The 82,729-nt window shown below is 53.2% G+C and carries 68 protein-coding genes; 34 read left to right on the top strand and 34 right to left on the bottom strand.

Annotation, left to right across the window (positions count from 1 at the left end; genetic code table 11):
* The first annotated feature begins 104 nt into the window (after window positions 1-104).
* The 3 genes from KCG43_RS17660 (at window position 105) to KCG43_RS17650 (ending at window position 4,617) form a co-directional block, all read left to right on the top strand.
* On the top strand, window positions 105-1,520 hold the full coding sequence (locus KCG43_RS17660; protein WP_218386568.1) for a DASS family sodium-coupled anion symporter: 1,416 nt from the start codon (window positions 105-107) through the stop codon (window positions 1,518-1,520).
* Window positions 1,521-1,694: 174 nt separating this feature from the next.
* Window positions 1,695-3,578, top strand: coding sequence for a methyl-accepting chemotaxis protein (locus KCG43_RS17655; RefSeq protein ID WP_218386566.1), 1,884 nt, complete (start codon window positions 1,695-1,697; stop codon window positions 3,576-3,578).
* Between the two features lie 151 nt (window positions 3,579-3,729).
* A complete protein-coding gene (locus KCG43_RS17650; protein ID WP_192017338.1) occupies window positions 3,730-4,617 on the top strand; it encodes a DMT family transporter in 888 nt (295 codons plus the stop codon).
* A 23-nt stretch (window positions 4,618-4,640) separates the two neighbouring features.
* Here the strand turns inward: KCG43_RS17650 and epmA are convergent, their stop codons facing one another.
* Both epmA and efp read right to left on the bottom strand, forming a co-directional pair.
* Window positions 4,641-5,612 carry an elongation factor P--(R)-beta-lysine ligase gene (epmA, locus tag KCG43_RS17645; protein WP_218386571.1) on the bottom strand — a complete coding sequence of 324 codons (972 nt, stop codon included), beginning with the start codon at window positions 5,610-5,612 and terminating at the stop codon, window positions 4,641-4,643.
* A gap of 102 nt (window positions 5,613-5,714) precedes the next feature.
* Entirely contained in the window at window positions 5,715-6,281 is a 567-nt protein-coding gene (gene efp, locus KCG43_RS17640; protein ID WP_027254071.1) for an elongation factor P, read from the bottom strand.
* Between the two features lie 33 nt (window positions 6,282-6,314).
* Here efp and epmB point away from each other — a divergent pair, with 33 nt between their 5' ends.
* From epmB to rimK, 4 genes are all read left to right on the top strand, one after another.
* Window positions 6,315-7,337: an EF-P beta-lysylation protein EpmB gene (gene epmB, locus KCG43_RS17635; protein WP_218386564.1), complete on the top strand. Its 1,023-nt coding sequence runs from the start codon at window positions 6,315-6,317 to the stop codon at window positions 7,335-7,337.
* Window positions 7,338-7,637: 300 nt separating this feature from the next.
* The gene (locus KCG43_RS17630; RefSeq protein WP_192017336.1) at window positions 7,638-9,266 is read left to right on the top strand and encodes a methyl-accepting chemotaxis protein; all 1,629 of its coding nucleotides are present in this window, start codon (window positions 7,638-7,640) and stop codon (window positions 9,264-9,266) included.
* Between the two features lie 25 nt (window positions 9,267-9,291).
* Complete coding sequence (gene alr / locus KCG43_RS17625) at window positions 9,292-10,524, top strand: alanine racemase (protein ID WP_218386562.1); 1,233 nt, start codon at window positions 9,292-9,294, stop codon at window positions 10,522-10,524.
* A gap of 238 nt (window positions 10,525-10,762) precedes the next feature.
* Window positions 10,763-11,662: a 30S ribosomal protein S6--L-glutamate ligase gene (gene rimK, locus KCG43_RS17620; RefSeq protein WP_120513562.1), complete on the top strand. Its 900-nt coding sequence runs from the start codon at window positions 10,763-10,765 to the stop codon at window positions 11,660-11,662.
* Between the two features lie 624 nt (window positions 11,663-12,286).
* On the opposite strand, the gene KCG43_RS17615 is transcribed toward rimK, so the two are convergent.
* Together KCG43_RS17615 and KCG43_RS17610 are read right to left on the bottom strand one after the other, a co-directional pair.
* Window positions 12,287-13,735, bottom strand: coding sequence for an ATP-binding cassette domain-containing protein (locus KCG43_RS17615; protein ID WP_218386559.1), 1,449 nt, complete (start codon window positions 13,733-13,735; stop codon window positions 12,287-12,289).
* 132 nt (window positions 13,736-13,867) lie between these two features.
* Complete coding sequence (locus KCG43_RS17610; RefSeq protein WP_255558087.1) at window positions 13,868-14,776, bottom strand: LysR family transcriptional regulator; 909 nt, start codon at window positions 14,774-14,776, stop codon at window positions 13,868-13,870.
* 206 nt (window positions 14,777-14,982) lie between these two features.
* Between KCG43_RS17610 and KCG43_RS17605 the strand changes: the two genes are divergently transcribed.
* Window positions 14,983-15,753 carry an enoyl-CoA hydratase-related protein gene (locus KCG43_RS17605; RefSeq protein WP_192017332.1) on the top strand — a complete coding sequence of 257 codons (771 nt, stop codon included), beginning with the start codon at window positions 14,983-14,985 and terminating at the stop codon, window positions 15,751-15,753.
* Window positions 15,754-15,755: 2 nt separating this feature from the next.
* On the opposite strand, the gene wrbA is transcribed toward KCG43_RS17605, so the two are convergent.
* From wrbA to KCG43_RS17550, 11 genes are all read right to left on the bottom strand, one after another.
* A complete protein-coding gene (gene wrbA / locus KCG43_RS17600; protein WP_192017331.1) occupies window positions 15,756-16,358 on the bottom strand; it encodes an NAD(P)H:quinone oxidoreductase in 603 nt (200 codons plus the stop codon).
* Between the two features lie 68 nt (window positions 16,359-16,426).
* Complete coding sequence (locus KCG43_RS17595; RefSeq protein WP_192017330.1) at window positions 16,427-17,047, bottom strand: DsbA family protein; 621 nt, start codon at window positions 17,045-17,047, stop codon at window positions 16,427-16,429.
* Between the two features lie 562 nt (window positions 17,048-17,609).
* Window positions 17,610-18,191, bottom strand: coding sequence for an RICIN domain-containing protein (locus tag KCG43_RS17590; protein ID WP_192017329.1), 582 nt, complete (start codon window positions 18,189-18,191; stop codon window positions 17,610-17,612).
* Complete coding sequence (locus KCG43_RS17585; RefSeq protein ID WP_192017328.1) at window positions 18,188-18,667, bottom strand: PaaI family thioesterase; 480 nt, start codon at window positions 18,665-18,667, stop codon at window positions 18,188-18,190. Before KCG43_RS17585 ends, KCG43_RS17590 begins: the two co-directional genes overlap by 4 nt.
* A gap of 8 nt (window positions 18,668-18,675) precedes the next feature.
* On the bottom strand, window positions 18,676-19,803 hold the full coding sequence (locus KCG43_RS17580) for an acyl-CoA dehydrogenase family protein (protein WP_218386557.1): 1,128 nt from the start codon (window positions 19,801-19,803) through the stop codon (window positions 18,676-18,678).
* 1 nt (window position 19,804) lies between these two features.
* Complete coding sequence (locus tag KCG43_RS17575) at window positions 19,805-20,929, bottom strand: NAD(P)/FAD-dependent oxidoreductase (protein WP_218386555.1); 1,125 nt, start codon at window positions 20,927-20,929, stop codon at window positions 19,805-19,807.
* Complete coding sequence (gene asnB, locus KCG43_RS17570; RefSeq protein ID WP_218386553.1) at window positions 20,929-22,875, bottom strand: asparagine synthase (glutamine-hydrolyzing); 1,947 nt, start codon at window positions 22,873-22,875, stop codon at window positions 20,929-20,931. The genes KCG43_RS17575 and asnB overlap by 1 nt, the downstream gene beginning before the upstream one ends.
* A 64-nt stretch (window positions 22,876-22,939) precedes the next feature.
* Entirely contained in the window at window positions 22,940-24,148 is a 1,209-nt protein-coding gene (locus KCG43_RS17565; protein WP_218386551.1) for a hydroxymethylglutaryl-CoA synthase, read from the bottom strand.
* Between the two features lie 610 nt (window positions 24,149-24,758).
* On the bottom strand, window positions 24,759-25,349 hold the full coding sequence (locus tag KCG43_RS17560) for a hypothetical protein (RefSeq protein ID WP_218386549.1): 591 nt from the start codon (window positions 25,347-25,349) through the stop codon (window positions 24,759-24,761).
* 291 nt (window positions 25,350-25,640) lie between these two features.
* The gene (gene groL / locus KCG43_RS17555; protein ID WP_192017322.1) at window positions 25,641-27,281 is read right to left on the bottom strand and encodes a chaperonin GroEL; all 1,641 of its coding nucleotides are present in this window, start codon (window positions 27,279-27,281) and stop codon (window positions 25,641-25,643) included.
* A 41-nt stretch (window positions 27,282-27,322) separates the two neighbouring features.
* Window positions 27,323-27,613 carry a co-chaperone GroES gene (locus KCG43_RS17550; RefSeq protein ID WP_027254091.1) on the bottom strand — a complete coding sequence of 97 codons (291 nt, stop codon included), beginning with the start codon at window positions 27,611-27,613 and terminating at the stop codon, window positions 27,323-27,325.
* Between the two features lie 216 nt (window positions 27,614-27,829).
* On the opposite strand from KCG43_RS17550, the gene KCG43_RS17545 reads away from it, so the two are divergent.
* A complete protein-coding gene (locus tag KCG43_RS17545; protein WP_218386546.1) occupies window positions 27,830-29,221 on the top strand; it encodes an MATE family efflux transporter in 1,392 nt (463 codons plus the stop codon).
* A gap of 87 nt (window positions 29,222-29,308) precedes the next feature.
* Here the strand turns inward: KCG43_RS17545 and KCG43_RS17540 are convergent, their stop codons facing one another.
* Window positions 29,309-29,845, bottom strand: a complete 537-nt coding sequence (locus KCG43_RS17540) for an FxsA family protein (protein WP_218386544.1) — start codon at window positions 29,843-29,845, stop codon at window positions 29,309-29,311.
* A 371-nt stretch (window positions 29,846-30,216) separates the two neighbouring features.
* Here KCG43_RS17540 and KCG43_RS17535 point away from each other — a divergent pair, with 371 nt between their 5' ends.
* Together KCG43_RS17535 and KCG43_RS17530 are read left to right on the top strand one after the other, a co-directional pair.
* Window positions 30,217-32,079: a protein-disulfide reductase DsbD gene (locus tag KCG43_RS17535; RefSeq protein ID WP_218386542.1), complete on the top strand. Its 1,863-nt coding sequence runs from the start codon at window positions 30,217-30,219 to the stop codon at window positions 32,077-32,079.
* Between the two features lie 138 nt (window positions 32,080-32,217).
* Window positions 32,218-32,856 carry a response regulator transcription factor gene (locus KCG43_RS17530; protein ID WP_192017318.1) on the top strand — a complete coding sequence of 213 codons (639 nt, stop codon included), beginning with the start codon at window positions 32,218-32,220 and terminating at the stop codon, window positions 32,854-32,856.
* A gap of 4 nt (window positions 32,857-32,860) precedes the next feature.
* On the opposite strand, the gene KCG43_RS17525 is transcribed toward KCG43_RS17530, so the two are convergent.
* Complete coding sequence (locus KCG43_RS17525) at window positions 32,861-34,609, bottom strand: potassium/proton antiporter (RefSeq protein WP_218386540.1); 1,749 nt, start codon at window positions 34,607-34,609, stop codon at window positions 32,861-32,863.
* Window positions 34,610-35,014: 405 nt separating this feature from the next.
* Between KCG43_RS17525 and KCG43_RS17520 the strand changes: the two genes are divergently transcribed.
* Together KCG43_RS17520 and KCG43_RS17515 are read left to right on the top strand one after the other, a co-directional pair.
* A complete protein-coding gene (locus tag KCG43_RS17520) occupies window positions 35,015-35,281 on the top strand; it encodes a DUF4212 domain-containing protein (RefSeq protein ID WP_192017316.1) in 267 nt (88 codons plus the stop codon).
* A gap of 14 nt (window positions 35,282-35,295) precedes the next feature.
* Window positions 35,296-36,999: a sodium:solute symporter family protein gene (locus KCG43_RS17515; protein ID WP_192017315.1), complete on the top strand. Its 1,704-nt coding sequence runs from the start codon at window positions 35,296-35,298 to the stop codon at window positions 36,997-36,999.
* A 185-nt stretch (window positions 37,000-37,184) separates the two neighbouring features.
* On the opposite strand, the gene KCG43_RS17510 is transcribed toward KCG43_RS17515, so the two are convergent.
* Together KCG43_RS17510 and KCG43_RS17505 are read right to left on the bottom strand one after the other, a co-directional pair.
* Window positions 37,185-40,646, bottom strand: a complete 3,462-nt coding sequence (locus KCG43_RS17510) for a PAS domain-containing hybrid sensor histidine kinase/response regulator (protein WP_218386538.1) — start codon at window positions 40,644-40,646, stop codon at window positions 37,185-37,187.
* Between the two features lie 115 nt (window positions 40,647-40,761).
* Window positions 40,762-41,934, bottom strand: coding sequence for a 3-phenylpropionate MFS transporter (locus KCG43_RS17505; protein WP_192017373.1), 1,173 nt, complete (start codon window positions 41,932-41,934; stop codon window positions 40,762-40,764).
* Window positions 41,935-42,189: 255 nt separating this feature from the next.
* Between KCG43_RS17505 and KCG43_RS17500 the strand changes: the two genes are divergently transcribed.
* From KCG43_RS17500 to KCG43_RS17435, 14 genes are all read left to right on the top strand, one after another.
* Window positions 42,190-44,019 (top strand): DUF294 nucleotidyltransferase-like domain-containing protein, encoded by a 1,830-nt coding sequence (locus KCG43_RS17500; protein WP_218386536.1) that lies wholly within the window; start codon window positions 42,190-42,192, stop codon window positions 44,017-44,019.
* A gap of 22 nt (window positions 44,020-44,041) precedes the next feature.
* On the top strand, window positions 44,042-44,668 hold the full coding sequence (locus KCG43_RS17495; protein ID WP_218386534.1) for a 3'-5' exonuclease: 627 nt from the start codon (window positions 44,042-44,044) through the stop codon (window positions 44,666-44,668).
* Window positions 44,669-44,867: 199 nt separating this feature from the next.
* Window positions 44,868-46,817, top strand: coding sequence for an acetate--CoA ligase (gene acs / locus KCG43_RS17490; protein WP_218386532.1), 1,950 nt, complete (start codon window positions 44,868-44,870; stop codon window positions 46,815-46,817).
* Window positions 46,818-47,307: 490 nt separating this feature from the next.
* Window positions 47,308-47,760, top strand: a complete 453-nt coding sequence (aroQ, locus tag KCG43_RS17485; protein ID WP_161446882.1) for a type II 3-dehydroquinate dehydratase — start codon at window positions 47,308-47,310, stop codon at window positions 47,758-47,760.
* 22 nt (window positions 47,761-47,782) lie between these two features.
* Window positions 47,783-48,241, top strand: coding sequence for an acetyl-CoA carboxylase biotin carboxyl carrier protein (gene accB, locus KCG43_RS17480; RefSeq protein WP_192017310.1), 459 nt, complete (start codon window positions 47,783-47,785; stop codon window positions 48,239-48,241).
* Window positions 48,242-48,252: 11 nt separating this feature from the next.
* Window positions 48,253-49,596: an acetyl-CoA carboxylase biotin carboxylase subunit gene (accC, locus tag KCG43_RS17475; protein ID WP_218386531.1), complete on the top strand. Its 1,344-nt coding sequence runs from the start codon at window positions 48,253-48,255 to the stop codon at window positions 49,594-49,596.
* Between the two features lie 192 nt (window positions 49,597-49,788).
* Complete coding sequence (locus KCG43_RS17470) at window positions 49,789-50,070, top strand: YhdT family protein (RefSeq protein ID WP_192017309.1); 282 nt, start codon at window positions 49,789-49,791, stop codon at window positions 50,068-50,070.
* Window positions 50,063-51,538, top strand: a complete 1,476-nt coding sequence (panF, locus tag KCG43_RS17465) for a sodium/pantothenate symporter (RefSeq protein ID WP_218386529.1) — start codon at window positions 50,063-50,065, stop codon at window positions 51,536-51,538. Before KCG43_RS17470 ends, panF begins: the two co-directional genes overlap by 8 nt.
* 143 nt (window positions 51,539-51,681) lie before the next feature.
* Window positions 51,682-52,566, top strand: a complete 885-nt coding sequence (prmA, locus tag KCG43_RS17460) for a 50S ribosomal protein L11 methyltransferase (RefSeq protein WP_218386528.1) — start codon at window positions 51,682-51,684, stop codon at window positions 52,564-52,566.
* A gap of 155 nt (window positions 52,567-52,721) precedes the next feature.
* Complete coding sequence (gene dusB / locus KCG43_RS17455; RefSeq protein ID WP_192017306.1) at window positions 52,722-53,687, top strand: tRNA dihydrouridine synthase DusB; 966 nt, start codon at window positions 52,722-52,724, stop codon at window positions 53,685-53,687.
* A gap of 22 nt (window positions 53,688-53,709) precedes the next feature.
* Window positions 53,710-54,006 carry a DNA-binding transcriptional regulator Fis gene (gene fis / locus KCG43_RS17450; RefSeq protein WP_027254108.1) on the top strand — a complete coding sequence of 99 codons (297 nt, stop codon included), beginning with the start codon at window positions 53,710-53,712 and terminating at the stop codon, window positions 54,004-54,006.
* Window positions 54,007-54,580: 574 nt separating this feature from the next.
* Window positions 54,581-56,557, top strand: coding sequence for a PTS mannitol transporter subunit IICBA (locus KCG43_RS17445; RefSeq protein WP_218386527.1), 1,977 nt, complete (start codon window positions 54,581-54,583; stop codon window positions 56,555-56,557).
* Between the two features lie 63 nt (window positions 56,558-56,620).
* On the top strand, window positions 56,621-57,769 hold the full coding sequence (locus tag KCG43_RS17440; protein WP_218386526.1) for a mannitol-1-phosphate 5-dehydrogenase: 1,149 nt from the start codon (window positions 56,621-56,623) through the stop codon (window positions 57,767-57,769).
* A gap of 55 nt (window positions 57,770-57,824) precedes the next feature.
* The gene (locus KCG43_RS17435) at window positions 57,825-58,355 is read left to right on the top strand and encodes an MltR family transcriptional regulator (protein ID WP_218386524.1); all 531 of its coding nucleotides are present in this window, start codon (window positions 57,825-57,827) and stop codon (window positions 58,353-58,355) included.
* 194 nt (window positions 58,356-58,549) lie between these two features.
* Here the strand turns inward: KCG43_RS17435 and KCG43_RS17430 are convergent, their stop codons facing one another.
* Complete coding sequence (locus KCG43_RS17430; RefSeq protein WP_161446815.1) at window positions 58,550-58,831, bottom strand: pyrimidine/purine nucleoside phosphorylase; 282 nt, start codon at window positions 58,829-58,831, stop codon at window positions 58,550-58,552.
* 107 nt (window positions 58,832-58,938) lie between these two features.
* Window positions 58,939-59,352 carry a Zn(2+)-responsive transcriptional regulator gene (gene zntR, locus KCG43_RS17425; RefSeq protein WP_192017302.1) on the bottom strand — a complete coding sequence of 138 codons (414 nt, stop codon included), beginning with the start codon at window positions 59,350-59,352 and terminating at the stop codon, window positions 58,939-58,941.
* A 219-nt stretch (window positions 59,353-59,571) separates the two neighbouring features.
* Here zntR and purH point away from each other — a divergent pair, with 219 nt between their 5' ends.
* Together purH and purD are read left to right on the top strand one after the other, a co-directional pair.
* Window positions 59,572-61,158 (top strand): bifunctional phosphoribosylaminoimidazolecarboxamide formyltransferase/IMP cyclohydrolase, encoded by a 1,587-nt coding sequence (purH, locus tag KCG43_RS17420; RefSeq protein ID WP_218386522.1) that lies wholly within the window; start codon window positions 59,572-59,574, stop codon window positions 61,156-61,158.
* Between the two features lie 209 nt (window positions 61,159-61,367).
* Window positions 61,368-62,654: a phosphoribosylamine--glycine ligase gene (gene purD / locus KCG43_RS17415; protein ID WP_218386519.1), complete on the top strand. Its 1,287-nt coding sequence runs from the start codon at window positions 61,368-61,370 to the stop codon at window positions 62,652-62,654.
* An 81-nt stretch (window positions 62,655-62,735) separates the two neighbouring features.
* Here purD and KCG43_RS17410 read toward each other — a convergent pair whose 3' ends face one another.
* Entirely contained in the window at window positions 62,736-63,407 is a 672-nt protein-coding gene (locus tag KCG43_RS17410) for a DUF1481 domain-containing protein (protein ID WP_192017299.1), read from the bottom strand.
* 41 nt (window positions 63,408-63,448) lie between these two features.
* Window positions 63,449-63,721 carry a nucleoid-associated protein HU-alpha gene (gene hupA / locus KCG43_RS17405; protein WP_027254117.1) on the bottom strand — a complete coding sequence of 91 codons (273 nt, stop codon included), beginning with the start codon at window positions 63,719-63,721 and terminating at the stop codon, window positions 63,449-63,451.
* 330 nt (window positions 63,722-64,051) lie between these two features.
* On the opposite strand from hupA, the gene KCG43_RS17400 reads away from it, so the two are divergent.
* Window positions 64,052-65,125: a CNNM domain-containing protein gene (locus KCG43_RS17400; RefSeq protein ID WP_192017298.1), complete on the top strand. Its 1,074-nt coding sequence runs from the start codon at window positions 64,052-64,054 to the stop codon at window positions 65,123-65,125.
* Between the two features lie 63 nt (window positions 65,126-65,188).
* Here KCG43_RS17400 and KCG43_RS17395 read toward each other — a convergent pair whose 3' ends face one another.
* A complete protein-coding gene (locus tag KCG43_RS17395; protein WP_192017297.1) occupies window positions 65,189-65,776 on the bottom strand; it encodes a YjaG family protein in 588 nt (195 codons plus the stop codon).
* 69 nt (window positions 65,777-65,845) lie between these two features.
* Here KCG43_RS17395 and KCG43_RS17390 point away from each other — a divergent pair, with 69 nt between their 5' ends.
* On the top strand, window positions 65,846-66,757 hold the full coding sequence (locus KCG43_RS17390; protein WP_218386516.1) for a D-2-hydroxyacid dehydrogenase: 912 nt from the start codon (window positions 65,846-65,848) through the stop codon (window positions 66,755-66,757).
* Window positions 66,758-66,765: 8 nt separating this feature from the next.
* A complete protein-coding gene (locus KCG43_RS17385; protein WP_218386513.1) occupies window positions 66,766-67,365 on the top strand; it encodes a uracil-DNA glycosylase family protein in 600 nt (199 codons plus the stop codon).
* Window positions 67,366-67,427: 62 nt separating this feature from the next.
* Here KCG43_RS17385 and hemE read toward each other — a convergent pair whose 3' ends face one another.
* Window positions 67,428-68,492, bottom strand: a complete 1,065-nt coding sequence (hemE, locus tag KCG43_RS17380) for a uroporphyrinogen decarboxylase (protein ID WP_192017294.1) — start codon at window positions 68,490-68,492, stop codon at window positions 67,428-67,430.
* A gap of 244 nt (window positions 68,493-68,736) precedes the next feature.
* Here hemE and KCG43_RS17375 point away from each other — a divergent pair, with 244 nt between their 5' ends.
* Window positions 68,737-68,916, top strand: coding sequence for a hypothetical protein (locus tag KCG43_RS17375; RefSeq protein ID WP_192017377.1), 180 nt, complete (start codon window positions 68,737-68,739; stop codon window positions 68,914-68,916).
* 41 nt (window positions 68,917-68,957) lie between these two features.
* Here the strand turns inward: KCG43_RS17375 and nudC are convergent, their stop codons facing one another.
* On the bottom strand, window positions 68,958-69,752 hold the full coding sequence (gene nudC / locus KCG43_RS17370; RefSeq protein ID WP_218386510.1) for an NAD(+) diphosphatase: 795 nt from the start codon (window positions 69,750-69,752) through the stop codon (window positions 68,958-68,960).
* 160 nt (window positions 69,753-69,912) lie between these two features.
* Here nudC and rsd point away from each other — a divergent pair, with 160 nt between their 5' ends.
* Window positions 69,913-70,398: a sigma D regulator gene (gene rsd, locus KCG43_RS17365; protein WP_192017292.1), complete on the top strand. Its 486-nt coding sequence runs from the start codon at window positions 69,913-69,915 to the stop codon at window positions 70,396-70,398.
* 206 nt (window positions 70,399-70,604) lie between these two features.
* On the opposite strand, the gene rpoC is transcribed toward rsd, so the two are convergent.
* From rpoC to secE, 8 genes are all read right to left on the bottom strand, one after another.
* Window positions 70,605-74,822, bottom strand: coding sequence for a DNA-directed RNA polymerase subunit beta' (gene rpoC / locus KCG43_RS17360; protein ID WP_192017291.1), 4,218 nt, complete (start codon window positions 74,820-74,822; stop codon window positions 70,605-70,607).
* Window positions 74,823-74,916: 94 nt separating this feature from the next.
* The gene (gene rpoB, locus KCG43_RS17355) at window positions 74,917-78,942 is read right to left on the bottom strand and encodes a DNA-directed RNA polymerase subunit beta (protein WP_192017290.1); all 4,026 of its coding nucleotides are present in this window, start codon (window positions 78,940-78,942) and stop codon (window positions 74,917-74,919) included.
* A 222-nt stretch (window positions 78,943-79,164) separates the two neighbouring features.
* Window positions 79,165-79,530, bottom strand: a complete 366-nt coding sequence (gene rplL / locus KCG43_RS17350) for a 50S ribosomal protein L7/L12 (RefSeq protein WP_027254128.1) — start codon at window positions 79,528-79,530, stop codon at window positions 79,165-79,167.
* Between the two features lie 61 nt (window positions 79,531-79,591).
* Window positions 79,592-80,080, bottom strand: coding sequence for a 50S ribosomal protein L10 (gene rplJ, locus KCG43_RS17345; RefSeq protein WP_192017289.1), 489 nt, complete (start codon window positions 80,078-80,080; stop codon window positions 79,592-79,594).
* Window positions 80,081-80,319: 239 nt separating this feature from the next.
* Window positions 80,320-81,021 (bottom strand): 50S ribosomal protein L1, encoded by a 702-nt coding sequence (rplA, locus tag KCG43_RS17340; protein ID WP_192017288.1) that lies wholly within the window; start codon window positions 81,019-81,021, stop codon window positions 80,320-80,322.
* A 4-nt stretch (window positions 81,022-81,025) separates the two neighbouring features.
* Complete coding sequence (rplK, locus tag KCG43_RS17335; protein WP_027254131.1) at window positions 81,026-81,454, bottom strand: 50S ribosomal protein L11; 429 nt, start codon at window positions 81,452-81,454, stop codon at window positions 81,026-81,028.
* Window positions 81,455-81,579: 125 nt separating this feature from the next.
* Window positions 81,580-82,125 carry a transcription termination/antitermination protein NusG gene (nusG, locus tag KCG43_RS17330; RefSeq protein WP_027254132.1) on the bottom strand — a complete coding sequence of 182 codons (546 nt, stop codon included), beginning with the start codon at window positions 82,123-82,125 and terminating at the stop codon, window positions 81,580-81,582.
* Between the two features lie 12 nt (window positions 82,126-82,137).
* Window positions 82,138-82,515 carry a preprotein translocase subunit SecE gene (secE, locus tag KCG43_RS17325; RefSeq protein WP_161459318.1) on the bottom strand — a complete coding sequence of 126 codons (378 nt, stop codon included), beginning with the start codon at window positions 82,513-82,515 and terminating at the stop codon, window positions 82,138-82,140.
* Between the last annotated feature and the right edge of the window lie 214 nt (window positions 82,516-82,729).

Here is an 82,729-nt window from a genome sequence, read left to right as displayed (position 1 = left end):
ACGAATTCGTCCCTTTTTTGATGCGTATTTTGATCTCACCCGCCATATGCATCTCATTGAGAGTGCTATGCTGTCCGTGCCCTTTTTGATACAGAGCACCGGACATGCGGGAAATATCGCTACTGCTGAAATTACTGATTGCCTTCGGCCTGCCCTTTGCCCTGCTGCAGATCCCGACACCCTCGCTACCGCTGGGTGAGCTGACGCTGGTGCAGCACAGGTTACTGGCCATTTTCGTGATGGCCGCATTGCTCTGGGTATTAGAGCCGGTGCCTGTCTATGCGACGTCTCTGCTGATCATAGTGCTGCAACTTGTCATGCTCTCCGATCAGAGCCTGCTGTTTTTCCGTCAGCCGGCAGACACCACCCCGCTGGGCGCTGTCATTGCCTATACCGATATTTTCCACGCCTTTGCTTCACCGATCATCATGCTGTTTCTCGGTGGCTTTGCCCTGGCGATTGCCGCTGCCAAGTACCGGCTGGACACCAATCTGGCGCGGGTACTGTTAAAGCCCTTTGGCTCACAGCCACGCTATATCATGCTGGGGCTGATGCTGATCACTGCGGTCTTCTCCATGTTTATGTCCAATACTGCTACCACTGTCATGATGCTGGCGCTGCTGGTCCCTATCCTGGCAGCAGTGCCCAAAGAAGACAGCAGTATTAAAGCACTGGTACTAGCGATACCGGTTGCCGCCAACACAGGCGGTATTGCCACCCCAATTGGCACGCCGCCCAATGCCATTGCTTTACAGTACCTGAGCGATGAGCACAGTATCAGTTTTCTCGGCTGGATGGCGTTTGGTCTGCCGTTTGTTTTAGTACAGCTTGCGCTGGCATGGTGGCTGCTGCAGCGGCTTTTTCCTACCCGGCATCACACGCTGGATTTACGGCTTGAAGGGCAGTTTCAGCGCTGCTGGCAGGCCTGGGTGGTCTACCTGACGTTCGGGCTGACCATTGTGCTCTGGCTGACAACGGCCTGGCACGGAATGAATGCCTATGTTGTCGCCCTGCTCCCCCTGACAGTGTTCGCGCTGACAGGCATTATCGGCAAAGAAGAGCTGAAACTCTTTAACTGGGATGTGCTGTGGCTGGTAGCCGGCGGGATAGCCATTGGCATGGCACTCGACCAGACCGGACTGGCCGGACAGCTGGCCCACGCGATTGACTACGCCAGCCTGCCGACCCTGCTGATTCTGATCCTGCTCTCGGTATTGTGCTGGCTGATGGCCAATTTTATGTCCAATACGGCGACTGCCAACCTGCTGATGCCCATCGGGGCCGCGATTGCCACTTCGGTCCCCGCCCTGGCCGGGGCGGGAGGATTGACTGCCATGCTGATCATGCTGGCCTTCTCTGCTTCGTTAGGCATGGTGCTTCCCGTTTCAACCCCGCCCAATTCACTGGCCTACTCCACAGGCCTGATTGATAGTCGCGATATGATGAAAGTGGGGGTACTGGTCGGTCTCAGCGGCCTGTCGGTACTGTATCTGGCAGCATTAATGGCTTTATCAATGTAACTCGATCCGATGGAAGCATAATTTTGGCACCATGATCACATCCTAACAATGGACTGCGCAATTAAGCATTAAGCAAACATAAGATTCGCTGATAATTCCGAGTGACTCACTATTTACTTCTGCCCACGCTTTTAACAGCAAAAGAAAGTCAGGGAACGAACTCGGGATTGCAGTATGAAATTCACGATAAAAATGAAAATCCAGGTGGCCATTGCAGCCATCATAGCCACAGTCAGTGCTATCCAGGCTGGCATTTCAGTCACCCAGCTTCGCACCGAAACCACCAACGAAGTCAATGCCCAGATGCGTGCCGCAGGCGGGGCCACTAGCGATTACATTGCCGACTGGCTGGGTGCCCGCCGCGATATGCTATTAGCCAACCTGCCGCTGATTGCAGCCGATAACAATATCGACAGAGAGCTGCTGCTGACCAAACGCGCCGGGGATTTTTTGTCTGTCTATGCCGGCTTCAGCGACGGCAGCATTGCCTATGGCGATAAAACGGAAGACTGGCCCGCTGACTATGATCCCCGTACCCGCCCCTGGTACCAGGACGCGAGCAAGTCCAGCCAGCTGATTCTGACCGAACCCTATCAGGATTTTGATGGCAGCCTGGTGGTCAGCTTCGCCCGTTCATTCAGCGGCGAACGTCGCGGTGTACTGGCCGCAGATCTCACCGTCACCCACATTGTCGACAAAATCCTCAGCCTGACGCTGGACAACGCAGGCAGCGCTTTTCTGATTGACGGCAACAATACGCTGGTCGCATATCAGGATACTTCGCTGAGTCGTAAGCCATTAACCCAATTAGATAATGATCTCTCCTCTGGCTTTATCCGCAATGTTACCGGCAGCCAGCAGGTCGCAGAGTTTCATTTTGATCAAGAAGGGAAAGACAAACTGATCTTTGTCTCGCCGATTGCCGGTACTGACTGGTCGGTGGGTATCATTGAGGATAAAGATCTGGCGTATGCGGCCATAGGGAAAGCTCTGTCCTTCACCCTGATGGCCTCTGTGCTCTTGTATCTTGTCATTGCACTGCTGGCAGGCTGGATCATTAACAGCCTGCTGCGCCCGCTCAGTGATCTTAATCACTCGGTGCATGCGCTAACCCAAGGCAACGGCGATCTGACCCAGCGCATTGCCATCCAGCGCATGGATGAAGTCGGCGAGCTGGCAGAGAACATGAATCTGTTCCTCAGCCAGCTGCAACAAATGATCAAAGGCATAGTATCCCGCTCACACACCCTGGGCGAACAGGCCGAACAGTCGTTTCACCAGGCTCGTCAGGCCTCGGAACGGGTCAACGGCCAGCAGAATGAGATCAACCAGATCGCCACAGCCATCCATGAAATGTCGGCCACTGCTGCCGAAGTGGCGAGCCATGCCGAGCTGACTGCCTCCGCGGCCCAGTCTTCCACCGGCGCTTGCGCGCAGGGACAAAGTGTCATCAGTCAAAACCGCGAGGCCATTGTTTCGCTGGCCAATCAGGTGCAGGATGCAGCCCGGGTGATTCAGACTCTGGAAGCCAATGCGCAGGACATCAATCATATTCTGGCAACCATTCAGGGCATTGCAGAACAAACCAACCTGCTGGCACTGAATGCCGCGATTGAAGCCGCCCGTGCCGGTGAACAGGGCCGTGGTTTTGCCGTGGTGGCCGACGAAGTGCGCGTGCTGAGTCAGCGCACCCATGACTCGACCGAAGAGATCCGAGCCATGATTGACACGCTGCAAGGTAATACCCGCCAGGCGGTCGACAGCATGGGCGCCAGTACAGAGCTGGCGGGGCAAAGTGTCGATTACGCCCAGGCCGCCAGTGACAGCCTTAGCCAGATCACCCAGTCCATCGCAGAGATTTCTGATATGGCCACCCAAATTGCCAGCGCGGCAGAGGAGCAGCGTGCGGTAAGTGAAGATATCAGCCGCAATACTCAAGCGATTCGCGATGTGTCGGATCACCTGGCTACCCAGACGCAAGACGTCAGCCAAAGCGCTCAGGGTATGAATCAGGCGGCCAAAGCAATGCGCGACGACGTCTCACGCTTTAAGATTTAACCCCGCTCATCCCCGCACGGTCAGCCCGGTCCGGCTGGCCGTGCTCGCCATTGCCATCATCCGCCGATACCATTTTCCGCCGCTTTGCTGCATGATATGCGACCACTCCGCATAACAAACTGCCTTGCAGTGTTTTCGAATAAGGATATCCATGGGTTACGAATGGCTGGCGCTGGCCGCCGCTTTGTTGTGGGCCATCAGCAGTTTAATCTCCGTCACACCTTCTCGCCATCTCGGCGCCTTTGCCTACAGCCGCTGGCGCATGGCTTGCGTTACTGTGATGCTGTCCGCCATGGCGCTCGTTAATGGTGGCTGGGCCAGTATGACTCTGGATCTGGCTTTGGTGATGGCACTGTCAGGGCTGATTGGTATTTTTATCGGTGATACCGCGCTGTTTGCCTGCTTCAACCGGATTGGTCCGCGCCGGGGCGGCCTGTTGTTTTCCTGCCATGCCGTCTTCTCTGCACTGCTCGGCATCTGGCTATTCGATGAGACCCTACTGGGCTGGAAGCTGGTCGGGGCGCTGTTGGTGTTTGCCGGTGTGGTGACGGCAATTCTATTCGGCCAGAAAAGCCAGAAGCATCAGATAGAAGCCATCACCGGCAGTTTAGCTATCGCGGTGGTGCTGGGCTTGACGGCGGCACTGTGTCAGTCGCTGGGCGCGATTATCGCTAAACCCGCAATGCAGACCACGCTGGACCCAGTGGCCGCTTCGGCGATGCGCATGGCAACGGCATTGGCTGCCCACAGTGTGCTGCGCCTCAGTGGCGCCAGCATTGCCAAACCCCTGCAGCCGATCAATCTGCCGATCCTAGGTATGGTTGCCCTCAATGGTTTTCTGGCCATGGCCGTCGGGATGACGCTGATTCTGTTTGCCCTGCAGCACGGTGATGTGGGTATGGTGGCGCTGTTATCTTCCACCACCCCTATCATGATTTTGCCGCTGCTGTGGATCTACACCCGGCACCGACCGCCCGGCGCCGCCTGGCTGGGCGCACTGCTGGCGGTGATCGGCACCGGTTTGATACTCAGTGACTGACGACATGCGCACAGTCCTCTTTCTCAGGCGATAGTGACCGGAAAAGCGGTCACTGCCGCTATGTGCGCCTGCCCCAGTGCCAGCATCACCAGGCGATCAATCCCCAGCGCCACGCCGGCACAATCGGGAAAGCCGGCCTTGAGCGCGGCAACCAGGTGCTGATCGATCGGCTGCGCCGGCAGACCCATTGTCAGCCGCTTGGCGTTATCGGCTTCAAAACGGGATAACTGCTCATCGCCGTCGGACAGCTCGTGAAAGCCGTTGGCCAGCTCAATGCCTTTAAAGTACACCTCAAAACGTTCAGCAACACGGCTATCAGACGGGCTGATCCGCGCCAGTGCTGCTTGCGAGGCTGGAAAATCATACACAAAGGCCGGCACCTGTTGGCCGATCACCGGCTCCACGCCCATGCTGAACATCAGTTGCAACAGGGTGTCTCTGTCGGTTTCATCAGCCGCCACATCACCGAGATTCAGCACCAGAGCCGCACGTTTCAGCTCGTCCATTGAGGCGCTGAGGGGACAGACATTCAACACCTGTAAAAAAGCCTGCTGATAGCTCATGCGCTCGGCAGCAGTACACTGCAGCACAAGTTGCAGCAGGGCATCCATTTCATCCATCAGCACATGGTGGTCAAACCCGGGGCGGTACCACTCCAGCATAGTAAATTCCGGGTTATGGTAACGGCCGGATTCTTCGTTGCGAAAAGCCTTACAGATTTGGTAGATAGGCCCGCTGCCCGCCGATAACAATCGCTTCATGTGAAATTCAGGGCTGGTCATCAGATAGAGCGTCTGGCCGTGGGCAAAACCGGGACCGACAAATTCCGTCTGAAAGGTATGCAGGTGAATGTCGGTGACTGTGGCCTGGCTCATGGCCGGGGTATCCACCTCCATTACACCGCGATGTGCGAAAAATTCACGCACAGACGCCAGAATTGCGGCCCGCTGGCGCAGGTTCGCCAGATCAGCTGTGGGTTGCCATTGCATTGTCATAGGAGAGTCTTTTTCATCTGAGTCGAAAGTGGTGAAGACAAAACGGGGCATGAAAACAACAAAGGCCGCATAATGCGGCCCTTGTCTGCTCACACGAAGAAATTACTTCACGCGGCTGACGTATTCCGCAGAGCGGGTGTCAACTTTGAGCACTTCACCGATCTGAATGAACAGCGGCACGCGAACCACAGCACCGGTAGACAGAGTAGCAGGTTTGCCGCCTGTACCCTGAGTATCGCCTTTCAGGCCCGGATCCGTCTCAACCACTTCCAATTCCACAAAGTTAGGTGGCGTGACGGCAATCGGGTTACCGTTCCACAGTGTCAGCGTACAGGTGTTGTTTTCTACCAGCCATTTCGCATTATCGCCCACAGCCTTCACATCAGCAGCGATTTGCTCAAAGGTTTCATTGTTCATGAAGTGATAGAATTCACCGTCGTTGTACAGGTAATCCAGTTCAATATCGACAACGTCTGCAGCTTCTACAGAATCACCCGATTTGAAGGTTTTTTCCAGTACCTTGCCAGACAGCAGTTTGCGGATTTTAACCCGGTTAAACGCCTGGCCTTTACCAGGCTTCACAAATTCGTTTTCGATAATGACACAGGGTTCATTATCGAGCATAATTTTCATTCCGCCGCGGAATTCATTAGTGCTGAAAGACGCCATTTTTTTCCTCTTAACATCTTCGAGTTATTTTTCATGCCGCACATCATAACCCGAAACGTCGCTACTGTTGAGCAAAACTGGCTCGAACAATTAGCTGATGCGATCTCGGATCCGCTTGAACTGCTTCACCGGCTGGATATCGACCCTGCCCCCTGGCAAAACGGGCTGGCAGCCAGAAAGCTGTTTGCGCAGCGTGTACCAAGAAGCTTTGTTGACAGAATGGAAATAGGCAACCCGCATGATCCCTTATTACGCCAGGTTTTGCCGCTGGCCGAAGAATTTGAGGTACACGAGGGCTTTTCGCACGATCCGCTGGAAGAACAGAATAATACCCTGCCCGGCCTGCTGCACAAATACCGCAACCGGGTACTGCTGATCGTCAAAGGCGGCTGTGCCATTAACTGCCGCTACTGCTTTCGCCGCCATTTCCCCTATCAGGACAATCCGGGCAGCAAACGCCAGTGGCAGCAGGCACTCGATTACATTGCCGCTCACCCTGAGCTGAATGAAGTGATTCTGTCGGGCGGCGATCCGCTGATGGCCAAAGACAGTGAACTACGCTGGTTAGTGGAAGGCATTGCCGCCATCGGGCATATCAAACGGCTGCGGATCCATACCCGCCTGCCTGTGGTGATCCCGGCCCGGATAACACCCGAGTTGCGCCTGTTACTGCAACAAACCCGGCTCCAGGTCGTTCTGGTCACCCATATCAACCACGGCAATGAAATTAACCACGAGCTGAGAGCGGCACTGGCACCGCTGCGCGACGCCGGCGTCACTTTGCTCAATCAGGGCGTGTTATTGCGGGGGGTCAACGACTCGGTTGACGCCCTGGTCAACCTGAGCGAAGCCTTGTTTGATGCCGGGATCCTGCCTTATTACCTGCACGTGCTGGATAAAGTACAGGGCGCTGCTCATTTCATGGTAAGCGATGATGAAGCCCGGGTGTTAATAGCCGGGCTGATAGCAAAGGTGTCCGGTTATTTAGTCCCCAAACTGACCCGAGAGATTGGCGGACGTACCAGCAAAACTCCGCTGGATCTGCATTTGGAATAACGCCCGATACCGGCCTTGTGATGTGGTGCCATCCGGCTCCCCGTTCAGACTTCGCCGATGATGACCCGCGAGTCCCTGCTTAGCCAGGGACGCTCCCGCCGAAAAAGTACAACCTTTCATTCACATCACGATCAATAGCACATACAACTGAAAAATATTAATCATACAAAATAAAAACAAATAAAATTAATCACTTATTAGCGTTTGAAAGTGTTAATAATGTCATTAGACTGGCCGCCGAATACTCTCGTATTGCATATTTTTGTGATTCATATCACTCACTAGCATTCGGAAAAAGTCATGACTGCCAATTGGAATCTTAAAACCAAGCTTTCGATGCTGTTCACAGCCATCGCGCTTATTATCATCGCGGCTCTGTCTGCGATTTCTTATCACACCCTGGTCAATTCAGCGATGAGCAGTATTGATACAGAACTGAACACTGCTGCTCAGGCCGTGGAACAGCTCATCGGCGATCTGCCCAATGAGGAAGCCGGCCGTGATGATGCCCTGTATGACGACATTTCAGCCCATCTGACCCACTTTACCCAAGGCGCTAAGCTGGAATGGGCCTACTCAACCGTGCGTCGCGGCGGCCAGGTGTACTACACCTATATCAACCGGGATGAGAATGAGTGGAAAAGCGGCCGCTATAAGAACTGGTATCTGGAGCAATACCTGAAAGTGCCGGAAATGCTGTACGAAGCCTTCCGTACCGAGCAAACCCAATATCAGAGTTATCAGGGCGAATACGGCATGTACCGCTCTATCTTTGTGCCTTTTCGCGGCGATAAAGGCGATCTCCATGTCATCGGCATAGATGTCAAACTGACAGACATCGAAGAAGTCAAAACCGAAGCGCTGAAGAAAACCTTTATAATAGCGGCCGTGTTCCTGGTACTGACAGTGATAGCGGCACGCATGATTGCCAACTTGATCGTCACCCCGGTCAATGGCCTCAATCAGGTGCTGCGTTCACTGGCAAACGGCAACTGGGATCTGAACCAGCGTGTGACAGTCCGCAGCCAGGATGAAATCGGCGAAATGTCCGATTCCTTCAATATCTTTATGGCCGCCTTGCGCCAGCGGATGCTGGAAGTGCAGCAATCGTCCGACAGTGTGGCAGCCACCAGCGCCCAGCTCGACACCCTGATCCGCGCCGTGACAGATCGCTCAATGACCCAGTCAGAACATGTCGGCAGCAGTGCCACCGCCATTGAAGAGCTGGCGGCCAGCGCACAGAGCATCACTGAGATTGTTGATAATGCTAACCAGCAAATGGGCCAGTTCGAACTGCTGACCCAAAATACCGTTGAAGCCATTGATAACGCAGTACGTGGTATGCAGTCTGTCCAGCTGGAAACCAATACTGTGGCTGACAAACTGCAGCAACTCGACAACCGAGCCAGTGAAATCAACTCCATTGTCGAAGTCATTAAAGATATCGCCGATCAAACCAACCTGCTGGCACTCAATGCGGCCATTGAAGCCGCACGTGCCGGTGCGCAGGGCCGCGGCTTTGCCGTTGTCGCCGATGAAGTCCGTCAGTTGTCAGAGCGTACCGCCAAAGCGACGGTAGAGATCAGTACTATGATCCGCTCGATTCAGACCGACACCAGCGATACCACGCAAACCATGCAGCACGCCGTCGACCGGGTCGACAACAGTGTGCAGCATGCCGATCAAGCCAACGCATCCCTCAGTTCCTTTAACCAGGAAATCTCAGCGGTCAGTTCCGGCATGGAAGAAATCGCCGGTTCGGTCAAGGAGCAGGCTCACGCCTCAGATCATCTGTCTCGCAATGTCGCTTCCCTGAGTGACAGCGCGGAAGAAAACCGCCTGTCCACCCTGGAAGCCCAGCAGGGGGTTGATGAACTGAAACGCCGCGCCAATGCGCTGCATCAGATCGTCAGTCAATTCACCCTGTAACCTGTAATAACAACAGAGACTTATAATGAAAAACTTTAAATTCTCACTGATTGCCCTCGCCATGATGGGGACCACTTCCGCTTCAATGCATGCGACTGCTGCGCCAATGCTGCCAAGCATTGAGCAGGCACACACCATGGAAGACGTTCAGACAGCCAATGCCTGGGTGGAAGTTGACAAGGCGGCGTTTGAGTCAAACATTGCGCATCTGCAAAACCATGTTGGCAGCAACACCGACATCTGTGCCGTCATGAAGGCCGATGCGTACGGGAACGGCATTGCCAATCTGCTGCCTTCTGTGATGCAAAGCGGCATTCCTTGTGTAGGGATCACCAGCAACGCGGAAGCCCGACTGGTCCGTGAGATGGGCTTTAACGGCCGCCTGATGCGCCTGCGTGCGGCGACCCCTTCTGAGATTGAAACCGCTGTTGATCTGGGACTGGAAGAGCTGATCGGCACCAAGCAGCAGGCAAAAATTATTGCCCGCATTGCGCGCCAGCACGGCACTGTGATCCCGGTACATCTGGCACTGAACTCTGCCAGCATGGGCCGTAACGGTCTGGAAATGCGCACCAAACACGGGAAGAAAGAAGCCAGAAAGATTGTCAATACCCGACATCTGCAGATAGTGGGCATCATGACCCACTTCCCGACCGAAGATCTGAATGAAATCCGTGACGGTCTGCACCAGTTCAAGCAAGACAGCCAGTGGATCATCAAGCACACGGATCTGGAACGTGATGATGTCCTGCTGCACGTAGCCAACTCTTTCACCACTCTGATGGTGCCTGAAGCTCAGCTGGACATGGTTCGTACCGGCGGCGCCCTGTACGGTGACACCACACCGGCGTTCCCTGAGTACAAGCGCATTGTGTCGTTCAAGACCCAGGTCGCATCCATCCACCGCCTGCCAAAAGGCTCAACCATAGGTTACAGCAAGACGGAAACGCTGGAACGCAATTCTGTGCTGGCCAACCTGCCGATCGGTTACTCTGATGCCTTCCCGCGCTCAATGAGCCGTGTCGGTGAAGTGCTGATCAACGGTCAGCGTGCCAAAGTGCTGGGTTCAACGTCCATGAACACCACTATGGTCGACATCACAGATATCAAAGGCGTGAAGCCTGGCGATGAAGTGGTGCTGTTCGGCCGTCAGGGCCGCGACGAAATCACCATTGGCGAAACGGAAGACCATTCAGGCCGGATCCTGTCTGAAATCTATACCCTGTGGGGCACGTCCAACCCGAAAGTGCTGAAATAATTAAACTCTCCCCTGAGACCTTTCCCCCTTTGGTCTCAGGGGAGCTTTCCAGCCCGCTTATCTTCTGCCTTCCCTTGTTGAGTAAATTTTCTTCTCGTCACCATTAAAAGAGATCATGGTCCAACCTCTCGATTCTTGGTCACTTTCAGGGCATATTCTGCGTCCGTTTTACCGAGCAGAAATTCTAAGGTTGCCAGCCCCTTTGCTCGGATTCCTCCAGCTTTTTGACGAGAACACGATGAAAATTGGCATTTTGTCCCAGAACGCAAACCTGTATTCCACCCGACGCCTGCGCGAAGCCTGCGAACAACGGGGCCATGAAGCCGTGGTCATTAACGCCCTGCGCTGCTACATGAATATCAATTCTGTGCAACCTTCTATTCATTTTGAAGGTCATGATGTGGTCGGCATTGATGCCATCATTCCGCGCATCGGGGCCGATATTACTTTTTACGGCTGTTCTGTTCTGCGTCAGTTTGAAATGATGAATGTCTTTTCCATCAATCAGTCGATTGCGATTTCACGCTCCAGAGACAAACTGCGCTCCCTGCAGTTGCTGAGCCGCAAAGGCGTCGGCATGCCGATCACCGGTTTTGCCAGCAAACCTGACGATGTCAAAGATCTGATCAAAATGGTCGGCGGTACACCTGTGGTGATCAAACTGCTGGAAGGCACACAAGGTATAGGTGTGGTGCTGGCAGAAACCCAGAAAGCCGCGGAAAGTGTGATTGAAGCTTTCATGGGCCTGAAAGCCAACATCATGATTCAGGAATACATTGCAGAAGCCGGCGGTGCCGATATCCGCTGCTTCGTACTGGGTGACAAAGTGATCGCGTCAATGAAGCGCCAGGCCGCCGAGGGAGAATTCCGCTCCAACCTGCATCGCGGCGGCAGTGCTTCCTTAGTGCGTATTACTCCGGAAGAGCGCCGCACCGCGGTGGCGGCGGCAAAAGCCATGGGACTGAATGTGGCGGGTGTTGACTTGCTGCGCTCCAACCGCGGGCCGCTGATCATGGAAGTGAACTCTTCCCCGGGCCTGGAAGGTATCGAGCATGCCACCGGCAAAGACATTGCCGGCATGATCATTGAGTACATAGAAAAACACGCGGGTAAAAAGCGCCGTCACCAGCAGCAATAAGCCTACGTATCGCGATTAGCTGCCTCTGGCACCCAGGGGCAGCCAGTACAGACTTTTTCGACAAAAACACCAATAAGCTGACCGCTGTTAGCCCTCTCTGCAATGCCCGCCTGAAAATACAGATAAGATGCTGATAATAAACAATTTTAAATTTCGTACAGCTTTTTCAGTTATTTTCCAGATGACGCTGATGCTGTCTTTTTCAGTGGCGGACAGAGTTTAGCAAAGCCATTAAGACAAGACCGTTATGATGAAACAGCTTTTACCTTTTAGAACAGCTTTTTTATGCACTTAATCAGAACTTACTAATTAAGACAACATTAAATAAACTTAACTAATTGATTTTAAATGATATCGTTAAGCGTACAGCTTTTCCGGCTTTTTTCCCGGTGAACCCAGTCACGGTTAACGACGGCCCATGGCTAACAAAAATCACACAACAACCCTCTGGTACGGCTTTTTACCTCACAGTCAGCATTTTGCTGCTCAAAATCACATCCTAAATGGAAAAGTTAAAAAATCATTTTAAAGTAATGATTTTAAACGATAAAAAACACGTACAGCTTTTCAGGCAATTTTTCAGCTGAACCTTGTACCGGCATGTCAGGGTTCAGCATTTCACTTTTATGCAGAGGAATAAATGTTCACCCGGTAGCCCCCCTCAGGATCGTCGATAAAATCAACAAAATGCTTAATCGCCTCTAACGCGTCTTCTTCATGATGCGTCACGTAGAGCAACTGGCTGATCTTCGCTGAGGCTATACGATTTAAGGCCTGATACACCAGCTTGCGATTGAGATAATCCAGCCCCTGATACGGCTCATCCAATATCAGCAAAGCAGGTTGTTTGATCAGGGCACGACCAATCAGCAGCAATCTTTGCTGACCATAGTCGAGTTCCCGGAAACTGACTTTTTCACACTCCGCCATTTCAAGCAGCCCCAGCCATTCACGGGCCAGCAGCACTTCGCGCTTGCTCGGCTGCTGGTATAAACCAATAGAGTCGTAAAATCCTGACAGCAGCACATCCAGCGCCGGGCAGCCGACGCGGTATTGCAGGTGCAAGGCCGAAGAGACCACACCGATATGTTTTTTCACGTCCCAGATAGTCTCGCCACTGCCGCGCTTCATGCCCAGCACGGTCACATCGTTGCTGTAGCACTGCGGATGATCCCCCAGCACCAGTCCCAGTAACGTACTTTTCCCGCACCCGTTCGGGCCACGAACCTGCCAGTGCTGGCCTTGCTCTATCTGCCAGTTTACGCCGGAAAAAATCCTGCTCCCCACGTATTCCACTTTGGCATCCCGCATTGAAACCAAGGGGTTGGGGTAATCATGCTCCGCCTGATGGGCCTGTAGCAAGGCCAGCATGGCGTCACTTTTTTGCGCGGACAAGGCTTTCATCTGCGCCATCACAGGGTGCGACAACCAGGCATCACGGCTGAGCACCTGCGACAGCTGCTTCTCGTCAAACAGCGCAACATGACTGATAAACGGCGGCAACTCATCTTCCCGCGAAGTCACTATCAGTAGTTGCATCTGTTGCGACAGCTCATCGAGCAACTGCGACAAAGCCTGACGGTGCTGCACATCCAGACCGGCATAGGGCTCATCTAAAATCAGCAATGCTGGCTTGGTTGCCAGCGCGCGTGCCAGCATCACCCTGCGGGTCTCACCGGTAGATAGCTGACGAAATCCCCGTAGCCTGAGCCGAAGGAGATCCGTCTTTGCCAGCAGTGCTTCCAGCTCCGCTGCGCTGCACCCGGCTTCCAGCACCAGAGCTTCGACCGTGGTGCCGTAATCAATGCTGTCGGAAAAATCGGTCTCGTCTTTGTCCAGTTCCAGATCAAGCAGTCTTTGCTGTTCATGCAATGAAATACAGGCAACAGATTGCGGCAGACCATGGATCTGGCCTTGTTGCGGCGTCAGTTCGCCACTGAACATTCTGACCAGCAGCGAAGCGGCATGACTGTGGGTGGAAAATATCCCCCAGTGCTGGTCCGGTTCAATGTGCCAGTTTGCGATATACAGTGATGCCGACTCGGTGTGATGTTTTAAATCCTGAATATACATAACGACTTCCCTTTGTCACTCATCCCCCCATAGTGCATAACTTGCTGGCTGATTTCTATGCGTTCCTGACTGTTAAGACAATAAAAAGGCCGACGTTGACACGTCAGCCTGACATACTCACATTCTGATTTCTCACACCAAGGCGGGACTCGGAGAGGATACCATCATAGTTTTCAGGTTGCTGAACAACTCGAACAGGGTATTCACTTCCCCCACATGCGCCTGATCCGGGCTCATCCCCAGTTGCAACCTGACAACCCGGCTTTTCCCCTTGGTCAGATCAACCGGTACCAAATCACCGTCCTCCAGCTTATCGGCAATACTGTGCGCGGGTAACCAGCCGAACCCCAGCCCCTGCTCGACCGACGCCATCGCTGCCGTCAGGCTGCTGACCGTCAGTCGCTGGTGGGATCCCAGCCAGCCACTGTCCACATTCTGATTGCCTGAATCACGGATCACCACCTGGCGATAACGTTTGAGCTCCGGCTGAAATACCTGAGTTTCTGTTGCCAGCGGAAAAGAAGGGGCGCAGACACAAAGCAGTTCGATCTCAGCCAGGGGTTCCAGCACGGTTTCTTTGGGAAGACGGCCGGCAATTGCCAGCGACACGCTGCCCGACTCCATCAACTGCCCGGCACCGGATAACGAGGTTTCAAATACCCGTATCGAAACCATTGGATAGGCCTGATAAAAGCGCTCAAACACGCTCTGAATAAAATCGAACGGCAGCAAAACATCCACAGCCACATTGATTTCTGTCATCAGCTGCCCCTGGTATTTCGAGGCCAGCGCTTCAATCTGGGTTGCATTGTTATGTAAACTTTGTGCCCGCGGTAACAGACTGTGTCCCAGATCCGTTAAGGTAGATTTTCTGCCTTCGACGATAAACAGTGAATGCCCCAGTAAGGACTCCATTTTCTTGATGCTGTGACACACAGCCGACTGGCTTTTATTCAATTTCTGGGCCGCCTTCATTGCGCTGCCCTGCTCGGCAATCGCAATAAAAGCCCGCCACATTTCTAAGGTTACGCGCGCTGACATGATTGATATCCCTCTAACCCACTCACTCTCGTTATGTTTTTTTATTTGCTGAACATTTGCTGAACATTGACTGAAAACCAAGTTATAGTGCAACTTAACGATTAGCAACACAATGAATAAAAATGAAATTGTGAACTCGATCTATGCAGCTACGGCATCTGCTGTCGGCCTGCCATAGAAAAACAACATCACGGAAGGGAGAAAACATGACTATTGAGTATCAGCTTGACCAACGTGGCTGTGCCCACATCCAGCTTAGCCGCGAGCAGGTGCATAATGCGCTGAACGAACAAGTGATCGCCGGCCTGATCGCCATGATCGACCGGGCCCATCAGGAACAGGCGAAAGCTATTTTGTTATCCGGCCGCGGCAAACATTTTTCAGCCGGTGCCGATCTCGCCTGGATGAAATCGATGGCCAATAACTCACGGGAAGCCAATCTGGCGGACTCCGCGCAGCTCGCGGCCCTGATGAGCACACTCAATAGCGCCCGAATGCCGGTGATCACTGTGGTTCAGGGGGCAGCCTACGGCGGCGCACTGGGACTGATCGCCTGCAGCGACATTGTGATAGCAGCCCGTAATGCCGCTTTCTGCCTCAGCGAAGTGAAGCTGGGCCTTATTCCGGCGGTGATCAGCCCCTATGTGATCAGGGCGATGGGGGAATCTCAGGCCCGTCGCTATTTTCTGACCGCTGAAGTGTTTGATGCTGAAGATGCCCTGCGTCTGGGGCTGGTTCACCAAATCAGCGATGAACCGGAACAGGTGGCTGAGCAGTTGCTGACGCAGATCCTGAAGAATTCACCTCAGGCATTGATAGCGGCCAAACAGTTGATTTCCGATGTTTCCGGCCGACCGATTGATGCAGAACTGATTGCTGAGACTGCGCAGCGCATTGCCGATATCCGCGTCTCTGAGGAAGGGCAGGAGGGGCTGGCCGCCTTTTTTGACAAGCGGCCGCCATCCTGGGTCAGTTAAGATTACTGGCTGAGTTTCTTGGCCAGCTTAGCCACATGCTGGCCTTGGAATTGGGCCATCGACAGTTCCTTGGACGAAGGCTGACGCGAGCCGTCACCGCCTGCGATACAGGCCGCGCCCAGCGGAGAACCGCCTTTGACTTCCGACAGATCAGTCAGCTCAGAGGCCGTGTAAGGCAGACCCACCACTACCATGCCATGGTGAAACAAAGTGGTATGGAATGACTGCAAGGTGGTTTCATTGCCGCCGCCGGTACCGGTTGAGGTAAACACGCTGCCGACTTTGCCAACCAGTTTCTTCTCAAACCATAACCCACCGGTCTGGTCGAGGAAGTTACGCATCTGAGCCGCCATGTTACCGAAGCGGGTCGGCGTACCAAAGATAATGGCATCGTAATTCGCCAGCTCGCCAGGCTCGGCAATCGGGGCCAGCTGATCCAGCTGAATACCGGATTGACGGGCAATCTCTTCCGGCACCAGTTCAGGCACGCGCTTAACATCGACCTGTACATCACTGACACTCTTGGCCCCTTCTGCCACTGCGTGCGCCATTGTTTCAACATGCCCATAGCTTGAATAATATAGAACCAGTACTTTTGTCGTCATTGTGCTATCTCACTTAAATGTAATTAGAAATCTGTCAGGTTTTCCGGTTATCCGGACTATCTCTGGTGTTATTGCAAAAACAGCTGATCGATTTGTTCGTTGGTCAGGGTGTCAGTCACCACATGCTCGCCGTTGACAATTAGGCTTGGAATACTGCGCAGGTTAAACTCTCTGGCACGATTGAGATCGGCTTCTACCGCCTGGCGAACTTCATCGCTGTCCAGCGCTTTGGTAAAGGCCGCCGTATCCAGGCCAATGTTGCTCGCCGCGGCGATAATGACTTCACGGTCGCCAATGTTATCGTTCACTTTCAGGTGCAGGCGCTGGATTTCATCGAAGTAATCCCAGTGGGTGTCAGAATTGCCAAGCAACTCAGCCGCTTTGGCGCCCAGTGCCGCCAGATAACCGCTCGGGTACGAAAATGGCTGAGCACGCATGCCTTCAATATTAAAGCGGGTCGGATCATCCGCTCTTTGCTGGCAGGCAACCCAGTGGTTGAGGATTTCAGATTTGGCCGCCGCCAGAGAGCCAAAGCGCTGCACCATTTCCTCATCATTACGTTGCAGGACAAAGCAGCGTTGTTTGACTTCGACATCGGCACGTTCAACCAGCTTGCGCAGCCGTGGGCTCAGGACATAACACCAGCCACAGACTGCATCGTGAAAAAATTCAATCGTTACTTTAGACATAGCTTCGTTTCCTTTGGGTTATCTTGCTAACTGTTCTCTAAAGCCTGGCCAGGCATTGCTTGCTGTTCGTTAAGCTCGAAACTGATATTAGGAGCCCCCGCCTGATAAAAAAATTGAAAAGAGTGGCGCATTGATATCGAATTATTTCAAACAACCAAATAAGTAACTGATTTTTAATAATTTAAAAGCAAACCACTGACAGCAATGAAAGCAAAAAGGAATGCAAAAAAAGCGCTAACCTTGCTTGCGGGCTGAAAAAAAGCAGTGCTCAGTAGCCAGATAACTATACCGATTCAGCTCCGTTGCCTGCGCTTCACGGCAGACAGCGAAAAGGGAAATGGAGAGTACAGACAACCCAAGTGAACAAACGCACAGGGGGAACAAGCAGGCAGACAGCCAAAGCGGATAATCGAACAGACGGACAGCTGTTCAGAACGGAAAAGGGGCGGCAGGATATATCGGACAAAAAAGCTTTCGGGCTGGCGCTGCTACTGACTGCGGCCCAGCCCGGAGGGATAGTAAAAAACGGTACACCAGACAAGCCACCACAACGGAACCCGCATCATGACTTGTCAATAAACTGCCAGCGGGCCAGCCGGGTGTCTTTGATCTGACAGGACTGCAGCGACAGGGGCCGCCAGCGATGCAGCGGGGATGAGGTCTGATCGGATTGCTCTCCCACCGCAAGGCACAACTCAGAGCCTGTCAGCCGGACTTCCCCGTCGTCGCTCCACTGAAATTTCTGCAGCGGCTGCGCCTGTAGAAAGTCGGAATGTTCACCGCAATCTCGCGCCATCAGTGCGGTACCCGGCAGGGCCTGAGTATGCGGCGCAATGGCGGTGAGGCACTTTTTATAGGCCGGCAGATAAATTTCCCCGCTTTTCAGCAACGACATGGCCTGATCCCGGAATAACCCGTTTTTGCAGTTATGGGCGATTAAAGGCAGATCCAACCGCTCATAAGGGCTGTAGCCAATCACATCCAGGCAAAAGCCGTCTTTTGGTCTGTCCAGCGGGTCGACAAGCTGAATCACGCCAATGGAGGGCGATTTCAGCGGTGCTGCCTGGGCTGTGGCGACGCTGGCGCTGAGAGTAGCCGCCAGAGCGCCGGCCAGTGTGCCCAAAGAGAGCATCTTTTGCTTCATGCCGCCACCTCTGCTGTTGTGGTCAAAGCCTGACGGCGCTTGAACTTGCTGAGCTGAGCCGTCGCTATCAGGCTGCGCGCGCCGGATGCATTAATTTTGTAAGCCTCACAATGGCTGAACAGCAGGTTGCGGCCATTGCGGGTAATGCGGGCTTCAAATTCTACCGTCTCGCCGCGCTTGGTCGCTGACATGATATTGGCGGAAAAATTATTGGTGATGGCGTACTCCCCGTCATCCAGGGTAGCGATGGTCGCCAGCATGCTGGTGACATCCATCATGGAGTAGATCACCCCGCCGTGCAGGGTTTGGCTCAGGTTATCAATCTGCTCAGTGACCGTCAGCCGCGTTTTGCAGTACTCAGGGGTCTGTGTTACCACCTCAATGCCGCAAAACTGCTGGTAGTTGTGGTTAATTAATGCCTCAGACAACAGCTGAGAATAGGCACTTAATGGCGCCGATTGTGCAGAATAAGTCATGGTTCTTCCTATTTGGTCAGAGAATGGATCAGTGATTTACCTATGATGTTCTGTAACACTTCCGTGGTGCCGCCGCCTAATGAGAGGATTTTGGCGTCGCGAAAGACCCGTTCCGGCAAATACCCCCTTTCACAGCCCCGGGCGCCGAAAATCTGTACCCCAAGGCTGGATACCAGATCCAGGGCACGGGTGGCATTGACCTTAGTGACACAAGCGGCCTCATCCGTCAGGCGCTCTTCTCTCAGCGCGGCCACACTTTGTGCGACCAGGGCGCTGGTGGCTGAAATCTGCAATTGCATCTCAGCCAGATGGTGCAATATGGCCTGTTTATTGTGCAGCGGCGCACCGTGAACCTGGCGCTTGTGGGCAAAAATCAGGCTGTCGTCCAGCAGGCTTCTGGCGTCGCTGTTTGCCATAACGGCCAGATTGATCCTCTCCTTTTTCAGCATCATCTTCAGTGTGCCGAAGCAGGCCTGACTGCCGGCAATCAGACGGCCTCTGGCCATCTCCAGCCTGACGCTCGACACGTCCAGACATTGCCAGCCCAGGGTGGGAATTCGCTCTCCGGACACAGTACCTGGCTCCCGCTCGACCAGAAACAGCCCCATCTCTTGCTGGCCTGTTGCCCGATCGCCGTACTTCGCCAGCACCACAAAATAGTTCGCATGCAAACCGCCACAGATATAGCTTTTCTCTCCCGTAATCAGGAACTCATCCTGTTGCGCCGACGGCACCGCCTGAGTAGTGATCGCAGCAATATCCGACCCGGCCTGAGGTTCAGTGATCGCCAGCGAAATGGTGGCGTCGCCATCGAGTACCTGTTCAATCACGGCATCAAACCGGCCATCGTTATGCTGGTGCAGCGCACTTAAGCTGACCAGGTAAGACGCCAGCCCCATGGCCAGACCCTGGCTGCCGCCGGCGGTCAGGGTTTCCACCAGCGCCACGGCACTGTCGGTATCGCGAAAGAGGCTGTCTTTGTCGCTATGGCCTAACCGCAATATCCCTTCGCTGCCCGCCATACTGTGCAGATCCTGCGGGTACTCGCCCGCCGCTTCCCATTGCACGATATACGGCTTGATGTAGTGGTCCGCAAAGCGGTTGAGTTCTGTTACAAAAGATTGGTTCATCATCATGTTAAAATGCCGTTGTTCGGGCCAGTTCGTGAAAGCGTCCCATCACCTCGCCGAGACGCTGTTGTTTTTGCACGGTTTCTTTCTGGAAATAAAACAAGTCTGTCAGTTGCTCCATCACCTCGATTAACTGGCAGGAACGCTGTGCCACTCGGGTCTGGTAGCGCTTGAGTGCCGGTTGAATGTCATCAAAACAGCTGCCGTTCAGTGCCTGAGCCAGCATGAAGCAGTTTTCCAGTCCCAGGGTCAGCCCGTAACCCAGCGTCGGTAACATGCCGTGAATACTGTCACCCAGCAGCACACAACGGCCGTTGTACCATTGATGACCCGGGGTGATGGCGTTGAGCGGCAGGGTCAGTATGTTGTCTTCCCGCGTATTTTCGATCATCTCCAGCAGCGGTGCCGGCAGCCCTTCCAGGCGCTGCGCCATCTCGTTTCTGTTCAGGGTGGGCTGGTCCAGGTCATGCTGGTACGCCACGAACCAGTAACGGAAACGGGTGCTGTTATCGAGCGGATAAGTCACCAGCCGGGCCTGATCATGGGCGAAAATCTGGCACGCATTCTCTTCCAGAATGTCGCAGTCAAAGCAGGTCACGCCCCGGGAAGCGATCACCCCGGTGTAGTGCGGCTGACTGTCGCAGACATATTCCCTGACCTTGGATGAGATACCGTCGGTGCCGACAACCAGATCAAAAGATTCATAGTCACTGTGGTTGATTTCAATTTTTGCCTCTTCGCGGGTATTGATCACCTTGGTACAGGCTGCGCCGTAGCGGATGTCATCCGGGCCCAGATCCTGTTTGAGCAGATTGAACAAACGCTGACGCTCAAACATCACAGCCGGTGCCGGAAAATCATGCCCCGGCATTTGAACCAGCTGGCGGTGCACTTCTTTACCGTGGCGATCCAACGTCACCAGCGAATCTATCGGCTGCCCTTCGTTAAGGAAGCTGTTGTCATTGAGAATGAAGCGCAGGATCTGTACTCCTTGCGGCCAGACGTAGATCCCTGTGCCTGAATCCCGCGGTTGCTCGCTGCGCTCGAACACAGTGACCTCATGCCCGAACTTTTTCAGCAGCAGTGCGCAGGCCAGTCCGTTTAATCCCGCGCCAACAATACCGATTTTCATTATGCCGCTTCCTTATACACAGACGGTGTCGATGCCAGGTTGAACTTACGCTGCAAGATGCACAGGCTGGTCAGCTCCATCAGCATAGGGTCGAGCAGTGCCAGACGCTGCGGTGACATTTTCGGCATCTCTGCCAGCAGGCGGCGTACTTTCTTGCTGTCGAAGAAAGGCAGTGCATCCAGGCTGGACGAGTTCAGGGTGTCGTTAACCAGTTCAAACAGCGGGCCCTGCTGCATCAGCGTGGAAGGCGGGGCGCGGAAGTAATATTTTTTACGCTTATACAGCTCTTCAGGCAGGTAAGGCTTCATGGCTTCACGGAACACAAATTTTTCAGTATTACCGCGCACTTTCAGGTGCACAGGCAATGTCGCCGCCAGCTCCATCACGCGGTGGTCCAGCAGAGGCACGCGACCTTCTACGCTGTGGGCCATTTCCATGCGATCACCCAAAGTGGTCAGCACAAAGTTCGGCAGAAAAGACTTGGCCCACAGATACATAGAGCGGTGTACCGGGTCGATCCCTGCCAGCTTGCGGTGATCGAGCTGATTGAAGAAGATACGGTAGGGTTCGACATCACCAAATCTGTCGATCTGGCTGTCGGCATAGACGTTTTGCAGCTCTTTGAACCAGCCCGCCTGATTGTCGAGCCAGGATACCCCGTGCCCCAGCTGCTGCGTCAGCCACTCAACGTCCGCCGGCATACCTTGCTGGGTATAACCCGCCTGATTAGCCTTCATTTTCTGTAAGATGGCCTGAACATCGTCCGGGTTCTGGCCCTGGGTATTAAACAGCGCCATGTCGCGCTTAAAGTGCGGGTAGCCGCCAAAAACTTCGTCCGCCCCTTCCCCGGTCAGCACCACTTTGTTACCGGCATCCTGTACTATGCCGCTGAGAATATATTTCGCCACGCCGTGAGCATTAAAAAACGGGGTCTCGTTATGCCAGACGGCTTTTTCAAAATTATCGGCCAGATCTTTTTGCGTCACAGGCACAGTATGGAAACGGGCACCGTTCTTCTCCGCCGCCAGACGGGCAAAACGGTTTTCGTCGTAATCTTCCATTTCACCAAAGGACAGGTTATAGGCATCAAACGGCTTGCCCGCCAGCTGAGTGGCCATCCCCAGAATAGCTGAGGAATCCACGCCCCCGCTCAGGTATACCCCAATCGGTACGTCCGCTCTCAGGCGCAGCTTCACTGACTCTTCAATGGCATCGTGCACCTGCTGAATGGCATCAGCATCAGACAGGGTACTGGCATTGAGCGTTTCCGCATCCGGGTAGTCGATATCCCAGTAACACTGCTGGGTCACACCGGAAGGCGTCAGGGTCATCATGTGACCCGCCGGTACGGACTGTACATTTTGGAACAGGGTATTATTCTTGAGGTAAAACGCGCGGGTGTTGTAGGACGCCTCATCCCAGACAGCGCGAACGCCAGAATCAATAATGGCTTTGATTTCAGAAGCAAAGTAATAGCGGCCCTGATCTTCGGCCACGAATAAGGGCTTCACCCCGGCCCTGTCACGCATTGCAATCACCAGGTTTTGACGCTGGTCAAACAGCACCAGAGAGAATTCGCCCCGCAGTTTTTCCAGCCCTTTGGTGCCGTACAGCTGATAAAGGTGCAGCGCGATCTCGCTGTCCGACTGAGTCACGAACTTGCAGCCCTGACGGGTCAGCTCATAGCGGATTTTCTCAAAGTCATAAAATTCGCCATTCACCACAATATGCAACGCATCATCCGTGCTGTGGATCGGTTGAATACCGTTATCCAGGCCGATAATACTCAGCCGGGTATGGCCCATTATCATGCGCTGGTCATTAGACTGCCAGACCCGTCCTTCATCGGGGCCGCGGTGAATGATGGATTTAAGACCCTGCTCAATCTGAGCAGGTTTGATCTGATTAAGAGGATTCGCACTATAAACCGTTACAAAGCCGCACATGTTACTCTTCCTTATTAAACAAATAGTGGTATTGATTGGATGTTAAAAGTGGCGATGTCTGGCTTTAAGCCGCTTTGCTCATTGGCTCGAGCACACGTTCATAGACACGCTTGTTGTCGTGAATCGCGGCCAGCCTGAAGTTCGAGCCGGAAGTCGGGTTATAGCGAATGTTGGCCTGATCGTAGTCGCGCAGCTGGTACATATACTGACAATAGGTGTCGTAGCTGAGCGCGGTTCGTGCAGTCAGCTTTTGCTGATTCGCCAGGGTATTAATGGCCTGGCGGTAATTCTTATTCACAGTGCCCGAGAAGAATTCACCCACCGCCCCTGAGCCATAGCTGAAGAAGCCGATTGTCTGTCCTGTCAAATCCTGCTCAGCGTTATCAAGCAGAGACAGCAGGCCAATGTAGAGGCTGGCGGTATAGGTATTGCCAATTTCACGTCCGTATTGCTGGCTGATGCTGTAAGCGGCATCGGTTTTATCCGCCATCTGCTCAGGATACTGGGCGCTGAGGTGCTCAAAGGCTTTTTTGGCCATCTTAGTGAAAGGCTGGTGGAAGCAGAGCCATTCGAGCTGATCCAGCGGCTTACCGCCGTTGACCAGATAGCCTTGATAGCTGCTTGTCATCACATTGAGGTAGGCATCTTTCGACAACTCGCCGTCCACCAGGGCATGTTTGAACTGGTTCGGGCGCCAGAAATCCATGATGTCGGCACTGTAGCAGCCGCGTTCAGCATCAATCTCAATGATGTCCGGGTCAGCGGTAATCAGCATGGCTACCGCACCGGCACCTTGTGTGCATTCACCCGGGGTGTTTTGCTGATAACGGGCAATGTCGCAGGCCACAACCAGCACTGACTCATCCGGACGGGCACGCACCATATCGCAAGCCATCTGTAATCCGGCCGTACCGCCGTAGCAGGCCTGCTTCACTTCAAAAGCCCGGCAGTTGGGGTGAATGTCAATCAGTCCCATCAGATAAGCCGCACCCGACTTGGACTGGTCAACACCCGTTTCAGTGGCAAAAATGAGTGTCGAAATGGTTTTCACTTCTTCCGGTGTCATAGTATTCAGCACATCCTGCGCCGCATTGGCCGCAATCGAGATGGTATCTTCATCCGGCGTCGGTACAGCCATTTTTGACTGACCTATACCATAAAGGTATTTGGCAGGATCAATCTGATGGGCCTCAGCCAGTTTTTCCAGCGTGAGATAATTCTCTGTGGTGCTGAATTCAATGCGATTAATACCGACTTTGATTGCCTTGTTCATTTTTTCATTCCTTAATTTAAGTAAATTGATTGATTAATAAATGTCTCATTGCTTGTTGGAATTCATAATAGACAAGGCAGGTAAAAATAAAATTGAAAAAAATATAAAGCTATTAACCAAAAAATTAAAAGATAAACAAATCAGGAAATAAAAAACAATAAAATCAACATATTAAACACAAAACTACGTCATAAAAAGAACGAAACAAAAGTAGAAAAACCAAGAAAAAGATTAAAAACACCCAATAACAACTATATTTAAAGGTAATACAAATGACGAAGATAAATAAATTAACAAACCACTCATCAAAAATGTACTAGCAATAAACCAAAAAATTAAATCATTAACAATTAAGATAATTCCTGCTTATTGATGAACCGCATAAAAACTATACCTCAAAGAGATAGAGCAACGATGACAGCAATGTGCAAGGCAGTAAACTGCAAGCGATGACGTGCAGCTAAAAAGAGATGAGCAAGATAAGAGAAATAAAAAACGCAGAGCAGAAACCTGACTCGTGGCGCACCCATAACGATGTAGCACCCTGACACAGCATCAAAAAAGCCCGAGCCAGAAGGCCGGGCCTGAAAAACCGAATAAGCCGTAACCGCTACTGGCGGGTGATTACATAGGCATTATTCCCCATGCCAATGCCGACCCGGCAACTTGTAGAAAAATGGTGTCTGCTGCGGGTGTAGTTGGCAGGAATCGGCGAGTTGGCACACACAGTGAAACTGGATCTGTACTTATCGGCATACACCTGCGTGCTGCCGTTGACTGAGTTACCAGATCCAAAATTACAGGCCGGATTGTAGATGTTGGCGATAATCACAAAGCCATCGTACACCCGGCTGTGATATCCGGCGCAAGTGTTAAACCGTGAACCGTCCTTCGGCGCTACAGTCAGAATGTAGGCATTGTCGCTGTGCTGCCAGCTGCCGCAATCGAAATTAACTGTAGTACTGGTGATGACATAGCCGTCAGGAATGAAGTCGCCCCGGCAAATGGTCATTCTTCTCGACTGCGCCCGGAACATGTCACTGAGACGCTCGTCAGACAACATCTGATCGCCCGGGATCTGATGGATCTGAGCATCCATATGATATTGGTCAATAAAGCTTTGCTCTGCATCACCGGCATGACTACTCGTGGTGCCAAGAACGCAGCCGGCCATTAACAACGCCAAAGTGTGTTTCAACATAGTGCTCTCTCTGAAATACCGTTGAAAACACAGAGTCTTAAAGCAAGCTCAAGCACAAAGATATGGCTGAGTAGTAAATATGCAATAAAGCTAATAACAAAACTGTACTGATAGTCAGCATGGTTACAGACTGGCGCCCTAGCTGTCACTGATGGCCTAGCCAGCCACTCATCGGTCACCGTGACAAAGAACGCATGTGCTGTAATAGATAGAGGAAACCTCGCCTGCCAGAAACAAAGAACCCGCCATACGGCGGGTTCTTTTATCTTTTTCAGCAGGTGACAGGGCTGATTACATCATGCCGCCCATACCACCCATGCCGCCCATGGCCGCGCTCATGTCCGGCGCGTCAGCTTTAGGCAGCTCAGTGACCATGGCTTCGGTGGTGATCATCAGACCCGCTACAGAAGCGGCGAACTGCAGTGCAGAACGGGTCACTTTAGTTGGATCCAGGATACCCATTTCCAGCATGTCGCCGTACTCGCCAGTGGCCGCGTTATAACCGTAGTTACCTTCGCCACGCTTCACTTCGTTCGCCACGACAGACTCTTCATCGCCCGCGTTACGCACAATTTGACGCAGTGGTGCTTCCATGGCGCGCAGCGCTACACGGATACCGACAGTTTGCTCTTCATTGTCGCCAGTCAGATTAGTCACTTTAGAGGCTGCACGAACCAGAGCAACACCACCACCGGCAACCACGCCTTCTTCAACCGCAGCACGGGTTGCGTGCAGGGCATCTTCGACGCGGTCTTTTTTCTCTTTCATTTCAACTTCAGTCGCCGCACCGACTTTGATCACAGCAACACCGCCAGCCAGTTTGGCTACGCGCTCTTGCAGTTTCTCTTTGTCGTAGTCAGAGGTAGCGTCTTCGATTTGCTGACGGATCTGAGTCACACGGCCCTGAATCGCCACTTCTTCACCATGACCATCAATGATGGTGGTGTTTTCTTTAGTGATAGAGATACGCTTGGCCTGACCCAGATCTTCCAGCGTCACTTTATCCAGTTCCATGCCGATTTCTTCAGAAATCACAGTACCGGCAGTCAGCACCGCGATGTCCTGCAACATAGCTTTACGGCGATCGCCAAAGCCTGGTGCTTTCACCGCCGCCACTTTCACAATGCCGCGCATGTTGTTCACCACCAGGGTAGCCAGTGCTTCGCCTTCAACATCTTCTGCGATAATCAGCAGAGGACGAGAGGCTTTCGCCACCGCTTCCAGAGTTGGCAGCAGCTCACGGATGTTAGAGATTTTCTTATCTACCAGCAGGATGAACGGGCTTTCCAGCTCGACACTGCCTGCTTCCTGGTTGTTGATGAAGTAAGGAGACAGGTAGCCACGATCGAACTGCATACCTTCAACCACGTCCAGCTCGTCATGCAGAGCCTGACCTTCTTCAACAGTGATAACGCCGTCACGGCCGACTTTTTCCATCGCTTCAGCGATGATGTTACCCACGGTAGAATCGGAGTTGGCAGAGATAGTACCTACCTGCGCGATCGCTTTGCTGTCTGCACAAGGAGAAGACAGCGCTTTCAGTTCTTCTACCGCCGCAATCACGGCTTTATCGATACCGCGCTTCAGATCCATCGGGTTCATGCCCGCTGCGACCGCTTTCAAACCTTCGGTGATGATCGCCTGAGCCAGTACAGTGGCTGTTGTTGTACCGTCACCCGCCGCGTCATTGGCCTGAGACGCCACTTCTTTCACCATTTGTGCGCCCATGTTCTGGAATTTATCTTCCAGTTCAATTTCACGCGCAACAGAAACGCCATCTTTAGTGATAACCGGCGCACCGAATGATTTGTCCAGTACGACGTTACGGCCTTTAGGACCCAGGGTGACTTTTACGGCATCGGCCAGAACGTTGACACCTTCCAGCATTTTTACGCGAGCATCGTTACCGAATTTTACGTCTTTAGCAGCCATGTTTATCTTCCTTTCTTAATTCTTAATTCAAAGTGAATGGATTATTCAACGATTGCCAAGATGTCATTTTCAGACATGATGAGAACTTCTTTACCGTCGATCTTCTCAGACTTGGTGGCATAACCTTCAGCGAAAATAACGCTGTCGCCAACCTTAACGTCCAATGGCTGCACAGAACCATTCTCCAGAATGCGGCCCTTGCCTACAGCTAAAACTGTACCGCGGGTCGATTTTTCTGCAGCAGAACCAGTCAGAACGATGCCACCAGCAGATTTTGATTCAACTTCCTGGCGCTCAACGATCACTCGGTCATGTAAAGGACGAATATTCATCGGGTCGTCTCTCCTGATTTTGGTAATATTTATGGGTTGTTAGAAAGCAGGACGGTGTTTGGTTCCATCCCGCCAAAACTGATACTTAGACATGTTGGGTCGTTTTTCTGGAACCCAAGTCCTGACGATGATTTTTTTTACTTTTTGTGCCAGATTTTTTGCCCGATCACATTCTTTGCATTAGGGTGTGCAGGCAAAGACAGACCTGAGAGCCTTATGACCCAAACTGTACGACCTGATAAACACGGTTTACTGTCCGATCCTATCCCGGAAGTCCTGCGACGCCTGACCATCCCTATGGTGTTTGGCATGGTCGCTATCCTGATGTTTAATCTGGTCGATACCTTTTTCATTGCTTTGCTGGGTACCCAGGCTCTGGCGGCAGTCAGTTTCACCTTTCCGGTCACGTTTGCCATCAACTCCATCACCATGGGCGTGGGCGTCGGGTTATCAGCCTGCATTGGCCGCCTGCTGGGCAGCGGTAGCAGCCAGGCGGCGGCCAGAGTCTCCAGCCATGGTTTGTTACTAGCATTGCTGTTGGTGATCCTCGCTGTAATCGCCGGACTGCTGACCATCAATCCGCTGTTCCGCCTGCTGGGCGCCGAAGACAGCCTGCTGCCGATTATTCATGACTATATGGAAGTCTGGTATCTGGCGATCCCGCTGCTGGTCATTCCCATGGCCGGTAACAGTGCTATCCGGGCTACAGGCGATGCGAAATCGCCGGCAAAAATCATGATGCTGGCCGGAGTGATCAACGGCGTGCTCGATCCCCTGCTGATTTTTGGCTACGGCCCTTTTCCGGAACTGGGAGTGCGCGGCGCGGCCATTTCAAGCGGCGTTAGCTGGGCGTTTGCATTAGTCTGGTCGTTACGGATATTGATTGTGCGCGAAAAGCTGCTGGCGATACCGGATCTCCGGCTGATCGTTGCCGACTGGCGACAGATACTGCACATAGGGACCCCGGCCGGGCTGTCCAACGCCCTGGCACCTTTATCCAATGCCCTGGTGATGGTCTTGCTGGCCAGCCAGGGCACCGCCTCTGTCGCAGCCTATGGCGCGGCTATACGGGTGGAATCGTTGCTGATGCTGGTCATGTTCGCCCTGAGTTCAGCCCTGATGCCTTTCATGGCGCAGAATTTCGGCGCAAAACAGCCCAGACGGGCCTTTGATGCCCTGTTCACGGCCATGAAATTCGCGTTGGGCTTTCAGTTGCTGGTGTTTGTGATGATGGTGCCGCTGAGCTGGCCCATATCGCTCATGTTCAGCCAGGATGAAGCGGTGCAGACCCAGCTTTGGCATTACCTGATACTGGTACCGGCCAGCTACGGATTGCTGGCCGTGTGCATGCAATTGATCAATGCCCTGAATGCCATGCATCTGTCCTTTCAGGCACTGTTGTGGAATCTGATCCGTCTGTTCGGTTTGTTGCTGCCGGCAGCCTGGGTTGGCAGCCGGTTAAATGGTACTGAAGGATTATTTACCGGGATCGCCGTAGCCAATCTGCTGTGCGGTCTGGCGGCACTGGGGTATGTACGCAGGCTGCACCGGCAACATGTCAGTTCAGGGCACCAACATGACGCGGGCTCGTCTTCACGCTCGCGATAGCTGCCGCTGACAGTTGCGCGTTTAATGGATTCCCGCCTACGCGGGAATGACATTTATTTCATTTAAATCAACAACCTAACAAATCACTCAGTGCAGCCGGTGCTGATCATCGTCATCTGATTTGTCTTTCTTCTCTTTCTCGTCTTTGTCTTTGCGCTCATATTCGCCGTCAAATACATCACCGTTTTGATCGCGGTGGAATGGATCGCGGTCTGAAAACGGCCCTTGCGGACCAAAGCCACCGCCAAAGCCGCTCTGATGCATGCTCTGCACTTTCACTTTAGTCATCAGAAACTTCGCCAGCGCGGCACGAGGCCCGGGCAGTAACACCACCAGCCCCATAGCGTCAGTCATAAAGCCCGGTGTCAGCAGCAGCACACCGGCTACCGCCAGCATCACACCTTCCACAATTTGCTGGGCGGGCAATTCCCCTTTATTTAGCCTGTCCTGCACCGACATAAGGGTCGCAAAACCCTGGCTGCGAACCAGTGAAGCGCCGACCACGGCCGTCAGCAGTACCAGCAACAGGGTCGGCCACAGACCAATGACACCGCCAACCTGTACAAACAGGGCGATCTCTATGATGGGAACCAGAATGAATAAAAACAAAAGTACCGGAAACACAAACACCCCTTATATAAGGCTGGCGATTATTGAGGAAACGGCTGTCCACAGTTGAGCTGCAGCCGCATTGCGTAAAGATGCCGACTATGATGGCGAGATTGCCCTGATTTTCAACCATAGCAGCAGAGGCTTTTAGCTGGATCACCTTTTCTGCATCGATTTTTTGCCGCTGACTCGGCTGAGGCTCCGAAACCAACAGCGGTTAGTGCACTTCGCCAAGCCTGCCGGGAGCTATAATTGCCTGAGAACACAGACAATGAAACTCTGCCTGATTTCTCGGGTCTGACACATAGTCCCCATATGGGGTATATTGGCAACATGAAAGCGCCATCTTCAAGCCTATGACCCGAGACTGAACGAGCCCGAATCCGATGACTATACTGCGACACTTGCCCATTACGCGTTTATTTGTCTTCTGCCTGCTGATACTCAGCCTGCCGCTGCGGGCGGAATTTTCTCTGCCGGGGCTGACAGGTTCATCGAGTCAGAACAGTTTTGTCCCTGTTGATCAGGCCTTTGCCTTTAACTTTTCGCAGAACACCGATCAACTGGTGCTCGACTGGCAGGTCAAACCGGGTTACTACCTGTATCAGCATCAGTTTTCTGTGGTGGCAAACGGGGCAACCATAGGCGATATCCGTTTGCCGGCAGGCACACCCTACAAAGATGAGTTTTTCGGCGAGGTACAGATATACCCTGAATCTCTCTCACTCACAGTGCCCATTGTACAGGCCAGTGACAACGCGACCCTGACCGTCCGTTATCAGGGCTGTGCCAAGGCCGGTTTCTGTTATCCCCCCGAAACCCGCGAGGTGCCTCTGTTTGCTACCGCCTCCGCCGCGGGTACGCCGTTGTCTGGCCAGGAGCCGGTCAAAGCCAAGCTGATAGTAAGCACTGACAATCAAACAGCAACAGTGGCATCATCCGGCTCAGCCGGACAACCGCTCAGCAGCAGTGCGCCACTGAGCCAGCAGGATCAACTGGCCAGCGATCTGGCGCAGCAGTGGTGGACGCCGCTGCTGTTTCTGGCGCTGGGCATAGGGCTGGCGTTCACGCCCTGTGTGCTGCCTATGTACCCGATCCTGACCGGTATCGTGTTGGGCCGTGGCCAGCTCAGCAGCGGACGCACGTTCACTCTGGCTTTCACCTATGTCCAGGGTATGGCACTGACTTACACCTTACTGGGGTTAGTGGTCGCTTCGGCGGGCATGCAGTTTCAGGCTGCCTTGCAACATCCTTATGTCCTGATTGGCCTGAGCATTCTCTTTGTCGTATTGGCATTGTCTATGTTCGGCGTCTACAATCTGCAACTCCCTTCCAGTGTGCAGACCTGGCTGAATCAGCTGAGCAATCAGCAGAAAGGCGGCCAGCTCGGCGGCGTATTTGCGATGGGCGCCATTTCCGGACTGGTTTGCTCGCCGTGCACCACAGCGCCCTTGTCCGGCGCCTTGATTTACGTTGCCCAAAGCGGCGACTTACTGACTGGCGCGGTCGCACTGTACGCTCTGGCGATGGGGATGGGGATCCCGCTGATGCTGGTCGCCATGTTCGGTAACCGCCTGCTGCCGAAAGCAGGCGCCTGGATGGACAGCGTTAAAATATTCTTCGGCCTGGTGCTGCTGGCTGTGCCGCTGTTCCTGCTGGAACGCATTCTGCCCGCAAACCTGATGCCGTATTTATGGGCCGCATTCGGACTGGGTGCCTTCGGTTGGTTGTACCATGTGAAACAAGGTATGGCCCATTCCTGGCGCAGCAGTCTGGTGGGTGTCATCGCCATTATTGGTCTGCTCGTTTCCCTGCAGCCCGTCTATCAGGGACTGACAGGCACTCAGCCACAAACCGTGCAGCAGAACGCGCCAGAGATCAGCTTCCAGCGCGTGGCCAGTATGGATGAACTCAATTCAGCGCTGGCTCAGGCCAAAGCCGAAGGTAAACCTGTGATGCTGGATTTTTACGCTGACTGGTGTGTCGCCTGCAAAGAGTTCGATAAGTACACTTTCCACGATGCCAGCGTGGCGCCAGAATTACAGCGTTTCGTCCTGTTGCAGGCCGACGTCACCGACACGAATCCGGACGACATCAAGCTGCTGCAAAAGATGAATGTGCTGGGTCTGCCGACGCTGGATTTCTGGCATGCTGATGGTGAACAGGCTCCGAAAGCCCGCCTGACCGGTTTCGTTGAAGCTGAGCCCTTTCTCGATCACCTGAAAGCCAACCAGCTGATAGGCCAGTAAGCAGAAAAGTATTCTCTTAAAGCATAAAATACCCCCCAAATACACACGGGAACGGATCCAGTTCGTATCTTGGGGGGGAACAAATTGATCTGGCATTTCAGCAATGCTAGCGTTAGGAAAAACAAGAAGCTTAATGTCATGGACGCTCAGTACACTATAGTCATTGCCGATGACCACCCGCTGTTTCGAAACGCCCTGTTTCAGTCAGTACACATGGCGGTCAGCAAGGCCAATCTGCTGGAAGCAGATTCTCTCGATACACTGTTACAGCTGCTTGATAAAGAACCGGATGTTGATCTTTTGCTGCTGGATTTAAAAATGCCGGGTGCCAACGGCATGTCCGGTCTGATCCAGCTTCGCGCCCAGCACCCGGAACTGCCGGTCGTGGTGGTGTCTGCCAATGAAGAAGCTTCCGTCATCCGTCAGGTCCGTCATCACGGTGCTTTTGGCTTTATTCCCAAATCCAGCGATATGCGTGAACTTATCAGCGCACTGAATCAGGTGCTGGACGGAGAACCTTATTTTCCGCCGGGTATCGGTGAAGATGAAGACAACCCCGAGCTGGATGCACTGGCGGCCCGCATCGCCACCCTGACTCCGCAACAGTACAAGGTCCTGTGCATGCTGTCCGATGGCCTGCTCAACAAGCAGATCGCCTACGAGCTCAATGTCTCTGAAGCCACCATCAAGGCGCACATGACAGCCATTTTCCGTAAGCTCGGGGTAAAAAACCGCACTCAAGCGGTTATCCTGTTAAATGAGCTCAGTGACGAGTAAGTGATCACTCACCGTTATCACCTTGTTCCGCCTCTTCTTCTGGCAGGCGTAAGCCGACCTTAGTGACCTGCCAGTCGGCGATATCTGCCACCACCCAATGCAAGCCATTCCACTCAAAGTTATCCCCCAGTACCTGATTGGTTCCCAGATGCTGAATAACCAGATCTTTCAGTGTCATGGCTGGATTGACTTCCCCTAACTCCAGACCATAAGCGATGGCGACATCAGCCAGCCGGGCTTCGGCATCCAGAAAAAAGTCACCAAAGAAACGCGCCAACTCGGCTTTCTCTGGGGCTTCACTGAACAGCTGACTCAGGGCTTCCAGATCTTTCTCCTGCGCCAGCACACACAAGGTATCCCCCTCTTCCAGCCGGGTACTGCCCGATGGGTGCAGCAATTGCTGCTCGCGGAACACAGCCGCAATCCGGGTGCCCAGCGGGAGTGACAAGTTACGTAAAGGCTCACCGATACACCACTTATCGGCTTTCATTTTGTAGACAAACAGCTCCCACTCACTGGTTGGAAACACTTCCACCCCGGTGCGGAACACAGGTTCGGGACGAGGCGGCAGCTCGACTTTGGCCAGCGACATGGCTTTGGTCAGGGTTCCCCCCTGCAGGATCAGCGATACCATGACCACGAAAAAAGCCAGATTGAAATACAACTGAGCATTGGGCAGTCCGGCCATCATAGGAAAAACCGCCAGGATAATGGGCACGGCGCCGCGCAGGCCCACCCAGGAAATAAACCATTTTTCCCGTGCCGTGAAGCTGCGAAACGGCAGCAGGCTGATCCAGACCGATATCGGACGGGCAAAGACAATCATCCCGAACGCCAATGCCAGTCCGGGCAGTGCAATCGCAATCAGATTTGACGGGGTGACCAGCAGCCCTAGCACCAGGAACATACAAATCTGGCTGAGCCAGGTCATGCCATCCAGCACATTGAGAATAGAATGACGGCAGCGGGTCGGACGATTACCCAGCAGCAACCCCACCAGATAGATGGATAAAATACCGCTGCCGCCCAAGGTGTTTGAAATGGCAAAGATCATCAATCCGCCGCTGACCGCCAGAATTGAGTACAGCCCCTCTGGCAGATGATTACGATTAATCAGGCGCCACAACAGCCAGCCTCCCGCCAGTCCGGCGATGGCACCTATGCCAAACTGCTTGACGAAACTCAGGGCCAGAAAACCGGCGCTGAACTCAGTTCCCTGGCTGCTGAGCACCGCAATCAGGGTCACGGTCAGAAACACCGCCATGGGATCATTGGTGCCCGATTCAATCTCCAGGGTCGAGCCTACCCGCTCATTCAGGCTACGCCCTTTGAGCAGGGAAAACACCGCCGCGGCATCGGTAGAGCCGACAATCGCGCCAACCAGAATGCCCTGCAGCGGCTCCAGATCAAACAACCAGGTTGCCATCAGGCCGGTCAGCGCGGTAGTGATCGCTACCCCTAAGATGGCCAGCGCCACGGAGGGCCATAAGGCGACCCGGAAACTGGCCACCCGGGTCCGCATGCCGCCATCAAGCAGAATAATCGCCAGCGCCAGGTTACTGACCAGATACGCCACAGAATAATCATCAAACAAGATACCGCCCGGGCCGTCTTCACCGGCCATCATGCCGACGATCAGAAACACCAGCAGAATTGGAATGCCTAATTTGGATGATACCGGGCTCAGGAGAACACTTAACGCAATCAGTAAAGCGCCAACCAGAAAAAAACCGTTAATGGTAATCGCGTCCACTCATCCTCCAAAGATTATTATTAATTCAGCAACCTGCTAACAAACCGGTTGCTCCTGTATTTTGCCCTAATATACAGCGACATTAAGAAAACTATATGTAAACAATTCCCCGACATTGCCAGTATTTAACGCTTACCAAACACTGTTTCGCCCGCGAATATTCGGAACGGAGTCATGGTAACCGCCTGATCTTTATCTGCTGACCGCCTTATACTTTCGGCTAACTTAACAGCAATTTAACATCCCATTTTTCTTGAGTCATATCACTAACTTTCTAAATTTAGCTGACATTTGATGGTTTTTTGCCCGACTAAAGTTGCACTGTGCGTCTTCAATAAGCTTGCTATTGTCATCACGTAACATTTTTATAACTGAAAAATGACTGACCATAGTAAGGAGATGACCATGGCGTTTGAATCCAAGGAGCAAGCGCAAGCCTACTGGAAGGAGAACCTGACGATTATGGGTTCTTTGCTTGCCATCTGGTTCCTCGTGTCATACGGGGCCGGTGTGTTGTTTGTGGATGTCCTGAACCAGTTTCAGCTGGGCGGCTTTAAGCTCGGTTTCTGGTTTTCACAACAAGGTTCCATTTACATCTTTGTCGCATTGATATTTGTCTATGTCTACAAGATGAATGCGCTGGACCGCAAATTCAACGTTCACGAGGATTAAGGGAGTAGTCACTCATGGATATTCAAACCTGGACCTTCATACTGGTTGGTCTGTCTTTCGCACTCTATATCGGGATCGCAATCTGGTCCCGCGCCGGATCTACCAGCGAGTTCTACGTGGCCGGCGGTGGTGTCCACCCTGTTGCTAACGGCATGGCGACTGCTGCTGACTGGATGTCTGCCGCTTCGTTCATTTCTATGGCAGGTATCATTTCGTTCGCCGGCTATGACGGCGGCGTGTACCTGATGGGCTGGACCGGCGGTTATGTGCTGCTGGCACTGTGCCTTGCCCCTTACCTGCGTAAATTCGGCAAGTTCACTGTGCCAGACTTCATCGGCGACCGTTATTACTCCCGCACTGCCCGTATGGTAGCTGTGTTCTGTGCCATCTTTGTTTCTTTCACCTATGTAGCAGGACAAATGCGTGGCGTGGGCGTGGTTTTTGCCCGCTTCCTGGAAGTCGACATTAACGTCGGTATCATTATTGGTATGGCTATCGTGTTCTTCTATGCGGTCATGGGCGGCATGAAAGGCATTACCTATACCCAGGTTGCACAGTACTGCGTGCTGATCTTTGCCTTCATGGTTCCTGCCATCTTCACCTCTATCATGGTCACCGGCTCTGCGATTCCGCAAATCGGCTTCGGTTCGACCATCAGTGGGACGGATGTCTACCTGATGGACAAGCTGGAAGGGCTGAGTACCGAACTGGGCTTCACCTCCTACATCGACGGCTCCAAGAGCATGGTAGATGTGTTCTTCATCACCGCGGCTCTGATGGTAGGTACGGCGGGTCTGCCGCACGTGATCATCCGTTTCTTCACCGTACCTCGCGTAAAAGATGCCCGTATTTCTGCTGGTTGGGCACTGCTGTTCATTGCCTTCCTGTACACCACGGCGCCAGCTGTGGCAGCGTTTGCCCGTATCAATATGTTTGAAACCTTAAATGGTCCGGACATGCAGGGTGTCGCGGCAGAACAAGCACCAAGCTGGGTAACCAACTGGGAGAAAACCGGTCTGGTAGCCTGGGAAGACAAGAATGGCGACGGCAAAATGTTCTACTCTGGCGATGAGCGTAACGAGATGAACATCAACCGTGACATCATAGTACTGGCAAGTCCTGAGCTGGCCAAACTGCCAAACTGGGTTGTTGCCCTGCTGGCAGCGGGTGGTCTGGCCGCGGCACTGTCGACGGCGGCCGGTTTGCTGCTGGTGATTTCCACTTCGGTGGCGCATGACCTGCTCAAGAAAGGCTTCAAACCCAATATGACGGATAAACAGGAGCTGAGGGCGGCCCGGATAGGGGCAGCGCTGGCCATTATCGGTGCTGGCTATCTGGGGATTAACCCACCAGGCTTTGTGGCACAGGTGGTAGCCTTCGCCTTCGGTCTGGCGGCATCGTCCTTCTTCCCGGCGATTATCATGGGCATCTTCTACAAGAAGATGAATAAAGAAGGCGCTATCGCCGGTATGCTGAGCGGTATCCTGTTCACCGCGGCTTACATCATTTACTTCAAGTTCATCAACCCTGCGGCCAGCACCCCGGACAACTGGTGGTTCGGCATCAGTCCTGAAGGAATTGGTACACTGGGTATGTGTGTGAACTTTGTGGTATCAATTGTCGTGAACAAGTTCACGGCAGAAGTCCCGGAAGATGTACAGGAGCTGGTGGAATCTATCCGTTATCCGAAAGGGTCTGGTGAAGCTCACAGCCACTAAACAACACCGACATAATAACAACACTCAGTAGCAACAAATGGGGGAAACCCCGCTCGCTGACGGAGCCATGATGGCTCCGTTTTTTTGTGCGCAGAATGACAGTTAAGCCACTGAGTGAAACCCCTTCCCTCATCCCGCGAAAGCAAAGATCCACTGGATGGATACAGAAAAGAGAGCAAACGGCTTCAACTGATCCTGGCCTGCGCGTACTGGTTCAGCAAAGAGCGCAGTTTCAGCGGTTTCACCGGCTTACTGATAAAGGCAAAGCCTTTACTGCGGATCGTTTGCTGGTTTTCCGGCAATCGGTCGGCACTGATGATCACACCTTTAAACACCTCTCCCAGCTTGGCTTCACACTGGATCAGTACATCCAGCCCCGTTTCCAGTTCAGTCAGGTGATAGTCACTGAAAATGACATCTGGTATCCAGCCATCATGACATTGCTCCAGCGCGGCCGACACAGATTCCGCCAGCCGGATGTCACATCCCCAGCGGTTCAGCAGACTTTCCATACCTGTCAGTATGTCTTTCTCATTGTCGACACAGAGCACCCGGGTGCCGTACAGTGGCAACGGCTGTTCCGGCGCTGCCTGCGGTTTTTCTTTCGGCAGATGCATCGCCTGCCCCCGGCGCACAGACAGTGCGAACACTGTCCCCTCGCCCAGCCAGGACCGCAATGACAACGGATGATCCATCACCCGGCTGATCCCCCGGGCAATTGCCAGCCCGAGACCAAGACCGTGATCCCCGCGTCCGCGGTCTATACGGGTGAACTCATCAAAAATATTGGCCTGTTTCTCTTGCGGTATTCCGGGGCCGTTATCCCAGACTTCTATCCTGAGCTGGCTGCCAACCCGCCTAACACCCAGCAGCACTTTACCGCCAGGGTTATAGCGAAAAGCATTAGTCAGGAAGTTTTGCAGCGCCCGGCGCAGCAGCTTAGGATCGGAATGCACCAGGGCCTTGCTGTCTACCACGGAAAAATCTATACCCTGCTGTTTTGCCAGCGCACTGAACTCGGCATTAAGATTATTGAACACATCACTGAGCGGGAAAACGTGGACATTGACCTGCAGTTTTCCGGCCTCCAGACGCGATACATCGAGCAAATCACCAATCAAATCTTCCGCAGCCCCCAGGGCACTTTCGATATGGTGTGCCAGTTTTGTGCTTTCTTCATCCTTGGCCACCTCAGACAGCGACGATGAAAACAGACGGGCCGCATTGAGCGGCTGCATCAGATCGTGGCTGACCGCGGCCAGAAAGCGGCTTTTCGAGTGTGCCTGCTGCTCGGCATGCTGAGTAGCCGAGACCAGCCGGCGGTTCAGCTGTTCCAGCTCTTGCGTTCGCTGCCGCACCCTGGCCTCCAGATTTTCATTGGCTTCTTTGAGCGCTTCCTCTGCCTGACGAAATGCCGTGATATCGGTAAAGCTCATGACGAAGCCGCCCCCCGGCATCGGATTACCCTGCACTTCAATCACCCGCCCGTCCGGCCGGATCCGGGAAGAGGTATGTGCCGTGCCGTGCTGCAGGTGCTTTACCCGCTTGGCGACATGGACTTCAGGATCCCCCGGTCCGCACAAACCCAGACGCGCGTTATGGCGGATCACATCCGCAATCGGCCGCCCGACCTGAATCAAACCGGGCGGGAAAGAAAACAGTTCCAGATAACGCTGGTTCCAGGCCACCAGCCGCAGCTGTTTATCCACTACGGCAATCCCCTGGCTGATGTGCTCAATGGCGCCTTGCAGCAGTCCGCGGCTGAAATCAAACAATTCAGAAGCTTCATCGACTATGGTGGCCACTTCTTCCAGCTGCATGTTGCGCCCCTGCAACGCAGAGGTCAGCACTAGGCGGGCCGAAGAGGCGCCAAAAACCCCCGCCAGTACCCGTTCGGTATGGCGAATCAGGCTGGCCGGCGCCTGCTGCTGGGGCTGAAAATTAAACTGGTGTTGCTGGGCAAAGTGAGTGAAGGCCTGACGCATCCGCTTGCGGCCGACAAACCGCGCCGCCAGGAGTTCAAGCTCAGACACTGTCACTCTGGCCTGGTACAGACGGGCGTCATCGGCCTCCGGCATGGGGGCGCCGACAAAAGTGGCCGCCTGCAGGCGCTCTGTCAGTGATGAGCGGGTCACCATAGACACCAGAACGTATAGCAGCAGGTTGGTCGTCAGACTGATCAGCATGCCCCAGTCCACTGTGGTCAACTCGCTCAGTACCGGCAGAGCCGGGGGTGTCAGCAACCACAGCAACAGGTTAGTGTCGGCACTGCCGGCCAGCATACCCGTCTGGCTCATCAGGGTGATCACCCACAGCGCGGTGCCGCCCAGCATACCGGCATAGACACCGTTGCGGTTGCCTTCGCGCCAGTAAATCCCCCCCAGCAACGCCGGTGCGAACTGGGCAATCGCCGCAAAGGATAACAACCCGATCGCCGACAGCGATTCGATTTCATCCAGCACTTCATGGAAGCCCCAGGCCGCCAGCAGCAGCAGCAGAATCAGGCCGCGGCGGATATTGAGCAGCAGTCCGGAAAACGCCGCATGGTTACGGCTCGACACTCGCAGCCGGCGCAGCAACAACGGCAGCACCAGATCGTTGGATGCCATAATGGCCAGTGCTATGGTCGAGACAATCACCATGCCGCTGGCCGCTGAGGTGCCGCCCAGAAAAGCCAGCAAGGCGATGGTGTCAGCCCCTTGCAGCAAAGGCAGGTTGATCACATAGGTATCGGCTGCGACATCCGGCAGCAGCACTTTTCCGGCCAGTGCCAGCGGAATCACAAATATTCCCATCAGTAACAGATACACAGGGAATACCCGGCGGGCGAGATGCAGATCCGGGGCGTGGGTATTTTCCACCACAGTCGTATGGAACTGGCGCGGCAGACAGATGATCGCCGTCATGGTCAGCAAGGTATGAATAATAAAACTGCCGGCATTGATATCCATGGATGGCAGCACAGACACGTCCAGCTGGCTCAGTTCCAGTGCCGGTATGTCCCACCACAACAGCATGACAAACAGCCCCACCACCAGAAAGGCCGCCAGTTTGATCAAAGATTCAAACGCCACCGCCATCATCATGCCGCGATGGTGCTCAGTGGTATCGAGATGACGGGTGCCGAACAGCACAGTAAATGCGGCCAGCGCCAGTGTCACCAGCCAGGCGATATCACCGTCATTGAGCATACTGTTGCGGGTCAGATCCGGGGCAACCTGGGCCAGCCCCATGGTGATCCCCCGCAACTGCAGGGCGATATAAGGCAGAATACCGGCAGTGGCAATCAGGGTGACCAGTACCGCCAGCCCCTGAGACTTGCCATAGCGGGCGGCGATAAAATCGGCAATCGAGGTAATATGCTCGCGCTTGGCGATCAGAATCAGGCGGGCAAAAATACGCCAGCCAAAGGTGAAGACCAGAATGGGCGCCAGATATATCGGCAGAAACGACCACAGATCCCGGCTGGCCTGACCGACAGTGCCGTAAAACGTCCAGGAAGTGCAATAGACCGCAATCGACAGACTGTATATCCAGGGGCGCCAGCGGGACATCCATCCGGCATGTTTATCGCCGTACCAGGCAATAAGAAACAATAGCCCAAGATAGGCCAGTGATACCGGCACGACTATCCATCCCTGCTCCATAGGATCTCCCTGAAAAATGTTCCCTGATTCGGCCCCGTGCCTGGGGCCGAGTGTACCTCACTCTCGGGTGAGTATCCGTCCGGCAGGTCACATCTCACCGGCCAGGCTGTATGACTTAATGCACTTCGCGCGCCGCTGCCCGTTCCGCCTGAGGCGATTCATCAATTTTCATCAGCAATACCGGCAGCCCCATCACAGCCATCAGCCAGAACACATCGGCTCCCCACCAGCCGTATCCCCAGCCGCTCAGGGTGGTCAGCGCCGCCATTACCGCGCCCAGCGGCAAGGCATTGTACAGCGCCTGCAGGGCAACCATCTGGTGGCTTTGCGCATGCTGGATATAACGAATCGCCGCCAGATGCGCCGCCGCAAAGGTCACCCCATGCAGCGCCTGCGTCAGCACCAGCATCGGCAGTTCTGTCATGGTCGCGGTCAGTCCCCAGCGCAACAAGACACCCGCCGCCGCCAGCCGGAACATGGCTGCCACACTCCAGCCGGCAAACAACCGCTTGCTGAGTGCAAACACCGCAACCTCAGCGATCACACTGAAACTCCACAAATAACCACTCACCGCTTCGCTGTAACCGATCGTTTTCCAGTACATGGCGCTGAAGCTGTAATACGCGGCGTGGCTTCCCTGCAGCAGGGCCACAATGATCAGAAAACGCATCACCCGTTTATCGCGCAGAATCCCCAGTAACGGAGGCCGGGGCTGACGTACTGTGGTGGCTTCGCTTGGCAATACAGTTGGTTGGCGCAATGACAATAACAGGGCGGCAGCCAGCCCGCCAACCGCCACCCAGGGGATCACCGCCGCGCCAAACTCGGCAGCCGCCATACCGGCTATGGTCGAACCGACAATAAAAGCGATCGATCCCCACAGCCGGGTTCGACCATAGTCTAAATGCCCATGTTTGGCGTAATAATTAGCCAAACTGTCTGTCAGCGGGATCACCGGCCCGACGAGAATATTAAACAGCACAATCACGGCTGTCAGTGCGATCAAATTGCCGCTGACCATCACAAATGACACGCAGCAGATCAAACTGAGTACCGCCAGCCAGCGCAACGCCGGCAACAGATGCTCCACCTGGTGCACCCTGGGCGTCAGCACCATATTGGCAAAGCAGCGCACCCCCAGGCCCAGGCCCAGCAACACGCCGATATCACCGGCTGGTATGCCCAGAGAATTCAGCCAGACGGCCCAAAACGGCAGATACACGCCATAGTTAAAGTAAAAGCCGAACATATACTGCGCTGTCCAGCCAAACGGGCTACTTCTTAACATCCCAAAACCCTGCTGCATGAAAATGGTCGCCATTATGCCTGTCCAGCACATGGCAGGAAAGGCGGCAGCAACGTTATTGGCCCTGAAACCGTACATTATCCCGCCTTTAACCGCACAACAGCGGTTTGGTCGTCCCCTAGACTAAAGTCGGCTGGAGCAAAAGCGGGCACTGGGCGACACTGCTTAGCAGAGGAGTCACCATCACCACTGTGCACACCCGCGCCACCCGCGCTAGCACCACAAAGTGAGAGAGTAATGCCGGATACCTTTAATACGTCACTGATCCCTTTTGACCGGCTGGATGGCAGCCAGCAGGACGCACTGCTCAAAGCGCTGGATGTGGCATATTTTCGCAGCGGTGGGGTAATCATCCGGGCCGGCGATCCCTGCCAGTCGCTGCACATCATAATCAAAGGCAGCGTGGAAGAAACCTCGGCTGACCGGCAAGAGCACTATGCCCACTACACCACAGATGACCTTTTTGATGTGCGTGCCCAGTTCAGCGGCCACAGCCGCCATCAGTACCGGGCCACAGAAGATACGCTGTGCTACCTGCTCCCTCAGGCCCATTTTACCGCGCTGTGCCAGCAGAATCCGGCATTCGCGGCTTATTTCAACAGCGATCTGGCCACCCGGCAGCAACTGCTTGAACAGACCCATCAGCAACAGAATCTGGCAGAATTTATTCTGACCCGTGTCCGCCAGGACAACATTCAGCCCTGTCTGATCCTGCCAGCCGGCACAGATCTGCGTACTGCCACCGAACACATGCGCCAGCGCAACTGTGACGCGGCTTTTACCCTAGTGGATGACACGACTGAGCAGGCCGAACACAGGTTTGGCATTGTCACCCGCACCGATCTGCTGCACGCCGTGATGCTGGATAATCGGACTGCCGACACAGCGGTCGGCCAGATAGCTTCCTCACCGGTGATCAGCATTGAACTGGGTGCATATCTGTTCAAGGCCATGATTACCATGACCCGGCACAAGGTCAAACGCGTGCTGGTCACACAGGGCAATGATATCGCCGGTATGCTGGATATGACTCAGGTACTGAGCCTGTTTTCCACCCATTCCCATGTACTGGCGCTGCGTATTGCCCGCGCCACCCGCATAGAGGAACTGGCACTGGCGGCAGCCAGCCAGCAGGCACTGGTAGAGACACTGTTCAACAACGGCATTCATACCCGTTTTTTGATGGATCTGATTGCCAGTATTAATGAACAGATTATTGAAAAAGCGTTTCAGCTGGTGGTGCCTGAGCAATGGCAGCCGCTCTGTTGCCTGTTGGTGCTGGGCTCAGAAGGCCGCGGTGAGCAAATTCTGAAAACCGATCAGGATAACGCCCTGATCCTCGCTGATGGCGTCGACTGGCCCGAGTGCCGGACTGTAATGGCGCAACTGAGCGACACCCTGTGTCAGCTCGGCTACCCGCCCTGCCCCGGAAAAGTCATGGTCAATAATCCGGACTGGGTCCAGAGTGTCTCCGGCTGGCAACACACCCTGCAAACATGCTGCGATAAAGGGGATGAAGCCGCCATGATGACGCTGGCGATCCTGGCGGATGCTCAGGCCGTTGCCGGTAACAGGCAACTGCTGGCACCGGTCAAAAACCGCCTGCATCAAAGACTCAGCAGTCAGGAATTACTGCTGGCAACCTTTGCCCGCCCGGCGCTCAAGTTCAGCGTCCCCCTGACCCTGTTCGGCCAGATCAAACGCGGTAAAAGCGGACCGGACATCAAACGTGGCGGTATTTTCCCGATTGTTCACGGCATCAGAACCCTGGCACTCGAACACGACGTGACAGACACCAACACCTTTCGCCGCCTGGCCGTGCTGGAACAGCGCCAGGTGCTGGAGCCGAGTACGGCGTCCAATCTGAGCGAAGCACTGAAACTTTTCATCCGTCTCAGGCTGCGCCAGCAGCTCAGCCTGCCACCGGACTCGGCCTCAGCCGGACAGCATCATCTGCTGGATCTGGCCACACTCAGCCGGGCAGAACGTGATCTCTTGCGACACAGCCTGCATGTGGTGAAAAAATTTAAAGAATGGCTCGGCTATCACTACCAGCTCAGAGACTGATACTAAGGAATGGTGAGATGAAATGAATATTCTGCGTCGTTGGTGGTATCAGTACAAATTCCGCCATCACCCGATACACACCCTGTTTCAGCGCTATAGCGGCGATGAGCTGGTGTCGGTTGACTGTGAAACCACCAGCCTGGATCCCGCCAGCGCAGAGCTGGTGACTATCGCGGCCACCCGCATCAAAGCTAATCGGATTCTGACCAGTGAGTCACTGTATCTGACCCTGAGTCCACCCGATAGCCTGAGTGCGGCCTCGGTCACCATCCACAAAATGCGCCATCAGGATCTCAGTCTCGGCCTGGCGCCCAGAGAGGCCCTGACCCTGCTGCTTGAGTTCATCGGCAACCGGCCCCTGGTCGGCTACCACATCCGTTATGACAAGGCGATTCTCGACCGCTATTTCAAGCGTCTGTTCGGCTTTGCCCTGCCCAATAAACTGGTAGAAGTCAGCCACCTGTACCATGAGCAGCTTGAGCGCCAGTTGCCCAATACCTGTTACGATCTGAGCCTTGAAGCCATCAGCCGTCATTTGGGACTGCCGCACCCCGAGCGGCACGATGCCTTGCAGGACAGTATTACCGCCGCCCTGATCTATGTCCGGCTCAAGCACGGGGATCTGCCCGCTCTGACCTCGCCCTTGTGAGTTTTTTGCTCGCCACTCCTCCAACCAGCCTGGCGGAAAATAATGTAAGCCAATGCAAATACACAGAAAAAGCCATGACAGCGCACACTCATCCTAAAGTCTAATTGAGCCTGTTCCGAATCTGGCTCAAGTTAACACAACTATAATGATCAATGATCCGGTCCGCGCAGGACGAAGACGGAAACACAAGGAGAATGAGATGAGTGAGGTTCATGTTTACCCTGTCAACCAGCAGATTGCTGAGCGGGCTCATATCACGGAAGAGCAATACAGCGACATGTACCAGCAATCTGTCAGCGACCCGGAAGCCTTCTGGCGTGAGCATGGTAAGATTGTTGACTGGATCACCCCGTACAACAAAATTAAACAAACCTCTTTCGATACCGGCCATGTCAATATCAAATGGTTTGAAGACGGCACACTGAACGTCTCCGCCAACTGTCTCGACCGTCACCTGGCAACCCGCGGCGATCAGCCTGCCATCATCTGGGAAGGCGACGACCCGGCCGATGACGCTACCCTGACTTATAACCAACTGCACCAGCAGGTCTGCCAGTTCGCCAACGCCCTTAAAGCACAAGGGGTCAAAAAAGGCGACGTGGTTTGCCTTTACATGCCTATGGTTGCTGAAGCCGCGGTGGCCATGCTGGCCTGTACCCGCGTCGGTGCGGTACACACTATCGTATTCGGTGGCTTCTCACCGGAAGCACTCGCGGGCCGTATCATAGATTCAAAAGCCAAAGTCGTTGTGACTGCCGATGAAGGTGTCCGCGGCGGCCGTGCTGTACCACTGAAGAAAAACGTCGACGATGCCCTGAAACATCCTGAGGTCACCAGCATCGAGAAAGTGGTGGTGTTCCAGCGTACCGGCAATCCGGTAGAGTGGGACAATCAACGTGACGTCTGGTGGCATGACGCAACCGCAGCCGTGCCGGATCATTGCGACCCGGAACCTATGAACGCCGAAGATCCGCTGTTTATCCTCTATACCTCGGGTTCGACCGGTAAGCCGAAAGGTGTGCTGCACACCACAGGCGGCTATCTGGTGTACGCGACCATGACCTTTAAATACGTCTTCGACTATCAGGAAGGTGAAGTGTACTGGTGTACCGCCGATGTAGGCTGGATCACGGGCCACAGCTACCTGGTGTACGGGCCACTGGCAAACGGTGCCACCACCCTGCTGTTTGAAGGCGTTCCTAATTATCCGTCCACCGCCCGCATGAGCGAAGTGGTCGACAAGCATCAGGTCAACATTCTGTATACCGCCCCGACCGCCATTCGCGCCCTGATGGCCAAAGGCGATGAGGCCATTGCCGGTACCCAGCGTTCATCACTGCGTATCATGGGTTCTGTCGGCGAGCCGATTAACCCGGAAGCCTGGGAATGGTATCACCGCACTATCGGTGACAGCCGCTGCCCTATTGTCGATACCTGGTGGCAAACCGAAACCGGCGGCATCCTGATCACCCCGCTGCCTGGCGCGACCGCGCTGAAACCCGGCTCGGCCACCCGTCCGTTCTTTGGCGTTCAGCCGGCTCTGGTCGATAACATGGGCAACATTCTCCCTGGTGCAACTGAAGGCAACCTGGTGATGCTGGACAGCTGGCCGGGTCAGATGCGTACACTGTGGAGTGACCATGAGCGCTTCGAACAGACTTACTTCTCGACCTTTAAAGGCATGTATTTTACCGGTGACGGTGCCCGCCGCGATGAAGACGGTTACTACTGGATCACCGGCCGTGTCGATGACGTACTGAACATTTCAGGTCACCGCATGGGGACAGCGGAAATTGAATCGGCGCTGGTGGCCTTCGATAAGATTGCAGAAGCCGCTATCGTCGGCGTACCGCACGACATCAAAGGCCAGGCGATCTATGCCTATATCACCCTGAACGACGGCGTGATACCAACGGCTGAACTGCATAAAGAAGTCAAAGACTGGGTACGTAAGGAAATCGGCCCGATAGCCACACCGGACTTCCTGCACTGGACTGACGCTCTGCCGAAAACCCGTTCAGGCAAGATCATGCGCCGGATTCTGCGTAAGATTGCCACCGGTGATACCGGCTCGCTGGGGGATACCTCCACCCTGGCCGATCCCAGTGTGGTCGACAAACTGATCGCCGAAAAAGAAAAAGTCGTCTAACCGACAAAACCTGCATTCAATCCAAGCCGCCGCCAGGCGGCTTTCTTCTTTGTCCTCCCAACTGGCTCCAGTGCCCGCGAATACACAGCAGATCCGTATTGCAGGAACTCCCGGCCACCTCCCATTGTCTGATTTGTCTTATTCACCGCCACAGCATCATTGTTTGAACCTGCTGCATTGTGCGGTGAATTTCAGCAAAACTGATTAAGATTCAAGGTGATTGGCCGCTTATCTTGTAAGTGAGGTTAATCGATCCGCTATCTTACTGAAAAATGGGGGCTGCAGGCGGCTGCTTACGCTAATTGCGTACAGTTGTAAGGTCAAAAAAGTGGTGATTAGACCAGTATTTTGCTGCGAATTGCGCTGAATTCTCTATAATTGAGCAACTAACAGGTTTTCAGCCGTGATGGTTTGCATGAAAGGAAGCAAAGTCACAGTTTTTTTGTGCTTTGTCGCTTGAATTAGCAAGAACAGGTATAGATAACAGAATATGTCGACTAATTACCGCATTTTACTGCTTAATGGACCCAATCTGAATTTGCTGGGCCTGCGCGAGCCGGGACACTATGGCCAGCAGACACTGGATCAGATTGTAGCAAACCTGAGTGCCAAAGCCGCCAGTCTGGGCGTGACACTGGATCACCTACAGTCCAATGCAGAACACGAACTGATTGAGGCCATCCACCAGGCGCACGGTAACGTGGATTTTATCCTCATCAACCCGGCAGCCTACACCCATACCAGCGTCGCCATTCGCGATGCGCTGTTGGGCGTGGCTATCCCGTTTATTGAAATACATTTGTCAAACGTGCATGCCCGCGAGCCCTTCCGCCACCATTCCTACCTGTCTGACAAGGCAGTCGGAGTGATCTGCGGCCTGGGCCCGGATGGTTATGAATTCGCCCTGGAGGCAGCTGTCCGCCGCCTTCAGAACGCTCAATGAACAACATTAAGAGTAAAGATACATGGATATTCGCAAGATCAAGAAACTTATCGAACTGGTAGAAGAATCAGGCATCTCCGAGCTGGAAATCTCTGAAGGTGAAGAATCGGTACGCATCAGCCGTACCACAGCAGCACCGGTTGCTGCACCTGCGCAAATGTACGCAGCGCCTGCACCAGCCGCTCCTGCGGCACCGGTTGCCGCACCTGCTGAAGCGGCGGCACCAGCTGCTCCTGCTGCGCCTGCCGGTCACCAGGTACTGTCTCCTATGGTCGGTACTTTCTACCGCGCGCCTAGCCCGGAAGCAAAATCCTTTGTGGAAGTCGGTCAAAGCGTAAACGTTGGCGATACCCTGTGCATCGTTGAAGCCATGAAGATGATGAACCAGATCGAAGCCGATAAAGCCGGTACCGTTGTGGCTATCCTGGCCGAAAACGGTGATCCGATTGAATTCGATCAACCTCTGGTTATCATCGAGTAACTGAGGCGCATATGTTAGATAAAGTAGTCATAGCAAACCGCGGCGAAATCGCCCTTCGTATCCTGCGTGCCTGTAAAGAGCTGGGGATCAAAACGGTCGCTGTGCACTCCACAGCTGACCGCGATCTGAAACACGTTCTTCTGGCAGATGAGTCTATCTGTATCGGTCCGGCACGAGGCACAGACAGCTACCTTAACACTCCCCGCATCATCAGTGCGGCAGAAGTGACCGGGGCAGTCGCCATCCACCCGGGTTACGGCTTCCTGTCTGAAAATGCGGATTTTGCCGAGCAGGTTGAACGTTCAGGTTTCATCTTCGTGGGCCCTAAAGCGGACACTATCCGTCTGATGGGTGACAAAGTGTCAGCCATCAACGCCATGAAAAAAGCGGGCGTGCCTTGTGTGCCGGGTTCTGACGGCCCGCTGGGCGATGATGAAGCCAAAAACAAGTCTATCGCCAAGCGTATCGGTTATCCGGTAATCATCAAAGCCTCCGGTGGCGGTGGTGGCCGTGGTATGCGTGTGGTACGCAAAGAAGCGGATCTGATCCAGTCGATCGCCATGACACGTGCAGAAGCCAAAGCGGCGTTCAGCAACGACATGGTGTACATGGAAAAATTCCTGGAAAACCCGCGCCACATCGAAGTACAGGTGCTGGCTGACGGTCAGGGCGGTGCTATCCATCTGGGCGAGCGTGACTGCTCCATGCAGCGCCGTCACCAGAAAGTGGTTGAAGAAGCACCGGCACCGGGCATCACCGAAGAAATGCGTAAGTACATCGGTGAGCGCTGTACCCGTGCCTGTATCGAAATCAACTACCGCGGTGCCGGTACGTTCGAGTTCCTGTATGAAAACGGCGAGTTCTATTTCATTGAAATGAACACCCGTATCCAGGTTGAACACCCAGTTACCGAAATGGTCACTGGCGTTGATCTGATCAAAGAGCAGCTGCGTATCGCTGCCGGTCAGCCGCTGTCATTCAGCCAGAGCGACATTCACCTGCGTGGTCACGCGATTGAGTGCCGTATCAATGCTGAAGATCCGGTGCGTTTCCTGCCTTCTCCGGGCAAGATCGAGCGTTTCCATGCGCCAGGTGGTATGGGTATCCGTTGGGAATCCCACATCTACAGCGGCTACACGGTTCCGCCGCACTACGATTCAATGATCGGCAAACTGATTGCCTACGGTGAAAACCGTGACGTGGCGATTTCGCGTATGCGTAACGCCCTCAACGAAATGATCATCGACGGCATCAAGACCAATGTTCCGCTGCAGAAAGACATCATGGCAGACGAGAACTTCCAGCACGGTGGCGCTAACATCCACTATCTGGAGAAGAAGCTGGGTCTGCAATAACAGACACCTCGCTTTCAGAACTGAACCAAGGCTGCCGCAAGGCAGCCTTTTTATTTTCCGAATCAATGGTCTGCCGCTGGTGCATACGAATGTCATTTGTCACAATACTTTTCTTTTTCTTCTTTTTCGGAACGATTTCGAACAGATTTCGACGTCGTTCGACGTTTTACACTGACTGACCGGAAATTCAGTATGAAGACACTTTCCACCCGATACCGTCAGGCGCACAGAGAAGCCAGATGGGCGCTGGGACTGGCTGTCGCCTATTTTCTGTGGTGGTACTGCTCTGCCTATTTCTTTGCCCCTGACCCCATACAGAGCAGCCTTCCTGCGCTTTACTGGGGATTACCGCTTTGGTTTCTGCTCGCCTGTATCGTCGGCCCGGTACTCTTTACGCTGCTGTGCGCCCTGATGGTGAAATGTATTTATCAGGATATGCCGCTGTCAGCGGATGCGGAGGATGACGATGCCTAATCAATTACTGATCCCGCTCGTGCTGTATCTGGCAGCCGTGTTTGCCCTGGCCCTGTTTACCCGGCGCCGCGCTCAGCAAGGCAGCGGGTTTTTAAACGAGTATCTGCTGGGTAACCGCAGTATGGGCGGCTTCGTGCTGGCGATGACGCTGGCGGCCACCTATGCCAGTGCCAGTTCCTTCATTGGCGGCCCCGGTGCGGCTTACAAGATGGGGTTGGGCTGGGTATTGCTGGCGATGATCCAGCTCCCGGCGGCCTGGCTGACACTCGGGGTACTGGGGAAAAAATTTGCGATTGAAGCCCGCAAACACAACGCGCTGACCCTCAATGACATGCTCTATGCCCGTTATCAGCACCGGGGCGTGGTAGTCTTTGCTTCCCTGGCACTGCTGCTGGCGTTTTTCGGTACCATGGTGGTGCAGTTTGTCGGTGGGGCCCGGTTGCTGCAAACCGTTACCGGCCTGTCTTACTCTCAGGGTCTGATGATTTTTGCCGCCACCGTTGGGCTGTACACTACGATTGGCGGATTCCGTGCCGTGGTCATGACCGACACCTTACAAGGCATCATGATGATCATCGGCACGCTGGCTCTGCTGGCTGGCATTATTCACGCAGGCGGTAGCCTAGGTGAGCTGGTCGCCACGCTGCACCAGATCGATCCGGCGCTGATTTCGCCGTACGGTCCAGACAACTTTATGTCACAGCCCTTTATGCTCAGCTTCTGGATATTGGTCTGCTTCGGCGTCATTGGTCTGCCCCATGCCGCCGTGCGTTGTATGTCCTACAAAGACAGTCAATCCCTGCATCGCGGCATGGTGATCAGTACCGCCATGGTCGCTTTTCTGATGCTGGGGATGCACCTGGCTGGCGCACTGGGGCGGGCGATTTTCCCGGATATTGCCACGCCGGATCAGATCATGCCGACTTTGATGATGGGCGTACTGCCACCTGTCGTGGCTGGCATTTTTCTCGCCGGCCCGATGGCGGCCATTATGTCGACCATTGATTCCCAGCTGATTCAGGCTTCCGCGACACTATTGAAAGATTTGTACCTGAACTACATCAACCCCAAAGCAATGGAACAGCCTGATATCGAAAGTCGGTTGCCTAAGTTATCGCTGTGGGTGACCGGCATTTTCTCGGTGCTGGTTTTTATCGCGGCAACCCACCCGCCGGATATGATTATCTGGCTTAACCTGCTGGCCTTTGGCGGGATGCAGGCCGTCTTTCTCTGGCCACTGGTGCTGGGGTTGTACTGGCAAAAAGCCTCGGCCGCCGGGGCATTTGCCTCCATGCTGAGCGGGCTGGGATGTTACATCACACTATCGCTTTTCAAACCGGATATGCATGGTGTGCATGCGATTGTTCCAACCCTGCTGGTCGGGCTGATCAGCTTTATCGCCGCCAGCTACCTCTGGCCCAACCGGGCACATTGCCAGAACGCAAAGGCGGAATTCACTGCAAACTGACAAAATAGCACCATGGGGTGCTATTTTTTACTCTACCGTCAGTATCCTCTGCCGTGCGCGCTAGGAAGCTAATGCGAGCTGACTACTTTTCGTGCTAAACTCCGCGGCCTTATGCCAAAGTCTCTTTGATAGCGAATTTACTCATGCCTTGGATTCAACTGAAACTGAATGCCACTGCGGCCAATGCAGAAGCCATTGGCGACTTGCTGATGGATGAAACCGGCGCTCTGTCGGTCACTTTTCTCGACGCACAGGACACCCCTGTTTTCGAACCGCTGCCGGGCGAAACCCGCCTGTGGGGCGATACCGACGTCATTGGCCTGTACGATGCGGAAAGTGACATGGACATGGTGCTCTCGCTGCTGAAAAACAGTCCGTTGCTGGCTGACGATTTTGCCTACAAGGTTGAGCAGCTGGAAGACAAAGACTGGGAGCGCGAGTGGATGGATAACTTCCACCCGATGAAATTCGGTCAGCGTCTGTGGATCTGCCCGAGCTGGCGTGAAGCGCCTGAGCCGGGAGCCGTCAACGTGCTGCTCGATCCGGGCCTGGCATTCGGCACCGGGACGCACCCAACCACCTCTCTGTGCCTGGAATGGCTGGACGGCCAGGATCTGACTGGCAAAACCGTGATCGATTTCGGCTGCGGCTCCGGCATTCTGGCTATCGCTGCACTCAAGCTGGGCGCCGCCAAAGTGATCGGGATTGATATCGATCCGCAGGCAATTCTGGCCTCGCGTGACAACGCTGAACGCAATGGTGTGTCTGAAAATCTCGACCTGTATCTGCCCCAAGATCAGCCGGAAAATCTGCAAGCCGATGTGGTAGTTGCCAACATTCTGGCCGGCCCGCTGCGTGAGCTGTCACCGGTTATCAAGAGCCTGGTCAGGGACAATGGCCTGCTGGCGATTTCCGGGGTACTTGAATCTCAGGCGGAAGATGTGGCCAGCCATTACAGCGACGAACTGGCACTGGAACCTATCGCCGCCCGTGAAGAATGGTGCCGGATTTCAGGTCAAAAAGCCTAATCCTGACAAATTTATCCATTGTGCATTTTGTGAGCAATACACTGAATTCCATGACCTTTTGCAATCCAAAATCAGGATGCTCAAATATTGGCCTTTTCAGCACAGCAAAAAATGCGTAAAATGCGCGCCCTTACTGGCATAGTCAGGAACAGACATTGAAGATCGGTCCATATCAATTAGACAACCCGTTAATTGTCGCGCCAATGGCAGGTGTGACCGATCGTCCGTTTCGTGAGTTGTGCCTGCGCCACGGCGCAGGTATGGCGGTCAGCGAAATGATGTCTGCCAACCCAGACGTTTGGAAAACGGCCAAGTCGCTCAACCGCATGGTGCATGAAGGTGAGTCTGGACTTCGTTCGGTACAGATTGCCGGGGCAGATCCCCGCCAGATGGCCGACGCCGCCCGCTTCAGTGTGGAGCACGGTGCCCAGATCATTGATATCAACATGGGTTGCCCGGCCAAGAAAGTGAACAAGCGCCTGGCTGGCTCTGCCCTGCTGCAATACCCGGATCTTGTCGAGGATATCCTCAAGGCCGTGGTAAGCGCCGTGAACGTCCCTGTGACGCTGAAAACACGGACCGGCTGGGATACAGAGAACCGAAACTGTGTCGAGATCGCACAGCTCGCTGAACACTGTGGCATTCAGGCACTGGCCCTGCACGGCAGAACCAAGGCCTGTATGTACAAAGGGGAAGCGGAATACGATTACATCAAGGCAGTGAAACAGGCGGTGTCGATTCCTGTGATTGCGAACGGTGATATCGACTCACCGGAAAAAGCACGCTTCGTCCTGGATTATACCGGGGCCGATGCCTTGATGATTGGCCGCCCAGCGCAGGGACGGCCGTGGATTTTTCGGGAAATCCAGCATTATTTAACAACCGGTGAACACCTGCCAGCGCCTTCTTTTGAAGAAGTCAGCAGTATCTTGCTGGAGCATGTACAGGCACTCCACGCTTTCTATGGGGAGTACCAGGGGTTACGCATCGCACGTAAACACGTGTCGTGGTACCTCAAAGAACAGGCTTCTGCGGGTGATTTCCGCCGGACCTTCAACGCACTCGAAGATGCTCAAGAGCAAATCGATGCGCTGCAAGGCTACTTCGACAACGTTGCATAAATACCAGAAGAGCTTACAGAATATGTTCGAACAAAATCTGACTTCCGAAGCACTTACAGTGACTACTGTCACTTCTCAAGACCAAATCACTCAGAAACCACTGCGTGACTCCGTCAAAGCCTCGCTTAAGAACTATCTCGCCCAGCTGAACGGTCAGGACGTCGATGATCTGTACGAGCTTGTACTGGCTGAAGTCGAGCAACCCCTGCTGGACACCATCATGCAGTACACCCGCGGCAACCAGACCCGCGCGGCAACTATGATGGGCATCAACCGCGGCACCCTGCGTAAGAAACTGAAAAAATACGGCATGAACTGATCATCCGTTCAAATGACGCTGATTTTACAGGGTTATGCGCACGCATAGCCCTTTTTTGATGGCCCTTCCCCTGTCCACCTCTGACGCTCACCCAGCCACACTTTCCCGATGCAAGTCCATAAGCCCGTAGATGCATAATCCCAAACTGTAACTAAGCTACAAATTTATAGCACCTGAATAATACATTTTTATTTCACAGCGCGAACAAAATCAGAGGAGTGATTCAGATCACTAACACCACTAGAGAGCGTTTGATCAGATGCATGATACGTGATCAAGATCACCATAAGATTAATAACCAATCAGTTAATAAATGTGACATCAAGCAGCTAAAATTAATTGACTATTAAAAATTATTGAAAATGTAACTTTATTACACAGGATAAATGTTAGATGGATCACGATATCTTGATGAGGAACAGCTAAAAAAGGAGACGGGGATCACGAGAACCCCGTTATCAGTTCCGTTTTCAGGATCTGTGGTAGATTGATTGGGTACGAAGCAATCGACGGTTTTGGCGAACCGTTATCGACACAGCAGAACTTGAAGCTGAACATCAAACGGGGAAACGTTATGATATCACCAGACACCAAGGTCAAGATACAGAATTTTGGCCGCTTCCTCTCCAACATGGTGATGCCCAATATTGGCGCATTCATCGCTTGGGGGTTTATTACCGCTCTCTTCATTCCGACTGGCTGGCTGCCCAACGAGACGATTGCCAAACTGGTTGGCCCTATGATTACTTACCTGCTGCCACTGCTGATCGGTTATACCGGGGGTAAACTGGTGGGTGGCGATCGGGGCGCCGTGGTGGGTGCCGTGACCACCATGGGTGTGATCGTAGGTACAGATATCCCCATGTTCATGGGCGCCATGATTGTCGGCCCTATGGGCGGCTGGGCGATTAAGCACTTTGATAAAGCCGTTGAAGGCAAAATCAAAAGCGGCTTCGAAATGCTGGTCAACAACTTCTCGGCTGGCATCATAGGGATGTTGTGTGCCATCGTTGCCTTTTTCCTGATCGGCCCTTTCGTGAAAATCCTCTCTGGCGGTCTGGCTGCCGGGGTCAACTTCTTGGTCGATGCCGGTTTGCTGCCGCTGACTTCAATCTTCGTTGAACCGGCGAAAATCCTGTTCCTCAACAATGCCATCAACCACGGTATCTTCTCGCCGCTGGGCATTCAGCAGGCCAATGAGGTCGGTCAGTCTATTTTCTTCCTGATTGAAGCGAATCCGGGTCCTGGCCTGGGCATTTTGCTGGCTTACATGGTGTTCGGCCGCGGTACGGCTAAACAGACTGCCGGTGGTGCTGCCATCATCCATTTCTTTGGGGGGATCCACGAGATTTACTTCCCCTATATTCTGATGAATCCGCGCCTGATCCTGGCCGCGATTGCCGGTGGCATGACAGGTGTCTTCACCCTGACCCTGTTCAATGCCGGTCTGGTCTCGCCTGCATCACCTGGCTCTATTTTTGCCGTGATGCTGATGGCGCCGAAAGCCTCGATCTTGGGCGTTTTGTGCTCTATCGTGGCAGCCGCGACTGTGTCTTTCCTGGTGGCTGCACTGCTGCTGAAAACCCAGAAAGTGACCGAAGACGACGACGGCAGCGCGCTGAAAAATGCCAGCGAGAAAATGAAAGCCATGAAATCGGGCAAAGCCGCTGAAGGCAGTGCTGCCACAGGCTCTGCGCCGACTACCGCCAGCAGCCACCCAGCATCCAAGGTTCAGCTCAGTCAGGTTCGCCGCATCATAGTGGCTTGCGATGCCGGTATGGGTTCCAGCGCCATGGGGGCCGGTTTACTGCGCAAGAAAGTCAGTGAGGCCAGACTAAATATTGATGTCACTAACAGCGCCATCAACAACCTGCCCGATGATGTCGACATTGTTATCACCCACAAAGATCTCACTGAGCGTGCCCGCAAGCATGCCCCGCAGGCTCAGCATATTTCGCTGACCAACTTCCTTGACGTTCAGATCTACAATGATTTGATCACCCGTATCATTGCCGCGTCCAGCCCGGAAGCGGCGAATGACCCGAACCTGGTAAAACTGACACCTGTTGCCGCCAATGACGACAGCCTGGAACCGCAGCAACCCTCTGTTTTCCAGATCCAGGCGGCCAACATCCATCTTGGGCTCAAAGCCACCAGTAAGGACGACGCCATCCGCTTTGCCGGTGAGCAATTGGTCAAAATGGGCTATACCGAACCTGAATACATTGATGCCATGTTTGCCCGCGAGGCACTGGTGCCGACTTATCTCGGTGAGTCTATCGCTGTGCCGCACGGTACGGTGGAGGCCAAAGACAGAGTGATCAAAACAGGTATCGTCATTTGCCAGTACCCTGCCGGGGTGGCATTTACCGATGACGAAGACGACATTGCCCATCTGGTGATCGGCATTGCCGCCAAAAATGACGAACACATTCAGGTGATTACTACCATCACTAACGCACTGGATGACCACGAGGCCATTGAACGCCTCAAGCGTACCCAGGATGTCCGGGAAGTACTCAGCATTCTGGCCAGTGAAGAAGCGGCTTAACCGCCAGTGCAGATACCGGGGCCGCCCAGCGCGGCCTCTCACAAACTTAAGGTAGTCATCATCATGAAAGCAGTTCATTTTGGCGCCGGCAATATCGGCCGGGGTTTTATTGGTAAAGTGCTGGCGGATGCCGAGGTAAACGTCACTTTTGCCGACGTTAACGGGCCTTTGATCGATCAGCTTAGCCATGCGCAGTCTTACAATGTCAAAGTGGTAGGCAATGACTGTCATCTGGATACCGTCAGCCATATCACAGCGGTCAATGCCGCCGGACCGGATGTAATCAATCAGATAGTGCATACCGATTTGATCACCACAGCCGTCGGCCCTGCAGTGCTGGATAAAATTGCCAGTACCATAGCAAACGGGCTGGCCAAGCGATTTGAAGCAGGTAACACCCAGCCGCTCAATATCATCGCCTGTGAAAACATGGTACGGGGCACCACGCATCTGAAAGAAGAAGTCTATAAGCAATTAACGCCGGCGCACCGGCAGCTGGCGGATCAGTATGTCGGTTTTGTCGATTCGGCCGTCGACCGTATTGTGCCGCCCGCGGGAGCTGCCAACGATGATCCTCTGGAAGTCACAGTAGAAAGTTTCAGCGAGTGGATTGTCGACCAGCAACAGTTCAAAGGCGAGATTCCCAGCATTGCCGGGATGGAAGCCACAGATAACCTGATGGCATTTGTCGAGCGGAAGTTGTTTACCCTCAATACAGGCCATATCATTACCGCCTATCTGGGCGCGCTGAAAGGTTACCAGACGATCCGCGACGCGATAGAAGATGAAGACATCCGCGGACAGGTCCGAACTGCAATGCTGGAAAGCGGCGAAGTGCTTATCCGCCGGTATGGCTTTGATCGTGAGCAGCATTATGCTTACATCGAAAAAATCCTGACCCGCTTTGCCAATCCCTTCCTGCGCGATGAGATTGACAGGGTAGGCCGCCAGCCGCTGCGCAAGCTGGGCAGCAACGACAGATTGATCAAGCCCCTGCTGGGCACTCTGGAGTATGGCACTGACAACTGCATGCTGATCAAAGGCATAGCAGCGGCCTTGAAGTATGTTAACGATACCGATCCGCAGGCAATGGAACTGCAGCAAACATTACACGAGAAAGGGGTCCGTCAGACACTGGCACAGTACACAGGTCTGGACGCTGACAGCGAAGTGGCCCGTGATATTGAACACTGCTATCAGACGCTGACCTGATCACCTTGCGGGGAGTTCGCTCCCCGCCTTTGCGGCACAAAGAGAAGACGAAGCCATGGCACCCTGTGAACACGAAGCTGACATGATTGAACGCCTGAACCAGGCCACCACAGTACGCGGCTTTTTTATTACCTCTGTGGATATCTTGGAAGAAGCCGTCGATGCACTCATCCAGCGAATTTTCCGCAAGGACGACTTTGCGGTGAAATCTGTGGTGGAGCCGCTGCTGCACGACACAGGTCCGCTTGGGGAGCTCAGCGTGCGCCTTAAACTGCTGTACGGCCTGGGGGTGATTGCCCAGCCTGTCTATCAGGATATTGAACGCTGCCTGCATATCAAAGACATGCTCAACCGTGATGTGACCGAATACCATTTTACCGACCCTAAAATCATTAAAGAAATCAAGGCGCTTCACCAGGCCAATGTGATGGGCATTGCCCAGTTGGACATGGCCCCGATCACAGAAGACATCGATCTTGCTTTTTACCAGATGCAGACCGCTCGTCAGGAACAGATAGTCAAATCCACTCTTGCACTGGCCATTTCCGGCATTGCCACTTCCCTCAACAAAGACAGCCCGTTTTAAATCCGTCCGCTTTACCCTGCCCTGCCTTGTGGCAGACAACCTGAACAACGACTCGTCCCGTCAATTGCTCCGCTCACATGAACGCTCAGTAAGCCATTGATATAACCAAATATAAAATATAAGAAAGGGATAGCAGGAGGGATTATCGGGCAGGAAAACCAGCTGGTATCCCAGCTGGCGGGTATCACGACAGATTACAGATAGTCACACAGATAAGCGGTTGTTTCTGCAATCTTGACATCGAATGAGGCATCACCCGGGACTTCAAAATCATCACCAGCATTGTAGGTTTCCCAATCGACATGGCCCGGCAGCTTGACCGAAATCGCCCCTTTGACCACTGTCATGCGCTCTGGAGCAGCGGTGGCAAAGGTATAAGATCCCGGAAGCATCACGCCGACACTGCTGCGCGCACCCTCGGCTTCGAAACCAATAGATTTTACATTTCCATCAAAATATTCGTTAGTATTCAGCATGATAATCCTTATCCTGTTATTCTGTTCGGGCATTGGAAACCCATCACGCTATCACAGTTTTTTGCGGTCGCATACACCTTTATCAGCCCTTGCTGAGGGCTGAGTCATTACTGTTCATCGGCCAGGGCTTCCAGGATGGAGCAGTGGCTGGCATCGTCATCCGCCTCGCCGCAACAGGCATCATTCAAGCGCTTCAGTGCCCGGCGTATTCGCTGTAATTCCGCTAGTTTGCTGTCAATATCGTCTAACTTGGCCTGAGTGATGGCTTTTACTTCCGCACAGCTGTGCTGATCGGCTTCGACCCGTATCGCCAGCAGCTCCCGGATCTCCTCCAGGCTCAGGCCGATGGCTTTTGCCCGCAGAATGAAGCGAATGCGGGAGACATCGTCGTCGCTGTAGAGCCGGTAGCCGCTTTCACTGCGCTCGCCGGGGATCAGCAAGCCATTCTTCTCGTAAAAGCGCAAGGTATCACTGCTGACCTCGCAGAGCTTTGCCAGTTGTCCGATCAAGTACCTAGCCATATAACCTCATGATCCTTATTAACTCTCCCTGCACAGCGCTCACAGCTGACCGTTTACGGCCCAAGGCAAACGTTTGCGCAATGCCGGGAATCATGTAAAATACGCGCCATTACGCAAATCCCATTCCGCCTGACGGATGAGGCTATTTGCCAAAGGCAATCTCAGTATAACAGGTCAGCTTTTGGCAAATAATTCACCGCAATCAAAGAGATGGTAGCAATGGAAAACGCTCGTCCTATTCGCCGTGCTCTGATCAGCGTATCAGACAAAACGGGAATTGTTGAATTCGCACAAGCTCTTGCCAACCGTGGCGTCGATATCCTGTCCACTGGCGGTACTGCCCGCCTGCTGGCTGATAAAGGTATTCAGGTGACTGAAGTCTCCGACTATACGGGCTTCCCTGAAATGATGGATGGCCGTGTTAAAACCCTGCACCCGAAAGTGCATGGCGGCGTACTTGGCCGACGTGGCCAGGACGATACGATCATGGCTGAGCATGGCATTGCACCGATTGATATGGTGGTGGTTAACCTCTATCCGTTCGCGGCGACAGTCGCAAAGCCGGGTTGTACATTAGAAGACGCCGTTGAGAACATTGATATCGGTGGTCCGACTATGGTGCGCAGTGCCGCAAAAAACCATAAAGATGTGACTATAGTCGTGAATGCGCACGATTATGACCGCGTGCTGGCTGAAATGGCCGACAACGACGGGTCACTGACTCACGCTACCCGCTTCGATCTGGCGATTGCGGCGTTCGAACACACAGCCGCTTACGACGGCATGATCGCCAACTATTTCGGCACCATGGTGCCCTCTTATGGCGACCAAGCTGACGAAGACTCTAAGTTCCCGCGCACCTTCAATCAGCAGTTCGTCAAGAAGCAAGGCATGCGCTATGGCGAAAACAGCCATCAGGATGCCGCTTTCTACGTCGAAGCACAGCCGGAAGAAGCCTCTGTGGCCACAGCGCGCCAGTTGCAGGGCAAAGCTCTGTCTTACAACAACATAGCCGATACCGATGCCGCGCTGGAATGCGTTAAAGAATTCGACCAGCCAGCCTGTGTGATAGTGAAACACGCCAACCCTTGCGGTGTGGCACTGGGTGCTAACCTGCTGGAAGCCTATGATCGCGCTTACAAGACAGACCCGACGTCTGCCTTTGGCGGTATTATTGCCTTCAACGGTGAGCTGGATGCCGACACCGCCAAAGCCATTGTTGAGCGCCAGTTCGTTGAAGTGATTATTGCCCCCAGCGTCAGCGCCGAAGCCGCTGAAGTGGTGTCTGCCAAGCAAAACGTGCGTCTGCTGGAATGCGGCCAGTGGCACAGCAAAACCACAGGTTTCGACGTCAAACGCGTCAACGGTGGTTTACTGGTGCAGGATCGTGACCAGGGCATGGTCGGTCTGGCTGACCTCAAAGTGGTTACCCAGCGCCAGCCGACGGAAGAAGAACTGCGTGATGCCCTGTTCTGCTGGAAAGTGGCGAAATACGTGAAATCCAATGCGATCGTGTATGCCAAAGGCAACATGACTATCGGTGTGGGCGCCGGCCAGATGAGTCGCGTATATTCAGCCAAAATTGCCGGTATCAAAGCGGCGGACGAAAAGCTGGAAGTGGCTGGCAGTGTGATGGCATCAGATGCCTTCTTCCCGTTCCGCGACGGTATCGATGCGGCGGCAGCAGCCGGTATCACCTGTGTGATTCAGCCGGGCGGTTCAATGCGTGATGACGAAGTGATTGCCGCTGCCGACGAACACGGCATGGCCATGGTCTTCACAGGCATGCGTCACTTCCGTCATTAATCAATCGTTAAGGCTCCGCGATCACTGTGGAACCTTGCTTTATTTCTTGGGCGCTCAACAGGTTTGGGCGCTTTCGATTAAGCAACTTTTAAGCATTTAGCGCTAAGCCAGGTTTTCGATCTCAAGGAAAGCGCACGCAGTTGATACCGAATCAATGAGTACGCTTGACACAGAAATCGCCAACCTGGCGACGCGATAAGGATCAAAAGATGAAAGTTCTTGTCATTGGTAATGGCGGCCGCGAGCACGCCCTGGGCTGGAAAGCCGCACAATCAGCACAGGTAGAGAAAGTCTTCGTGGCACCGGGCAATGCTGGTACTGCCTTAGAGCCAAAACTGGAAAATGTCGCGATTGGCGTGGAAGACACTGCGGCACTGGTGGCGTTTGCCAAAGAGCAGCAAATCGGCCTGACCATTGTTGGCCCGGAAGCACCACTGGTGATAGGTGTGGTTGACGCATTCCGTGCTGCGGGCTTGCCGATTTTCGGTCCGACCCAGGCCGCCGCCCAGCTGGAAGGCTCCAAAGCCTTCACCAAAGACTTCCTGGCCCGCCATCAGATCCCGACGGCAGAATACCAGAACTTTACCGAGATCGAGCCAGCTCTGGCTTACCTGAAAGAAAAAGGCGCGCCCATTGTGGTCAAAGCCGATGGTCTGGCAGCCGGTAAAGGCGTGATCGTGGCCATGACGCAAGAGGAAGCCGAGGCGGCAGTGCGCGATATGCTGGCAGGCAATGCCTTTGGTGAAGCCGGTCACCGCGTTGTCATTGAAGAGTTCCTCGACGGCGAAGAAGCCAGCTTCATTGTGATGGTGGACGGCGAACACATACTGCCGATGGCAACCAGTCAGGATCACAAGCGCGTAGGTAACGGCGACACAGGTCCGAATACCGGCGGCATGGGCGCTTACTCGCCGGCCCCTGTGGTGACTCAGGAAATCCACCAGCGCGTGATGGACGAAGTGATTGTTCCTACCGTGCGTGGCATGGCAGCCGAGGGCAACCCCTACACAGGCTTTCTGTATGCCGGCCTGATGATCATGGCCGACGGCACACCGAAAGTGATTGAGTATAACTGCCGCTTCGGCGACCCGGAAACTCAGCCTATTATGCTGCGCCTGCAATCGGATCTGGTTGAGCTGTGCCTGGCGGCTGTCGATGGCAAACTGAATACCGTGGACTCTCAGTGGGATCCGCGCGCGGCGATTGGTGTGGTGCTGGCTGCCGGTGGTTATCCGGGCGAATACAGCAAAGGGGATGTGATTTCCGGTCTGCCCCTGCAAGACGGCAACGCACAAAAAGTCTTCCATGCCGGCACTACCAGCAAAGACGGTGCCGTGGTGACCAATGGCGGCCGCGTGTTATGTGCCACTGCTATGGGCGACACAGTGTCTGATGCTCAGCAACGTGCTTATGCGCTGGCAAAACAAATCCGCTGGAACGGTGTGTTCTTCCGTGACGACATTGGCTACCGCGCCATTGCCCGTGAACAGGACTGATCTGCCACCGCACACAAACTAAAAATAAGGCGCCGAAAGGCGCCTTATCTGTTGTTATCCACTTATCTTTCGCTCTGTTCGTCAGGACACATCCAGTAATCTGGGCGGCGTCAGGCAGTGCTGCGCGGTTGTCCGGTTCAGCACCATCTGCTGCGCGGTGACCTTGCCCCGGCCATCCGATTTTCCGATCAGTGCGATATAACCTGGCTGGGCATTGATCTGCTGCCAGTTAATCTCAATCTCAGCCTGAGCATCACAATGGACAAACCGTTGACCGTCCCACACACCCTGCACCAGCTGGAATCCCTCTCGCGACTGCTCTCGGACAAGAGCCACCGCCATGTCAGCCTGCTGGCTGAGCTGATGCAGCTGAGTATCAGACAAAGGAAAAACCGTGTCGCCAACTTTATAGCGCTGGAACACCGCCTCGCCGTGCTGATCGTAACGCACATGCAATTCAAACGGCTGGTGTTTATCGTCTTTCAGCGCTGTACCAGCCCGCTTCAATTCACGCAACTGCCCGTCATGCCAGCGATAATCCGTCTGATACTCACCGTAATCGCCCATCCAGACCCGTTCAGCCAAAGACTCGGTTTTCGACTGACGCAGGTTGACCCAGTACAGTGATGACGCATCACCGACGACCTGACCGCCGCTAAGGCGTTCCAAAGGAGACAGTGTGTGTTGTGATAAAGCAGAGCTGCCACAGGCAGAAAGCAGGAAAGTCAGTACAATCAGGCAGGTTCGTTTCATAAATAAAAACTCCGCCGAAGTTATCCCCGGCGGAGTTAAGATTATTTTACAGAATCTTTCAGCGCTTTACCTGCAACGAAAGCAGGTACGTTGGCTGCAGCGATCTGGATTTCTTTACCAGTCTGCGGGTTACGACCTGTACGCGCTGCGCGGTGGTTTACTTTAAATGTGCCAAAGCCAATAAGTTGAACCTGGTCACCGGATTTCAATGCTTCGGTGATGCCGCTCAGGGTTGATTCCAGCGCATCTTTTGCTTGCGCTTTAGTCAGGTCCGCTTGTTCAGCAATCAGGTCAATCAGTTGGGTCTTGTTCATTCGGTTTCCCTTCTAAGGTTTTTTCTTCAGACTCATCCACTCTAATTCAAAAGAAGCCCATGTGGCAAAGGTTTGTCGGCTTTCCTGTGGTTAGCTGCGGGGTCTTTAACCATAAACTGAGCGCAAGTTCACAAATTGTTACTATCCTGAAGAAGACGCTGGTTGCTTTTGCTTCTTATTGCACCAATTAATACTCAAATAACTCAAGAAGCTAGGTGCCGTGAGTTCAACGTATTCATACACACCAGTGCTGTTGCGGTCCTTATCATTCGACAATTTGAGGCCACTTGAGTCCTTCATGGTTATTCCACTAAGAGCAAATCAAAACGCATGTTACTTCTGACCTTCTATATCTCAATCGCAATAGGTATTTCTTTTATCTGCTCTGTGCTGGAAGCTGTACTGCTCAGTATTTCTCCCAGCTACATTGGCACCCTGCGTCAACAAGAACATCCCATGGCAGACAAACTGGCAGAGCTGAAAGGCAATATCGATCGTCCACTGGCGTCGATTCTGACCCTGAACACCATAGCCCACACCATTGGTGCCGCAACGGCCGGTGCCCAGGCCGCCGTCGTCTTCGGCAGTCAGTGGCTGGGGGTATTCTCTGCCGCGCTCACAGTCGGCATTCTTCTGCTGTCAGAGATCATTCCCAAAACCATAGGCGCGACCTACTGCCGCCAGTTGGCACCGTTCACGGCTCATGTACTGGAATGGATGATCTGGCTGCTTCGTCCTTTCGTGTGGGTCTCGGAGCAAATCACCCGCCGTTTGTCGCAGGGCCACCAGCCCCCGAAACTGCGTGATGAGCTCTCAGCCATGGCCATGCTGGCCAAAGAGTCCGGCGAACTGGCCGAAGGGGAATCGAAAATCATGCATAACCTGCTGCAGTTCTGTGATGTCAGCGTGAGTAAAATCATGACGCCGCGGCCGGTCCTGTTCCGTGTCGAGGGCAGTTTGTCTATCAACGAATTTTTGAGCCAGGCCAAAGACAGCCCTTTTTCACGCCCGTTGATCTACCAAGGCAGTAAAGACAATATTCTCGGATTTGTTCACCGTCTCGAACTGTTTGCCGCCAGTCAGAGCGGACAGGGCAATCTGCTGCTCAGTGACTTAATGCGTCCGCTGCCTGTGGTTCTGAATCTGGATACTGTTCCGGTGGCGTTTGAAAAACTGATGAAAGAGCGCGTCCAGCTGGCGTTAGTGGTCGATGAATACGGCACTGTGATGGGACTGGTTACCCTGGAAGATATTTTCGAGAGCCTGGTCGGCGAAGAAATTGTCGATGAAGCCGATACCAGCACCGACATGCAGCAACTGGCGTTTCAGCGCTGGGAACGCTGGAAGAAAAAACACGGGGTGATTGAAAACCGCGACGACGACGAAGACGATTACAACAACTGACCCCTCAACAAAGACGAACCAGGCAGGATAGCGATCCTGCCTTGTTCGGCACAGACTCTCAAATCAGAGCGCAATCCCGATATTACTCACCCCGTCGTCACGCAGTTCACGGCGCAGGCTTTTAATCAGCTCGATATCCCGGCCATCTGTCTCTTTCAGTGCACGGTAGATAGCCCACTGGACATCCCATTCTTCGCACACGGCCTGATTGTTCTTCTGGTTGTCGTTGGTGATTTCCTCACCCTCGCGCGCTTGTTCCAGATTGGCTACCGTTTCAACCGACAGGGAACTGATGCTCAGTGCGGTCTCAGGGATCAGATCACGATCCAGCAGCGCATGCAGCAGATCAGACAGCCCGACACAGGCATCGATCGCCGGATTCACCGCATACAAATCAAAATCGTCGGCAGCAGGCACCATCTCTTCCAGCTTCTCCAGCTGGTTTTCAAAATTGATCTTGGCATTTTTCACCGTCAGGATTTCCCAGACGCTGTCGAGGATAAGACGATAAGGCTGAGGATCCGCAAATTCAGTCTCGCGGCAGAAGAAAGCGTAATTGGGATACATCCGCTCGCAAAGTGAGGCCATAAAGGTCAGGTATTGCCAGGGTTCAAATTTTTCTAGGCGAAGCTGAATTGGATTCTTAAGCATGGGATAATCTGTCTGAAAACGTTAACTTGAATTTTACTTGATAACCCGCCAGCGCAAAAGGAAAAAGCCATGCATCAACTCTGTATTGTTTCCCGACGGGCAGACCTGTACCGCCAACTGATTGAAGAAGCAGACTTACCGGCGCTGTCACTGACAGACAATCCTGACGAGGCGACGCTGGTGCTGGCCGATCCGCCATTAATCACTGACAGGTTGACGCAATTTCCGCAGCTGCGCTGGCTGCAATCCACCTATGCCGGCATTGACGCCCTGATCCAGCCCGGATTGCGCAACGATTATGCGCTGACCAATGTCCGGGGGATCTTCGGCCAGTTGATCAGCGAATACGTGCTGGGTTTGCTGATCAGCCACCAGCGCCATTTCAGCCGTTATCAGGCCCAGCAACAACAGACGCTGTGGCAACCGCACAGCTACGGCGCTCTGTCTGACAAAACCATGGTGATTCTGGGCACCGGCTCGATTGGCCAGCACCTGGCTGGCGCTGCCAAAGCGTTAGGAATGACAGTGCTGGGCGTGAACCGCTCCGGCGAAAGTGCTGCCCCGGGTTTTGATAAGGTCATGGCTATCAAGGATCTGAGCGAGGCACTGCAACAGGCTGATGTTCTGGTGTCAGTGCTGCCTGCCACTGCGATGACAGACAATCTGCTCAATGCCGACAGCCTGAGCCATTGCCGCGGTAGCTTACTCTTCAATGTCGGCCGGGGTAATGCGGTGTGTGAGCCAGGCCTGCTGCAGGCACTGGCCAGTGGCGCGCTCAGCCATGCTTTTCTGGATGTGTTCAAACAAGAGCCGCTGCCGGCTGAGCACCCTTTCTGGTGTCACCCTCAGATAACTGTCACCCCGCACATTGCCGCCGAGAGCTTCCCGCAACAGGTCATGGAGATATTCAAAACCAACTACCTGCGCTATGTTGAAGGTAAGCCGCTGCAATACCAGATTGACTTCACACTCGGTTATTAAGGCTGATTATGGCAAATCTCAACCCTCCGCACACCTTATCGGCATTGCTGAACCAGATCCGTCAGTGCGAGCTGTGTAAAGCCCACCTGCCGCTCGGTCCGCGGCCGGTGATTCAAGCCAGCAGCGAAGCACGCTTAATGATAGTCGGCCAGGCCCCGGGCACCCGGGTCCATGACACTGGCATTCCCTGGAACGATCCAAGCGGCGACCGGCTGCGCCGCTGGCTGGATCTCGATCGTGGTACTTTCTATGATCCCAGCCGTATCGCCATTATGCCGATGGGGTTTTGTTATCCGGGAAAAGGCAAGAGCGGGGACTTGCCGCCAAGACCCGAATGCGCGCCGCAATGGCATGGCCAGGTCTGGCCGCTGCTGCCCAATATCGGCATGACACTGCTGGTCGGCCAGTATGCGCAGAATTACTATCTGTCAGATAAACCCAAAACCCTGACCGACACAGTCAGAGCCTGGCGGCAATGGGCGCCAGATTATCTGCCACTGCCTCACCCATCGCCGCGCAATACCTTGTGGCTGAAGAAAAACCCCTGGTTTGAAACCGATGTCGTGCCCTACATCCGCGACTATGTCCACCAGCACCTGGGGCTGTAAGCTGCCTGTAAAACGCAAAAAGCGAGCCATTCAGCTCGCTTTCTGGTGTCATCAGCCGCCGCTTACTTGTGATAAGGGGCAGACAGCTCATGGACCGCCTCGACAAAGACGCCGGCATTTTCCGGCGGTACGTCGAGATGGATACCGTGGCCCAGGTTAAAGACATGGCCCGTGCCTTCACCGAAGCCAGACAGAATACCGGCCACTTCTTCACGGATACGCTCTGGCGACGCGTACAGCATGGACGGGTCCATATTGCCTTGCAGGGCCACTTTGTCACCCACACGGCGCTTGGCGTCGGCAATATCAATGGTCCAGTCCAGACCCACCGCATCACAACCGGTTGCCGCAATCGCTTCCAGCCACATACCACCGTTTTTGGTAAACAGGGTCACAGGGACACGGCGGCCTTCGTTTTCACGGATCAGGCCATCGACAATCTTGTGCATGTACTGTAGCGAAAACAGCTGGTAATCACGCGGGGTCAATACGCCACCCCAGGTGTCAAACACCATCACTGACTGGGCACCGGCTTTGATTTGAGCATTCAGGTACTGAATCACACTGTCGGCCAGTTTATCCAGCAATGCATGCAGAACTGCAGGTTCGGCGTACATCATTTTTTTGATTTTTGTAAACGCCTTAGTGCTGCCGCCTTCCACCATGTAAGTAGCCAGCGTCCACGGGCTGCCGGAAAAGCCAATCAGCGGCACCTCACCTTTCAAATCTTTTCGGATTTGACGCACGGCGTTCATAACATATTGCAGCTCACCTTCCGGGTCAGGGATACCTATCTTATCGACATCGGCTTTACAGGTGATAGGACGCTCGAATTTTGGCCCTTCACCGGTTTCAAAATACAGTCCAAGACCCATAGCATCCGGAATGGTCAGGATGTCAGAAAACAGGATAGCGGCATCCAGCGGAAAACGGCGCAAAGGTTGCAGAGTCACTTCGCTGGCCAGTTCAGCATTCTTACACAGCGACATAAAGTCGCCAGCCACGCCGCGGGTTGCACGGTATTCTGGTAGATAACGGCCTGCCTGACGCATCATCCATACAGGGGTGCAGTCAACTGGCTGCTTGAGTAAAGCACGCAGATAGCGATCGTTTTTCAATTCTGTCATTGTCAACATCCTGGCAAATAATTGAGTACATTGTAACACCCTGATCCGGCAACAGCAGCTATGCATTCACCCTGAATGGCAATTAATGCCGCGTAGAGCACATCGCTTGTCAGCCGTACGGTTTAAGCATCTGCTGTTTCATTTTTGGCAATCTAATGTTGCAGATATTTTAATCAATAGCCTATCGGTTCTCTGATACTGTTATTAACAGCCAACATCGGCTAATGCAAAAATTGGAGGATCTATGGACCTGCAAGTTGTTATCGAATTTACTGAAACCGGTGTGTACAAAGACCGCTGTTGGGAAAACTCTTTCAAAGCCATGAAAGGACAGCTGCATAAAGTCACCCCGCATTATGCCGCACACCTGATTAAGCATTCCAAAGCCATTTTCCGCGGACTGCCAGAAAGCCACTCAGGCTGATAGGAGCCTGGGTCCCTTCCAGTAAATTATCTCCCTGGCATTTACTGGTCACCATCTTTCCGGATTGCTGCTTCCTGCCTGATAGCCTCGCAAGTAGCCTGAATAAGACGATGCGCAATCGTCCCTGGTGGCGCGATCTGCGGTAACTGATCATGTTTAAACCAGCGGGCATCCACCAGCTCTTCGTAATCCGGACGGATAACACCACTTTGGTGTTCCGCCAGAAATCCCATCATAATGTTGGACGGAAACGCCCAGGGCTGACTGTCAAAGTAGCGGATATTGGTCACTTCAATACCCGTCTCTTCTTTGACTTCACGAGCCACACATTGCTCCAGGGTTTCTCCGGCTTCAACAAAGCCGGCAATAACGGTATACATGCCACTTTTGTGGCGGGGATGCTGCGCCAGCAAAATGCAGTCATCTTTCTTCACCGCAACAATGATACAGGGAGCAATGCGCGGATAATGGTAGCTGTCACAGGCCTGGCATCGCATGGCCTGTGCACTGTCGGCCAATGTCGTTTTCCCGCCGCAGGAAGCACAAAACGCCTGCGTCTCGCACATATGGGATAACTGCATCGCTTTGCCGGCCAGCGCAAACAGATCCTCATGTTCGCGAAGAAATTCCCTGAGAGAATAAAATTTTTTATCGGCCAATAAATCAGGATCTTCCAGCCATCTCACCGGGTATCCCTGATGAAAACCGATCACGGTGGATCTTGCAAGATCCAAGTCAGTAAAGCCTTCCAGTGTAAGCGGTAACTTACCATTTTCTAAATAAATTCTGCGGTCACGAATGACACACCAGTAGCTGTGTTCTTGCTTTTTTGACATTAGCTGCTCCTCCATCCTTGCAGGGTATCAGTTTTGCTGGCAATCTAAACCTAACAGTGGAATTTGGCTTTGCCATATTGGTACTCTTAGTGTCACTAAGAGTTTGACAGGTATTGTTTTCGGCTCCTGCTTCTTGCGGGGCGATCATGAGGACATGGTCATGCTTAGTAAATTCGAACAAGTGCAAAAACAATGGGGTGGCAACAATGATGTCATCGATCATTGGCTGATGTCGAGGCAGCAGCTGCTGATAGATTACTGCAAATTAGCAGGCTTACCTCCCTTTGAAAATAAATCCCGGCAACTTCCCACGTCATCGCAGCTCCAACTCTTCAGCCAGCAACTGGTTGATTACATCTCCGAAGGTCACTTTAAAATTTATGACAAGGTGATGGCAAGGTGGCAGGCGACCGGATATTCCCCAACCACAGAAATCTCACAGCTCTACAACAAAATTACTGATACCACAGATCCCTTGCTGAATTTTGCAGACCGCTATTGTGAGATCACAGACGACAGTGATGATTGGGATAATTTTGATAACGAATTGTCCATGGTGGGTGAACAAATCGAATTAAGGTTCGAGCTGGAAGATGATCTGATTGAGCTGATCAGTGAAAGTTTAGCCGTTCCACCCGGCGCTTAATCACAGCAAATCACACGCTGTGCTACCAAGAACGGGTAATCAGAATCCCTGATTACTGTATGCATCTTTGTCTGTTTAAAATCAGCCAGAGCCCAAAAACAGTCAGGCCGCTGAAAACACATAACCAACGAATTTAAACATAAAAACAAAAGGCACCCCTGAGGGTGCCTTTTTCAGTTTTCGGTTATGCAAGAACCAAACAGATCTTAATCTTCGTCGTTCAAACCGGCATTCAGCAGTGCTGCCAGGTCTTGAGACGCCTGCTCGGCATCAACCTGAGGCTCTACCGGAGCCAGATCCGCATCACGACGACGCTGACGCTGCTGGTGATAAGAGAAACCTGTACCCGCAGGGATCAAACGACCCACGATGACGTTTTCTTTCAGACCACGCAGCTCATCACGCTTACCGGCAACCGCAGCTTCAGTCAGTACGCGAGTCGTTTCCTGGAACGACGCGGCAGAGATGAAGGACTCAGTAGCCAGAGACGCTTTGGTAATACCCAGCAGATCACGCTCAAACAGTGCAGGCTGCTTGTCTTCAGCAATCAGCTGACGGTTGGCGATGTTCACGCGGGAGAATTCCACCTGCTCGCCTTCCAGGAACTCAGAGTCACCCGGAACCGTAATGGTTACCTTACGCAGCATCTGACGGATGATAGTCTCGATGTGCTTATCGTTAATCTTAACGCCTTGCAGACGGTAAACTTCCTGAACCTCGTTAACGATGTATTCTGCTACCGCGTGAACGCCACGCAGACGCAGGATATCGTGTGGAGCTTCCGGACCATCGGCAATAACATCACCTTTTTCAACTTTCTCGCCTTCAAAGACGTTCAGCTGACGCCACTTAGGAATCATTTCCTCATATGGCTGGCCGTCAGTTGGGGTGATGATCAAACGACGCTTACCTTTGGTCTCTTTACCGAAGGATACTGCACCTGTGATTTCAGCCAGGATTGCAGGCTCTTTCGGCTTACGCGCTTCGAACAGGTCAGCAACGCGTGGCAGACCACCGGTGATATCTTTCGTACCGCCAGATTCCTGAGGAATACGAGACAGCGTGTCACCGATACCAACCGCAGAACCGTCTTCCAGCTGAACAATGGCTTTACCCGGCAGGAAGTACTGCGCAGGCATATCTGTACCCGGAATCATGACATCGTTGCCTTTGTCATCAACCAGTTTCACCATTGGACGCATATCTTTACCTGCACCGGTACGCTCGGCACCGTCCAGGATTACGATAGAAGACAGACCGGTCAGGTCGTCCGTCTGGCGAGAAACCGTCACACCATCGATCAGATCCACAAACTGGATATGACCTGCCACTTCAGTAATGATTGGCATTGTGTGTGGGTCCCAGTTCGCCACCACTTCACCGGCTTCAACCGCATCGTTGTCGCCTTTGCCCAGCATCGAACCGTATGGCAGCTTGTAGCTTTCCTTGGTACGACCGAACTCATCAACAATAGTCAGCTCAGCAGCACGCGAAGTGATAACCAGCTTGCCATCGTTATTAGTAACGAACTTGGCATTGTGCAGCTTCAGAGAACCTTTGTTCTTCACCTGAATACTGTTTTCTGCTGCCGCACGAGAAGCCGCACCACCGATGTGGAACGTACGCATCGTCAGCTGTGTACCTGGTTCACCGATGGACTGTGCTGCCACAACGCCGACTGCTTCACCCTGGTTAACCAGGTGACCACGAGCCAGGTCACGACCATAACAGTTACGGCAACAACCGAAGTCGTTTTCACAAGTAACAACAGAACGCACTTTAATCTGGTCAACTGAGTTGTCTTCCAGAATGTCACACCACTTCTCGTCCAGCATAGTGTTGCGTTGAACCAGTACTTCTTCAGTACCTGGTTTCAGCACATCATCGGCCACGACTCGACCCAGTACGCGATCTCGCAGCGGCTCTTTAACATCACCACCTTCGATCAGCGGCATCATAGTGATACCTGCGTGCGTACCACAGTCATCAGCTGTGATCACCACATCCTGGGCAACGTCTACCAGACGACGAGTCAGGTAACCTGAGTTCGCTGTTTTCAGTGCCGTATCCGCCAGACCTTTACGCGCACCGTGCGTGGAGATGAAGTACTGGAGTACGTTCAGACCTTCACGGAAGTTCGCGGTGATTGGCGTTTCGATGATCGAACCATCTGGTTTCGCCATCAGACCACGCATACCCGCCAACTGACGAATCTGTGCAGCCGAACCACGAGCACCGGAATCGGCCATCATGTATACACTGTTAAACGATTTCTGCTGTTCTTCTTTACCTTCGCGGTTGATAACTGTGTCAAACGACAGGTTATCCATCATCGCTTTAGCAACCTGTTCGTTCGCGGTTGCCCAGATATCGATCACTTTGTTGTAACGTTCGCCAGCGGTTACCAGACCGGACTGGAACTGATCCTGAATTTCTGCAACTTCAGCTTCAGCTTCAGCGATCTTGGTGTACTTAGCGTCTGGCACCACCATGTCGTCGATACCAACAGATACACCAGACAGGGCCGCGTAAGCAAAGCCTGTGTACATGATCTGGTCAGCAAAAATGACAGTTTGCTTCATACCCAGTTCACGGTAACAGGTGTTCAGCAGGTTCGAGATCTGCTTCTTACCCAGTGCTTCAGTGTTCACCAGGCTGTATGGCAGACCCTTAGGCACGATTTGCCACAGCATGGCTCGGCCAACAGTGGTGTCCATCAGCTGGGTGTTTTTCACCAGCTCACCTTGCTCGTTTTTCACGTGCTCAGTGATACGCACTTTAACGCGAGCATGCAGCTCTGCATTACCGGTACGGTACGCTTTCTCTGCTTCCGCAGAGCCGGCCAGGTACATGCCTTCGCCTTTAGCGTTGATCTTGTCGCGGGTCATGTAGTACAGACCCAGTACAACGTCCTGAGACGGTACGATGATTGGATCACCAGACGCCGGAGACAGGATGTTGTTGGTCGACATCATCAGCGCACGTGCTTCCAACTGCGCTTCCAGCGTCAGCGGTACGTGTACCGCCATCTGGTCACCATCGAAGTCGGCGTTATAAGCCGCACAGACCAGCGGGTGCAGCTGAATCGCTTTACCTTCGATCAACACAGGTTCAAACGCCTGGATACCCAGACGGTGCAGTGTTGGTGCACGGTTCAGCATAACCGGGTGTTCGCGGATCACTTCGTCCAGGATATCCCAAACAACAGCTTCTTCGCGCTCAACCATCTTCTTGGCAGCTTTGATGGTGGTCGCCAGACCACGGGTTTCCAGCTTGCCGTAGATGAACGGTTTGAACAGCTCCAGTGCCATTTTCTTCGGCAGACCACACTGGTGCAGACGCAGGTATGGACCTACGGTGATTACCGAACGGCCTGAGTAGTCGACACGCTTACCCAGCAGGTTCTGACGGAAACGACCCTGCTTACCTTTGATCATGTCAGCCAGAGATTTCAGCGGACGCTTGTTCGAACCCGTGATGGCACGACCACGACGACCGTTGTCCAGCAGTGCATCCACAGACTCTTGCAACATACGCTTTTCGTTACGTACGATGATGTCTGGGGCAGCCAGATCCAGCAGGCGCTTCAAACGGTTGTTACGGTTGATCACACGACGGTATAGGTCGTTCAGATCAGAGGTCGCGAAACGACCACCGTCCAGCGGTACCAGAGGACGCAGATCCGGCGGCAGTACAGGCAGTACTGACAGGATCATCCACTCTGGGTTGTTACCGGATTGAACAAATGCTTCTACCAGCTTCAGACGCTTGGTCAGCTTCTTGCGCTTGGTTTCAGAGTTGGTTTCTTCCAGCTCTTCACGCATCAGTTCGATTTCAGCATTCAGATCCATGTTGGCCAGCAGTGCTTTCACTGCTTCGGCGCCCATGCGCGCGTCGAACTCATCGCCCCACTCTTCCAGCGCGTCCAGATACTGTTCTTCAGACAGCAGCTGACTACGCTCAAGATTGGTCATGCCAGGTTCGATAACCACATAAGATTCGAAATAAAGCACACGCTCGATATCACGCAGCGGCATGTCCATCAACAGACCGATACGGGATGGCAGTGATTTCAGGAACCAGATGTGGGCAACAGGAGAAGCCAGCTCAATGTGACCCATACGCTCACGACGTACTTTGGTCTGAGTAACTTCTACACCACATTTTTCACAGATCACGCCGCGGTGCTTCAGGCGTTTGTATTTACCACAAAGACATTCATAGTCTTTGACCGGGCCAAAGATACGTGCACAGAACAGACCGTCACGCTCAGGCTTAAAGGTACGGTAGTTAATGGTTTCTGGCTTTTTCACTTCACCAAAAGACCATGAACGAATCATGTCAGGTGAAGCAAGACCGATTTTGATCGCATCAAATTCTTCGGTCTTGTGCTGTGCTTTCAGAAACTTAAGTAAGTCTTTCACATTCGGCTCCTGTGAGGAGTTGACCCATAAAGGCGCCGTGGCGGCGGCGCCTTCATATTGATACCGGATTCAAGTAGTACTGACAGTGTCAGGCTTACTCGTCTTCCAGCTCGATGTTGATACCCAACGAGCGGATCTCTTTCAACAGTACGTTGAAGGATTCCGGCATACCTGGTTCCATACGGTGATCGCCATCGACGATGTTTTTATACATCTTCGTACGGCCATTCACGTCATCCGATTTCACTGTCAGCATTTCCTGCAGCGTATAGGCGGCACCATAAGCTTCCAGTGCCCACACTTCCATCTCACCGAAGCGCTGACCACCGAACTGAGCTTTACCGCCCAATGGCTGCTGAGTTACCAGACTGTACGAACCGGTAGAACGGGCGTGCATCTTGTCGTCGACCAGGTGGTTCAGTTTCAGCATGTACATGTAACCAACAGTTACAGGACGCTCAAACTGCTCACCGGTACGGCCATCAAACAAATTCAGCTGACCCGATTCTGGCAAGTCTGCCAGTTTCAACAGCTCTTTGATTGCTGGCTCAGGCGCACCGTCAAAGACAGGTGTCGCGATCGGCAGACCCGCACGCAGGTTCTCAATCAGGGTACGAACTTCATCATCAGACATAGATGCAATATCAACATTCTGACGGGTATCGCCCAGATCATAGACCTTCTGAAGGAATTCGCGGAACCTATGCAGTTCCTGCTGTTCTTTCAGCATCTGATTGATCTTGTCGCCGATACCTTTTGCCGCCAGACCCATGTGAGTTTCCAGGATCTGACCGATGTTCATACGCGAAGGTACACCCAGTGGGTTCAGTACGATGTCGACCGTCTGGCCTTTCTCATCGTAAGGCATGTCTTCAACCGGACAAATCTTCGAGATAACACCCTTGTTACCGTGACGGCCGGCCATCTTATCACCAGGCTGAATACGGCGTTTAACGGCCAGATAGACCTTAACGATCTTCAGGACGCCAGGGGCCAGGTCATCACCTTGGGTGATCTTACGACGCTTGGTTTCGAACTTCTTATCGAACTCAGATTTCAGCTCGTCGTACTGCTCTGCCAGCTGCTCCAGCTGGTTTTGCAGTGACTCATCATCCAGAGTCTGAGAGAACAGCTTCTCACGGTCCATTGAAGACACACGCGCGTCATCATAACCGGCAGACAGCAGCAGAGTACGGACACGAGCCAGCAAACCACCTTCCAGGATCTGGAATTCTTCGGTGATATCTTTCTTCGCTTCTTTCAGCTGCATCTCTTCAATTTCGAGTGCACGCTTGTCCTTCTCTACGCCATCGCGCGTGAAGACCTGAACGTCGATGATGGTACCAGACACAGAGTTAGGTACACGCAGCGACGAGTCTTTCACGTCAGACGCTTTTTCACCGAAGATGGCACGCAGCAGTTTCTCTTCTGGCGTCAGCTGAGTCTCACCCTTAGGCGTTACTTTACCAACCAGAATATCGCCACCCTTCACTTCCGCACCGATGTAAACGATGCCGGACTCGTCCAGTTTGGACAGGGCTGCTTCACCCACGTTCGGGATGTCTGCTGTGATTTCTTCCGCACCCAGCTTAGTATCACGTGCCACACAGGACAGTTCCTGAATGTGGATAGTCGTCAGGCGATCTTCCTGAACCACACGCTCAGAGACTAAGATGGAGTCTTCGAAGTTGTAGCCGTTCCAAGGCATGAACGCGATACGCATGTTCTGGCCAAGAGCCAGCTCACCCAGGTCAGTAGACGGACCATCAGCCAGCACGTCACCACGTGCTACAGGTTCACCCGGCATCACAGTTGGACGCTGGTTGATACAGGTGTTCTGGTTAGAACGGGTGTACTTAGTCAGGTTGTAGATGTCGATACCGGCTTCGCCCGGTACCAGCTCGTCTTCGTTCACTTTGATAACGATACGAGACGCATCTACCGACTGAACCATACCGCCGCGTTTAGCCACCGAGGTTACACCGGAGTCAACCGCTACCGCACGCTCAATACCTGTACCTACCAGCGGCTTATCAGCACGCAGAGTCGGTACTGCCTGACGTTGCATGTTCGCACCCATAAGGGCACGGTTAGCATCATCGTGCTCCAGGAACGGGATCAGGGACGCTGCCACAGATACCACCTGGTTGGTTGCAACGTCCATATACTGAACGTGGTCACGTGGGTGAAGACCAGATTCACCTTTGTGGCGGGCAGTGATCAGCTCATCGGTAAAGCTACCGTCTTCTTCAAGAGCGGCGTTTGCCTGAGCGATAACAAACTGACCTTCTTCAATCGCTGACAGATAATCAATCTGGTCGGTAACCTCACCATCAACCACTTTGCGGTATGGTGTTTCCAGGAAACCGTACGGGTTACAACGCGCAAATACAGACAGCGAGTTGATCAGACCGATGTTCGGACCTTCAGGGGTCTCGATAGGACACAGACGACCGTAGTGCGTGGCGTGAACATCTCGAACTTCAAAGCCTGCACGCTCACGTGTCAGACCACCTGGACCCAGGGCAGAAATACGACGTTTGTGCGTCACTTCTGACAATGGGTTGTTCTGATCCATAAACTGAGACAACTGAGAAGAGCCAAAGAACTCTTTCACTGCCGCAGAGATAGGCTTAGCGTTGATCAGATCCTGTGGCATCACAGCATCCAAATCGCCCAGGCTCAGACGTTCTTTAACTGCGCGCTCAACACGTACCAGACCGACACGGAACTGGTTTTCAGCCATTTCGCCAACACTACGGATACGGCGGTTGCCCAGGTGGTCGATATCATCAACTTCACCTTTACCGTTACGAATGTCGATCAGCTTACGCATCACGTCGATAATATCGTCGTGATCCAGCGTGCCAGAACCTGTTGTTTCTTCACGTACCAGAGAGCTGTTGAACTTCATGCGGCCAACCGCAGACAGGTCATAGCGATCTTCAGAGAAGAACAGGCTTTCAAACAGCTGCTCTGCCGCTTCGCGCGTTGGTGGCTCACCAGGGCGCATCATGCGGTAGATTTCAACCAGGGCGCTCAGACGATCTGTTGTACTGTCAATACGCAGGGTATCAGACATGTACGGACCGTAATCCAGGTCGTTGGTAAACAGCACTTCGATGGCTTTGTGGCCAGCCTGAGACAGCTTAGCCAGAATTTCCAGGCTCAGCTCTTGGTTAGCTTCAACAATCAGCTCACCCGTGTCTTCATTCACATATTCACGTGCTGACACTTTGCCCACGATGTACTCAACCGGTACTTCGATGTGGTCAATGTTATCTTTCTGCAGCTGTCGGATATGGCGCGCAGTAATACGGCGGCCTTTCTCAACGTACACAGTGCCGTTCGCTTCAATATCGAAGCTCGCAGTTTCACCACGCAGACGGTCTGGCACCAACTCCATAACCAAAGACTTGCCCTGTACTTCGAAATTGATCTTCTCGAAGAACAGGTCAAGGATTTGCTCAGTGGTATAGTTCAGCGCACGCAGAATGATAGACGCAGGCAACTTACGACGACGGTCGATACGAACGTAGACGTTATCCTTTGGATCAAACTCGAAATCCAACCATGAACCACGGTAAGGAATGATGCGTGCGTTATAAAGCACTTTACCTGAGGAGTGGGTTTTACCCTTATCGCTGTCGAAAAAGACGCCCGGGCTACGGTGCAGCTGGGATACGATAACCCTCTCGGTACCGTTAATAACGAATGTACCGTTATCTGTCATGAGCGGAATTTCGCCCATGTAAACTTCTTGTTCTTTAATGTCTTTTACTGTGCCAGCTGGTGCGTCCTTGTCATACATAACAAGACGTAATTTCACGCGTAACGGCGCGGAATATGTTACACCACGAATCTGACATTCTTTGACATCGAACACCGGCTCACCGAGACGATAGCTAACGTATTGCAGCTCGGAATTGCCGTTATAGCTCTGAATTGGGAATACAGAACGAAAGGCAGCTTCTAGACCGTAATGCCCTTCCGGATCCTGCTCGATGAACTTATCAAAAGACTCAAGCTGGATCGACAGCAAGTAAGGTACATCCAATACTTGAGGACGCTTACCAAAATCCTTACGGATACGCTTTTTCTCGGTATAAGAGTAAACCATAGGTTCCTCAGATCGCTGATAAGTGATCCAAACTACCTCTAGTAAGAGGCAGTGACTAATAACATTGTTTGTAGCAGGAACAGCACTGGAGTACAGGCTGTGATTTGCACGGGAAGCGGTTGCAAAACAATGTGAAAAACACCACTACCCTACAGCGCAAAAGGGCCGGTGGCTTTTTAGCCACCAGCCCATAGCCATAAAGGCTAAGAAATTAAGTAATAATTACTTGATTTCAACAGATGCACCAGCTTCTTCCAGCTGAGCTTTCAGAGCTTCAGCTTCAGCTTTCTCAACACCTTCTTTCAGAGGTGCTGGAGCGCCGTCAACCAGAGCTTTAGCTTCTTTCAGGCCCAGACCAGTTGCGCCACGTACTGCTTTGATTACAGCAACTTTGTTACCGCCAGCAGCAGTCAGGATTACGTCGAATTCAGTTTGCTCTTCAGCAACTGCTTCAGCAGCGCCGCCAGCAACTACTGCTGCAGCAGCAGTAACACCGAACTTCTCTTCCATTGCTTCGATCAGTTCAACAACTTGCATTACAGACATTTCTGCAACTGCGTCTAGGATTTGCTCGTTAGTGATAGACATAACAATTCTCTTTTAAAGTCAACAATTAGTTTAAATAGCAACCAATAAAAAACCAAACTTATTAAGCGGCTTCTTTCTGATCGCGAATAGCTGCAATAGTACGAACCAGCTTGCCAGCAGAAGCTTCTTTCATGCACATCATCAGACGTGCGATAGCTTCGTCGTAAGTTGGCAGTTTCGCCAGAACATCTGCATCAGTCAGTACGCCTTCGAATGCAGCAGCTTTGATCTCGAAATCTTTGTTCTCTTTAGCAAAGTCTTTGAAAAGACGTGCTGCGGCACCTGGGTGCTCTGTAGAGAAAGCCAGCAGAGTAGGGCCTACGAAAGTGTCAGCAAGACACTCGTAGTTAGTACCTACTACTGCACGACGAGCCAGAGTATTACGAACAACACGTACGTAAACACCCGCTTCACGCGCTTGTTTACGCAGAGTCGTCATAGCACCCACGGCTACGCCACGAGAGTCAGCAACAACTGCAGACAGGGCACCACTGGCAGCTTCGTTGACTTCAGCAACAATTGCCTGTTTGTCTTGAAGGTTTAAAGCCATTGGATTTGCTCCTGGATTGTGTTTACCCACTCACTGCAAAATTGCAGGAGAGTTTGTACGGCGCAGATCCAAGAAAGACAGTAAATCAATCATGTTCCTGGCACCGTCTACGTAGGTTGAAGTATTAAGTTCTGAGAACACCTACGGTCTAGGACGAAGATCCCGGCAGAATGCTGCCCAGATCTTAGCCATTAATTCGAAACGCAGGATTATACATAATCCCAGCGATTCTGCAAATATTAAACGTTAGCGTCCAGAGTATTCTGGTCTAGCGCCACACCTGCACCCATAGTGGTAGAGATGCTGACTTTCTTGATGAAAGTACCTTTAGCTGATGCAGGTTTTGCTTTTTTCAGCGCAACCAGCAGAGATTCCAGGTTAGCTTTCAGTTTGTCAGCGTCGAAATCAACCTTACCGATAGTGGTGTGGATGATACCGTTCTTGTCGTTACGGTAACGAACCTGACCCGCTTTAGCATTCTTCACAGCTTCAGCAACGTTAGGCGTTACAGTACCCACTTTCGGGTTAGGCATCAGGCCACGAGGACCCAGGATAGTACCCAGCTGACCAACAACGCGCATTGCGTCTGGAGAAGCGATAACAACGTCAAAGTTCATTTCGCCTTTCTTAACCAGTTCAGCCAGATCTTCCATACCAATCAGATCTGCACCCGCTTCTTTCGCTGCTTCAGCGTTAGCACCTTGAGTGAAAACCGCTACGCGGACATCACGGCCAGTACCGTGTGGCAGTACAGTTGCGCCACGAACGTTCTGATCAGATTTACGAGCATCGATACCCAGGTTAACTGAAACGTCAACACTTTCTACGAATTTAGCAGTAGCCAGTTCTTTCAGCAGAGCAACAGCTTCGTTGATGTCGTACTCGCGAGTAGCGTCAACTTTCTCACGGATTACGCGCATACGCTTAGTTAGTTTTGCCATTGTCTTAACCCTCAACTACCAGACCCATTGAACGGGCAGTACCCGCGATAGAGCGCTTCATCGCTTCGATGTCGGCACCAGTCATGTCTGCAGCTTTAGTTTCTGCGATCTCTTGGATCTGAGCTTCAGTCACTTTACCCACTTTTTCAGTGTTAGGACGGCCAGAGCCTGACTTAACACCAGCTGCTTTCTTCAGCAGAACTGCAGCAGGTGGAGTTTTAGTAACGAAAGTGAAAGAACGGTCGCTATAAACAGTGATAACCACTGGAGTTGGCAGACCTTTCTCCATTGAATCTGTTTTAGCGTTAAACGCTTTACAGAATTCCATGATGTTCACACCGTGCTGACCCAGAGCTGGACCAACTGGTGGAGATGGGTTTGCCATACCAGCTGCAACTTGCAGCTTGATGTAAGCTTCTACTTTTTTAGCCATTGCTTAATTACCTTAATTTGGGTTCAAACGTCTGCTTTTAGCAAACAGACTCCCCGTCTAACGAAAGGGCGCGAAATTATAGTGTAATTCCACGCCCTTGACAATATGACTTGATTACTTATTGATCAGTTTTTCTCAACCTGACCAAACTCCAGTTCAACCGGAGTCGCACGGCCGAAGATAGAGACCGAGACTTTCACACGGCTCTTGTCATAATCGACTTCTTCAACCACACCGTTAAAGTCAGCAAACGGACCATCCGTCACGCGAACCACTTCACCCGGCTCAAACACAGTTTTGTGAACAGGCGATTCACTCGCCTGCTGCAGACGATTCAAAATCGCAGCAGCTTCTTTGTCTGAAATTGGCGCCGGACGATCAGATGTTCCGCCAATGAACCCCATCACACGAGGAATACTACGTACCAGATGCCAGGTTTCATCATTCATCACCATCTGTACGAGAACGTAACCAGGGAAGAACTTACGCTCGCTTTTGCGGCGCTGGCCAGCACGCATTTCCACTACTTCTTCTGTAGGTACTAATACCTCGTCGAAGTAGTCTTCCATGCCATGCATCTTGATATGTTCACGTAGTGACTGTGCAACTCGCCCTTCAAAACCAGAGAAGGCCTGCACAACATACCATCGTTTTTTTGGAGCTTCGCTCATGAACTCTTACCTCTATACACCGGTAACCAGGCGGACCAAACGGACCATAATGCCGTCGATGCCCCACAGGGCTAACGCCATAATGACAGTGACAGCTAAAACGATAAAGGTTGTCTGCGTAGCTTCCTGACGAGTTGGCCACACTACCTTGCGGACTTCCATGCGCGATTCACGGGCAAAAGTGATCGCTGTTTTACCTTTTGCTGTTAGAGCTGCAACACCACCAGCAGCGGCAACCAGGACCACTACAGCTGCGGCACGCAACGCTACAGATACATCACTGTACAGGTAATTACCAACCACCGCGGCTGCCAGCAGGGCAAATACAACAACCCATTTCAGGCTATCCATGCTACTAGAGCTGCTTTGGTTTTCGGCATTCGCTTTCATACAACCAACCTGTAACTTGTCTCAATATAGACGAAAATAACCTCGCAGGTAGCGAGGCTTCTAAGGATTAAGTAAATCCCTTTCGTAACGCTCTGTACACCTTAACGCATTTTTTACTCGGCACACTGACCAAAAAATACGCTAATCTGAGGCGGAGCGTAGAAAAAGGGCATCAAATGATGCCCTTTTTCGTGCCTTGTCGTCAAATATTATT

It is taken from the genome of Photobacterium sp. WH24, assembly GCF_019204055.1.
GTDB classification, from domain to species: Bacteria; Pseudomonadota; Gammaproteobacteria; order Enterobacterales; family Vibrionaceae; genus Photobacterium; species Photobacterium arenosum.
The sequence above is the reverse complement of the archived record's forward strand: the minus strand, read 5'-3'. Positions and strand labels throughout refer to the sequence as shown.

Bases quoted from the DNA above. Each gene is read 5' to 3' on its own strand.
- KCG43_RS17660 (WP_218386568.1), top strand. From the start codon at position 105: ATGCGGGAAATATCGCTACTGCTGAAATTACTGATTGCCTTCGGCCTG.
- KCG43_RS17655 (WP_218386566.1), top strand. From the start codon at position 1,695: ATGAAATTCACGATAAAAATGAAAATCCAGGTGGCCATTGCAGCCATC.
- KCG43_RS17650 (WP_192017338.1), top strand. From the start codon at position 3,730: ATGGGTTACGAATGGCTGGCGCTGGCCGCCGCTTTGTTGTGGGCCATC.
- epmA (WP_218386571.1), bottom strand. From the start codon at position 5,612: ATGACAATGCAATGGCAACCCACAGCTGATCTGGCGAACCTGCGCCAG.
- efp (WP_027254071.1), bottom strand. From the start codon at position 6,281: ATGGCGTCTTTCAGCACTAATGAATTCCGCGGCGGAATGAAAATTATG.
- epmB (WP_218386564.1), top strand. From the start codon at position 6,315: ATGCCGCACATCATAACCCGAAACGTCGCTACTGTTGAGCAAAACTGG.
- KCG43_RS17630 (WP_192017336.1), top strand. From the start codon at position 7,638: ATGACTGCCAATTGGAATCTTAAAACCAAGCTTTCGATGCTGTTCACA.
- alr (WP_218386562.1), top strand. From the start codon at position 9,292: ATGAAAAACTTTAAATTCTCACTGATTGCCCTCGCCATGATGGGGACC.
- rimK (WP_120513562.1), top strand. From the start codon at position 10,763: ATGAAAATTGGCATTTTGTCCCAGAACGCAAACCTGTATTCCACCCGA.
- KCG43_RS17615 (WP_218386559.1), bottom strand. From the start codon at position 13,735: ATGTATATTCAGGATTTAAAACATCACACCGAGTCGGCATCACTGTAT.
- KCG43_RS17610 (WP_255558087.1), bottom strand. From the start codon at position 14,776: ATGTCAGCGCGCGTAACCTTAGAAATGTGGCGGGCTTTTATTGCGATT.
- KCG43_RS17605 (WP_192017332.1), top strand. From the start codon at position 14,983: ATGACTATTGAGTATCAGCTTGACCAACGTGGCTGTGCCCACATCCAG.
- wrbA (WP_192017331.1), bottom strand. From the start codon at position 16,358: ATGACGACAAAAGTACTGGTTCTATATTATTCAAGCTATGGGCATGTT.
- KCG43_RS17595 (WP_192017330.1), bottom strand. From the start codon at position 17,047: ATGTCTAAAGTAACGATTGAATTTTTTCACGATGCAGTCTGTGGCTGG.
- KCG43_RS17590 (WP_192017329.1), bottom strand. From the start codon at position 18,191: ATGAAGCAAAAGATGCTCTCTTTGGGCACACTGGCCGGCGCTCTGGCG.
- KCG43_RS17585 (WP_192017328.1), bottom strand. From the start codon at position 18,667: ATGACTTATTCTGCACAATCGGCGCCATTAAGTGCCTATTCTCAGCTG.
- KCG43_RS17580 (WP_218386557.1), bottom strand. From the start codon at position 19,803: ATGATGATGAACCAATCTTTTGTAACAGAACTCAACCGCTTTGCGGAC.
- KCG43_RS17575 (WP_218386555.1), bottom strand. From the start codon at position 20,929: ATGAAAATCGGTATTGTTGGCGCGGGATTAAACGGACTGGCCTGCGCA.
- asnB (WP_218386553.1), bottom strand. From the start codon at position 22,875: ATGTGCGGCTTTGTAACGGTTTATAGTGCGAATCCTCTTAATCAGATC.
- KCG43_RS17565 (WP_218386551.1), bottom strand. From the start codon at position 24,148: ATGAACAAGGCAATCAAAGTCGGTATTAATCGCATTGAATTCAGCACC.
- KCG43_RS17560 (WP_218386549.1), bottom strand. From the start codon at position 25,349: ATGTTGAAACACACTTTGGCGTTGTTAATGGCCGGCTGCGTTCTTGGC.
- groL (WP_192017322.1), bottom strand. From the start codon at position 27,281: ATGGCTGCTAAAGACGTAAAATTCGGTAACGATGCTCGCGTAAAAATG.
- KCG43_RS17550 (WP_027254091.1), bottom strand. From the start codon at position 27,613: ATGAATATTCGTCCTTTACATGACCGAGTGATCGTTGAGCGCCAGGAA.
- KCG43_RS17545 (WP_218386546.1), top strand. From the start codon at position 27,830: ATGACCCAAACTGTACGACCTGATAAACACGGTTTACTGTCCGATCCT.
- KCG43_RS17535 (WP_218386542.1), top strand. From the start codon at position 30,217: ATGACTATACTGCGACACTTGCCCATTACGCGTTTATTTGTCTTCTGC.
- KCG43_RS17530 (WP_192017318.1), top strand. From the start codon at position 32,218: ATGGACGCTCAGTACACTATAGTCATTGCCGATGACCACCCGCTGTTT.
- KCG43_RS17520 (WP_192017316.1), top strand. From the start codon at position 35,015: ATGGCGTTTGAATCCAAGGAGCAAGCGCAAGCCTACTGGAAGGAGAAC.
- KCG43_RS17515 (WP_192017315.1), top strand. From the start codon at position 35,296: ATGGATATTCAAACCTGGACCTTCATACTGGTTGGTCTGTCTTTCGCA.
- KCG43_RS17510 (WP_218386538.1), bottom strand. From the start codon at position 40,646: ATGGAGCAGGGATGGATAGTCGTGCCGGTATCACTGGCCTATCTTGGG.
- KCG43_RS17505 (WP_192017373.1), bottom strand. From the start codon at position 41,934: ATGTTAAGAAGTAGCCCGTTTGGCTGGACAGCGCAGTATATGTTCGGC.
- KCG43_RS17500 (WP_218386536.1), top strand. From the start codon at position 42,190: ATGCCGGATACCTTTAATACGTCACTGATCCCTTTTGACCGGCTGGAT.
- KCG43_RS17495 (WP_218386534.1), top strand. From the start codon at position 44,042: ATGAATATTCTGCGTCGTTGGTGGTATCAGTACAAATTCCGCCATCAC.
- acs (WP_218386532.1), top strand. From the start codon at position 44,868: ATGAGTGAGGTTCATGTTTACCCTGTCAACCAGCAGATTGCTGAGCGG.
- aroQ (WP_161446882.1), top strand. From the start codon at position 47,308: ATGTCGACTAATTACCGCATTTTACTGCTTAATGGACCCAATCTGAAT.
- accB (WP_192017310.1), top strand. From the start codon at position 47,783: ATGGATATTCGCAAGATCAAGAAACTTATCGAACTGGTAGAAGAATCA.
- accC (WP_218386531.1), top strand. From the start codon at position 48,253: ATGTTAGATAAAGTAGTCATAGCAAACCGCGGCGAAATCGCCCTTCGT.
- KCG43_RS17470 (WP_192017309.1), top strand. From the start codon at position 49,789: ATGAAGACACTTTCCACCCGATACCGTCAGGCGCACAGAGAAGCCAGA.
- panF (WP_218386529.1), top strand. From the start codon at position 50,063: ATGCCTAATCAATTACTGATCCCGCTCGTGCTGTATCTGGCAGCCGTG.
- prmA (WP_218386528.1), top strand. From the start codon at position 51,682: ATGCCTTGGATTCAACTGAAACTGAATGCCACTGCGGCCAATGCAGAA.
- fis (WP_027254108.1), top strand. From the start codon at position 53,710: ATGTTCGAACAAAATCTGACTTCCGAAGCACTTACAGTGACTACTGTC.
- KCG43_RS17445 (WP_218386527.1), top strand. From the start codon at position 54,581: ATGATATCACCAGACACCAAGGTCAAGATACAGAATTTTGGCCGCTTC.
- KCG43_RS17440 (WP_218386526.1), top strand. From the start codon at position 56,621: ATGAAAGCAGTTCATTTTGGCGCCGGCAATATCGGCCGGGGTTTTATT.
- KCG43_RS17435 (WP_218386524.1), top strand. From the start codon at position 57,825: ATGGCACCCTGTGAACACGAAGCTGACATGATTGAACGCCTGAACCAG.
- KCG43_RS17430 (WP_161446815.1), bottom strand. From the start codon at position 58,831: ATGCTGAATACTAACGAATATTTTGATGGAAATGTAAAATCTATTGGT.
- zntR (WP_192017302.1), bottom strand. From the start codon at position 59,352: ATGGCTAGGTACTTGATCGGACAACTGGCAAAGCTCTGCGAGGTCAGC.
- purH (WP_218386522.1), top strand. From the start codon at position 59,572: ATGGAAAACGCTCGTCCTATTCGCCGTGCTCTGATCAGCGTATCAGAC.
- purD (WP_218386519.1), top strand. From the start codon at position 61,368: ATGAAAGTTCTTGTCATTGGTAATGGCGGCCGCGAGCACGCCCTGGGC.
- KCG43_RS17410 (WP_192017299.1), bottom strand. From the start codon at position 63,407: ATGAAACGAACCTGCCTGATTGTACTGACTTTCCTGCTTTCTGCCTGT.
- hupA (WP_027254117.1), bottom strand. From the start codon at position 63,721: ATGAACAAGACCCAACTGATTGACCTGATTGCTGAACAAGCGGACCTG.
- KCG43_RS17400 (WP_192017298.1), top strand. From the start codon at position 64,052: ATGTTACTTCTGACCTTCTATATCTCAATCGCAATAGGTATTTCTTTT.
- KCG43_RS17395 (WP_192017297.1), bottom strand. From the start codon at position 65,776: ATGCTTAAGAATCCAATTCAGCTTCGCCTAGAAAAATTTGAACCCTGG.
- KCG43_RS17390 (WP_218386516.1), top strand. From the start codon at position 65,846: ATGCATCAACTCTGTATTGTTTCCCGACGGGCAGACCTGTACCGCCAA.
- KCG43_RS17385 (WP_218386513.1), top strand. From the start codon at position 66,766: ATGGCAAATCTCAACCCTCCGCACACCTTATCGGCATTGCTGAACCAG.
- hemE (WP_192017294.1), bottom strand. From the start codon at position 68,492: ATGACAGAATTGAAAAACGATCGCTATCTGCGTGCTTTACTCAAGCAG.
- KCG43_RS17375 (WP_192017377.1), top strand. From the start codon at position 68,737: ATGGACCTGCAAGTTGTTATCGAATTTACTGAAACCGGTGTGTACAAA.
- nudC (WP_218386510.1), bottom strand. From the start codon at position 69,752: ATGTCAAAAAAGCAAGAACACAGCTACTGGTGTGTCATTCGTGACCGC.
- rsd (WP_192017292.1), top strand. From the start codon at position 69,913: ATGCTTAGTAAATTCGAACAAGTGCAAAAACAATGGGGTGGCAACAAT.
- rpoB (WP_192017290.1), bottom strand. From the start codon at position 78,942: ATGGTTTACTCTTATACCGAGAAAAAGCGTATCCGTAAGGATTTTGGT.
- rplL (WP_027254128.1), bottom strand. From the start codon at position 79,530: ATGTCTATCACTAACGAGCAAATCCTAGACGCAGTTGCAGAAATGTCT.
- rplJ (WP_192017289.1), bottom strand. From the start codon at position 80,080: ATGGCTTTAAACCTTCAAGACAAACAGGCAATTGTTGCTGAAGTCAAC.
- rplA (WP_192017288.1), bottom strand. From the start codon at position 81,021: ATGGCAAAACTAACTAAGCGTATGCGCGTAATCCGTGAGAAAGTTGAC.
- rplK (WP_027254131.1), bottom strand. From the start codon at position 81,454: ATGGCTAAAAAAGTAGAAGCTTACATCAAGCTGCAAGTTGCAGCTGGT.
- nusG (WP_027254132.1), bottom strand. From the start codon at position 82,125: ATGAGCGAAGCTCCAAAAAAACGATGGTATGTTGTGCAGGCCTTCTCT.
- secE (WP_161459318.1), bottom strand. From the start codon at position 82,515: ATGAAAGCGAATGCCGAAAACCAAAGCAGCTCTAGTAGCATGGATAGC.